The organism is Prevotella sp. khp1, assembly GCF_900102205.1.
Taxonomy (GTDB): domain Bacteria; phylum Bacteroidota; class Bacteroidia; order Bacteroidales; family Bacteroidaceae; genus Prevotella; species Prevotella ruminicola.
The window spans coordinates 288,358-401,936 of sequence record NZ_FNJZ01000003.1 but is presented as its reverse complement, the minus strand read 5'-3'; the positions used below and the strand labels follow the sequence as shown (position 1 = coordinate 401,936).

Sequence of the window (113,579 nt, the reverse complement as noted above, 5' to 3'; positions counted from 1 at the left end):
ACGATGTGATTATGCCCCACCCACCTGTAAACAAACGTACTGAGGCCGCTATCACCCTGCAGCGCCTGATTCAGAAATTTCAGATAGAAGCCATCTCTATTGGTAATGGTACCGCCAGTCGCGAAACAGATAGTTTTGTAAAAGATGTACTCGCTGGTAAATACAATGTTGCAGCAGATTCAAAATCTTCCAAAGCGAAAGCTGATGACAAAAATGCTCCCACCCCACAGGTCTTTGTTGTTTCCGAAGCTGGTGCCTCAGTTTATTCTGCCTCGAAAGTGGCTCGCGATGAATTCCCCAATGAGGATGTAACCGTTCGTGGTGCCGTTTCTATTGGTCGACGACTGATGGATCCACTGGCCGAACTGGTAAAAATCGATCCTAAGAGCATCGGTGTAGGCCAATATCAGCACGATGTAGATCAGACTAAGCTGAAGCATTCTCTCGACCAAACCGTAGAGAGTTGCGTAAACCTGGTAGGCGTAGATTTAAACACAGCCTCGCAGCACCTGTTGATGTACGTGAGTGGACTGGGTGCCACACTGGCCAAAAACATTATTGACTATCGCCGCGAACATGGTGCTTTTACCTCGCGTGCCCAGCTTCTTAAAGTTCCCCGATTGGGTCCCTCTGCTTATCAGCAGTGTGCTGGATTCCTGCGTATCCACAACGCCAAGAACCCGCTTGACGGCACCGCTGTACACCCTGAGAGTTATCCTATTGTGCAGCAAATGGCCAAAGATCAGGGCTGCACCGTAGCCGACCTTATTCATAACAAGGAAAAGCGCGAAGCTCTGGAGTTGCCCCGCTACGTAACAGCCGATGTGGGTATGCCTACACTTACCGATATTATAGCCGAACTAGAAAAGCCTGGGCGCGACCCACGCCAGCAGCTTGAGGCTTTCGAATTTGACAAGAACGTTAATACCATCGACGATTTGGTTGAGGGCATGGTGCTACCCGGTATTGTTACCAACATCACCAACTTTGGAGCCTTTGTAGATATTGGTGTGCATCACGACGGTTTGGTACACATCTCGCAAATGGCCAACCGCCGTATTGCTCACCCACTCGACGTGGTTAAGCTTCACCAGCACGTACAAGTACGCGTAACCGAGGTTGATCACCGTCGTCAGCGCATCTCTCTGTCCATGAAAGGCCTATAGCCCATGGCACCAGTATTGAGGCAATGATAGCTACTTACTGGTACGATTGATATAATCCAAGATGATGTCAACGGCATCATCTTCGGTCAGACCGTCCATCGAAATAACGAGCTGATAGTTACGGGTATCATAGCGCGACGTATCCTCGAACTTCTTGATGTAAGTTTCACGACTGGCATCAAGCTGGGCTATAATGTTGCGTGCCTCCTGCTCGTTGACATTCTGGCGACGCATAATGCGCTGGATACGATGGGCGGTCGAGGCTTGAATGAAAACGTTGATACGGTTAGGATGGTCACGGAAGACCATAAAGCCCGTACGACCTGCCACCACGCACGATGTCTGCTCGGCTAACTCAAGCAGAATACGTTTCTCGGTTTCGAAAAGACTGGCATTATCAAGCTTCACCTCAGCTTCCATAGGCAAAGAGGCACTATTTACCAATGTATTATAATAGGTGGTAATCTCATTCCACCATGTCTTCTTCTGTGCCTTAATCTCCTCAATCTTTTCAACAGAGAGACCAAAACGCTGAGTCAGTCCGTTGATAACAGACTTATCACAATATTTCACACCGAGCTTTTCAGCCAGTTTACGGCCTACGGTACGTCCACCACTTCCTACTTCTCGATTAATAGTAATTACAAATTTCTCGTTCTTATTCATATTGGTAATTTTTAATAACTGCGACAAAATTACATGTTTTTGGTGATATAAACAAGAAATAATTGTATTTTTTATTATTTCTGCTCTCAGAATCCGACTATTTTTTTGTAAAAAAAACAATAAAAATTTGGCTATTTTCCTAAAAAAACGTACCTTTGTTGCCAACATCGCTCCTAAAACAAAATTGGAATGAATAAAAAGTAAAAGGAAGAATAATGAAGAAAGCATCTGCATACAAACTAAGCTTAATCATCATGGTGGTACTGTTAGTCATGTGGGCCACCATTATGAGCTTTGTATTTGTCATTACACGTAACTCTACCGCACGCGAGGTTGAATCGCGTTACGAGGGTATTATGCTGCACGCCAACGAGAAAATACGTGGTGTGCTGTCCGACGTGTATGTGGCAGCCATCAATAGCACTAGTGTGATTGAGAACGATCTCAACAATCCCGACAAGTTGCAGGCACATTTGGAGCAAATGGTAAAGCTTAACAAATACATGTCGAGCTGTCGCCTGATATTTGAACCCGACTTCTACCCACAGCGTGGACACTACTTCGAGATATATGCCTGGCGCGATTCGGACGGCGTTATCAAGGGTAAGCAGATGAACGAGGATCATCCCGATTTCCTGACACACCCCTGGTACCAAACAGCTTATGAACGCGATGAAGGCGATTGGACACCGCCTTACTTCGATCAGGCTGCATCGCAACAGCTTACCACCACTTATATGACACACATTCACGATAAGAATGGTAATAAGGTGGCCATGCTGGGTGCCGATGTGTCGCTGGAGTGGCTCCGATTGCGCCACAAGCGTATTGACGCCCAAAACCATGAGCGTTTTGAAAAGGAATTTAAGGAAAAATCGTACAGCTTTGTACTCGATAACGATGGTACCTATCTCATTCATCCCAACGAGAATCTTATTCTGAAAACCACTTTCCAGGAGGTTGCATCCCAAACAGCCGACACTGCAGATGACGAAGTGGCCAACCACATGAGAAACCATGAGAGCGGTAGCTGTAAGATTACCAAAGACGGTGTGAGCTCAGTATTGTTCTACTCGTTTGTGAAATATGCCGAGTGGACAGTAGTGATTGTTGTACCCGAGGCCATAATTAACCATCAGGGCAACGTGCTTGGCGCCATCATTCTGGCTGTTATGCTCTTTGGTCTGATAGTTATCTTCTTCCTGAGTCGCGCCCTGATACGCAACATCGACCAGTTGAGAAAAACCACAGCCCAGAAGGCAGGTATCGAGCAGGAGTTGAAGATTGCCAGTCACATACAGCAGTCGATGCTTCCCAAGAAATATCCTCCCTACCCCGAGCGCCCAGATGTTGACATCTACGGTGAGATAGTAACGGCCAAGGAGGTAGGCGGCGACCTATACGACTACCTGATGCACGACAACAAGCTGTTCTTCTGCATTGGCGACGTGAGCGGCAAGGGCGTACCTGCAGCATTGATGATGGCCGAAACCATATCACTGTTCCGTTGCGAGGCGATGCTGGATACTGATCCCAGTAACATTATCAGTCGCATGAACAAGACTTTATGCGACACCAACGACTCGTACATGTTCGTTACTCTCTTCTTAGGCGTACTCGACCTGAAGACAGGCCAACTGAACTACAGCAATGCCGGTCACGAGCCCCCCATGCTGGTAGGCACACTGGCACGCTTTATTTATGTAGATAATAACATACCATTGGGTTTGCGCCCAGAGTGGGAGTACACCAATCAGACCATACTCATGGATCGCAACGAGATACTGTTTATGTATACCGACGGTTATACCGAGGCCGAGACGGCCAACCACGAACAGTTTGGTCGCGATCGCATCAGTAACAGAGCCAACCGACTGGCCGATTTGCATTTGGATGCGCGTCAATATGCACATCAGCATTTTGAAACAGCACAGAGCTTTGTGGGCGACACGCCACAAAACGACGACATTTCGCTGATGGCTATCAGATACCTCCCCCAACCTGCCTACGGCAGTCTCTATCACCGCTGCCTCACATTAGGCAACGATGTAGAAGAGGTAGTTGAGCTGACAGCATTCGTGAACAGCATCTGCCAAGACCTCGAGATGAACGAGACGGCAACAACCTATACCACCCTGGCTGTTGAAGAGGCTGTGGTGAACGTCATGAAATACGCTTACCCCGACCGCGAACCAAGTCATATTATACTGGAGGCCGAGGCTAACGACTTGATGCTGACATTTATACTCCACGACAAAGGTATGCCCTTTGATGCCACCAAGGCTGCCGAAGTAGATGTTGAGCAGCAAGCCGAGCAGCGCGTTGAGGGCGGATTGGGTATCCATCTGATGCGTCACTATATGGACCATATCAGCTACGAGCGCAAGAATGATGAGAACATACTCACCATGCAGAAAATAATTGAGAAATAAAAATAAAGAGAAGAGATAGAGATGGAAATTAAAATCGAGAAAACAGGCGAGCGCCAGGTAACACTGATACTGATAGGGCGCTTGGACACATCGGTATCAACAGCCGCCGAAAGAGAAGTTAGGCCGCTGTACGACTACTTTGAGCAAGAAATAGTAATTGACTGCACCCAGCTCGAATACATATCGTCGAGCGGTCTGCGAATACTGATGCACATCGCCCAGCAGGGCTGGATCAACCACTGCGAAATATTCATCCATGGCCTGCAGCCTAATGTGTACGACGTGTTCAAAACCACAGGCTTTGTACATCTGTTTAAGTTTAAGGATTAACAAAAGTAAAACCCCCGCCAATTGGCAGGGGTTTTATTTTAAGACTTGGTAAGTCGTTTAATTTACTTTACCTTCTCTACGATGGCCTTGAAAGCCTCGGGATTGTTCATAGCGAGGTCAGCGAGAACCTTACGGTTAATCTCGATACCTGCCTTAGCGAGGTTACCCATCAGAACTGAGTAGCTCATACCCTCCTGGCGAGCGGCAGCGTTGATACGCTGGATCCACAGGCTGCGGAAGTTGCGCTTCTTGTTGCGACGATCACGATAGGCGTAGGTCAAACCCTTCTCCCATGTGTTCTTTGCTACTGTCCAAACATTCTTGCGGGCACCGAAGTAACCGCGGGTAAGCTTCAAAATTCTCTTACGCTTTGCTCTTGATGCAACGTGATTTACTGATCTTGGCATAATTCTTACTTCTTTTAAATGTTAGACAATAGGTTTAACGGAGACACAACAGATCACGAACCTGCTTCATGTTGCTAGGATCAACGATAGTTGTACCTACCAAGTTGCGCTTCTGCTTCTTGGTCTTCTTTGTCAGAATGTGACTGTGGAAGGCATGACGTCTCTTTACCTTACCTGTTCCAGTGAAAGAGAATCTCTTCTTTGCACCAGAGTTTGTCTTTACTTTTGGCATTGTTTTAAAAATTTAAATTGTTATTAATATCCAGCGGCCACGCATATACCGGGCGCGCCACCTTCTTTTTTCTTCTCTAATTAATCCTCGCTCTCAGTCAGCTTCTTCAGTGCATCGGCACTAATCTTGGCATTACCCAAAAGACCACCGTTTGCTGGAATCTCAGCTGTCTCTTCAGTCTGAGCCTCTTTCTGCTGCTTTGCTGCCTCCTTAGCTTCGAGCTGAGCGGCCTCACGGTCGCGAGCCTGCTGGCTCTTCTTGGCCGAACCAGCCTTCTTAGGAGCCAAGTAGAGGAACATCTTCTTGCCTTCGAGTGATGGCATGCCCTCAACCTTTCCAACCTCTTCAAGGTCGTTAGCAAAACGGAGCAGCAACACCTCGCCCTGCTCTTTGAACAGGATAGAGCGGCCACGGAAGAATACGTATGCACGTACCTTGTTGCCCTCTTCGAGGAACTCACGAGCATGCTTCAGCTTGAACTGATAGTCGTGCTCATCAGTCTGAGGTCCGAATCGAATTTCCTTTACCTCAACCTTTACCTGCTTGGCCTTCATTTCCTTCTGGCGCTTCTTCTGCTGGTAGAGGAACTTGGAGTAGTCGATGAGACGACACACTGGCGGGTTGGCATTAGGAGAAATCTCCACGAGGTCTACTCCCATGTCACGGGCCTGGTTGAGTGCATCACGCGTAGACATAACCGACGATCCCTCGTCGCCTACGATGCGGACTTCACGTACTCGAATCTGTTCATTGATACGGTACTGATTCTTCAATTTGTCATTCTTCATTAACTACTTTTTAAGAAATCGGCTGCAAAATTACTAATTTTCTTTGAACTTTGAGCTCTGGACTATTAATTATCTGAATAATTTTATAAATATTTAACTTTAGAAGTCTTTGGTCATCTCAGCTACACGAGCATTTACCTCGTCGATGAACTCCTGAATGGTCTTAACACTCTGCTCGCCACCACCCTGTGGGCGTACAGCTACAGTACCCTCGGCAGCCTCTTTCTCACCTACGATAACCATGTAAGGAATACGCTTCAACTCGTTGTCGCGAATCTTACGACCCAGTTTCTCGTTACGCATGTCAACGGTAGCACGAACACCACCCATATCAAATTTCTTGGCAACTTCCTGAGCATAATCATTGTACTTCTCCGACAGAGGCAGGATGGCCACCTGGTCAGGTGTCAGCCACAAGGGGAAGTGACCGCTGGTGTGCTCAATCAGCACAGCGCAGAAGCGCTCCATCGATCCGAATGGTGCACGGTGAATCATTACAGGTGTCTTCTTCTGGTTATCCTCATCGGTATATTCGAGGTTGAAACGCTTAGGCAGGTTATAGTCAACCTGAATAGTACCCAGCTGCCAACGACGACCGATAGCATCCTTAATCATGAAGTCGAGCTTAGGACCATAGAAAGCAGCCTCGCCATATTCAACCTTTGCAGGCAGGCCCTTCTCCTGACAAGCCTCAACAATAGCCTTCTCAGCCAGAGCCCAGTCCTCATCAGTACCTACATACTTATCGTGGTCGTTAGGATCGCGCAGAGAAATCTGAGCCTCGAAGTTGAATCCGAAAGCTGTAAGCACGATACCGATAATATCCATCACGTTCAGGAACTCCTGCTTAACCTGGTCGGGACGACAGAACAGGTGCGCATCATCCTGTGTGAACGAACGTACACGAGTCAGTCCGTGCAGCTCACCACTCTGCTCATAGCGGTATACAGTACCGAACTCAGCGATACGCAGAGGCAGATCGCGGTATGAACGGGGCTTCCATGCGAAGATCTCGCAGTGGTGAGGACAGTTCATTGGCTTCAGCATGTACTCCTCATCCTCCTCAGGGGTATGGATAGGCTGGAACGAATCCTTGCCATAGTGTGCATAGTGACCAGAGGTAACGTAAAGGTTCTTAGAACCAATATGTGGAGTGATAACCTCCTGATAGCCGAAACGCTTCTGCACCTTACGCAGGTGATCCTGCAGACGCAGACGGAGCTCAGTACCCTTTGGCAACCAGATAGGCAGACCCTTACCTACCTTCTCTGAGAACATAAAGAGTTCCATCTCCTTACCAATCTTACGGTGGTCGCGCTTCTTAGCCTCCTCCAGCATCTCAAGATACTCGTCGAGCATCTTCTTCTTTGGGAATGAGATACCGTACAAGCGCTGCATCTGCTCGCGGTTAGCATCGCCACGCCAAAAAGCACCTGCTACTGAGGTGAGCTTAACGGCCTTGATCTCGCCTGTATCCACGAGGTGTGGACCACGGCACAGATCGGTGAAATTACCCTGGGTATAGGTAGTGATTGAACCGTCTTCAAGATCCTGCTCGATGTGCTCGCACTTATAGGTCTGTCCCCACTCAGCAAACTGCTTCAGGGCTTCGGCCTTAGGTACCTCACGACGAACAACAGGCTCTTTCTTACCAGCCAGTTCCTTCATCTTAGCCTCAATCTTTGGAAAATCGCTCTCCTTGATGCTCTCGCCGTCCTTCAGCAGTACATCATAGAAGAAACCATTCTCGACAGCAGGTCCGAAACCGAACTGTATGCCAGGATACAACTCCTGCAGTGCCTCGGCCAGCAAGTGAGCCGATGTGTGCCAGAAGGTATGCTTACCCTGCTCATCGTCGAACTTGTAGAGCTCGATGGTAGCGTCCTCATTGATAGGACGGTTCAGCTCTACTGTCTCACCGTTTACTCCACAGCTTACAACGCTGCGTGCGAGAGCCGGAGAGATGCTCTCTGCAATCTGGAAACCAGTTACGCCCTGCTCATACGAGCGAACAGATCCGTCTGGGAATGTAATGTTAATCATCATATCTACAATATATGTTTGAATTTTGAAATTGCGTGCAAAGATAGTGCTTTTATTCCAAATTAATGCATATTAATCGAAAAATTTACTTTTCGCGATACTTTTTGATGACACTATATGCCTGATAGAGTCCTAATTCGCCAGCTTTCGAAAGATCCTCGATACCTTCATCCACGTGTTTGGCGTAGATTTTTGCCAGTCCGCGATTGAACCAAGCCTCGGCCAGATCCTGATTTAGTTTGAGTGCCTGCGAGTAATCGGCGATGGCACGCTGATAGTCGCGACGCATAGCGTAAAGGTTACCTCTATTATAATATAGGTACGCGTTATGTGGTGCCAACATGATGGCATCCGACAAATCGCCAAGCACATTAGCCGACTTAAGATCTACATTGGTACCCTCAGAGGCATTAAACTCATTAATCTTAGCCTGACAAACGGCTCGCTGCCAATAGGCCAACGACGAGGTTGAGTCGATCTGCAAGCAGATACTCAGGTCGTCGATTGCATTATCAAAGTTCTGGATAGTGGCGTAAGCAATGGCACGCAGCAACAGCAACGGTGCCACTTTCGACGTTACCTTCGTCTGATCGATGACATTACTCAACGAGTCGATATACGCAAAGGTACGCTTCATGTGAACCTCGCTCAGGTTACGCTGCTCGCACGAAAGATAAACAGTATGCGAACCCGACGTCTGATTAAAGGCATCCACACTGTTTTCGTATGGATTCTCAACCTTCACGTCGTTCTGTGGCTGCACAAAAGTAAGTCCGTACATGGGCTGCAAACTTACCGCAGTCTTACGGTTCTGCACTCGTCCACGATAGTCGCTCTTGTACTCATGCTCCACTTCCTGCTCGTCGGCCACAACCAGCTGGTTATACTTATCAGGATCGATATCGCTGCGCTTACGCATCTGCTTTTTCGAGAGTCGTGGCTGCTTACCATATCGTTTATCCAATTGAGCTTTCAGGATACGGAACTCGTCAAGTTCGGCCTGTTTGGTATTACCCAATCGGCGATAACACGAGGCACGATGCTGCAATCCGAACCAGAAGTTAGGATACTCCTCGATTACCTTCGAATAGTCGCGGATGGCCGCACGCAGGTTTCCCGTCTGCTCCAACAACAGGGCACGGTTAAATAGCGCCATCAGGTTGTCGGGCTCCAACTTCAGCACAAAGTCAAAGTCCTCAATACCACGGTTATCGTCACCCACCTGGGCACGCAACAGTCCGCGGTTATAGTGACCTAAGAAGTTGTTTGGATCTAAATCGAGCGCTGTATCATAATCGGCCATTGCACCACGCAGGTTATTCTGATTAAATCGGGCCAATGCACGGTTAATATAGTTACCCGAGTGTTTGGGCAACAAGTGGATACTCTTAGTCAGGAACTCCTCGCCCTCCTTCCACTTCTGGCGAGCCAGACTAATCACGGCTCTCTCGGCCCAGATGCCACCATCGTAAGGATCGAGTTCCAAACTCTTATCAAGCGATTTCACAGCTTTGGCAGTATCCTGCTGCAGCAGATAAATCTCGGCCTGCATCGAGTAAGCACGCGCATATTTCGACCAGCGGGCCGAAATCGTATCAATCTGCGCCAAAGCTAAATCGTATTTCTTATCCTGAATCAAACAGAGCACACGATTATGCCAAAGTCCCTGATTGTCAGGATCGTAACGCAGGGCACGATCGTAATCGCTCACCGCTGCGCTATATTTCTTCTGGTTAATGCGACACAAACCGCGCAATTCGTAAGCGCTCACCACATAAGGGTTGCGCTCGATTGCTTCGGTACAGTCGCTCTCGGCTCCACGGTAGTCGTCCAAATAAAATTTGGCCACCCCACGAAAAAACCAAGGCTCATAGAGCCAAGGTTTCATGCTGATGGCCTGATTAAAATACTGGATCGACAGCACATAATCTTCGTAATAGAGTGCCGAGCGCCCTATCATCACCAAGCGATCGGTATTAAACTGCGCTTGGACCAATAACGGCAGGAATGCCAGAAACAGGAAAATGCGACGCATTTTTATTTTCTGGCCACTTTGGTCTTGTAACCACAACGGAAACGACCCTGTGTCAAAGCACGCAACTTGCTTTTAATGAGCTGCTTGCGGAGTGGCGAGATACGGTCGACAAACATCTTACCGTCGAGGTGGTCGAACTCATGCTGCATAACACGAGCCAGATACCCCTCAACCCACTCGTCGTGGTGCTCAAAGTTCTCGTCATCCCACTCTACGTGGATACGGGTAGGACGTGTAACCTTCTCGTGGATAGCAGGGATTGACAGACAACCCTCTTCCGACACATCGGTATTACTCTCATCGTACTCTACGATATGAGCATTGATAAACACCTGCTTAAAGCCTTTGTACTCAGGCAGATCATCCGAAAGCACATCCAGGTCGATCACAACCAAGCGGATGGGCTTACCAATCTGAGGAGCAGCCAGGCCGATACCTTCCGACTCAGCGAGTGTCTCCCACATATCACCAATCAAATCCTTCAACTGAGGATAATCGGGTGTAATATCTTCGGCCACCTTACGAAGCACAGGCTGACCAAATATATAAATAGGTAATATCATTCTAATTGAAAATCAATAATTTATAATTATTTTTTTGAACGCATAAAATCTTCGAGAATGATGGTAGCCGAGATTTCATCTACCAATCCCTTGTTCTGTCGAGCCTTTTTCTTCAATCCACCATCCAGCATGGCCTGATGGGCCAGCACCGAGGTAAAACGCTCGTCGTAATACTGGATAGGAACTTCGGGCACAGCCTTGCGCCAACGGTTCACAAACTGCTGCACACGTGCCAGGTTCTCACTAGGTTCGCCATTAGGCTGACGTGGTTCGCCAATCACTATCATCTCTACCTGCTCGCGGGCAATATAAGCCTTCAGGTAGTCGAAGAGTTCTGACGTAGCAACAGTCGCCAATCCTCCAGCTATAATCTGTAGAGGATCGGTGACTGCCAGTCCGGTACGTTTCTTACCGTAATCTATAGATAATATTCGAGCCAATGTTGCTAATTAACGAGCGTTATACAGCAACCAAGCATCGGGATATGACGCACGAATCTGATCGCGGCTAGCAGCTGCTGCAGCCTTATCAGAGAAGGTAGAGGCGATTACGCGATACATATTCTTATCATCGTTCTTAACCACCTGGGCATCGTAACCAGCATTCTTCAGGCGCTGCATCAAGCCCTCGGCATTGGCGCGAACACCAAACGAGCCAACAACTACGCTGAATGCTTTCAAACCACTACCACTAATCAGCGATACACTCTCCTGGCGTACTGATACGTTGTCGAGATTGTCTACTACCTGAGTCTCAGTAGCTGGCTTAGCCTCTACAGGAGCTACAACGGGGGCTGTTTCAACAACAGGAGCAGCCTGCTGCTGAGCTGTATCGTACTGCTTAGCCTTCTCGTAAGCCTTCTTATAGGCACTCTCGTTAGTCTTACAACTTGTCATTGCCAATGCCATGCACAAACCTGCGCATAATACAGTGTACTTCTTCATTTTTCCTAATTTTTATTTTTTAATTACTTATTTGATTCTATTTTTGTGTGCGAAATTACTAATTATTGCGCAAAAGCGAGCCAAAACACCACATAAAGTTTGTTAAATCGGGCAAAACACAACTTTTTTATTAAAAAATTGGCTGATTTTTGCATAACAACCGAAAACTTTCGTATATTTGCAGACAAATAGTCTAAGTATTAAGTATTAATTTTAAAAGCAGTAAGATTATGAAAAGTTTAGGTTACATTAGCGCATTTCTTGGCGGTGCCATTGCTGGCGCAGCTCTTGGTATTCTGGTAGCCCCCGAAAAGGGACAGGACACTCGCGTTCGTATCACTGATGCTGTAGAGGACTTCCTGAAGAAGCACAACATCAAACTGAGCCGTAAAGAGGTAGTTGATCTCGTTGACGACATTCAGGACGCAGCAACCGAGGAGGAGTAACCCATGCTGTCAAGCGATAAGAACGTTGAGAATATAGCACAGCTGATAGAGGTGCTGAAACACTATCTCGGGCTACAAACGGAATACGTTAAGCTCGATATGATAGACAAGGTGGTACGTCTGGTTACGGCTGCCGCCTTGGCTATCGTGTTTATACTGGTGATAGCGGCTTGCCTTACCTACCTGTCGTTTGCCCTCGCCTTCTGGTTGGCAACATATACTGGTACAACTCTGGCTTTCCTCATCATATCGCTACTCTATCTGCTGCTATTCATTCTATTTATCATCTTCCGCAAACCTTGGATCGAGAAACCTCTGGTTAGGTTCTTGGCAGGTTTGCTACTCAGTAAATAAGCACTATGCCGTACAACAAGAAAACAACCACCGATTTTTGCACGCTCGAAGAGATTCGCGAGCGCAAGGATGCTTTGCTTGACGAAATCCAGAAAGATAAGGACAAGGTTTCGTCGCTTTGGAACCAGACATTCCTGAAGCGCGACGAGGTGTCGAAGGGCGACTATATTGCCAGCTTGGTAAGCAATGGTTTTATGGCTGTAGATGCTATTCTGCTGGTACGCAAACTCATGAAAGGCTACAGCTCGCTGTTTGGCAAAGATAAGGGCAAACGCAGAAGATGGATATAAAAAAAGGGTCACCGCTGTGACCCTAACCTTTGTTAACCTTAAATCTAATACTATGAAAAACACACGGTGCAAAGATACGACTATTTTCGACACCTGCAAAAAATTCCCCTAAAATATGATTATTAATTAACTTATTTTAAAGAAACCAACAGCATATTTTACATAATTACAGATATATTTCTTGTCCATCGTAAGCCAGATCAATACCCTCTGGCAGCAGTTTATTTACCTCTTCGTGCAAACCCACATCGTGGCATACGTGGATGATTAGCGTTTGCTTGGCTCCCACCTTACGGGCAAAAGCAATGGCATCGTCCATCAGCTGGTGCGAGTGGTGCGGCTTATCGAAACGCAGGGCATTAACCACCAGCAACTCAGTACCTTCCAGATATGTCAGCTCGCCATCATCAATGGTCTTCATATCCGTGATATACGTCAGCTTACCAATCTTATATCCAAGGATAGGCAACTTACCATGCATCACCTGGATAGGCAGCACTTCCAGATCGCCAATCTGCAAAGGCACATGAGGTTCGATTTCATGAAGTCCGATGGCGGGCACACCCGGATAGCGGTTCTCTGCAAAGCAATAAGGCAGCATCTCCAGCATCGACTGCTTGGCCAGCTTATCGGCATACACATTGATAGCGCCAAACTGACAATACGGACGGATATCATCCATACCTCCCATATGGTCGTAATGCGAGTGGGTAATCAGTATACCATCAATCTTGCGGAATGGCTGTGGCAATATCTGCGCACGAAAATCAGGTCCGCAATCTATCAATATACGCGTATTATCTGTTTCAACCAATGCCGAACAACGTGTACGCTTATCCTTAGGATCGGTACTTTTACACACCTTACACTGGCACCCGATAACGGGTACACCACACGAGGTTCCTGTGCCTAAAAACGTTAGTTTCATATCACGTTCACCTCCGGATAGATATCGATACCAAATTTCTGCTTCACGTCGGCCTGAATCTGCTGGCAAAGTGCCACCACTTCCTGACCTGTTGCGCCACCACGATTTACCAGCACCAAAGCCTGCTTGTCGTGTACACCTGCCCTACCCATCGATTTACCTTTCCATCCACACTGGTCGATCATCCAACCTGCGGGTATCTTAACATTTTCGGCATCGATATCGTAATGCGGCATACCTTCGTACTGGGCAGCTAACGCCTCGTATCTCTGGCGATCCACAATGGGGTTCATAAAAAAGCTGCCTGCATTGCCCAACACCTTGGGATCGGGCAACTTGGCCTCACGTATGCGGATAATCGTATTGCGTAACTGCTGGGCAGTAGGCAGGCTGATGCCCTCCTTCTCCAGCTCGGCACGTATATTACCATAGTCCAATCGGGGCTCGAACGTAGCTGCAAATTCGTACTCTACGCTCAGTATCAGGTATTGATTTTTCCAATCGTGCTTAAACTTGCTCTGACGATAACCATATTCGCACTCTGCATTCTCAATCACGCACACATTTCCTGTGGCAATCTCAACAGCACGAATGCTACGAATCAAGTCCTTAGCCTCAGCACCATAAGCACCGATATTCTGAACGGCACTCGCACCCACATCGCCAGGAATCAGCGACAGGTTCTCGGCGCCATAAAGTCCCCTCTCAATACTCTGGGCCACTACATCGTCGAACACCTCACCGCTACCACACACCAAGCGGTTGCCATGGCGCTCAATACCCTTGCAGGCAGAGTGAACCACGACACCCTCGTAATCGCGAGTTAACAGCAGATTACTGCCACCACCTATTATAATATAAGGTACGCGCGTGGTGCGAAGCAACTCGGCCACCTCCTTGGCTTCGGCCTCAGTGCTGTACTCCACAAACTGTGCACACTTAGCCTCAATACCAAATGTGTTATGTTGCTTCAGACTATAATCCTTCTCTATTCTCACTTTCAACTATCAACTTTCAACTCTCAACTAAACTTACGTCATCAACTTCTTCAGCAGCCATTTGCCACCTTCTTTTCTAAAGCGCAACTCCATTTCGAGTCCGTTAGCTACCCCCCGCAGCAGATAAATCTTCTGTTTACCCTCTGGCTGTGGCTTACCATAAATAATGTTGTACAGGGTCTTATGAGGCAGAGTTGGTGCAAAAGCCTCCCATGTATCAGGTGTAATCACACCTTCCATCATGTTAAAGTCGTCGTCGGGATCTGGACCAACAAAATCCACCGTCTCGCTCAGGCTCTTTACCTGGAAAGCACTATCCGTTACAAATCGGCGATAAAAACTCAGGAACGATGAGTTAGCATCAGCCTGCAGTGGTGTAACTCTGATTTCGAGCAGCAACCATGCACCTTTGATGCGCTGGAACACGTAGTTCTTTACCTGATTCTTCGAAAGCAGAATTTTTTCTACTACAGCCTCGCTCACGGCCGTATCCTTCATCAGCTGCATCTGCTTGTCGTCGTTAAATAATAAGGTATAGTACCCCTGACGCATAAACAGGTGTTCCATCTTCCATTTGTCCTTTTCAACTGTGGTCGTCTTGCCGTTTTCGGTCACTCTGAGTGGGAAAACAATGCGTTCCTTCTGCAGCTTCTTGTTAGCCAGGAAGTTAAACAAGAAATCGTCGAACATGGCATCAGCAGCTCTTGGCATTGGAGTTTCTGTAATCAGCATCTCCATCGAGTCAACATCCGTGGTGTCAATAGAGTCAGCCACACTATCGGCTGGCACTTCTTCTGTCTGATTGGCTTTGTTCCCTGTGCATGAGAACATCATCAGTACCGTTGCGAAAATCGCGATAAAAAACCTTTTCATCTACTTAATGTAGTACCCTAATCTTTCTATTTCTCTCAAAATTTCGGCAAAGATACACATTTTTTTAGATATAAGTACACAAGAACAAACTTTTTTCTGTTCTTTTGTTCTTTTTATCCCAAAAAATAAGTACCTTTGCACGCAAAATTGCAATTTTTATAGTTTATGATACTTGATAAGATAGACGAACTTCTGAAAGAAGTACAGAATTTGAGCGCCAAAAACGCAGAGGAAGTTGAGCAGCTCCGACTGAAATATCTGAGCAAGAAGGGTGAGATTACAGCCCTGATGAACGATTTCCGCGAGGTTGCTGCCGATCAGAAAAAAACTGTCGGCATGAAGATTAACGAACTGAAGACACTGGCCACCGAGCGCATCAATCAGCTGCGCGAGGAGTGCGAGACCCAGGAGGGAGGCGAAGAAGCTCTCGACCTTACCCGCACACCCTACCCCATTGAGCTGGGTACACGCCACCCGCTTACAATCGTAACCAACGAGATTATCGATATTTTCTCGCGTATGGGCTTTGTGCTCGCCGATGGTCCTGAGGTTGAGGATGATAACCACATCTTTACCAAGATGAACTTTGCTGCCGATCACCCCGCACGCGATATGCAGGATACCTTCTTTGTATCGCAGCATCCCAACGATGTTACCAAGAATATCCTGTTGCGTTCGCACACATCAAGTGTTCAGGCTCGCGTGATGGAGCACATGCACGACGAGAACGGCAAGCTTACTGCTCCTATCCGCGTTATCTGTCCAGGTCGTGTATATCGTAACGAGGCCATCACCGCCCGTGCACACTGCTTCTTCCATCAGGTAGAAGGTTTGTATATCGATAAGAACGTATCGTTTACCGACCTGAAGCAGGTACTGCTTTCGTTCGCTAAGGAGATGTTCGGTGCCGACACCAAGATTCGTCTGCGCCCATCATACTTCCCATTCACAGAGCCCAGTGCCGAGATGGATATCTCTTGCTTCATCTGTGGCGGTGAGGGCTGCGGCTTCTGTAAGCACACCGGTTGGGTAGAGATTCTGGGTTGCGGTATGGTTGATCCTAACGTGCTCGAGCTCTGCGGCATCGACTCAAAGGAGTACACCGGTTACGCCTTCGGTATGGGTGTTGAGCGTATCACCAACCTCAAATACCGTGTTAGCGACCTCCGCATGTTCTCTGAGAACGACACCCGCTTCCTCGAAGAATTCGAATCAGCAAACTAAAATAATAATTTAAGCCTCACCGCTAAGGTGGGGCTTTTTGTGTTTTTATGAACTATCTAGAACAGAAAATCCTTCAAGAGTGTGAGGTCAGACCTGGTAATATTCTGAAGATTGACAGTTTTCTCAATCATCAGATTCAGATGGACGTGATGCGTTTTATTACCCTGGAGTTCAAGAGAAGGTTTGCAGACACCAAGATTACCAAGATTCTCACCATCGAAGCCAGCGGCATAGCCATTGCCACTATGCTTGGCAACAGTCTTGATGTGCCCGTAGTGTTTGCTAAGAAGAGCCAGACACTCAATAGCAGCGACGACAAATACATGTCGCACGCCTATTCTTTTACCCATAAGATGCAGAACATGGTGTTCGTTTCAGCCCCCTATCTCTCTGCTTCCGACCATCTGCTGATAGTAGATGATTTCCTTGCCGAAGGCGAAGCCATGCATGCTCTTATCGACATCGCCCGCCAGGCAGGTGCCACAATAACAGGCATTGGTATCGCCGTAGAAAAGGGCAACCAAAATGGCGGTCGCATACTTCGTGAAGAAGGCTACCACTTAGAATCCCTCGCCATCATCGAAGAGATGAACTACGAAACCCAAACCATCAAATTCCGCGAATAGACGATATAGTAAGTAGCATGAGTTGATTCACGTATTTTTCCACAACTTGTGGAAAAATCTTAATGTATCTACCAGCCAACCATTTGGCTTCATGCAATTCTTTGTTTACAGCACTCCCATATACGCCGTTTTAAATCTTCTGGCGGTTATATTCCTCTACCTGACGTTTGATTTCCGTTTTGATGGTTTCCCAATCTACCTTTTGGAACATATATGGCATAGGCTGAGGATCGGCATCAGCAAAATATGTCATACTTAACAACGCTCTGTATTCAGAGCCATCAGTATATTTTTGCAAATAGAGTTTGATGAGCTCTTCGAAAGAATAATGCTGAAGCAAGAAATACACATCAACAAAGTCTTTCTTGGTTCCTCTGCCCATTACAGCATTCACCTTCATGGCAGCAATATCCTTTGAAGAAGCTAACCTAATGCCATCTTCGATTACAGGATCATCTATCCAATCATAGCGATAGTTTACAACATCCACCTTAACACCATCAAGAAAATATGATTTAATAGCCTTTGTGCATCCACCTTTCTCTACATCCGTTGCACACTCAGTCATCATAGCGGTAAGTTCGTCAATATCTTCGGTTGTAGATCCAAAGAAGTCCAAATCAACTGAACGACGATGGCCATACTGCAAAGCTAATGATGTACCACCTACTAAACGCATATCTTTTAGTAATGGCTGTTGCATTAGTTTCTTTAAGAGTTCCAAGGTGTCTGGAAAGACTGTCTGAAATGATAACATCTGTAATCTTCTTGGTTAGTGTGCGAAATAGTGCAGATAAACGAGAGACATACAGGGTCGAGAGTACGCATCTGCTTGCACTCCTCTACTATTTTATCGAGCCCATAATAACGATTGATGAGACGCCAATCATTCATCTGCCCGTATTCCAAAACACGTTGAATGATATAACGAGCAGAAACCTCCATCGACAATTCTGATGGATCGACATCCCAAAACAGATTTTTGGAAAAACTCAACAAACAGTCTCTTTCGCTCATATTATCTATTGTTTATCGCTTGCAAAAGTAAATAAAAAAGCCGAAAGTTCCAAACTTTAGACAGAAAACTTGATTTTATGGGAAACATTACAGAAACACACACACATTTAATGGCAAGATATCAACCTCTCACTCAAATGCGGCGAAAGGGGCATAAACACTGGGATGTTGAGGCATGAGAGGTTGAGTGAACCTCTCACTCAACCTCTCACTCGATTTTAACAATTGGGTAATTTAACAAAAATTTAACACAAAAGACTTGAAACCGCTTTTTAATTTTTGTACCTTTGCACTCGCAATAGCAAAAACCGTACACAAAGACATACGTGAGTATGAAAAGTGCACATAACAAAATTATTAATTATAAACTGATAACAACTTATGAATAAAATGACAATTAACGGAGAGTCTCTAGGAGCCTCTCTGCAGAACTCGCTCGCGGTTGAGCAGTTCCTTACTGACAATTACCAGTTCCGTCGAAACATTCTCAACGGTAAGGTAGAGTATCTAACCATTAATGCAGAACAGTCTGATAGTCAGTCTGTTTGGCGAACGCTAACACCTGAAGCTCTGAACAGCATCGTTCGCAAAGCTAAGCAGGAGCAGATTACCAAAAACAGTCCTAAGACTGATATCCAAGAGGTAATCTACTCGGATGCAACGCCCGTGTACAATCCTATCAGCGAGTTTCTATCGCAACTGCCCAAATGGGACGGGCAGAATCATCTGGCCAAACTGTTCAGCCGCTTGCCTGGCATTAGCAGCGAGCAGTTGGACTTCCTGGTTATCTGGTTCCGTTCGGCTGTGGCGCATTGGTTGCAGAAGGATAAGCTGCACGCCAACGAGAGTGTGCCCACGCTGATTGGTTCGCAGGGCTGTGGCAAGTCAACTTTCATCGCTCGCTTGCTGCCTCCTGAACTACAGGAGTATTATCTCGACCATCTGAACCTATCAAACAAGTTCGATAAGGAGATGGCCTTGACTAACAACCTGTTGGTGAACCTAGACGAGTTGGATGCCATCCGCCCCAGTCAGCAGGCGGCCTTGAAGCAGACGCTCTCGAAAATCAAGGTTAACGGACGTACTATTTATGGCAGTTCGCAGCAGGATCGCCCTCGTTATGTATCGTTCGTGGCCACTACCAACAATCCCCATCCCTTGTCGGATGTAACAGGTAGTCGTCGATTCATCTGTATTGAGATTTCTGATGGGCAGTATATCGACAATGCTGGTGAGATTGATTACGATCAGCTATATGCTCAGTTGGTGTATGAGGTGAACGAGTTGAAGGCACCTTACTGGTTTACCAACGAGCAGGTGGCACATATTCAGGAGCTGAACCAGAACTATACCGACGAAAAGGACATTACAGAGATTATTGAGGCATGTTTCCGCAAACCTAACGAAGGCGAGAAGGTAAAAGCAATGAACTGCACGCAGATGCTGGAGTTGATTAGCAAGGAGTATCCTTCGCTTAAAAAGACCATTAGCACCAAGGTGCATCTGGGATTGGCAATGAAGGATCTGGGCTTTGAGCATACTGAGCGCGGACATGTAAAATACTACAATGTGGTGCCTGTTGATGCAGCATGACGATGAAAAAAGTGAGAGGTTGAGTGAGAGGTATGGTGAGAGGTTATACAAACCTCTCATAAGCCTCAACTCCTTTACAGATGCGGCTTTCAGTGTATTTGAGTGAGAGGTTAAACAAAATAACAAAACTATTTATGAGCAAGATTAATTACGATGAAGTTCCTGGCTGCTATCTGCATTGCATCAAGGCAGATTGCAAGATGGCTAACCACTGTTTGCGCCAGTTGGCTATGCAGAACTTGCCTAGCAACCTGACAGCAGTAACAATTCTGAATCCACAGCTAACCCAAACTGGCGAAGGTTGCGAATACTATCGCGATGATAAGCCTCAGGTTTATGGAAAAGGCTTTAAGAACATGCAGAAGAAGATGCTACCCGATGAGTACCAGACGTTTATGTATCGACTGCAGGGCAAGTTTGGTCGTAATCCTTACTTCGAACGTCGCAAGGGTGCCCAACTCTGTTCACCCAGCGATATCAAGCAAGTTGAAGATGCCCTTAAAGCCATCGGCCACGAAGAGCTAAAGTTTGATGCTTATGTAGAGAAACTGAACTGGAACGATTAATCCCAGTTCCAGTCCTCCTTATTAATGACTCGAGTCCTCCTTAGGAAGGACTCGAGTCATTCAGTATCAGGACTGCAGTCATCTCTTAAGAAGACTGAGACAAGTTCACCGACAAAAGAAAATAAAAAAGTAGGACGTTCCAAATTTAATAGCGAAAATATTAGGATGATATGGAGATTATTGCTATCTTTGCGACATGAAATTAGGACAAGTAAGACCAGCCACACAGGCCAACCGCTTTTACACGGGCGATGCAGAAGAGCTTGAGAATGAGGTGGATAGCCTACTAAAACAGCACAATAGTCAGGTTTACGATAATCTGGCAGCACTCATTGTACCCCATGCTGGCTACTATTTCTCTGGAAATGTGGCAGCATCGGCCTATATGACGATTGATGCCAAGAAAGAATACAAACGCATTTTCTTGTTAGGTCCCAGCCATCACGAATGGCTTAATGGTGCATCGGTAAACACCGAGGCCGACTATTACGCCACACCACTTGGCAATGTAAAAGTGGACCACGAAACAGCTATCGAACTGACTAAGGCTGATAGCATTTTCGCCTATCACCGTTCGGCTCATGCGCAAGAGCATTGTCTGGAGGTGCAACTGCCATTTCTGCAGCGCAAACTGGGCGAAGTGCCCCCAATAGTGCCTATCATCATTTCGACCAACGACTACTACAAACTTAAACGGATGGCCGATGTGCTGAAACCGTATTTTACTGACGAGAATCTGTTTGTAATCAGCAGCGATTTTTCGCATTATCCATCGTACCAAGATGCCTACGAGGTGGATGCAAGAACAGGCAAAGCCATCGAAACAGGCGATGTAGAGGAGTTTATTGCCGCCATCGAAGCCAATGCAAATAGCGGCAAACGCAATCTGGCAACGAGTGCATGCGGTGAATTTGCCATCGTTACGTTAATGCTGATGATGGATAGTAGATACGACGTTAAGCACCTGATGTATCAGAACTCTGGCGATATCGACAATCGCGATCTTAGTCGCGTGGTGGGCTATCATTCGTTCGCCATCCTGCGTAACAACACAAGTTTCGCTCTTTCTGATGACGACAAGAAAGCGCTGAAGGACATCGCTTTTCAAAGCATTAAAGATACCCTTGACGGTAAGCCTATCGCACAGCAACCAATCCGCTCATCCATTCTCAATTCGAAATGCGGAGCCTTTGTATCGCTGCACAAACATGGACGATTGCGTGGTTGTATAGGGCACTTTGGCGAGGATTTTGCTCTACATGAGATTGTGGCCAAGATGGCTCGTGCTGCAGCATTCGAAGACCCACGATTTATACCCGTTACCAGTGATGAACTTGCTGATATCGACATCGAGATTTCTGTGCTCACACCTATGCGCCGCATACAGAATATCGACGAGTTTGAATTGCATCATCATGGCATCTATATTAAGAAAGGTTATCGTAGCGGCACTTTCCTTCCACAAGTAGCCGATGAGGTGAACTGGACTAAAGAAGAATTCATAGGGCATTGCGCACAAGATAAGGCTGGCATAGGTTGGGATGGATGGCGCGATGCAGAATTGTATGTTTACGAAGCAATAGTTTTCTGATGGAGTGCAGATATTATCATCGATTGGAGGATGGACGAGTGGAATGCGAACTATGTCCGCATCACTGTAAGATAAGCGATGGCCAAACGGGTATCTGCCACAGTAGACGGAATCATGGCGGCACGCTGGTGAGCGAGGTGTATGCCAAGCCTTGTTCGCTGGCCATCGATCCGATAGAGAAGAAGCCACTTTACCATTTTCATCCAGGCACTACATGTCTCTCCATAGCTTGTACAGGATGTAACTTCCGTTGCTTAAACTGTCAGAATCACGAGATATCGCAGGTTTCACCACAAGATGTGAACTACTATGAACTTCAACCTGACGAAGTGGTTGCACTATGCCAAAAGCACCATTGTCCGGGCATAGCTTATACTTACACCGAACCACTTACCTATATAGAATATATCACTGATACAGCCCGAAAAGCCCACGAAGCCGGACTCTGGAACATATTGGTTTCAGCTGGCTATGTTTGCCAGGAACCACTGAGCCATCTGCTACCTTATCTTGATGCCGCCAACGTAGATTTAAAATCGTTTAGCGAAAGTATATACCAGCGTGTGAGTGGCGGCCATCTGCAACCTGTACTCGACACCATTCTGGCTATGCGTGATGCTGGCGTTTGGTTAGAGATAACCAACCTGGTGATTCCAGGCGTCAACGACGATATGCAGATGATTAAAGAAATGTGCAAATGGTTGAAAAAAAATGGCTTATCCGAAGCACCATTGCACTTCAGCCGATTCTTCCCTCGCTATAAGATGCAAGATACCCCACCTACCCCTCGTCAAACACTATATGCTGCCAAGCAGATAGCCGAAGAAGAGGGCATCAAGCATGTGTATTTGGGGAATATTTAGTTACAGAAAGTTAAATTCATCGTTTTTCGATAAGTTTTTATCGTTTTTATTTGGTTGGTATTGTTTTTATTTCTACTTTTGCATATCGATAAACGATAAATAAACAAATTAAAACGATAAATACGACTATGAGTACAAGTTTATTTCAGAATGCCAAAAAGAACCCAGTTAGCACAATTCTATTGTTGCTCTTCTTTGGCTATGTAGCCTATTCTATTATTGACGACATCCAGACCATGCTTCGAGCTACAACTGATTACGATTATTGTAAAGCCCTTTGCGACCTGGTTGAGTTTATTGGTAAGACTATCACCTGGTGTGTCTACTTCGTTGTGTGTTACCTTACTTATATACATAAGCAGTACAGCCGCTGGATTCTATGGCTGTATTATCTCGTAGTAGTGGTGTTCGTCATTTATTTTATTTCTGCAGGCAATACACTCGACTATGTTTTCAACCACATTGGTACAGAACATCTCGACCGTTTTCCTTCTATGGCCCGTGGTATATATGGTGCCCCACTCTATTTTCTTGGGTTTAGCTTCATCTTCATGCCTAAACTCATCAAGGACACCATCAAACTTAAGAAGGAACAAGAACTTACTGTATAATCAATAATAAACGATAAATTATATGAAAAAGAAACTGAATTGCTTCTGTATTCTGCTGCTGGTGCTGATGATTGTCAGCTTTGTAATGAGTTGCTTAGCTGGTGCCGAGGATTTCGCCAAAGGCTGGCATGAAGGCGCAAACCACCACGAACCTATGGGCGGTTATGCTGCATTGGGTTTTATTTTGTTTTTAATCGGTGTTTTGACCTGGCTTTACGCTCTTGGCTGCTTTATCCGTTTTATTCTCTGTGTGAACCATGGCGAAGTGTTTACTTGGGATAATGTTTCGTTGCTACGTATTGTTGGGTGGTGTTTCATTATTACACCAATAATAGTAATAGGTGTTTTGACGCCAGAGATTGATAGACCGTTAGAAGCTTGGAGTGATGTTCTAAGTTCGGTTTTAGACGGCGTGTTTGTTCTTATAATGGCCGAGGCTTTTGCTATCGGATTAAAGTTGAAAGAGGAACAGGATTTAACGATTTAAGCCTATGGGACAAATAGTAGTAAACTTAGACGTTGAAATGGCCAAGCGAAAAATGTCGCTCAGCGAACTGGCTGAGCGCGTAGGACTTACGCTTGCCAACCTCTCGATACTGAAAACAGGCAAGGCCAAAGCCATCCGCTTCAGCACACTCGAAGCCATCTGCCGTGAGCTGGGCTGTCAGCCAGGCGACATCCTTGAATATAGAGACGAATAATCACAATTTTAATTTAATCAGTATGCTACACCCAATTATCCTCTGGGCCATTCATTTAGCCCTCACCACAATAATCGGCATAGTAACAAGCATCATCAAATGCCTGTAAGGTAAAAAACGTAAAAACGTTTTTGCATGAACTTAGAATACAGTATGTCACCTGAGTTAATTCAAAACCCCTCGTGAATTAATTCAATACCCTTTTTGAATTAATTCAACGCACAAAAGGAGTTTATAAGCGAAGTAGGAATTGTCAACTATTTTTCTTTTCGGTAACAACGGTGACGATGTAGGCACTAATGAGCACCAAGACGCCAGCTACGGGCTTATCCCAGGTTATGACATCCTGTCCCAGAAGGATAGCCACAAACGAGGCGATAACGGGTTGCAGGTTGGTATAGATACTTACCGTTGTGGCCTGCAGAAACTTCATGGCAAAGGGAATGAGGAAGAAACCTAAGGCTGTGGCCCCAATCACAATAAAGGCCATCTCGGCTACACCATCCCATCCCCACGCTGGGGTATAGAGGGCATTAGCAGAGAGTTCTGGCCAAGCGATGGGCACGGTAACGATGGCTGAAATAAGGAACACATACTTCATCTGGGTAACGGGGGAATACTTGGAGGCCACATTGCGGGTGATAATGAGATAAATGGCCCAGGTAAGTACACTCAGAATGGCAAGTACGATACCAATAAGATCGTTCTTACCCGACCCCATCGACTGACTCATTAACACCATCAACACAGCACCTGCTATACCCAACAACACACCTATAGATTTCATAGGCGTAATCTTCTCGCCAATGGTGAGTGCCGCACAAAGCATTACCGCAACAGGGGTAAGTGTGGCTATAAGCGAGAAGTAAACCGGGCTGGTATAATCGAGCGACCAGGCTGTAAGGGTTTGTGAAACTACAAATCCAAGCAAACCTCCTAACAATATGGTTATCAAGTCCTTACGTTCAACTCTCTCCTTAGGTAAAAAAGCCGCAATCGCCCAAAACACGATACAAGCTCCCAAAGAACGAGAGGCCATATAGCCCATAGGGGTAACCCACTCATCGAGCAACAGTTTGGTTACAGGAACACCTAATCCGAAGATGGTGTTGGCTAAAAAGATAGCGCTATGCGCTTGTAACTTGGAGTTTTGAACTTTGAACATTGAACTTTATTTTTGTCGATTATATAATTCTATTCGCTCTTTGATTGACATTTTGGCGTATTGGCGCCATTCAGTGGCCTTGCCATTCGCCAGATAAGTAAGATCGTTCATGTGGCGATAGGCCTCCAGCTCGAAGGGATTCACCAGATAAGCCCCATGCTTTAGCTGTCGATTGGCAGGCAAGGCCTTGAGCCAGTACCATATATATAATAGGTAGAAGCGCCACCACGAATCGCCACACGACTGGGCTTGGCGCAGATGAATCATCTCGTGGTTCTTCATCTCTTGATGATGACCAAATAGATCGGCCTCAGCTTGCGACGGGGTAAGGATATGCCCAAAGAACGTGAGCCCCTCGAACCCCTTCCGCATCCAGAAAGAGTTTACCACAGCAGGCATATCCTGTACCTTACTGGGACGAACCGCACGCCACATGATGGGCACCACACGAAACATCATCCACATAATGGCTACAAAGGTAGCAAATTAATTGAAAATTGAAAATTGATAATTGAAAATTTTTCCGATTTCGAGTTTTTTTGTATTTTTGCAAACAAAAATAGATGAATAATGGACGAAATTAAGCGTATTGAACAGCTCCGCAAAGAGCTGCACGAGCATAATTACAAATACTACGTGCTGAACCAACCTACTATAGGCGACCAGGAGTTCGACTTTATGATGCACGAGCTACAGGATCTGGAGGCTAAGCACCCTGAGATGGCGGACCCAAATTCGCCCACACAGCGTGTGGGTAGCGACCTGAACGAGGAGTTCCGACAGGTAGAGCATAAATACCCCATGCTATCGCTGGCCAACACCTACAACGAGCAGGATGTGGCCGACTGGTACGAGAGCGTGAAGAAAGGCCTGGCGGGCGAGGATTTTGAGGTGTGCTGCGAAATGAAATACGACGGACTGTCGATTTCACTTACCTACGTGGATGGCAAGCTGACACAGGCTGTGACACGTGGCGATGGTGTGCATGGCGACGATGTGACAGCGAATGTAAAAACCATACGAAGCATACCTTTGGTACTTACACCACCTGCTGCCGGCGACTTGTTTGCTGCCCCAGCCTACCCTCGCGAATTTGAGATTCGTGGCGAGATATTGATGCCTTGGAATGTGTTTGAACGCCTTAACAAGGAGCGCGAAGAGGCCGAAGAGCCCCTGTTTGCCAATCCACGAAACGCTGCCAGCGGTACACTGAAAAGTCAGAAGTCGAGCTTGGTGGCCAGTCGTCAGTTGGACGCCTACCTCTATTACCTGTTGGGCGAAGAGCTGCCTGCCGAGGGTCACTATGAGAATCTGGAAGTGGCTCGACAGTGGGGCTTTAAGATCTCGGAGGGTATGAAGAAGGTAAAAACGCTGCAGCAGATTTACGACTTCATCAACTACTGGGACACCGAGCGCAAAAAACTGCCTGTGGCTACGGATGGCATCGTACTGAAAGTAAACTCTATCCGTCAGCAACGTGCCTTAGGCTTTACAGCCAAGAGTCCACGTTGGGCCATCGCTTATAAGTTCAAGGCCGAGCGTGTTTGCACCCGCCTGAACGAGGTTACCTATCAAGTGGGCCGTACTGGTGCTATCACCCCTGTGGCCAACATGGATCCTGTACAATTGGCAGGCACAACAGTTAAGCGCGCCACCCTTAACAACGAGGATTTTATCAAGAGTTTCGACCTGCATATTGGCGACTACGTATATGTAGAGAAAGGTGGCGAGATTATCCCCAAAATTGTTGGTGTAGATATCGATCAGCGCCCCATCATAGCCCAGCCCGTTGAGTTTATTAAGCGTTGTCCTGAATGCGGCACCCCATTGGTCCGCTACGAGGGCGAGGCTGCGTGGTATTGTCCAAATGATAGCGGTTGTCCGCCACAAATCAAGGGTCGTATCGAGCACTTTATTGCCCGCAAGGCCATGAATATCGATTCATTGGGTCCCGAGACGGTGGATGATTACTACCGCCACGGCCTGATACATAACATTGCCGACCTATACGATATTGATGTACAGCAGATTAATGGCGACGGTAGCAGAACCAAGTCGGCCCAGCGCATTGTAAACGGCATTGCCGCCTCGAAAGAAGTACCTTTCGAGCGCGTGGTATTCGCTCTTGGTATCCGTTTTGTGGGTGAAACATCAGCCAAGTTGTTGGCACGCCACTTTAAGAATATCGATGCGCTGATGAATGCCGGCATCGAGGAGTTGCAAGAGATTGAAGGTATCGGCGAGGTGATGGCCAAGAGCATCATCACCTACTTCCATACCGAGGAAAACCTGAAGATTATCGAACGCCTCAGAAATTACGGTTTGCAGATGGAACTGGCAACGCAGAACTCTCAACTATCCACTAAGCTTGAGGGGCAAAGCATCGTGATCAGTGGTGTGTTCGCGCAGCACAGTCGCGACGAATATAAGGCCATTATCGAGCAGAATGGTGGAAAGAATGTGGGCAGCATCAGCAGCAAGACATCGTTTATCCTGGCCGGCGAGAACATGGGCCCATCAAAACTGCAGAAAGCAGAAAAACTTGGAATAAAGATTGTAAGCGAAGAGGAATTCCTGGAGATGATAGGTTAATCTTCATCCCAATAAGAGATGGTGCGTGTCTGGACGACTTCCATCGTCTGGGCACGCTGTCCTTTTAGCCAGTTGGTGATGTGGAGATTCGTTTTAGTCCAGTTGTCGTTATCGTCGCGTTCCTGTATATCGTATTTCATTGTAACACTCATGATGCACTCGTTGGACTTATCAAAGGCTTTCTGACTCTGTTGCACCATCTCGCCATCATCGTTCCACTTATATTCGGTAACCAATTTCAGCCCCGAGACGGTATTGGTCTGGATGGTACGCTTCAGATTGCCTTCATCATTATATTCGTAGGCAATCAACTTTTTCTCGCCCCCCTCGGTGGTGGTAGCCGAAATCAGATAGCCCACCTGATTATACTTACGTTCTGTGAGTTCGGCTGATTCGATTTTACCCATCTCGTCGAAATGCTCAATGGGGTTCTCCGCCACAGGATTCTCAGTAATTACCTCCTGCACAAAGCCCTTCAATCCCATGTTCAACACATCTTTATAATAAGGTGCCATATTCAGATAATAGTAGCTGATGGAGTGCGCCCCATTCTCGTGGAGCGTCACACTCTGACGGATATAGCCGTATTCAGTCAGGATATAGAGCGAACCATCACCCTTGGCCTTAAAGTTTCCCCATTCGCGCTGCAGCTTACCCAGCAAATACTTCTGATTACGCTCGTAAAGTTCGCGGGTGCGATAAGGACCACAGGTTACAGTAGCCTCACTGAGCAGTTTAGTTTTTTCGTTTACCGTTACCTCAAGGCGAGCATCCTTAATACCATAAAAGTCGCCCGTAAAATGATAGGTACCCTCCTCTGCTTCTTCGTCATCAACAGGTACAAAACCTATACTTTTAAGTGTAGGTACGAATGCCGAATCGGTACCCTCTAAAGGAGCATCCATCATGGTGATACACTTAGGATCGTAGATAGCCTGACACCAAGCCATCTGCACCACCATCAGTACGAAAACAAGCAATCCAAACTTTTTCATTACGTGTGCAAAAGTAAGTAGAAAAAGCGAAAACGCCAAATAATCAGTAAAATTTAACAAGATATCAATCTTTTTTATTACCTTTGCACCCATGAAAAAGGGACTGGTATTAGAAGGAGGCGCTATGCGCGGGCTGTTTACGGCAGGCATCATCGATGTGATGATGGAGGCACATGTTGAGCCCGACGGACTGATAGGAGTATCGGCCGGAGCCGCCTTTGGCTGCAATTACAAGAGTCGTCAGATAGGGCGCGCCATACGCTACAACAAGGCATTTGCCCACGACAGCAGATTCTGTTCGTGGCAGTCGCTGCTGAAATCGGGCAATCTCTACAATGCCGAGTTCGGCTACCATGTGATCCCTACCAAATATGACGTGTTTGACAATGCGGCCTACGATGCCAACCCCATGGAGTTCATCGCCGTTTGCACGGATGTCGAGACGGGTAAGGCGGTATATAAGAGTCTGCCGAAGGTGACACCCACCACCTACGACTGGATTCGTGCTTCGGCCTCGATGCCACTGGTATCGAAGGTGGTAGAACTGGAAGGCATGAAGGTGCTGGATGGCGGTGTGGCCGACTCGATACCACTAGAGTATTTTGAAAGCATCGGCTACGAAAAGAATCTGGTGATACTCACCCAGCCCGACGGCTACGTGAAAGAGCACAACAAGCTGATGCCACTGATGCGCATAGCCCTGAGAAAATATCCCAAGATGATAGAGGCGATGGACCAGCGACACGTGATGTACAACCAGCAGTTGGCATATGTTTATCAAGCAGAAAGTACGGGGCGTGCACTGGTGATCCGTCCCGACGAAAAACTACCCATCGGACATATATCTCACAATCCCGACGAGATGCAGCGTGTGTATGATATTGGCCGACAAACAGGTATGAAATATATAGAACGAATTAAAGCATTTTTTAGATGAGAATAGATATTATAACCGTACTGCCAGAGATGTTGGAAGGCTTTGTTCACGAGTCGATTCTGGCAAGAGCAGAAAAGAAAGGATTAGCCGAAATCCGTTTACACAACCTGAGAGACTACACTCTGGATAAATGGCGCCGCGTGGATGATTACCCATACGGCGGCAGCGCAGGCATGGTGATGCAGTGCGAGCCTATCGACCGTTGCATCACAGCCCTGAAGGCTGAACGCGATTATGATGAAGTAATTTTCACATCGCCAGATGGTGAGCGTTTCGACCAGCACATGGCCAACGAGCTATCGCTGAAAGGAAACCTGATTATCCTGGCAGGTCACTATAAAGGTATCGACCAGCGTATTCGTGAGCATCTGATTACCAAGGAGATTTCGATTGGCGACTTTGTGCTGACTGGGGGTGAGCTGGTGGCAGCCATGATTGCTGATGCCATCGTGAGAGTGGTGCCTGGCGTGATTGGCGACGAGCAGAGTGCACTGAGCGATTGCTTCCAGGATGATATTCTGGCAGCACCTATCTACACCCGCCCTGCAGACTACAAGGGTTGGAAGGTGCCCGAGATACTGCTGAGCGGCAATGAGGCCAAGATCCGCGAATGGGAATTTGAACAGGCCATGGAGCGTACACGCCGTCTCCGTCCCGACTTACTAAAAGAGAAATAAAAAAATGGTGCTCGAGTTGAGCACCATTTTTGTTTTTATTTTGCGAAACGTTCAGCTTGCTGACGGATTAGCTCTGCATCGTTGAAGTAGTCGATACGCATGGCCTTGCGAACCTCGTCCATCGTCTGGGCGCCTACCTCGCGGGCCTGCTCGGTACCCTTCTTCAGAATATTGTAAATCTCTGGGATATCCTTCTCGAACTCAGCACGACGCTGGCGCATAGGCTCCAGGAACTGGTTGAGTACCTGATTCAGAAACTTCTTGCACTTCATGTCGCCCAGACCGCCACGACGGTAGTGATCCTTCAGCTCGTCGAGATTCTGATACTCAGGCAGGAAGTTGGCAAAATCCTCATCGGTAGAGAAAGCGTCGAGATAAGTAAACACAGCGTTACCCTCTACATGACCAGGATCGTTCAGGTTTACATGCTCAGGGTCGGTGTACATAGAGCGAACCTTCTGCCAAACATCCTCAGCTGTATCAGAAAGATAGATGCAGTTGCCCAGCGACTTCGACATTTTCTCCTTACCATCAGTACCAGGCAAGCGGCGTGCAGTCAGGTTCTCAGGCAGCATGATGTTAGGCTCAACCAATACAGGTGCATAAATCTGATTGAAACGGCGAACCAACTCGCGAGTTACCTCGAGCATAGGCTCCTGGTCCTCACCAGCAGGAACGGTGGTAGCCTTGAACAGTGTGATATCGGCAGCCTGTGATACAGGGTAGCAGAAGAATCCGAGAGGAATACTCTCGCCCTCGAAACCACGCATTTTTACCTCGGTCTTAACAGTTGGGTTGCGCTGTACACGACTAACCGAAACCAGGTTCATCAGATAGGTGGTAAGCTCGGCCAGCTCAGGAATCTGACTCTGGATAAAGAGCGTACACTTCTCAGGATCGAGACCTGCAGCCAGGTAGTCGAGTGCTACCTCGATGATATTCTGACGAATTTTCTCAGGATTATCAGCATTATCAGTCAGAGCCTGCACATCGGCCATAAACACAAACATGCGATCAAAATCGCCCTGATTCTGCAATTGAACACGACGACGGAGTGAACCGACATAGTGTCCAAGGTGAAGTTTACCAGTGGGACGGTCGCCCGTCAAAATTACTTTTCCCATATGTCTTTTAGTCTTATTTTTCGATTTTTGCGTGCAAAGGTACGAAATAAATTCTACTAATCTGCATAATTATTGTAAAAAATAGGGGTAAAGGGATGGCTTTTTGATAAATAATGTGTATCTTTGCCGACAAATTGATAAAATTAAACGTATTTTCCACAAATGTTTAGCATAGATACTTATATTAAGAGACGCGAAGAACTGAAGAAACTCGTAGGCGAAGGAGTTATTATTCTGTTTGGAAACAACGATGCGCCGGTTAATTATCCGGCCAACGCTTACGCTCCTATGCGACAGGATTCTTCATTTCTTTACTACTTCGGACAGCACCGCGACGGACTGGTAGGTGTGATTGATATCGACAACAACGAAGAGATGATTTTTGGCGACGATATCGACGTAGAGGATATCGTATGGATGGGCTTTACACCATCGGTAGCCGATCTGGCTGCTGAGGTTGGCGTAAAGAAGACCGCTCCTATGAAGGAACTGGCTACATATATCCATCACCTCTCACCAAATACCAAATATCACTTCCTGCCCCCATACCGTTTCGATACCAAGATACAGATTATGGACCTGCTGGGCATTCATCCCAACCAGCAGAAGGAGCAGGCCTCGCTGCAGCTGATTAAGGCTGTAGTAAAAATGCGCGCCACCAAGGAGCCACAGGAGATTGAGGCTATTGAGCGTGCCTGCGAGGTAGGCTATATGATGCATACCACAGCCCAGAAACTGATTCGTCCAGGTGTAACCGAGCGTTATATCGGCGGACAGGTGGACGGTATCGCCCGCAGTCTGGCTCAGGGTACCAGCTTTGCAACTATCTTCAGTCAGCATGGCGAGATTATGCACGGCAACCCATCGGATGCTAAACTGGAAGCTGGCCGACTGGCTCTTTGCGATGCAGGATGCGAACTGGACGACTATTGCTCGGACCACACCCGCACCATGCCTGTTAACGGTAAGTTCAATCAGCGCCAGCTGGAAATCTACTCGATTGTTGAGGCTTGTCACGATTATGCAATCGAGGTGGCTAAACCAGGCGTAAAATATATGGATGTACACTTTGCAGTATGCCGACTGATGACTGAGCGCCTGAAGGAGCTCGGCCTGATGAAGGGTGATACCGACGAGGCCGTTCGTGCCGGTGCCCATGCCATGTTCCTACCTCACGGACTGGGACACATGATGGGTATGGATGTACACGATATGGAAGGACTGGGCCAGATTTACGTAGGCTTTGACGAAGAGACACGTCCTAACCTGGAGCAGTTTGGTACCAACTGTCTGCGTATGGGTCGCAAGCTTGAAGAGGGCTTTGTGATTACCGACGAGCCTGGCATCTACTTTATTCCACAGCTCATCGACGAGTGGAAAGCCAGCGGACACTGCAAGGAGTTCCTGAACTTCGACAAGCTCGAGACCTACAAGGACTTTGGTGGTATCCGTATCGAGGACGACATCCTGATTACCAAGGACGGTTGCCGATTCCTGGGCAAAAACAGAATTCCTTACCACCCCAAGGATGTTGAGGAGTTTATGGCAATGAATAATCAATAAATTAAAAATAAAAAACAAAATGAAGAAAATGACAACACTCGCACTCGTGGCTATCATGGCCTTGAGTGCTTCGGCAGCCAAGAAAAAGGCGCCCGCAAAGGATGCGAACAAACCCGTGTTCACAACCATCAAGGAGAACCCTATCACTAGCATTAAGGACCAGAACCGTTCGGGTACGTGCTGGGACTACTCTACCCTCTCTTTCTTTGAGGCTGAGATCCTGAAAGCTACAGGTAAGAGCTACGACCTCGACGAGTCGTTCGTAGCCAACAAGACCTACATGGATCGTGCCATTCAGGTGGTTCGTTTCCATGGCGATTGCCAGTTCTCTCAGGGTGGAAGTGCTGAGGACGTGCTCCACACACTGAAGACCCACGGTATCGTGCCACAGGGCATCATGCCTTTCCCAGGCTCACTCTATGGCGACTCACTCAACAACTTCAACGAGTTCTTTGGTCAGATGGAGCCATACGTTGCAGCTATTGCAAAGAGCAGCGCTCGCAAGATTTCTAACCAGTGGAAGGTTGGATTGCAGGGTATCCTGGATGCTTATCTGGGTAAGTGTCCTGAGAAGTTCACCTTCGAGGGTAAGGAGTACACTCCAAAGAGCTTCATGGCTTCGTTAGGTATCAACCTCGACGATTATGTTAGCATTACCAGCTATACTCACCACCCCTTCTACTCTACTTTCGCTGTAGAGGTACAGGACAACTGGCGTTTCCCACAGAGCTACAACCTGCCTATGGACGAGATGATGCGCGTGATCGACAATGCTGTTGAGAACGGTTACACCATCGCATGGGGCGGCGACGTATCAGAAGAGGGATTCACACGTAACGGTCTGGCTTATGCCGTTGACGGTAAGGCTGCTCAGAGCCTCGCTGGTAGCGATATGGCTCGCTGGCTGAACCTGGCTCAGGACAAGAAGCGTAACATCATCGACTCACTGGGTTGCAAGGTGCCTGAGGTTAAGCCTACACAGGAGATGCGCCAGGAGCGTTTCGACAACTGGGAGCTGACCGACGACCACGGTATGCTGATTTACGGTGTTGCCAAGGATCAGTATGGTAAGGAGTATTATCTGGTGAAGAACTCTTGGGGCGAGACTGGTGCCTACAAGGGAATCTGGTATATGACAAAGGATTACATCGCTCTGAACACGATGGACTTCCTGATTAATAAGAATGCTATTCCTGCCGACATACGTAAAAAGTTAGGTATCTAATGCATTTTAAGTGGAATTACCAACCACCTACATCAGAACAACAGACGGCGGCTAAGGAGCTTGGTGAGAAAATCGGCATGAGTCCGATACTCGCCAATCTCCTTATCCAGCGAGGCATCAAAACGGAGAGCGCTGCCAAGCGCTTCTTCCGTCCGATGCTCAACGAGCTGATAGATCCGTTCCTGATGAACGACATGGATGTAGCGGTAGACAGGCTCAACGATGCGATGGGGCGCAAAGAGCGTATCATGGTCTACGGCGACTACGATGTCGATGGATGTACGGCGGTAGCCTTGGTGTACAAATTCCTGCAGCAGTTCTATTCTAACATCGAATATTATATCCCCGACCGCTATGAAGAGGGATACGGTATCAGCAAGAAAGGACTACATTATGCTGCAGAAAAAGGCATCAAGCTCATTATTGTACTGGATTGCGGTATCAAGGCCATCGAAGAGATTGCCTATGCCAAGAGTCTGGGCATAGATTTCATCATTTGCGACCACCACGTGCCCGATGATGAGTTGCCCAATGCTGTCGCGATACTCAACCCCAAGCGCGAAGATTCCACCTACCCATTCAAAGACCTGTGTGGATGCGGTGTAGGTTTTAAATTTATGCAGGCATTTGCCAAGAACAATGGCATCCCATTCTCGCGACTGATACCTCTGCTCGATTTCTGTGCTGTAAGTATTGCAGCTGATATCGTGCCTATCATGGGCGAGAACCGTATTCTGGCCTACCACGGACTGAAACAGCTGAACCAGAGTCCGTCGGTGGGCTTAAAGGCTATTATTGATATCTGTGGCTTGACCGGTCGCGAAATCACCATGAGTGATATCGTATTCAAGATTGGACCACGTATCAATGCATCAGGACGTATGCAGAATGGTACCGAGGCTGTCGACCTGCTGGTTGAGAAAGACCTGAACAAGGCGCTGGCCGAGGCTAACCATATCAATGAGTACAACGAACAGCGTAAGGATGTTGACAAGCAGATGACCGAAGAGGCCAACCAGATTGTAGAAAAGCTGGAGAGTCAGAAGCACCACGCCAGTATCGTGCTTTACGACGAGAACTGGAAAAAGGGTGTTATCGGCATTGTGGCTTCGCGACTCACTGAGCTTTACTACCGCCCCACGGTAGTACTCACTAAGTTCAACGGCATTGCTACAGGTTCGGCCCGCAGTGTGGCTGGCTACGATGTGTACGATGCCATCAAGAGCTGTCGCGATTTGCTCGAGAACTTTGGCGGTCACACCTATGCTGTAGGCCTTTCGCTCAAGATCGAGAACATCCCTGAGTTCCGCAGCCGCTTCCAGAAATACGTCATGGAACACATTCAGCCAGAACAGACTGAGGCTACACTCGATATCGATGCGGTTATCGACTTTAAGGATGTTACCAAGCGTCTGCACAACGATCTGAAGAAGTTTGCACCTCACGGTCCCGATAATCCCAAACCATTGTTCTGTACACGCAATGTTTACGATTACGGCACCTCGAAGGTAGTGGGCCGCCAGCAGGAGCACATCAAACTCGAGCTGGTTGATTCAAAGTCGAGCAACGTGCTTAATGGCATTGCCTTCGGACAGAGTGCATCGGCACGCTACATTAAATCAAAGCGTTCGTTCGATATTGTCTACACGATCGAAGATAATATCTACAAGCGCACCGAAGTGCAGCTGCAGATTGAAGATATTCAGCCTTCTGAGGAATAATTAATCATTTGACAATTGACAATTGATAATTATAGGGAGATTCTCCATCGCTACTGGGGCTACGATGATTTCCGCGGTATTCAGCGCGAAATCATCGAGTCTATCGGTAGTGGCCACGATACATTAGGACTGATGCCTACAGGTGGTGGTAAATCCATTACCTTCCAGGTGCCAGCTTTGGCACACGAGGGTACTTGCATTGTGATTACCCCGCTGATAGCCCTGATGAAGGACCAAGTTGAGAATCTGCGCCGCAGAGGGATTAAAGCAGCCGCTATCTACAGCGGACTTACCCACGAAGAAATCATTGTAACACTCGAAAACGCCATCTTTGGCGCCATCAAGCTGCTCTACGTTTCACCAGAGCGACTCTCATCCGACTTATTCCAAACCAAGCTCCGCCACATGAAGGTGAGCTTTATTACGGTCGACGAAGCCCACTGTATTTCGCAATGGGGTTACGATTTCCGTCCCTCATACCTGCAGATAGCCCAGATACGCAAACTGGTGCCTGGCGTGCCCGTATTGGCTCTTACTGCCACAGCCACGCCACAAGTGGTTGACGATATCCAAGCAAAATTGACGGGTGATTTCAACGTGTTCAAGATGAGCTTTGAACGCAAGAATCTGGCTTATGTGGTAAGGCATGCTGAGGATAAGACAGAACAGCTGATACACATTCTGAAACACGTGAAGGGCTCGGCTATTGTGTATGCCCGCAGTCGCCAGCGCACTAAGGAGTTTTCGCAGATTATCAGCGAGGCCGGCATCACATCCACATTCTATCATGCAGGCCTTGATGCCAACACGAAAGATGAGCGACAGCGCGAGTGGCAGGAAAACAAGTATCGTGTAATGGTGGCCACCAACGCCTTTGGCATGGGTATCGACAAGCCCGATGTACGCGTGGTGATACATATGGATTGTCCGGATAGTATCGAGGCCTATTTCCAAGAGGCAGGGCGTGCTGGTCGCGATGGTTTCAAGGCGTATGCTGTGCTGCTGTATAACCGTCACGACGAAACCAAACTGAAAAAACGCATTACCGACACCTTCCCTGATAAGGATTACATCCGCCAGGTTTATGAGCATCTGGCCTATTATTATCAGATAGGTGTGGGCTCGGGTTATAACCATACGTTCGAGTTTAATATCGATAAGTTCTGCCACAACTTCAACCACTTCCCTATCCGAGTTGATTCGGCCCTTAAGATTCTGCAGCGCGCAGGCTATCTGGAATATACCGAAGAGCAGGACAACAAGGCACGCGTTATGTTTACCGTGAGCCGTAACGACCTGTATCGATTGGAAAACAACAGTCCGAACGAAGAGGCTATCATCACGGCCCTGCTGCGCAACTACGGCGGCCTGTTTACCGATTACAATTTTATCGACGAGGCTTTCCTGGCGCAGGCCACCAACTTAAAGCCACAGCAGGTTTACCTGATACTCAAGAGTTTGTCGCAGCGCCATATCCTGCACTTTATACCACAGAAGAAGACACCTTACATACGCTACACCCAGCGACGCGAGGATAAGGAGTTTATACAGCTGATGCCTGAGGTGTACGAAGAGCGCAAAGTACAGTTCGAAGCACATATTCAGGCTATGATTCGCTACGCTACCAACGATAAGGTGTGCCGTAGCCGACAACTGTTACGCTATTTTGGCGAGGAGAACAATCATAATTGCGAGCAGTGCGATGTATGTCTGGCTCATCGCGCTGAGGGCATGGTGGTTGAAGCCCGCCTAAATGCGGCTGCCCAGAAAATCCTGCAGTTGCTGGATGATGGCAAACCCCACTTTATTACCGAATTAAAAAGCATCGAGCTGCCCGTAAGCGAACTCGATGCTGCAATTGAATATCTCACAGACGAAGAATATATCATCCGACTGGAGGATGGTTGTATCGCAAAGTCTTAAATCAGAAATCCAACTTAAGCTGACGATCGTCTTCCTTATCATGCTCGTGACAGTAGCTACTGCCATCAAAGCAGTGTGTGCACACGCGGCACTTGTCCATACCAATGCTCTTAACCAGATCCTCGAGCTTAGCAAACTTCAGCGAGGTAAGGCCCAGACGCTTGGCAATCTCATCTACCATACGCTTGTACTCAGGCGAGTCGGTGGTAGCATACTTCTCCAGGTTCTTCTTATCGTCGCCCTCAAAGTCCTTGATGATACGGCGTGTAATCAACTCCATATCGCTCTTTGACGAGGTAAAGCCGATGAATGGACAACCATAAACCAATGGAGGACAAGAGATACGGCAGTGCACCTCTTTAGCGCCATACTCAAAGAAAGTCTTTACGTTATCCTTGAGCTGTGTACCACGTACGATAGAGTCGTCGCAGAATACCACGCGCTGATCCTTCAGCAAAGCTGGGTTAGGTATCAGTTTCATCTTAGCCACCAGCGAACGGCGCTCCTGGTTGCCAGGAGTAAACGAACGGGGCCAGGTTGGTGTGTACTTCAGCACGGCACGCTTGTAAGGTACACCCTTACCCTCTGCATAACCGAGCGCCATACCGACACCCGAATCGGGCACACCGCAAACGCAGTCAACCTCAGTCTCATCCTTCTCACCCATCATCTTACCATTGGTCTCACGTACGTTTTCTACGTTGATACCATTATAATCTGATGCGGGGAAACCATAGTAAACCCAAAGGAACGAGCAGATCTGCTCACGTTTCCAAGGCTCCTGCAGTACCTCCAGCTTATCGGCAGTAAGGAATACTATCTCGCCAGGACCAAGGTCACGAACACGCTTATAGTCGAGATTGGGGAAACTGGTAGTCTCGCTACTTACGGCATAGGCGCCATCCTTCTGTCCGATAACGATAGGTGTGCGGCCCAGGAAGTCGCGGGCAGCAATAATACCCTTCTCGGTCAGAATCAGCATCGAGCACGATCCCTCAATCTTTTTGTACACCAGGTTGATACCTTCAACAAATGTGCGCCCCATATTGATAAGCAGGGCCACCAGTTCTGTCTGGTTGATGGTATTGGCCGAGTACTCGCTAAAGTGCATGCGGCGATCCAGTAGTTCTTGTGCTATCTCTTCCAGGTTGTTAATCTTCGCTACGGTAACTACGGCATAGCGGCCTAAGTGTGAGTTAACGAGTATGGGTTGTGGGTCGGTATCGCTAATTACGCCAATACCCTGTTTTCCTGAAAACGAGTCGAGTTCATCCTCAAACTTAGAACGGAAGTAATCACGCTCCAGGTTATGGATTTTACGACTAAAACCTTTCTCCTCATCGAATGTTACCAGTCCTGCACGCTTGGTACCCAGGTGCGAATTATAATCGGTGCCGTAGAACAAATCGTTTACACAGCACTTTGTGGAAATGGTTCCAAAAAATCCACCCATACCTATTAATTAAAATAATACAGGAACGAAGCGATACCCTCGAGTGCGGGTTTGCGCTGCCCCTCGATTTCAATTCTGAACTCAATCTCTGCCTTACAGATACCACGCAGGTTCTGAATGTTGTGCAACTTGGTGACCAAACGTACCTTTGAGCCTGTGATAACTGGCTGTCCGAATCGCATCTTGTCCATTCCGTAGTTAACCAGCATCTTGATGTTGTTCACCTCGATAATCTGGTCCCACATATAGGGCAACAGCGACAGGGTCAGATAGCCATGAGCGATAGTGCTCTGATACTGACTCTCCTTCTTGGCGCGCTCCACGTCAACGTGAATCCACTGATGGTCCAGTGTAGCGTCGGCAAAAAGATTAATACGGTCTTGGTCTACTTGCAGCCAGTCAGAAGCGCCGAGCTCCTCACCCAAGTGGGCTGCGAATTCATCGTACGAATTAATTACTAATTTTCCCATATCATATTTAAAAATGAATCACGGGGATGCGTGTGCACCCCCGTGATTGTAGTGTTATACGTCTTGGTTCTCAGGACGCAGCTTACGTACGGTCTCGCCAGCACGCCACATTTCCTGATTACGCATAGCCTCCAACTCTTTCTCCAGTCCAGCGCGGTAGTCGGGCTTCGAGTTAGCGTCGATGGTAATCTGTGCCTCGTTACCCGTCTGTACCGAGTAGTACAACCACTCCATAACGGGCTTGATAGCATCGTGGAATCGTGGAGCCCAGTCGAGCGCACCGCGCTGTGCGGTGGTCGAGCAGTTAGCATACATCCAGTCCATACCCTTAGCACCGAAGAGAGGGCCAAGGCTCTGGGTCAATTCCTCTACAGTCTCATTGAAAGCCTCTGAGGGAGAGTGTCCGTGCTCACGCAGTACCTCGTACTGAGCCAGCAGCAGTCCCTGAATGGCACCCATCAACGAACCACGCTCACCAGTCAAGTCTGATGTAGCCTCGCGCTCGAAGGTGGTCTCAAACATATATCCGGCACCGATACCGATACCAAAGGCCAGAGTCTTCTCCTTAGCCTTACCAGTAGCATCCTGATAAACAGCATACGAGCAGTTCAAACCACGACCCTCGCAGAACATAGTGCGCAGGCTGGTACCACTACCCTTAGGTGCAACCATAATTACGTCAACATCCTTTGGAGGAACTACACCTGTACGATCGCTCCAGTTGATGGCGAAACCGTGGCTGTAATAAAGAGTCTTGCCAGGCTTCAGATACTGTTTGATGGTGGGCCACTGCTGAATCTGACCAGCATCAGAGAGCAGCATGCAAAGGATAGTACCCTTCTCAGCGGCTTCCTCGATTGAGAACAGAGTCTCGCCAGGAACCCAACCGTCGGCCACAGCCTTGTCGTAGGTCTTGCCAGGGCGCTGACCCACAATCACATTAAATCCGTTATCACGCAGGTTGCAGGCCTGACCTGGTCCCTGAACGCCATAACCGATTACAGCGATGGTCTCATTTTTCAATACTTCACGTGCTTTCTCAAGTGAGAACTCTTTGCTGGTGACAACAGTTTCTGTTACGCCACCGAAATTCATTTGTGCCATATAGCTTTAAATTTTTACTCGGCTCGCCAATAAGCTTGCCAAGGAGTTGTACTTAATCCCTGCGTTCCGTGCCAGCCCTACCCGAGAGCCGTCGTCTTGTCAGTTCGCTCACACCCTACACGAGGATGCGACTTGGGCGTTAACTATTTAAATCGGGTGCAAATTTAAGCATTTCTGCCCACACTGCCAAAAATTTCTCTGCGTTTTTTTATTTTTTATTCGAACACCTTGACAATCTCTTCCAGCCACTGCTTGTCAACCTCATCGAATGTTGCCAAATCCTTGCTGTCGATGTCGAGTACAGCTATTATTTCGCCTTCGGCCGATCTTACAGGCACAACGATTTCCGAACGCGACTCGCTGCTGCAAGCGATATGACCGGGGAACTGTTCTACATCGGGCACCACAATGGTCTCGCCCTGTTTCCACGAGGTTCCGCATACGCCCTTGCCATAGCCGATATGCATGCAGGCCACAGGTCCCTGGAATGGCCCCAGTACCAACTCGCCGTTCTGTACACGATAGAATCCTGTCCACCAGAATCCCATCTCCAAATGTATAGCAGCTGCCACATTAGCCATCACAGCCACCTGATCGGTCTCACCAGCGCTCAGCGCCTTAATCTGCTGATGCAGCAACTGATATTTCTCTACCTTATTCATTATAATATAGTTTAGTTATAATCGATTTTACAATTTGATTCTACGCCAGATGCATCTGGGTATTCTGCGCCAAACGGCAGTCAGGATGCGATATTTCCAGTCGATCACACGGATGTGCTTATGATGTTCGATAGCACTCACAATCTCGCGTGCCACAGCCTGTGGCTTCAGCATCATGGGATAGTGGAACGTACCACTCAACAGGGCGGTATCCACAAAACCAGGACGGATATCAGTAAACCTGATATCGAGCTTTCGGGCGTTGGCCTGCTGCTCTAAGGCCTGCAGATACACGTTCTGCATGGCTTTGGTAGCCGAATAGGCTGGTGCGGGACCAAGCCCCTTGGTACCAGCGATAGAGGTGATGGCTGCAATATGCCCCCTGCCCTGCTGGGCAAAATAGCGATAGGCACAGCCAATCATACGGGTAAAGCCCAAGCCGTTGGTTTCAACTGTAGCCAACTCGATATCGGGCGTTAGTTCACGATTCTGCTTTCCGATACCCGAGGCATAGAAAAACAAATCCATACCACCCAGGCGATCAACCAACTGCATCAGCTTTTCGGGTGCATCAGCACTGGTCACATCAATCTGCTCCACATCGGCGGCGCCAATGGTTTGCAACAGGCCTAAACGACGAGCGGCCACGCCTACCGTCCAGCCGCGCTGGATGAATAGACGGGCCACTTCGAGTCCGATACCTGATGAGGCGCCTACAATAATAGCTTTACTCATCGGGCAAGAACAATGGGTCCTCGGGCATTACCATAACCGGTTTGGTATTGTATGCCTTCAGCAACTTCTCCGACACATACTTTTTATTTACAACCAAGCGGAACATATACTCACGGAACCAGTCGGCAGTCATAATCAGGCAGCCCTGCTGGCCGCTGGTAGCACCCCACGAGTTCTCAACCTTCCACTTAATGGGCTTACCCTGGTTATCCAGGTCGACAGCAGTCAATGTCATAGCGTGGGTAGAACCACTGTCAAAAGTAGAAATACGCTGAGCCTTGTCCATCTTAAAGGTAGTTCCGAATACCGATCCGTAGTCGAAATTATCTAACGAAGCATAGCCGCGCTTACGATCAAGCAACTTGCCTACATCGTACGAGCTATACATCTTACGGCCATCCTTCAGCGAGGCAATAGCCAACTGTTCAATCTCCTCCATAGGCAGGTTCAGATAGCGCCAGTTGCTTCCATCATAGGTGTGGCGATCATACTCTACCTCGTAAGTCTTGTAGTACTCGCGACGTGGGTCGTTCATCACCATAATGAAGGTGCCATTCAGATCGCCACCAACAACCTCCTGATAGAAACTCAGTGGAGTGTACTCCTTGGCCTCGCCCAGCTGGCGACCGTTCTTATCGTGGAAAGCGTAGGTGAACTTCTCAACGGGAACACCCAGTGTCAGCTTCAGCATGCGATAAATCTGACCCAGCATCTCAGTCTTAGCCTTCTGGATATCGGCAGCACTCTTTTTCTTAGCTACCATATCACGCAGCTGGAGTCCGAACTCACGCAGCTTCGACGAAATCAGGCTGCGAGCCTTCGAGGTGTTCTCGCTGGTAAAACTCTCAGGCATAATCTCCGAGGGAACCAGTCCGTATTTGGGTGCCAAGTCGGCCACACCGCAGAAAGTACCACCATCACCAATAGGCGAATGGAAGAAGAACTGCACACGCTGATCGTCCATAGGCTTCTTGGCGGTATCAATCACGCCCTGAAGCATCAGGTTCGACTTCTCCAACTGATCCCAGAAGAAGAGATAAGCCTGCGAGAACTCGATGCTTACTGAATCGGCCTGAGCCATATAGTTTGAACGCAGCACGTTCAGTCCGCTGAACATCCAGCAACGTCCAGATGATTTCTGGTCGGTAATCGACTGCTTACGGGTTTCAACCGAGAAATGAGTGTCGATAGGCAGGGCGGCCACCTTGTAGTTCTTGGCCAGCGCATCAATGCTCATACCATAGATGGCATTAGCGATAACACGCTCCTTGCCACACTGTTTCTGCTCCTTCTGGATTTCCTGTAACATCTGGGCAGAAATGCCTCCACCCTGTGTCTGCGCCTGTGCCATCATTGCGCAGGCAGCAAACGCGATAGTAATTGTACTTCTTTTCATTTATTTACTTCTTTTTTGTAGTTTTTTTAGTTGTAGTCTTTTTTGTGGTGGTTGTCTTCTTAGCCGTAGTGGTGGTCTTTGGCTTGTAGTACTTCTTAGCCTCGGGCAACCATCCCTGAATGTTCTTGATACGTGTAGCATCTGATGGGTGATCGCTCAGGAACTCAGATGTGTTGCTGGTGCTGGCCGATGCCATACGCTGCCAGAAAGTAACAGCAGCTTCAGGATTATAACCTGCCATCGCAGCAAAAATCAAACCCATGTAATCAGCCTCGCTCTCATGGCTACGCGAGTATTTAAGATTAAACAAGTTGATACCAGAGCTAACCACAGCCTGACCGACGGCAACAGTATTGCTGCCTACACCCAGAATGCTGGCCAGAGCACCTGCTCCCTGCACACCATACTGCTGCTTGATCTGGGTGCTCATCTGCTCGGCAGAGTGACGTGCTACAGCGTGGGCAATCTCATGTCCAAGCACGATAGCCAACGAAGCCTCATCCTGTGTGATAGGCAGGATACCTTCGTAAACCACAATCAGTCCGCCAGGCATACACCATGCGTTGGCCTGCTTATCGGCCACCAGGTTAAACTGCCACTTGTAGTTCTGCACATCGTTCTGCATACCGTTAGCATTCAGATAGCTTACCACAGCGTTGGCCAGATTCTGTCCCACGCGCTTAACCATAGCGGTTTTGGTGGCATCGGTAGAAAGCTTGGCTGTTTTCATAAACTCCTGATACTGCTGGGTCGACAGGCTCAGCATCTCACCATCGCTAACCATCAGATTCTGCTTACGTCCTGTGATAGGCACAGTACTTGTGGTACCGCAGCTAACCAGCACAGCGGCAACCATCGACATGAGTAAAAACTTAATTTTCTTCATACCTTGTTATGATATTATTTAGTTATTATCGTTTTCAGCGTGCAAAGTAAGCAAAAAAAATCGACATTTGCAAATTTTAAGCATAAAAATAGAGACATCCCAAAGGAATGCCTCTATAAAGAATGACCAATAATAACTAAAAAACTACGAATTTACTTGTTCAAACCACGGTTGTTGATAGTGGTGTTCAGCAGCAGCAGGTATGTACGCATCTGATCCTCGCTGAGTACGTAGCGCATACGCTTAACGTCGGTATCGATAGCGTGCTTAACCATAGCCTCGCGCTCGCTGTTGCTAGCCTGAGCTGCATATGAGATCTCAGTATTGAATACATTGTGGATGTTCTCAACAGCCTCGCGCTGGTCGATAGCCAGGTTCAGAACCTTTGAGAGCTTATCCATGTTTACGTCCATCTTGTAAGCCTCTACGTTTGCTACAGCGTTAGTGTTCTCACCCTCAGCAAATGCAGTTGTCATGCTCAGCATTGCTACCAATGTCATCATCATCTTTTTCATCTTTTTACCCTTTCTTTTTTTTACTCGGTGACTTTTTACAGCCAACCTACTTTTATACTTTAATTTGTTATCCTTTTGTCTTTTTGACGATGCAAAGGTACGGCGTTTTTTTGATACTCACAAGCATTTTTGTGTAATTGTGTGCGAACACAGCTCTTTTATTGATACATATCAAAGAAAGGCAGAAATAAGTATTTTTTTACTTTTTCCAATTAAACGTTCGTGTATTTGGCAGAAAATGCGTAACTTTGCAGGCTGAAACTAAATATATATATAATAGGTATAATGGAAGAGACAAAAAACAGATTCATGTCGGTTGTATACCAGTTGTACAGCCTGAAGGATGGCAAGAGTGAGCTTGAGGAGCAGACTGGCGATGACCGTCCATTTGAGTTTATCACCGGATTCAGCGTAGCACTCGATGCTTTCGAGGAGAAGGTAAAGGGTCTTGAAAAGGGCAGCGACTTTGATTTCGAGCTGGCTCCTGCTCAGGCATTCGGCGAGTATGTAGCTGAGGGCGTTCACAAGGTTAGCCGCGAGGTATTTACCGTTAACGGTCATTTCGATCACGACAACATCTTCGAGGGCGCTGTTATCACCCTGATGGACAACGAGGACCATCAGTTCATGGCTAAGGTGGTAAAGATCGAGGAAGACGGTGTTACCGTTGATACCAACCACCCATTGGCTGGCAAAACCCTGAACTTCAAGGGTAAGGTGATTGAGAACCGCGAGGCTACCGACGAGGAGATTCAGCACCTGATTAAGCATATGACAGGTGGATGCGGCGGTTGTGGTGGCTGCGGAGGCGACCACGAGGGCTGCAATCACGAAGGCTGCGATCACGAGCATCACCACCACGACGATGGCTGTGGTTGCGGTTGCGGACACTGTCACTAATCCATAAAAAAATTCCTCCTACCCCTATGCGCAACACATTTGGACACATATTCACACTCACAACCTTCGGCGAGAGTCATGGCGAGGCCGTTGGCGGCGTGATTGATGGCATGCCAGCCGGCATCGACATCGACATGGAGTTTATTCAGAGCGAACTGAATCGCCGTCGCCCTGGTCAGAGTGCTATCACCACCTCACGACAGGAAGCCGACCGTGTAGAACTGCTGAGCGGCGTGTTTGAGGGCAAATCTACAGGCTGCCCCATCGGATTCATCGTTCGTAACACCAATCAGCACTCCAACGATTACGAGAATATGCGCAATCTTTTCCGTCCATCGCATGCCGATTACACGTATTTCGAGAAGTACGGCATCCGCGATCATCGTGGTGGCGGCCGTTCATCGGCACGTATCACCATCAGCCGTTGCGTGGGCGGCGCATTGGCCAAACTGGTATTGCGCCAGAAGGGAATCAGTATTCAGGCCTACACATCACAGGTAGGCGATATTGCACTTGATAAGGATTACAGCCGCTACGACCTTAGTCTTACCGAGACTAACGCCGTACGTTGCCCCGACCAGCAGAAAGCAGCCGAAATGGAGGCGCTGATAGCAAAGGTAAAGGCCGAGGGCGACACCATTGGCGGTATCATTACTTGTGTGATTAAGGGATGCCCCATAGGCTTAGGCGAGCCTGAGTTCGATAAGTTGCACGCCTCGTTAGGTCAGGCCATGCTCAGCATCAATGCCGTTAAGGGCTTTGAATATGGTGATGGTTTCAACAGTGCCACCATGCGCGGCAGTCAGGTGAACGACGTGTTCGTACCATCAACTGGCGATCAGCAGCCCATCACCACCACAACCAATCACAGTGGCGGCATTCAGGGCGGCATCAGCAACGGGCAGGACATTTACTTCCGTGTGGCCTTTAAACCAGTAGCCACAATTCTTACCGAACAGCAAACGGTAGATAAGGAAGGAAATGCCACCACTTTCACTGCTCACGGGCGCCACGATCCGTGCGTTTTGCCCAGAGCAGTACCAGTTGTTGAATCGATGGCTGCAATGACAATTTTAGACTATATTTTACTGCGAAATGCGGTAATTTTATAGAAAAGGACACCCCGATTGCAAAAAAATGCAAAAAAGATTTGGTAGTTTCAAAAACTATGCGTATCTTTGCACCGCAATCAGGGATTTGGGAAAACCCCGGAATTGCTTTAGTTAAGTCTAGTTTAGTTTTTGTGTTGGTTGGGGGCTGCCGATTGGTAGCCCCCAAATTTTTATCTATACGGCACAAAAAAAAGGGGTTAAATAACCCCTATGATTTCGCTAACATCCTTACAGCCGTGTGCATCAAGCCACTCGTTAATGCCGTCCCTCACCTTGATACTTACTGCCGGATCCAGGAAGTTGGCTGTACCTATCTCGATGGCCGTTGCGCCAGCCATCAGGAACTCGATGGCATCCTTGGCACTACTAATGCCTCCTAAGCCTATTACAGGTATCTTAACGGCCTTAGCCACCTGCCATACCATACGCAGCGCCACAGGCTTTACACAAGGGCCACTCAATCCGCCTGTATTAATGCTCAACAGCGTTTTGCGCTTCTCGATATCAATAGCCATACCCATCAGCGTATTAATCAGCGAAACGCTATCAGCACCCTCAGCCTCTACAGCTCGCGCAATCTCAGCTATATCAGTTACATTAGGACTCAGCTTTACTATCAGCGTTTTGTGGTAACGCTGGCGCACAGCCTTTACCACGCTGGCAGCACCAACACAGGTAACACCAAAGGCCATACCTCCATCCTTTACGTTAGGACACGAGATATTCAGCTCGATGGCAGGGATATTCTCTAATGCATCGATACGGGCAGCACACTCAGCATAATCCTCAGGACTCGATCCGCTCACGTTTACAATCATATTGGTATCTATATCCTTAATCTGCGGATAAATGTGCTCACAGAAGTAATCTACGCCTTTATTCTGCAGTCCTACGCAGTTCAGCATACCGCTGGCTGTTTCGGCCATACGTGGATAGTCGTTTCCCTCACGTGGATTCAGGGTGGTTCCCTTCACAATAATACCACCGATACCATCCAGAGGCATCAGGTCGGCAAACTCCAATCCGTAGCCAAAAGTACCCGATGCAGTCATCACAGGGTTCTTCAGCTCCAAGTCAGCAATCTTTACATTTAGTCTTGCCATAACAGTTTCTTAATATTAAACACGGGTCCATCCTTACAAACACACAAATTGCCCTCGGTAGTCTTCTCTACGCAGCACAGGCAAGCACCCAGTCCGCAAGCCATCAGGTTCTCTAACGAGGCCTCACAGTCGATGCTATTCTGACGGGCATAACGAGCCACAGCCTTCATCATCGGCGTAGGGCCACAGGTACTGATACGGTCGAAACGCTCCTCGCTCAGCAGCGAGTGATTAGTTACAAAACCCTTCTCGCCCATCGATCCGTCCTCGGTTGTTACGTACACGCGCCCGTACATATTAAATATAGGCAGCATCAGCAGGTCGTTAGCCGTACGCGCTCCTAACAGAAAGGTAGGCTCAATACCCTGGCGCTTCATCTCGGCACCCATATACAGCAGTGGGGCCACTCCTACGCCACCACCAACCAACAGCACCTTTTCCCCAGCCTTGGCAGCAGTAAAGCCGTTGCCTAATGGCAGCACACAGTTAAGCGTGTCGCCAGGTTGCAGTTTAGCTAATGTTCGGGTTCCGTCGCCAACGGTAGCTACTAACAGCCAAAGCTCGTTGGCGTTGCGATCAACAAAGTTAATGGAAATGGGGCGGCGTAAAAAGGTAGATGTTGAACCATCTACACGCACCTCGACAAACTGACCGGGCAGCATATCGGGCAGAGGTTTATCATCAGTTAGTTTTATAAGTACATAACGCTGATGAATCTGCTCTACCTGCTTCACCTTGAGGTCAAGTATATACTTCTTCATACTTCAAATTTTTAATTCGGGTACAAAGGTACTATTATTTTTTGAAACCACAAAACTTTATTTCTTCGCAGGTACAAAAGTATCCCATGTCTGATCATCGTAAAACACACGAATCTCGATAACCTTACGCTGCGGTTTGTCAACGAATTTTACCTCCTCGCGAACAATTTCTTGGTGTGTATTACGTACACTATTATAATTTTGGGGCTGCTGAGCCACATTTTGGGGGGCTTGTACAGGTGCATCATCAAAATTCAACATCAGATTTTGCTCGATAGGGTGGGTACCAGGGGTACATTCAGCCTCCGAAAACAGATCCTGATCGGGAGTGTTTTGGGGCAGATACATGTCACCCGAACCAAACATCAACCAATCGGTATTGATGTTAGGAATTTTCTTTTTGATGGCTTCAACGATGTTTAGGGTAGGACGAGTACGACCGTTGAAGATGCTACTAAGGGTAGCTGGACTCTGACCGATGTAGTCGGCGAAGAGCTGTTGAGTCATGTGCTGGCTCTCCATAATTTGCCTGATTCTATCTTTCATTGCTGTAACTAAGTGCTTAATGGGGCTATTAGGCCCTGTTTTCTTTCAGTTTACAAAGGTAAAACAAAAAATTGAAATATACAACAAATGTAGATACAATTTAAGATTTTATAATTTTAGTTTATAGTTTTATATTTGTGAACCAAAAGATGTTTAGGAATAAATCGGGGCTTTATATTTTTAAACCTAAATTTGCGATTATAAATCTGTACAAAGGCTTATTTTAATGTTTTAAGCTAACTAATTGGGTATAAATAAGGTAGTTACATAAACTTTATACTTTTAAAACCTCTTTTGCAGCTTTCGGTTTAATAAGGTGGCTATTTCTGCAAGGTATTTATAAATAAATTACATAACTAATTGATATTTAACCATTTAAATGCACAATAATTAGTATGCATAAATATCAATATACAAAACAGAATCATAATATTTAGATATTAATATCCAAATTCAAATATCTGATTTAACCTTTTAAATCCTAAAATCAACATCCATAAATTAATAAATTCCTAAACAGGTATTCGGATTTAAGAATTTAAATCAACGGAATTAAATCCTAATAAATGTGAACATCGAATTCCACAAGCTCCAAAATTCCAGATTTTGCCATTTCTCGCGTATTCTGAACCATCGGTCGAAAAATTGGAAATACGCGAGTTTTGAGAGGGTACAAAATGCCGTAACTCCCCTATTTTACAGACATTTAGGCATAAAAAAGGCGCTCATCAAAAGCGCCATTTTTATAAATTCTAGAATAACATTTTGCCCTAAATTAGTGCAAAATGTAAAAAATCAGTTCTTTCATAAGCTCTCCAGCAGGTGTATTTGGGTTATCCAGACCCTTACTTTTGGCGTCAATCTCTCGCATCTTCGAAATGATCTGCATCACCTTCATTCCAGAGTAGTTTCGCATACCCGTCATATAGTCCTTGGCTTGCCATGGATTTTTGAATTCCAGCCACTCTGCAACGCCCTCCTGGCTCTTATTATTTGGCGCGTAAAACGCAATCATTAAATTCTGGAAGTAATTAAAGAGCAAAGGGAGAAACGAGTAGATGGAACCAGCCTTTGGATTTTCGTCAAAATATTTTATTATCTGATTTGCCTTAAAAACATTTCGGTTCACAATGGCATCGCGAAGTTCAAATCCATTAAACTCTTTGCTCACACCAATCTGCTCCTCAACCACCTGTGGGGTCACTACCCTATTCTCTTCGGGCAACGAAATGATCACTTTATCCAGCTCACCTGTCAGTCTACTCAAATCGGCGCCAATATTCTCGGCTATCATCTGAACCGATTTTGCATCAATCCTGATCTGGCGTTTTTTCAGATAGTTCTCAATAAAACCTGGCAACTCTCTATCCTTGAGTTTCATACTCTCAAACAGTATGCCGTGCGATTTGATAGCCTTCACGTACCCGGATTTTCTACCGTCAACCTTGCCGTTCTTATGGCACATCACCAAAACGGTGCTGGCCATAGGCTGCGCAAAATAGCGCTCAAGAGCCTCGGTATTCTTAATATTCTGCGCCTCTTTTACTATCACCACCTGGCGCTCGGCCATCATAGGATAGCGGCGTGCCAGGTCGGCTATCTGCGACGCATTTACGTCCGATCCGAACACCACAGTCTGGTTAAAATCACGTTCCTCAGGGCGTAATGCATGGTCGGCTATATAATCGGCAATCTTGTCGATATAATACGATTCGTCGCCCATCAGATAATAGACGGGCGCAAATTTTCCAGCCTCTAAATCGCGCATTATGCTCTCAAAACTCACATTTTTTGCCTCAGCCATGTTGCTATTTCATTTATTATTTGTAATTTTGCCTGCAAATTTACAAAAATGTTTCGATTAAACCTCCCTACATACGAAATAAAAATAGCCCAGCAGGGCAATAAACAGGTAATTTTCGACTTTTTACGCCGAAAATACGTAGCGCTGACACCCGAGGAGTGGGTTCGCCAGCATTTTGTGCATTATCTGGTTGAACACAAGGGTTACCCAGCCGGACTGATGGGCAACGAGATTGAACTGAGCGTGGGCGAGAAGCGTCTGCGTTGCGATACCGTATTATATAATAAGGTGGCAGCCCCACAGATGATTATCGAGTACAAAGCCCCACAAATAAAACTTCAGCAAAAGACGTTCAACCAAATATCGGCTTACAATCTTTTGCTGAAGGTAGATTATCTGATAGTTAGCAACGGCATGCAGCACATTTGCTGTAAGATGGATTATGCCAACCAAAAATATTACTTTTTAGAGGATATCCCCGACTATCAGAATTTATAACATTTCCGATTATTCCATATCGTTGGCATCGGTCGACTTCTTCGAGATCGAAGTCTTGCGGATAGAGCGCTTTGCACGACCCTTCTTCTCCTCGGTAGCACCTGTTGCCTTGTCGATCTTAACGCCTGCCAGCTCTGGGTCGATCATGATACGTCCGCAGTACTCGCAAACAATAATCTTCTTGTGCATCTTGATATCCAACTGGCGCTGGGGTGGAATCTTGTTAAAGCAACCACCGCAGGCATCACGCTGTACATAAACGATACCCAGACCGTTGCGAGCGTTTCTACGGATGCGCTTGAACGAAGTAAGCAAACGGCCCTCGATCTTAGCCTCGAGTGTCTTAACCTGCTCCTTCAGCTTCTCCTCCTCTACGCGAGTCTCTTCCATAATCTCCTCAAGCTCGTTCTTCTTAACCTCCAGGTCGCTCTGGCGCTCTGCAATCAGGGCCTCGCTGCTTTCCTGCTCACGCTGCTTGTCGGCAATCTTGTTGTTAGCCTCGCGAATCTTCTTATTACACAGCTCAATTTCCAGTGTCTGGAACTCAATCTCCTTCGAGAGTGTGTCGTATTCACGGTTGTTCTTAACCTCATCCAGCTGAGCCTTATAGCGCTCTACGCTGGCCTCGGCATCGGCAATCTCGCCCTTCTTCTGGCTGATAGCTCTCTGGTAGTCCGCAATCTCGTTTGCAATCTTCTCAACACGAGTGGTCAAACCCTCAATCTCGTCTTCCAGGTCTTGTACTTCCAGGGGCAGCTCACCGCGCAACATACGCTTCTCGTCAATAGCCGAGAGGGCGGTCTGCAACTGATACAGCGTCTTCAGGCGCTCTTCAACTGACAGTTCTGATGGATCTTTCTTTGCCATAATTCTACTAATTTATTTAAATATACAATATTGGATTCGTACATGTTTCGGCTATGCAGGTTTTTACGCCGGGGCACTCTTTCCGGATAATCTCCTCAAAGATTTCGGCAGTGTACTGTTCGCTCTGATAGTGACCTATCACGCAAATCTGTATCTGCTGCTCGTAGCCAAAGTACTGATGGTAGTGCATCTCGCCAGTAATAAACGCATCAGCCTGATTCTCAACGGCCTCGTCGAGCAGAAAATCGCCCGCACCACCGCAGATGGCTACGCGCTTAATGGGACGGCGCAGCAACTCGTTGCACATCGCACACTCCACACCAAAGGCTTTCTTCACACCAATAATAAAGTCGTCGGCAGCCATCGCTTCGGGCAACTCGCCCACTACCCCACTGCCAGCCTCAATGCCGTCAACCTGCTTCTGCGCGAAAAACGCCACATTCTGCAGACCCAGCTTCTGGGCTATCTTAAAGTTCACGCCGCCACGGGCATTATCCATATTGGTGTGCATCGATACCACCGCTATGCCCTGCTTAATAGCACGCATCACGGTGCGCTGAACGTCGGTCAGATCGCTGATGGTTTTCAAGCCACGAAACAACAGCGGATGGTGGCTTACAATCAGATTGCAACCCTTCGCCATAGCCTCGTCAACGATACGTTCGTTCACGTCCAGACACAATAATGCCCCTGAAACCTCCGTCTCTGTCAGTCCCAGTTGCAAGCCAGCATTATCCCAACTTTCCTGCAAGGGCAGAGGCGCGAAACGTTCAAGGGCGCTCAGCACTTCTTTTATCTTCACGGCTGCAAAATTACAAAGAATAATTGAAACGCGCGCGAGCGGCCTCTCTTTGTTATACATTTTTAACCAAAAACTAAATTTTTATAAAAAACTACATCAAATGTTTGGTAGATTAAAAAAATCTCCGTACCTTTGCACCCGCAATTCAGAAATGGTGCCCGTAGTTCAGTTGGTTAGAGCGTCAGATTGTGGTTCTGAATGTCGTGGGTTCGAGTCCCACCGGGCACCCTCATAAAACCTTGTAGGTCAACAACTTACAAGGTTTTTCTTTTTATCCTTAAATTAAGACGTTAACTTAAATTCCAACGGTTTTATGTTAAAACAGGAAATATTGGCGCAAAATTGGTAATCATATCCAAAAGTGGAACTACTAAAATAAGACTCACACATTATCAAAAAGATATATAAACTGCTGATTTTCAAGGTTTATCAATAACCAAGCATGACATTCAGACGTGTATTCTGAATGTTGCGACACTCAGACACTCCGTAAGTTTATTGATACAAATATTTCAGGCTCATACGACATTTCTTTCCAGATAGCCGATTATGAACGACTCTATCCGCTGCTGGCAGAAACGGAATTCCCAAACAAGCTGATTATGAATTGTTGGCCAGATAAGTTCTTAGCCTTGCTAAGCGACAAAGGTCAATGACTTCGATTATTTAGGCATTCAAAGATAGAATGCGAATTTCGATCCTTTTGCGCCGATGCCCTCGTAGTCGGCAGTAATTGAGAATTGGCAGCAGAGATTGCCGATAGCATCATCATCAAGGGTGACAGTCAACTCCAGTTCAATGGCCATACGTCGCTCGCTGTAGCTGAGATTCCAGATACATTCACCCAGAACGGCATTCACCACCGTTCGAATCTCATCTTGCGTGCGCCATATAGAATCGTAGTCAGTCATCTTACTATCTTTGCTTTTTGCAGGTTATCGAAGTCATCCCAGAACTCTGCCTGTTCTTCATCGCTGAAGGTGTTCGAAGCCATCTCTTTGAGGATTTCATCCAACAGTTGCATCTTCGTAACCTGCAGGTCTGGAGCCACATCAATCTGGTAAGTAAGAATATCGCCCAACGAGCCGACGTGAACGTTGGTAATAGCGACCTCACCATTTACCAACTTAACCTGAATACGTCTATTGGAACCATACTCAGGCTTCGTCTCACGTAGCTTCTGGTACAACGTTGATTCGCTGTACTGCTCAGAATCTACTGAATTTATGAGTTCACGTAGTGTCATATAGTCTTTACTACTTTGCAGGGGTTGCCTACTGCAATGGAGTTCGAAGGAATATCTTTCGTCACTACACTACCTGCACCTATGGTCACGTTGTCACCAATTGTCACACCAGGCAGGATGGTCACACTGCCACCAATCCATACATTATTGCCAATGGTGACTGGTTCTGCCCACTCTCTACGGCTGTTGCGCTCCACGGGGTCTGTACTATGGCTGGCCGTGTAGATGCTTACATTAGGGCCGATAAAACAGTCATCTCCAATGGTGACACGTGCTTCGTCGAGCACGGTGAAGTTGAAGTTGGCAAAGAACCGCTTGCCCACACTAATCTGCTTGCCATAGTCGCAATAGAAGGGCTGGTTAATCAGAATATTGTCATCAGCGATGTGTCCCAAGAGACCTTTCAGGATCTCCCTTGCCTCCTCCTTCTCCGACGGGCGCAACAGGTTATAGTCATGGATTATCTCCTTAACTTCCGTCAGTTCTTCTATCAGCTGCGGGTCAACAGCGGAATAAATTTCGCCCGCCAACATCTTCTCTTTTTCTGTCATATATTTCTTTGTCTTACCAATTCAATTGCCTCCTTGCCCGTCAAATGCTCGATGTCAAAGCGTATCATTAGCATACGGGCGAAGCCACTCTCTATTTCCTTTTGCAGGTTCTCGTCATCGTTTGGATTGTAGCGGTTGCCAAGCATTCGGGCTGTTTCCAACTTCTCCTGTTCATCCTCGATGATATGGATTCTGCCAAATGCTATCACGCTACGGAAGAAAGTGGTGTACTTCTTCGGCTGCACATCATCCTGCTCGATGACGCAGAACGAAGCATTCTCACACTTGCGGATAGCATCCACCTTATGACCAGCCAGAGCACTGTGGAAATACAGTTTTCCTTCATGATATACATAGCTGATAGGAACGGCATAGGGATAGTCATCATCACCAAGCAATGCCAGTGTTCCTGCCGTTGCTTTCTCCAATATTGCGATGCTTTCCTCTTTTGAAAGCTGTTGGCGCTTGCGCCTCATTTCACGAAACTCACTCATGCAGTTAATCCTTATTTTTATCCCATGTCCAATATTTCCTTAATTCTCCAACAATCTCCTCCCAATCCTGTAGGGTGAACGTTCCTGGCCCTATCATCATAATGGTCATTTCCAAGTCGTCCCAACAGCGATAGACACTAGTATCGCGGAACCCGTTACGGAGATAGAACTCATGGCGGCGCTGCCTTTGCTCCTTGTTGTCACACTCCTGACGAGGTGACTCCATGTCCAGGACACATGACTGTCCCTTATAACGTTCTATCAGTTGATTAAGAATCTTCTGACCAAGACCTTTCCCTCGCAGTTCTTCCTTAACGGCGAAATACCAGTACCAGTTAAACGAGGGTCTGGGATAGACAATCGTAAAGCCGATAAACTCTTCTCCCTCGTAATAGGCTGTGAAGTCAAGAAGCATCTCACCAATTAGTCGCACCAAGTCATCCCAGGGAATCTGTTCTTCCTTGGGAAATGCCGTTTCGTAGAGCTGTTTCAATTGCCCATCGTTAGCATTCTCTGTAGATATCTGTTTCTGAATCAAATCCTAATAATTCTCAATTCTTGGCACAAAGATAGCAATAATTCTTCATTTTTTCGTATCTTTACACCCAGATTTAATATGTTTTGTGAAATGACCCTAGAAGAAGCTATTGAAGCCCGTCACAGTGTAAGGGCATATAAGGAACAGCCGTTGGCAGAGAATATAGTCAAGGTGCTAGAAGAGAAAATCGCGGTACTGAACCGTGAGGGTAAGTTGCATATACAGCTTCTTCAGAACGAGCCGAAGGCATTCTTAGGAACGATGGCCAAATATGGGAAGTTCCGTAATGTAGGCAACTATATCGTCATGGCAGGACAGAAAGCTGATGACTTGGATGAGCGCGTAGGCTATTATGGCGAGCAATTGGTACTGCTGGCTCAGACTCTCGGACTGAACACCTGCTGGGTGGGTCTCTCCTACTCCAAGGTGTCAGGAACGTATGAGCTTGGCGAAGACGAGAAGATTGCTTGTTACATTGCCATCGGCTATGGTGAGACGCAAGGTGTCGGTCATAAGATCAAGACCGTCGAACAAGTGAGCAATGTGAGTGACATCACACCGTTATGGTTCAAAAAAGGTGTTAAAGCAGCCTTGCTTGCTCCAACAGCCGTAAATCAGCAGAAATTTTCATTTGAATATGTCGGTACAAGTAACAATCGCCATCAAGTTAGAGCAAAGAAAGGATTCTCCATGATTGGCTATACAAAGATGGATTTAGGCATTGCCAAATACCACTTTGAGATTGGTGCCGGAGAAGTGAATTTTGAGTGGGTATGAACATTGAGCAGGTCAGAGAGTACACGTTGTCACTCCCAAGAGTGACCGAAGACCAAGCTTTTGGTGATGATATTCTTAACTTTCGCTTGGAGGGAAAGATTTTCGTCTGCCTATGGCTAGGCGGTGGCAAGTATGGATTGATTTAGATGTGGTAAAATGGAAATAAAGAACAATGACAATACAAGAATTTCGTGATTACATAGCATCGGGCAAACCCGTCGTTGGCGGTGGTGATGTCCACATGATGTTCCATCAGCTGTCGCAGGAGGCTCTGCAGATAACGGCAGAAATTAACGGGAAGTACCATACTCCAGAGCAGTTGCACGATTTGCTGGAACAACTTTGGGGGCGTGAAGTACCCAAGACGGTAGGCATGTTTCCTCCGTTCCATACCGATTGCGGAAAGAACACCATCGTTGGTGAACGGGTCTTCATCAACATGGGTTGTAAGTTCCAAGACCAAGGTGGCATCACCATCGACGAGGGCGCACTCATCGGACACAATGTCGTGCTGGCAACCATCAATCACGACCTTGACCCGGCCAAGCGCCAGAGTATGAGCTATGCACCAATTCACATCGGCAAAAACGTATGGATTGGAGCCAATGCCACCGTTCTTGCAGGAGTAACCATCGGCGATGGAGCCGTAGTGGCTGCTGGTGCCGTGGTGACAAAGGATGTTGAACCGAATACCATTGTTGGTGGCGTTCCAGCCAAGGTGATAAAAAAGATAGAGATAAAAGACAGATAAATCGGAATTTATGAAAAAGATAACATTCAGTCGTACAGATATTAGTGAAGATGTGCTATTACAGTTAACCAAAACATCTGAGCTTATCAAGCGATTAAACAGTCTATCTTTGGTCAATCATATCCAGAAGCAAGAAATTGTCAAGGAATTGTTCGGATCTTCTGGTAGTAATCCTTTCGTTGGTGATAATTTCCATTGCGACTTTGGTAAGAATATCCATGTTGGCGACAATTTCCATGCTGATTATAATTGTACGATGCTCGACGTTGCAGAAATACACATCGGCAATAACTGTCTGATTGGGCCTGATGTGGGAATTTATACAGCTGGTCATCGTCTCCAACCCGAAGGTAGAACGCTTGATGGCTATGGAATTCCAATTACTATTGGCAATGATGTTTGGGTTGGTGGCCATTCCGTGATACTGCCTGGTGTCGTAATAGGTGATGGTGCAGTCATTGCTGCAGGTTCTGTGGTAACCAGTAATGTCGCTCCACGGACCTTAGTGGCTGGTAATCCCGCAAAATTCAAAAAAGAAATCATATAAATTCCAATTTAACGAACTGACACAAATATGGATTTCAAAAATAAAATAGTAATCGTCACAGGTGGTGCACAAGGCATCGGAAGATGTATAGCAGAAGAATTCGAGAAACTTGGAGCAACTGTTTGCGTAATCGATAAACAGCAGGGTGACCACTTTGTTGGCGACCTTGCTGACAAACAGGTGCTGGAGCAGTTTGCCAAGGATGTCATTGAGAAGCATGGGCATGTGGATTATCTCATCAACAATGCCCTGCCACTGATGAAGGGCATAAACGAGTGTAGTTATGAGGAGTTCCAGTATGCCCTGAGTGTTGGTGTTACAGCACCTTTCTATCTCGCCAAACTCTTTGCTCCACATTTCGCAAAGGGAGCGGCCGTCGTCAATATATCTTCCTCACGTGATCGTATGAGTCAGCCACAGACGGAAAGTTATACTGCAGCAAAAGGTGGCATAGCGGCTTTGACTCACGCCTTGGCAGTCAGTCTTGCTGGAAAGGTTCGTGTAAACAGCATCTCTCCAGGGTGGATTGACACGGCCTACACCGTCTATGAAGGTTCCGATGCCATTCAACAACCGGCAGGACGTGTTGGAAATCCATTGGATATAGCTAATATGGTGCTCTTTCTCTGCTCTGACAAGGCAGGATTCATCACGGGCGAGAACATATGTATCGATGGTGGCATGACCAGACAGATGATATATCATGGTGATAATGGTTGGACATTAAATTGAAATATGAAATGTAAAATGTGAGATATGAATCCTGTTGCCATCAGACTTCTCAACCAGCAGCTCATCGCTCCACAGTTCAGTACACCTACTGAGGTGGTCAGCTACATGGGTGCCATGCAGGCACAGGAGTATCGTATGATGCGCGGGGCTGTGGCAATGCGCACGCGCAAACCTTCATTCAAGGCTTTCAAGAAAGCTTTTGATGAGGGACTGATTATCCGTCTGCACCTGATGAGAGGCACTTGGCAGTTGGTATCTGCTGAAGATTACTGGTCTATGATAGACCTATTTGCTCCAAAAGCAATTGCCGTCACGAAGGGATGGATGAGCAGCAATAGAATAACCATACCCGATGAAGAACTGATGCGTGTCAGAGATATTCTCGTTCGGACAGCAGCAGGCAAAAGGAGTGTGACAAAAGATGATTTCGTTCTGGCGTTGGCAGAAAAAGGTTTGAAGATGGGCGACCATCGCCTGTCTTATCATATCCGCATGGCAGAAATGGCAGGCATCCTTTGTAGTGGAGATTTGTTACCGCTCAAAGCCACCTACGCGCTAACATCAGATAAGATAAAGTCATCCGCAAAGATGGACAGAGACGAGGCGTTGGCTTACTTTACTCATAAGTACTTTCAGAGTCGCCAACCAGCTACACTGGAGGATTTTGTATGGTGGTCAGGACTCAACATCAGCGACTGTAGAAAAGGCATTGCACTCCTTGGCAACGGCATTCACATGGAGAAGTGGAAAGGCAGGGAGTTCTATCTGACCGAAGAATGCCGCATAAGGGGATTTCGTAAAGGCAAGTTCCTCCTGATTCCTCCATACGATGAATACCTCATCAGTTATAAGAGTCGTGACATCGTGCTTCCTCCAGAACACAGGCATCGTGCCCATAACAATAGCGGCATTTTCCAGCCTATAATAGCTTATGATGGAAAGATATGCGGTAATTGGTCACCTTTTAAAGAGGACTTTCAAGCATCCTTCTTTGAAGAAAACTTTGAACCTGTAGATGTAAGTGAAGCTTGGCAATCATACAGTAGTTATCGGAATAAATAAAAAATGCAGTATGAACATAGAAGACTATCGCGAGTATTGCCTGTCATTAGGCGAAGACATTGAAGAAAAACTTCCTTTCCAGAAGTTCAAGAACGGAGAGGGGGTATTGGTGTTCTACGTGATGGGACATATGTTCTCATTCTTCGATTGCAATGACTTCTCTGTCATATCACTGAAATGCCAGCCTGAGCGCATCGAGGACCTGAAGGCACAGTATGAGTGTATTGGCAATCCGTACAACGAATCGCCCAAGCACTGGATAGGCATCAACCCAAATTCTGCGCCAGATGACTTGCTAAAGGAGCTGACACGAAACTCTTTTGAGATTGTAAAGGCCAAGTATGCGAGTAAGCGAGAGCAAGAAAGGTCTAAAGTCAAAAGTCAAAGGCTTAAAGCTTAAAACTTAAAGGTCAAAGGTGAAACTTGAAACTTTAAAAATCATGAAAGCATTATTTATCAATGGAAGTCCGCGTAAGAACGGCAATACGGCACAGCTGCTGAAGCGTGCCATGGATGGTGCCAGGGAGGCTGGTGCCGAGGTAGAACTGGTGAATCTCTACGACCGCAACCTGAACTACAAGGGCTGTATGTCGTGTTTCGCTTGTAAGGTCAAGGGCGGCAAAAAGGGTGTCTGCTCTTTCAAGGACGACCTGCAGCCCATACAGCTGGAGATGAACTACAAAGACCGCCGCATCATCCTGCCTAAGACGGAGGGTGAAGTGCTGGAGCCAATAAAGGTGCTTCGTGCCGACATCGATTACAACAAGCATCTGAATAATGCCAACTATGTCCGCATGGCGATGGAACTGTTGCCGGAGGATTTCGTGGTTCGAGGTCTTCGTGTGGAATATCGCGTAGCTGCCAAACTTGGTGATTGTCTGATTCCTACTATATACAAAATAGTTGACGGTATCATCATTTCCCTGTCTATAGGGAGTGAGGTGAGTGCCATCATTGAGTTCAATAAATGACACAGTAATTCGATTATGAAGATAATAAACATCATGCTTATGGCAGCAGTAGCAACAGCAGCTCTGACGGGTTGCGGCAGTAAAGAAAATAAGGTAGAGACAACCGAGTTTGTGGACGATGTAAAGGTGGCACTTGCCGATAGTGGGCGCATCGACCCGAGTAAACTTCAGTGGACGAGGGAGCCTAAAGCCTTTGAGGTCAAAGGCGACACCATCGCCATCACTACCGCTCCGCATACCGACCTGTGGCAGCGCACGTACTATCACTTCCAGAACGACAATGCGCCCGTGCTACAGATGAAGACAAAAGAAAAGTTCTTCAGTTTCGTGGTGAAGACCGACTTCACGCAGAGTCACCAGCGTTTCGACCAGTGCGGCATCGTGATGTATCTGGATAGCGAGAACTGGCTGAAAGGTTCTGTGGAATATGAGAATGACGAGTTCCAGCACTTAGGCAGCGTAGCCACCAACAAGGGTTACTCTGACTGGGCTACGACGGCTATCCCTGCCGATGTCAAGACAATGTGGTACCGTTTCTCGCGCCGAGAGGATGACTACTGCATCGAATGTTCTACCGATGGCGAGAATTTCAGTCAGATGCGCATCTGTCACATGTATGCTGCTGCCGACGAAATCAGTTTCGGCATATATGCCTGTTCGCCAGAGGAATCATCATTCACCGCCCTTTTTTCAGACATGAAGATTACCGAGTGTGTTTGGAAGGCTCACGACGGTCAGCAGCCGGATGAATAGAATCAAAAAACGTTTATAACCTATAATAAAGAATACAACAAATAGTTAATTTAATGAATATGACATACACCTTCGGTACGCCCGAGGGCAGCGTAGGCCCCGATGGCTATTCGCTCGACAATTGGGCGAAAAATAGTTACTCCCTTTTCGGCTGCAGGCTCTGGCGGTAGTCGCTGGGCGACTGGCCGAGGTGCTTGGAGCAGTAGCGGCTGAAATGGGAGAGCGATGAGAAATCCATCAGTTCGGCTATCTGGGTGAGCGACAGACGCTCGTCGCCCAGATAGTTTTTCAGTATGGGTACGGTGTGGCGGTGGATGTACGAGCTGACGCTGTGGCCCGTCACGCGCTTCACGGTATCGGAGAGGTACTTGGGCGAGACGTTCAGGCGCTCGGCGTAATAAGTGACCTCACGCTCCGTCCGGCTAATGCCTGTGGAGAGCAGTTGCATCAGCTGCTTCACGATATAGGCCGTGCGGTCGGTATGCGTATCGGTGGCGTTGCGCTGGGCGTGCGGCTCGAAGATGTCGTACATCATCGTCAGGCAGAGGCTCCCCATCAGTTCGCGGTAGAACAGCAGGTGGCTGTCGTCCATGCGGTCGCGCAGGCGGTGGAAGTCTGCCAGCAGGATGGCAGCCTGCTCATCCGTTAGCGAGATGACTGGATCGTGGTTCAGTGAGATACTGCCTCCGATGCTGTAGTTGTTCGACGGCAGCAGGTTCTGCAGGAACTTGTAATCAGCAGCAAACCATTCTACCTGCAAGTCTGCATGTGCCGCAAGGTTGCAGACACGATCAGGCATCGGTATCACAACCAAGTCGTTTTTGATAATGTGGTAGCAATGCTCGTTGAACACAAAACTTGCCTCACCTGCCAAGCAAAGCAGATGCATGCAGGTGTGGCTCAACTCATAGGAATTCATCCCATAGAAGTCGGTGGAATACTGAAAATCTATCTTCATATGAGGCAATGTTGCGATTAAGCAAGCGCTAAAGAGCTTGCTCATTTTGCCGAGCGTGAGCAACTTCGCGCTGTTTACAGCGCAAAATTACACATTATTTTATATATAAAAGAACGATTTGTGCAAAAAGTGAAAATTATGAAGTAATTTGTGAAACAAAAGTATCAGGAAATCGTCGTAACTTTGCACCCAAATTCAACAGTATATTTAAAATGAATATCAAAAGTATCATCACAGCTGCCATAGCATTGCTGATTTCCACAGCTTGCAGCGGTGGCGCAAAACAGGAGAAAGTTATGAACAAGGATGGTAAAAGTTTGGTAGTATTCTTCTCACATGCGGGAGACAACTACGCAGTAGGAAACATTGAGGTGGGCAACACGAAGATTGTCGCCGACTACATTACGGAACTGACTGGTGCAGAGCAGTTTGAGATTGTCACCCATAAGTATGATGGCATGGCTTATACACCACTCATCAATCTGGCGAAGGAAGAGACCAAGAACGGCGAACTGCCAGCGTACGAGGGCGACGTGGATTTGAGCGGCTACGACACTGTATTCATCGGTGGCCCTGTCTGGTGGGGAACCTATCCGCAGGTGATGTTCACCTTCTTCAAGAAGCACGCTAACGACCTGAAGGGTAAAACCGTCATTCCTTTCACCACTCACGAAGGGTCAGGTTTGGCTAATTGCGTAGAGGATGTGAAGGATGCATTCCCTGGTGCTAATGTCACAAAGGGCTTTAGCATCTATGGACACGAGGTAAGGACAGAAAAGAAAAAGGTTGAGAAGTGGCTGAATGGTTTAGGATATTAAAAATTGAAGATTATGGAGTACATTACATTATCAAACGGTGTGAAGATGCCGACATTGGGCTACGGTGTGTTTCTCGTAAGCCCTGACGAGTGCGAACGTTGTGTGAGTGATGCTTTGAGTGTGGGCTACCGCCTGATTGATACGGCACAGGCCTACCAGAACGAGGAAGGCGTTGGCAATGCCTGGCGCAAGAGTGGCATCAAACGCGAGGATCTGTTCCTTGTAACAAAGGTATGGATATCCAATGCTGGCGAGGAAAAGGCTGCCAAGAGCATCGATGAGAGTCTGCGTAAGTTGCAGACGGAGTACATTGATTTGTTACTCATCCATCAGGCCTACAGCGACGTGTTCGGCACATGGCGGGCTATGGAGAAGGCTTATCGTGCAGGCAAGGTGCGTGCCATCGGCGTGAGCAACTTTCAGGCAGGCCGTTTCTTCGACTTTGCCCACTATGTAGAGCTGAAGCCGATGGTGAACCAGTTGGAGTGCAACGCCCTCTCTCAGCAGACGGACATCGAGTCTGTTCTTGGCGAGTATAATACGAGGATGATGGCATGGTATCCACTCGGTGGACAGGGCACTGACGGCATTATAAAGAGTGAATTGCTGGCTTCTATCGGTGCCAAGTATAACAAGACAGCCGCCCAGGTCGCCCTCCGTTGGCTCACCCAGCGCGGTATCGTGGCTATTCCCAAGTCGAGCCACAAGGAGCGCATGGCGCAGAATATCGACATCTTTGACTTCTCGCTGAGTGACGATGATATGGCTCAGATTGCCAAGATGAACCAGCATGACGCTGGTACCAGAGATTTCGGCGACCCACAGTTCGTGAAATACTTAATTGAGAATTACGGATAATAAAAAAACAACTATGTTAGGAAACTTTTCTTATTACAACCCAACCAAACTGTATTTTGGTGATGAGTCTTTGAACTTCCTCAAGGACGAACTGAAGGGCTATGGCCCAGTGGTGCTGCTCAACTACGGCAGTGGCAGTGTAAAACGTAACGGCATCTACGACCAGGTGGTGGCTATCCTCAAAGAGGCAGGCAAGACCATCGTTGAGAACCCTGGCGTGATGACCAATCCCACCTTAGAGAAACTGCATGAGGGTGTCAAGATTGCCCGCGAGAACGAGGTGGACTTGATCCTTGCCCTTGGCGGCGGCAGCGTTTGCGACTACTCGAAGGCCGTGGCTGCATCTGTCTATTATGAAGGCGACTACTGGGACAAGTTCTGGCTGAAGCAGGAAAATCCCGCTAAGGACCAGAGACTGCTGCCTGTGGGCTGTATCCTGACGATGGCTGGCACAGGCTCTGAGATGAACGCCGGCACTGTGATTACAGATGCAGAGCATACTTTCAAGGTGGGGCATGTGTTCGACAGTCGTCTGATGCCTAAGTTCTCTATCCTCAATCCGAAGTTCACGATGACCGTACCCGAGAACCAGATGAAGGCGGGTATCTACGACATCATGAACCACATCATGGAGCAGTACTTCTCGGACTTCGATGACAACACCAGCGACTACCTCTCTGAAGGACTGATGCGTTCTGTCATCCACAGCAGCCGCATCGCTGTAAAAAATCCTCAGGACTACGAGGCACGCTCGAACATCATGTGGACAGCCACATGGGCACTGAACACCCTTATCGGGCTGGGCAAGCAGCAGGACTGGATGGTTCACATGATTGGTCACAGCGTGGGTGCTTGGACACATGCCCCACACGGCTATGCGCTGGCATCTGTCTCAATGGCCTACTATCGCCGCGCCATGCAGAACGGTCTGTCTAAGTTTGTGCGCTTCGCCAAGAACGTGTGGAATATCCAGAGCAACGGAATGACCGACGAACAGATAGCCGAAGCTGGTCTGCAGGCCCTGAAAGCCTGGATGCAAGAGATAGGTCTGCCCTTGACCATCACTCAACTGGGTGCCACTGAAGATATGATTCCCGGCATCACCGAGGGCACCATCTGCTATCCCGCCGGTTATCTGAATCTGACGAAGTCAGACGTGACAGAGATTCTTAAGGAGAGCATGTAATATGAAACGAATCGTCTATTTATTTGTAGCATTATTGATGATGGCAACAGCAGATGCACAGACGTTGACAGAGCGTCAAAAGGGATTGGCAGCATGTGCCTGCCTCATGGCACAGGGTGATATGAATCGTTTGGAGCCTACCGTGCGTATGGCTCTCAACAAGGGCGTAACCATCAACGAACTGAAGGAGGCCTTCTCGCAACTCTATGCCTATACCGGCTTTCCACGTTCGCTGAATGCACTTGGCGTGCTGAGCAAGGTTTTGGAAAACAGACAAGCGAACTGGCAGGAAGGCAAGCCTTGGAAACGTCCTGCAGAATGGGATGATGCTAAGAAGGCTTACGAACTGGGCGTGAAGAACCAGACACAACTCTCATGAAAGCCCTTTAACTATGAGTTCTGTCCGCAGGACGACTACTATTTGAAGTCACACCTCTTTGGTGACATCTTCGCTGGCGACCAGCTCTCTGCTGCAGATCGCGAGATAGTAACCGTAGCAGCCCTGAGCGGTCTCGATGGTGTTGCTCCACAACTGGCTGCCCACAAGCAGGGCGCCGTGAATATGGGCAACTCAAAGCAACAGGTCGATGAGCTCTGCACTTGGCTCTGCAACGAAGGTTACACCCTGAACACCAAGTGGCCCAAGGGCGAGCCTAATCCTTACGGGAAGTATTTCATTGGTCAGAGCTATTTGGCAGATGTCGGTGGTGGTGTGATGCGCTCGGCGCAAAGCGACGCTTCTTCGAGTGTAACGAGTCTGAAGAACGTCACCTTCGAGCCTCGCTGCCGCAATAATTGGCATATCCATCACAAACAGGTGCAGGTATTGATCTGCGTCGCCGGTCGCGGCTGGTATCAGGAATGGGGCAAGGAGCCTGTAGAAATGACTCCCGGCACCGTCATCGCCATCCCTGCCGAAGTGAAGCACTGGCACGGTGCCGCCAAGGACTCATGGTTCCAGCATCTGACGTATCATAAGGATGTGCAGGATGGAGCATCGAACGAGTGGTTAGAGCCAGTAATAGACGAAATTTACAGTAAACTGCAATAAGCCATGATAAAAGGCAGCAAAAAGATGCTAACGATTATATTGTTTGTAATCTTTCTACTGGCACTGACAACGTGTGTCGTTATCAACCTGCCTCAATTCGGTAAACTGCCAAGTGGGGCAAGACTGGAACCAGATACATACCATGCCCGAAGAGATGGTCAAAGAAGCCACAGAACTTCATGCCTCTCTAATTTTCTCTGTCCATTATGGCAAATTCGCATTGGCACGTCATTCATGGGACGAACCATATCGTAATATAGAAAAAATACGTCAAGCAGGCTTTACGGTAGTAAAAGGAACTATTGGCGAAGTGGTAAAATATTAATGTTAATCATATGAAGAAGATAGTAATGATGTTGGCAGCACTCTTGACGATGAGCCTGAGTGCTTGCTCACAAGGAAACAAAAAGGAGAGTAAGGAAATGAAAAAAGTATTAGTAGCCTATTTTTCGGCATCTGGCGTGACGAAGAGTGTTGCCCAGCAGTTGGCAGAAGTGACAGGTGGAACGTTGCACGAAATCAAGCCCGCACAGCCCTACACGGATGCTGACCTCGACTGGCGCAACAAGCAGAGTCGCAGCAGCGTGGAGATGCAGGACAAATCATCACGTCCTGCCATAACGGATAAACTCGCGAACATGCAGGACTATGACGTCATCTACGTCGGTTTCCCCATCTGGTGGTACACCTGCCCGACAATCATCAACACCTTCATGGAGACATACGACTTCAAGGGAAAGACCATGATTCCCTTCGCCACCTCTGGCGGCAGTAGCATCAAGAAAGCTTGTGAAGACCTGAAAGCCGCTTATCCTGATGTAAAGTGGAAGGAAGGAAAGTTGCTGAACCGTGCATCAAAGAAAAATTTGGAGGATTGGGTGAAGTAAATACCTATTTCTGATTAACCTGCTTATGCAGGACTTTGCTAGTGCGCAATACTTAAAACACCGCGTTTTAGGTATTGCGTACCTTATTTATTTGCCGTACCTTTGCAGCCGAAATCGGCAACGAAATCACAGGTATAAAATTCATAAAGTATTTGTTTAGTTTAGTAAGGTGGTTACATCACATTCGAGGCCATGGGAGCCATTCTTCATCGAAACAAGACCCTTGCTTCTGGTGATGACTGTTGTCTTTACTACATGACAAAGCCTGGTTCTGAGGCGGAACACCGATGGCAGGATGAGCATCCAGACGGGACATTCATATGCAAGTAGGTGAAATCAACCTGTGGTCGAGCGATTCCCTTTAAATATTTGCGTATTTTATAGCCCGTCGTAGTCGATGATGGCCTTGCGCCATTCGTCGGGAAACGGTATGGACAGCTTCTGCTCCAGGTCGTACAGCACCAATATCGACAGGCAGCGGCTCTTCACCTCCTGCGTATCGGTGTCAAAAATTTCCTGTTCCAGATGGAAACTCTTGTTGCCGAGTTTGGCAGTACGGGTGCGGACGGCAATACGGTCAGGGCCTTTTATCTGGGCAAAGAACTCCACTTCTATCTTCACCACGAAGATAGCATAGCGATCCCAGTCAAAACCTTTGCATACGGTGGAGACATAGTCAGTCTTACCAGAGTCGTAGAACTGAAAATATATGGTATTGTTCACGTGCCCGAACTTGTCAACGTCGTTGAAACGTATCTGCAGCGGCACTACATTGTGAAACTCGTTATTACTTTCTTCTGCCATCTTATTAGGCTTAATCTCTGTATAAATCGGCTGCAAAGATACAAAAAGTTTTTGAAGATATTTCCTTCCCAAGCAACTTTTTCTGAATTTCACTTGCATTTTTACGCTATAATTCATTACCTTTGCATCCTCAAAGAATTAATGACACAATAATAATGAAGGAATCAAGATTTTACCTCTTAGGCATTTTCGCCACAGCGTCTATCAGCGTTTGCGCTCAGACCACCAAGCGCGTGTTTGTCTATAGCCCAGGTGAGCACGCCGGCTTGCATGTAGCACAATTCACCCCCAACGGTTGGCAGGAGATGGGTCAGCTGTGCTCGTCCGACTATGGCACATGGGGAGCCGAGAAGCGCATGTACCACCCCTCAGTGGCCCGCGCTGCCGATGGCACCTGGCGCCTGGTGTTTCAGGTCAACGACAGTTCACCACTCTTTGCCGCAGCCTATAGCCGCAACTTGGTAACCTGGCGCCCACAAGACTATCCTGTGATGTCAACGCCACAGTGCCTCAAGCCGGTAGTCTTTGCCAATGACAATGGCACCTTCGACATCTATTATCAGACGAAGACCGGCGACAAGCGCTGGGTATCTGCATCGGGCAACTTCCGTCAATTCAGCAAAGACCAGAAGAGCCTGATCGATCAGGCTGCCTGGACGCGCGACACCGCCACCATAGCAGGCAAGTTGCACGAGGGCAACACCTTCGACATCACAGCGCAGGAACTCAGCACCATCACTAGTCACTTCCAACAGTTGCAGGCCGATGCACGTCTCAGCAGTGAGCGCATGCACGACGATGCCAAGAATTCCCTGCTGCCCCATCAGCCTGTGACAGCCACACTTCACGTGAGCAACAGCGAGAAGACCATCAGCGACAAACTGATAGGTATCTTCTTCGAAGACATCAGCTATGCTGCCGATGGCGGTCTGTATGCCGAACTGATTCAGAACCGCGACTTCGAATACAACGCAAAAGATCGTCGCGAGTGGAACGCCACCACCGCCTGGCACTCAGCCAGTCCTATCGATATTTCCACCCAGCACCCACTCAGCAGCAACAATCCCCACTATGCTGTGATTGCTGCCGACACACTGTGGAACGAGGGTTGGGATGGCATCGCCGTAGAGGCCGGCCATAAGTACAACCTCTCGATGTATGTTCTGGCCGACGGTCAGAAGCAGAACTTCACGATTCAGCTAATAGGCACCGATGGCACCATACTTGCCAGCAGCAAACTCAAAACCCAGGGCACCGATTGGCAACAGTACACCTGCGTGCTCAGCACCAAGAAGAGCTGCACCAAGGCCCGTCTGGCCATCATTCCGCAGAAGTCCGTCCGTGTGGGACTCGATATGATTTCGCTCTTTCCACAAGAAACATTTATGAACCGTCCTAACGGTCTGCGTCGCGACTTAGCTCAGGTCATCGCCGACCTGAAGCCCAAGTTCGTCCGTTTCCCAGGCGGTTGCATGAGCCATGGTCAGGGCCTCGACAATATCTACCATTGGAACCACACCGTAGGTCCACTTCAGGACCGCAAACCCGACTTCAATATCTGGGGCTATCATCAGACACGCGGACTGGGATTCTTCGAGTATTTCCAGTTCTGCGAAGACATCGGTGCCGAGCCACTCCCAGTGCTTGCAGCAGGCGTTCCATGCCAGAACTCAGCCGCCAACGCCCAGGGTATAGGCGGTCAGCAGTGCGGCATCCCTATGGATCAGATGCCAGCTTACATCCAGGAGCTGCTCGACCTGATTGAGTGGGCCAATGGCGATCCCGCCACCTCCAAGTGGGCCAAGCTTCGCGCTGATGCCGGTCACCCCGCCCCATTCAACCTTAAATATATAGGTATAGGCAACGAGGACATCATCGGCACCGTGTTCGAAGAGCGCTACGAGATGATCTGCAAGGCCATCCGTCAGAAATATCCCGAGATTAAGATTTGTGGCACCGTAGGACCTTTCCACGCCCCAAGTGCCGATTACGTCGAAGGATGGGACTTCACCAAGCGCCATCCCGAGCTGCAGTATATGGTTGATGAGCACTACTACGAGTCAACCGGTTGGTTCATGCACCATCGCAACTATTACGACGGTTACGATCGCACCATGCCTAAGGTTTATCTTGGCGAATATGCAGCCTCAACCAATGTCAAGCGTCCCAATATCGAGACCGCACTGGCCGAAGCCCTCTATCTCACCGATGTTGAGCGCAATGGCGACGTGGTAGAGATGACCAGCTACGCCCCGATGCTGGCCAAGGATAAGCACCACAACTGGGATCCCGACATGATCTACTTCTCTAACACCGAAGTCCGCCCCACCCCTGCCTACCATGTTCAGCGCATGTTCTCGGTATATGGTGGCGACAAGTACGTGAGCACCGACATCCAGATTGCCCCCGAACTTAAACATCGCGTAGGCGTCAGTCTGGTTCGCCACAGTGCCACCGGCCGTCGCTATCTCAAGTTGGTAAACGCCCTGCCCGTAGAGCTCACCATCAAAGCCAACGGCCTCACTATCCCAGCCGACAGCAAGACCGAGGAGTTCAGCGGTCAGCCCACCGACCAGACGCTTGAGATGAAGCAAGGAGTAGCAGGCCCCAACGCCCTCACGCTACCCCCTTACACTTTCCGTGTGATAGAGTTATAAAAACAAGTTTATATAAAAGTTAGGCAATAATATAGCAGTTGGCACAGATGATTTAAGCACTATGCACCGTATAATCCTTGCCCGACTTAACCTCTATCGGATGAGCACTCATCGTCTGGTAGTTGAGTTCTTTGAGGACCCCCTTAAGCTCAATAGTATCAGTCCTGCGATGAAATACTCCAAGGCTATGTGCAGGCCCCTGAATACGATCCAGATGATGTTTCCTAACGTCTTCATTGATCTGATTTAGATGACCACGGCCGTTCCGCTGGGTTCTTGGACGAGCCAAGCGTCTCCTTCGTCGCCGAGCGGTACTCAGATTTCAATAGTTTCTCCTTCCCTGTTGATTTCCCAGAAAGTGATGTCCTTTTCGTCAGTAAATTCCTTCATGCGCCATGAAGATTCGAAGCCTGTAGTGAAGTGCATAGGAACGAACAGTCCGACCTTGAACCGCTCGATGAATTGCCGGCCACCAAGGGTATAGCCGTTGCCGACACGTCCATCTATGGGAAACATCACCACATCGAAACTGTCGGCAACCTTGCGGATGTCCTTCAGCTCGCCAAGGAATTGCTTCTCGTGAGCTATCGGGTTAAACACCTCCTCCATCTCAAAGCTGTATCGCTGCTGATCAGGATTGTCGTCTGACAGGAACTTGGCATACCAGTTGTTCAGGTCACCCGCATGAAAGATACGTTTGACCTTTGGTCGAGCCTGCTTACGCTCGGCAGACTCCAAGCAAGCTTGGCTCTGCTCTCGCTTATTCGCAGCCTTGTCCTCAGTTTCAACAATCCACGATACGCCGCTGTCTGTGCTGCCTAACGCCCATACGGATATGGTATCGTCAGACCATATACCACCTTTTGCCAACCATACGTCAGCATCCTCCTTGCTGGCTCTCCGATGTTTGTAGATGTCCTTGGAGAGAATGTAGGTGATACCTTCACGCAGCTTCTTCCACTCAAAGATATCCTTCGTAAAGTGGTCTTCGTGGAAGTGGCTGGAGAAGACATACATGGGCTTCTCGCTCCTTAGCACACCATCCATCACACCACTGGGATCCATCCAGTAGTCGAATACTAGGATGGACTGCTCCGTTTCAAGCACAAAGCCGCTATGGAAGATGTAGGTCAGCGTCATGGAATCTCTATTTCTCGCTTATCATATACATGAGTGCAATCTGAGCCAACAGAATCAGAGGTAGGCCATACTTGAACTTTAAATGCATCGTCTTGTGGCGCCATACTTGCATGCCAAGCAAAGCTCCGATAGTGCCTCCGATGACTGCAAGCATCAGCAACGTTGCTTCCGAAATGCGCCAGCTACCTTGCTTGGCCTTCCACTTGTCAATGCCATAGACCAGGAAGGTCACGACATTGATGACTATCAGATAATATAACAGAGCATTTGCCATCACTTTTTTTCTTTTGTAAATGCGTAAACTGCAAGTGTTGGAAGAAGAACCAATAGCAGCAACACAACCTCTAACAATGCGTACGACCCGAAATAGTCAACTAATGTCTGGAATTTCAGGACTCCATCCACAAGAAAGACCAGAAAGGCAAACCAGCAGAGAAGGAATATTGCTGAATACTTGATTTTTCGTTTCTTCAGTTTCATTATTCGATAGTTTAATACCACTTATATCCGTGTTCCTTACAATAATTCGAAAGCCATCTCCAGATTGACCTTTACGCCTGTGCCACGCTCATAGCAGACCCCAAGGTTGTTCATTGCCTTGGTGTCACCCTCGTAAGCCTTCTCACGATACGAGTCTGCCTTGTTTCGTTCTTTTGGCATGGCTATTCTCCTAAATAATGTTGCAAAATTAGTCAATTCTGATAAATTCTGAGGTTTTATGAGTAATTTTGTGGCTGTTTTTGAGAATAATTAAGGTATGTCGGAGCAGCAGCGGACATATATTGCCATCGATCTGAAGTCGTTTTACGCTTCAGTGGAGTGTGTGGACAGAGGGTTTGACCCGCTGACCACCAATCTCGTGGTAGCAGATGTAAGCCGGACGGAGAAAACCATCTGCCTGGCTGTTTCTCCTTCGCTCAAAGCTTATGGTATCGGAGGACGTGCGCGACTGTTCGAGGTGGTTCAGAGAGTGCGCGAGGTGAACAACGAGCGCAAGAGATCTGCCGGGTGGAGGATGACAGGCAAATCCTACAATGCCCTGGAACTGAAAGCCAATCCAAGTCTCGAACTCGACTATATCGCTGCACCGCCACGTATGGCTCACTACATGGAGGTGAGCACCAAGGTCTATGAGACCTACTTGAAATACATTGCTCCAGAGGATATTCATGTCTATAGCATCGACGAGGTGTTTATGGATGTGACAGCCTATCTGAGAACCTATAAGTTGTCGGCGCATGAACTAGCCATGAAGATGATCCGCGACGTGCTGGCCACTACGGGCATCACAGCTACGGCTGGCATCGGCACAAACATGTATCTGGCAAAGGTGGCAATGGACATTGTAGCCAAGAAAGCACCTGCCGACAAAGACGGAGTGCGTATCGCAGAACTAGATGAAATGTCGTATCGACGTGAGTTGTGGGACTACCAGCCTATCACGAAGTTCTGGCGTGTAGGCAGAGGCATAGCAGAGAAACTGGCTGTCTATGGTATTGACACGATGGGTAAGTTGGCCAGGATGTCTGTACAGAACGAAGGATTGCTTTACCGGCTCTTTGGCGTGAATGCCGAACTGCTGATAGATCATGCTTGGGGATGGGAGCCGTGTACGATGGAGTCTGTAAAGGCATATCGTCCTGAGACCAACTCCTTCAGCAGCGGACAGGTGCTGCAGGAGCCTTACACATTCAAGAAAGCCCGTGTGGTGATACAGGAAATGGCAGAAGGAATGGCACTCGATCTCGTATCGAAGCGCCTGATGACTGACCAGCTGGTGCTGACCGTAGGTTATGATGCAGAATGTCTGACACGACCAGAAATTCGTGAGAAATATCACGGTGAGATTACTGCTAATTATTACGGGAAGAATGTGCCAAAACATGCTCACGGCACGTTCAATTTCGAGAAACCCACATCATCCTCGCGCCTTATCATGGAAGGTGCTTCAGAGTTGTTTGACAGCCATGTGAATCCAGATTTACTGATTCGCAGGCTAAACCTGACAACGAACCATGTGGTATCGGAGGCATCGGTATTTGCACAGGCCAATGCTCCCCAGCAGCTTGATCTCTTCACTGATTACGAAGCATTAGAGAAACAGCGTCAGGAGGAGCAAGCAAAGCTGGACAAAGAACGCCGAATGCAGGAAGCACAGTTGAAAATCAAACAGCGTTTCGGCAAGAATGCCATCCTTAGAGGTCTGAACTTTGAGGAAGGCGCCACGGCCAAGGAACGTAACGAACAAATAGGAGGACACAAGGCATGACCCACGACTACGACGATATCATCAATCTGCCTCACTATGAGCCCAAGCATCATCCAAGGATGTCGATGTGGAACCGTGCAGCCCAGTTTGCACCCTTCGCCGCATTGACTGGCTACGACGCAGCCATTCAGGAGTCAGGCCGTTTGACGGACGACTGGTTAGGTTTGAGTGAATCAGGCAATGAGGAAATGAATCGAAAAATGGAATTGATTGTTTCCATATTGCCAGAGCATCCTTCTGTGACCATCGAGTATTTCGTGCCAGACGAGCATAAGGCAGGAGGTTCCTATCAGTCTTATACCGGTAATGTGAAACGCATCGATGAATACGAAAAGTGCATCGAGTTTACAGACGGGAAGAAAGTCCCACTTGATGTCATAAGAGATATAAAGATTGAGTGATCGACAGTCTGACGTATGGCTGTGATTCGTACTTTGTTCATTCCATTCGTCCCCATTTCATTTCTTCCCCCTGCTTGTCATACTGTTTACGCTTACCAGTAGGAGGTGCTGTAAGAGTTATCTTAACTACTGCCGTTCTTTCTAAACTACGCTGGATTGCATCATCAAAGGCATCCATATGTTTGGGGAGAAAACGCAGACATATTGCCCTCAGAGCCTCTATCTTCTCTTCTCTATCTGATACGATTTCTGCTTTTCCAACTGCCATCGCTGATTTATATTGGAGTGAAAAACTTCCGTCCTTTGGGCCAACGGTAGGAGTGCATCTGGTGACTGCCGACAATGCAACAATCGGGTTAGCTGTTATACAGTCCAGTTTTTCTCCTTCCATAGCACAATGGAAGTAGAAAGTCTTATCGTCTGTACGTACCAATGACAAGGGTACACCATAAGGGCTACCATCTGGTCGTGTAAAACTGACGGTGACATACGGAGCCTTATCCAGCACCTCAAAAGCGAAGGTGGCATCCATTTCTCTGCTTGATTTCCTCATATTCGTTTATTTTATCGGGTCTGAACAATAATCTCTACGGCCACAGTCCTTGCAGCATTTATTGCATTGGGCTTACCGTTCTTATCATAAGTGCCGATAATCAGCACTGGTTGTGGCAGTAGCCACGCTGTTGACTTAAAACTCTTCATATTATTTGTTTTATAATACTCTTTTGCCCTAAATTCATTTAAATATGGTGGCAAAGATGGTGCAAATCGAATGCAGAAAGCTTGCTTTTTGCTGAGATGCAGCCCATTTTCGCCGCTCGAACTTGTTCGCTTTTCATAAAAAAAGAACTTTTGTTGCAAAATTACCAATAATCAGCGTAAAATCGCTATCTTTGCCATCAGTTTTAACAAAAGTTGAATCTCGGCACATGGCAGGGTATCTACTTCTGCGAGCATCGCAATTTCTTGAATCTTTCGCCTACGAAACCTTGTCCAACCTCGCCTGCAATGAGGTCGAAATGTTGAAATACCGGCGGTGTTGGAGACAGGTCGTAATAGTCCATCTCTGCTATTGGCAGACAGAAATATTCCATCTGGTCATAGCTCGTATAAAGACGGGGCAGTACGGGATTGTTCTCGTATATCCATCGCTTCACATCGTCTTCCACGTTGAAGTTCACCATACCAGAACATCTAACGGAAATATTATCTGCGTAGGCTAGTATCTCTACATTGGGATTCTGACGCAACTCCCGATAGACTGCTTTCTTTGAAGAGGTGGCAAAGTAGAGGACATGCCCTTCCTGCTTCATAATCTGGAAAATGCGCAACTTAGGAAGATTGCCCTCGCTGGTGGCAAGGGCAATCTCTTTGTGGTCTTTCAGAAACTGAATTGCTTTGTCGAACATCTCGCTTACCATTTCAGTTCTTCCTGCAGGATGACACCATCAGTCATGGGACTGTCAGCCTCAGTGAAGGCATTGGCCTTGTACTGGATGCAGAGCATAGTCAGGTTCTCGCTGCCAGTATTCTTCAGCGCACGCTTGCCATCGGGAGCGACGCGGATAATGGTGCCCTCGCTGACAGGGAAGATCTCACCATCCACCTGATACTGGCCTTCACCCTTCAGGATAATGTAAAGTTCCTCGTGAGTCTTGTGGGTGTGCAGGAAACCGCTGTCCTGACCAGGAACGAGCGTCTGGAAACTCAGTTCGCTGCCAGTTGCACCTACGGCCTGACCTGCGAATACCTTACCTTGAATGGTTACGTTGGGGCCCATCGGAAGCACGTGCTCGATAATCTCACTCATCTTACCTACGCTTACTGCGCTGTAATTCTTACCACTCTTAATTGTCTCAATCTGTTTCATAATTCTTATTCGTTTAAAATGTTATTTGTTCGTTTTGACGCTGCAAAGGTACGGCAAGTTTTTCATTCCCACAAGAAGGCACTTTTAGGTGACATAGTTACCAAAAAGTAGGAATTGTGATGTTATCGGACTTCTGCGAAAGTGACGTTAACTTAGATTAACTAAGTATAATGATGTTACTTGGTAACTTTTTGCTATCTTTGCTGAGTAAACTCAGCGAGAACAGGCTGCACCTCAGCAATTCGAGCGAGCTCGATTGCATTCGGTTTCTTGCGTCCCGATGGTAGCAAGCGACCAAGGTCGAGCGGCACTGTCCTTGCGGCAAAATCAATAGTTATGGCAGATATTAAAGCAGAGTATTTAGCCTGTCCTATCAGGCAAGTAGTGAGTCGTTTTGGCGACAAGTGGTCTATGCTGGTGCTCTATATGCTTCACACCAGCGAAAGGCAACGGGTAGGCGACCAAGGGTCGGGAATGACGGGTATATTGCGCTTTAATGAGATCCGTCGCCTGATGACGGACTGTTCCCAGAAGATGCTCTCGCAGACGCTGAAGAATCTGGAGCAGAGCCATCTGGTACACCGCGAGGTCTATCCGGAGGTCCCTCCCCGAGTGGAATATTCCCTGACAGAGACAGGCAAATCGCTGATGCCAGCACTTACGGCTCTGATAGCTTGGGGCAAGGAACATTTCAATGAAGTGGTAACCGATTGAAGGTATGGCACTCCATTAAACTCAGTTAAGCATTCTTATGTTTCCTCGCCAGATATTCTATTGCCAATACAGGCCATAGAGGCACTTTGCGTATGTTTGTTCTGACAGCGGGAATATCACACAACAGGAAGACAGACGCCAGGAGCAGGGCAAACCAGATGACGTAACCATACACCTGTTTAATAGCTACGAGCATCATAGAATGCAAATAACTATTGCCCATGAACGCCCCGAAATCAAATTGTGAGAGGTCGAGGTTTGTGAGTGTCAGCTGACGACCATAGTTCATCATGTCCTCATTCAGGAAATGCGAGAAAATGGTGGTATAGAAACCATAGCCCATAGCACCCCCAAGATACATGTGCGGGATGTTGAACACGAACAGTCCCATAAAGAATATCTCAAGACTGGGTACCGACTCGTCCAAAGCCCACATCAGGGTTGGTGCAAGAACACCATAACCAAAGCCGCGGAGCATGATTGACAGTTGGTATTGCTCGATGTTCACCGCCATACCCAACGTGGTATACATCAGCAAGGCGTAAGCGCTGATGGAGAGGAAGGCTATACCTATCAGTTTCCATACCTTCCACTTCTGAACCTTTAGCCAGTAGAGATCGAGCGCTATACCCAGGAACATGCCTGGCAATGCCCACATGTACTGACTCTCCTTGGTGAGTTCTTCCAATCCGACGACCTCTGTGTAGAGTATCTCCTCAAGTGTATGCTCGGCACCGAAAGCCAGTTCTGCCAATATGGTGACGATGAGTATGGGTACCACATTGCGGCATTTCAGCAGGCGAAGCTCTACGTATGGATAGCGGTTGTGAATCAGCCGGTAAAGGGTGAGTCCTGCAAAGATGAGTGCAAAAGCTCCCACCATTCTGATATGCCGGTTTGCGAACCACCTGTAGTGATCGCCATAGACAAAGATGTACGAGAACAGAAGCATTGTGACGCAGATGAGTAAAGCGCCCTGCCAGTCGGTCCCCTTCAGCGAGAACCTGTTGGGCATAGGACAGAACGGACGACACAGCACTATCTGTGACAGCAGCACGAACGACATGGTGCCTACGGTAAAGGTGTGCATCATCTGCCATGTAAAATGATGCCCCATCCAGGCAGCAAGCCATCCCCCACCCTCGATGGCGGTGAGAAGTATGATGTGGAGCACAGGGAAGAAGACGGCGAAGTCGCGCTTTGGCGTAATCCACAACTGGATGTTGCTCATACACTCGAATGTTCCTTGAATCTTGGCAATTCCTGCAATGAAGCATGTCACAACGAGTACAGGCATCGACTGGCTATGCATGGTGATAACGTTGCAGATGCCCATCACGATGGCCGAGGTGCACAGCAGCTGCTGATTGGTGAAGCGGAACTTCATCCTGAACAGCATCGGGAACCACACGGCCATGCCTGCCAGCGTGGCATAGAGCAGGAACATCACATCCTCTATCATGAAGTTGGTGGTGCCACGAATCTCGTCGAGCGCACCCAGATATATACCTCCCGAGAATTGGAAGCACAGAGCCGTAAGGACGTAAATCCAAGGCTGCAACTTGCGAGGCACCCACCCTTTCATCATCGGCATAGCGAAACCCATGCCGACTGGTGGCGGTGGCGCCTTCATCAAAAACTCAGTCAGCTTTCCCATTACTCCTCGACCTTACAAACCACGTTATAGCCGCCATGCAGCTTGTTCACCTCATCGCAGGCATCAATACGTACACGCACCGTAACACGCTGCTCCACCTTGACGAAATTGCCGGTGGCATTGTCGATAGGCACCAGCGAGAACGCACTGCCTGTGGCATCGCTGATACGCTCTACCACACCTGTATATTCAACATTGGGAACAGCATCGGCAGTAAAACGCACTTTATCGCCCACCTTGATATTTGGCATCTGCGACTCCTGATAGTTGGCCTCCACCCATTTCTCATGTTTGTCAACGATGCTCACCATTGTCTGACCGGGGTTAACCAGCTGTCCCACATGGATATCCTTGCTACCCACCACACCATCGCAAGTGGCAATGATGTAACAATACGAGAGGTTCAGGCGGGCAATCTCCACCTGGGCACGTGCCAGCTCGATGGCTGCCTCGGAGGCCGAGAGATGATGTCCTTGCTCTGCCACAACGGCCGTCTGTGTGTTGCGCGAACGAAGTGCCTGCTCATATCCGGCCTTGGCACTCAGATAACCCGTGTGGACATTGTCATACTGCTGCTGTGTTACTGCATCCTGTTCCAGCAGTTTCTGAAAACGCGCATCCTCTCTCTTTGCATTCTCCATCTGCACACGAGCAGCTTCAATGCCGGCTTCGGTCACGCCGATACTGGTCTTAGTGGTATGGATACTGCTTGCTGTACCCTGCGAACCGCGCTCAGCACGGGTCAAATCGGCTTCTGCCTGAGCCAGACGAAGTCGGAACTCGGCATCCTCAATGACAACAAGCGTATCGCCCTTCTTCACCTCCTGAAACTCGTTGAAGCGCACCTCGCGGATAAAACCCTGCACGCGGCAGTTCTGTGGCACGATATTCTGGCACACACGGGCATTATCCGTCACCTCGCCACCACCGAAATAAATAAACTGACTGGCAGCATAAACAGCGCCGCCTACGATACAAAGTATCACAATCGCATTATAAATATAGGTCGTAATCTTATTCTTTTCCATTTTTATAGTGTATTTGTTATATATTTAAGTTTAAAATAATTGTAAAGCATGTTGATGCGCGCATTCACCAGCGCCATATCGGCAGAGAGCTTCATGTTTGAGGCATCAAGCATGTCGGTGAGCAAGGCCAGGTCGTTGTCGTAGCGGTTCTTCACCACCGCATAGTTCTGGTCGGCCAGCTCCACCTGTTTCTCCTGAGTGCTCACCTCTACCGAGCTGGTCAGCAGATTGGTATAGCAGGCCTGTACACCATTCTCTACGCCTTCACGAGCCAACTGCACTCGTTCATCTGCTTGAATGTTTTCATGCTTCGCCTTACGGATAGCATGCTTGTTCTTCCAGAGACTTGACAGATTATATTTCACACCAATGCCAACAAACCACACGTTGACATTGGCATTCTTTGGAATCAGGTCGGAGGTGTATGGACCTGCCAGGTTGTTCTCGGCAACCACAGCCACCGATGGCAGTGAAGCCGCACGCGTGTTTCTGATTTTCTGTTCCGACATCTCTGTGGCCAGCGAAGCCTGACGAATGCCAATGTTGTTTTCAGCTGCAGTCTGTTGCCACACGTCTTCAGAGGTGAGTGTTTTGAGTGCCCTACTCTCCTGCTCTAACGACTGCGTATCCACATCGAAATCCTCACCCTCAGGCAGATGGATGGCTGTGCTTATCTGATGACGGATAATCTTCTGGGCATCAACCACCTGCGTCTGCGCCAGTTTGAGACTCTGGAGCTGCAGGTCGTATCGCGTCAGGTCGTTCTTCAGCACCGTTCCCTGTTCGCGGCGCGCCTTCATCTGTTCGATGACCTTCTCTGTCAGTTCTATGTTTTTCGCTATCACCTGCAGTTGGTTCTGCAGTTTGTAGAGGTCAAGATAATAACCGGTAAGCAAGAAGCGCACCTCCTGGCGATTCTTCTCCACATCAAGCTCTGCCAACTGGCGTCCCAGCTTTGCCATTTCAATGCCTGAGCTGATGGCCCCACCAGCATAGATGACCTGGCTGGCCTGGGCGGTAAAGCTGTTGCCCCAATGTGGTGTGGGCTGTTTGCCATTCTGCACCTGCTGAGGCCCCAATCCCGGAACAATATACTCCGTGGTGCCACTGGTAGAGAAACCTCTTGACATCAGGAATGCATTGCCCGTATAAGAGCCTTGCAAGCTAAATTCAACACTTGGCAGCATGGCAGATTTAGCCGATGCCACCCCTTCTTCTGCTGCCTTCAATGCCGCCTCGCTCACCTTGATGCGCTGACTCTGCTGGTCAGCCAGGTCGAAAAGTGACTGAAGACTCATCTTGTGCTGTGCATACGTAGGGACACAGCTACCTGCTCCAACTATCGTCGAGACAGCCAGAGCACAAAAATACTTGTGACTACTCATTACAAAGAAATTTTTTCTCTTATAATTCATTACTCGTACTAAAAATATTCCTTCCCTCGGAAATACGAATAATGAACCTTCATGGTTCGGACAAACCTCCCGTTTGCCACAATGCGCTACAAACCTCTCGGATTAGGGAACAAATCCAGAGAAGAATTTCGAGCACTATTAATTACGAAATCCTAAAAGCGGCTGCAAAGGTACAAAAAAAACGTTAAACACAATACACTTTTCATCTTAAAAAATCGAAAAAGTGATGCTCTGTAGCGTTCGCGAAATCAACTTTTTTATTCATCGGGCCAGGGGGCGAAAGGTAGTTCTAGCTCTATCCATTGGGGACCTTTTTGTGGCGATGAGGTGGCCTGATTGGATACACCCAAGCCTAATAAACGGATGGGATGCGAGTGAAACTCTACTCCTTGCATCAGTTGTTTGGCCAATGGCAGAATATCATCTTTTGTGCAAAGAACATGATCCACAGTCATGCTGCGGGTGATTTGTTTAAAATCCAGGAATTTAACCTTAAGCGTCAACGTACGCCCCTCAAAATCGTTCTTTTCGATACGGCGCACCAGCTCCATTACCGTTTGATATAGGTGGATGGTAACAGCAGCATTCTCGCTGATGTCCGTCTCAAAAGTCTGTTCGCAGCTCACACTTTTCCGCTCCCACTCACTGATTACAGGACGGGTATCAATACCTCGCGCAAAGTCGTAAAACACCTGCCCCATCTTACCAAAGTCCTGAGTCAATCGTGCCAGCGACGTGTTCCTCAGATCCATACCCGTAAAAATGCCCATACGGTGCATCTTCTCAGCCGTTTTCTGACCTACACCCCAAATCTTCTCCACCTTCAGCTGGGCAATAAAGTCGAGCGCCCTGTCGGGGTGAATCACCGTCAGTCCATCAGGTTTGCGCCAGTCAGAGGCAATCTTAGCCAGAAACTTACAGTAGCTTACACCTGCCGACGCCGTCAGTCCGGTAGTCTCACGTATGCGCTGCTTTATTTCGCGTGCGATATCCACACCCAGTTCTATCCCCCGCTTATTCTCCGTTACATCCAGAAAAGCCTCGTCCAGCGATATCGGCTCAATCAGGTCGGTATAATCGTGAAATATCTCGTGTAGCTGCATCGACACCTCTTTATAACGCTGATAATGCGGCGCAACGATGATTAGCTGCGGACACAGACGCTTAGCCAACTGTATAGATTGCGCCGAATGCACCCCGAACCGTCGGGCCTCATAGCTTGCAGTCGACACCACGCCACGTTCGGCATCGTGCCCCACCGCTATCGGCTTGCCCTTCAGTTCCGGATTATCGCGCTGCTCTACAGCCGCGAAAAACTGGTCCATATCCACATGAATAATCTTCATTCCTACTCAGTTACCGTTGAATCTGTATCAACATTCTTAATCAGCTCGCTCACCATGCTACCTACGGCAAACACGATTACAAACATAATAAATGCACCTTCCATAACAATAATCATTTTTTAGTTCGACAATCAAGTTATCGGGTGCAAAATAAACCGGAGGGTGTCCCAAAAGTTGGGACACCTCTCTGAATTTTAATATCTTTTAAGCGTTTCCTCTATCATTTTACGTATTTTCACACGAATTTCCTGTGGTTCCAGCACTTCTATGCCGTCGCTGTGACGCAACAGCTCACCCAAAAAGTCGGATGTTGGTCGGATATCGAACGCAAAATCCGTATAATCGGGTGTCGATTCCAACTCTCGCTGCGAGTGGTGCAAAGGCAACGTGCGCAGATAGTTCGGCATCCACTTATGGGCTCGCACCACCACGTGTGCCATTGGCGTATTATCCGTCAGCACACCATAATATTCAGCAAAATACTCCTGCGGCGAGAAATTGGCGGGCATCTCAAAAGTCTCGTCGGTTATTTCCATCATCGTCATGCGATCCAGGGCGTATATACGCATCTGCTCCTCATCGTTAAGTGCCAACAAGTACCAGCGCTGGTGAAACAACTTCAAGGCATAGGGACAAACCAGCTTCTCGTACCCCTCAGCCTCAAACTTCTTATAGCCCATACGCAGGCGACGATTCGTGTGGATGGCTCGGATAATCACGTCGAGATATTCCTCGCCAGCAGGTGCATTTTCAAGCACCAATCTATCCTTCACAGCAGCACTATCAGCCAGCACGCCATGCACAGTAAGCGTGGAGAACAGCCAACTTTCTACAGCACCATCGCTCAGAGCCTCCATGTTACTGATGTAGTACTTATACGTTTTCGGCTCGCAATCGATAATGATGCCAAACATAGCCAGGATGGAGTCGCGATGGCGGTTAAACGTCGAACGCTGCAACGGGTTGCCGTCGATTACGCCATCATCCATCCACTTCTGGTTCAGTTCGCCCAGGGTCAACTTATGATAGGCCCTAAGCGTATTAATAATCCAGATGTACTGGTAAAATATCTGAGCTGGTTTCATGCCTGCAAAGATACGAATAAGCGAGCACAATACAAAATAAATGGGCATAAAACTCCTAAAGTATCGTAAATGTGAAGTCTAAGTTTCTTTATTTACGGCAATTTTAACTAACTTTGCATTCTCTTATAAACTTAAAAAAACGAATTAACAATGGAAAAAGAAAAGAATTACGAATTTTTGAATCGGCCTGACGAAATAGCAGTAGTAATCACTACCGCTATCATTGATTACTGCGTGAAGTCTAATTCGATTGACGAAAACATAAATCCTAGTTGAAGATGAAAAATGAGAAAACTATTTTGCTCACGTACTATATAAAGAACACGCACGAGCAGACAAAGAATATATTAAGTACTATCCCCTACAAGTCGACAGAACTTACGATAAGCGATGACAGATTGGTGCGGCTCATAGAGGCAGACATGAAGAAATGCCCTTTTATCTGCAGTTGTACTGTGATGGAAAAGGACTGGCGCAGTGTACCTGAGTATCATCTGAAATATACCATTGTCAATCCTTTCTACAGCGAGGTTCCCATCCCAGATGAACATAAACCTATTAAAGCAGAAAACTGGAAGATCGACGATTTCGCCAATAAGGCTCACATGACCACGTATGAGCCTTCTCATCAAGGCTTCGAGATAAAACTGGAGAGTGAGCAAAAAGTAATCAGATTGGGCTCCTATTTCTACGACCTTAAAGGTGTGCTGATTTGTGAGGCCACCGACGAGGATCGCAAGAAATACTATTGCGATAAGTATGTCACATTCCCAATCGTTGATGAAGATTGGCGTGTGTACGATGGTGATGACATAACTGATGGCATCGCGCATTTAATAGTCGGCAAGAAAGGCGACACAATCCCATTGATAGCTCTTAAAGAGGCAGCAGATTACAATGCCCGGGAGCACGATTGCAGATACGAGGATCAGCTCTTGGATTTAGAACGTCACGGAATCACCGTTTCCAACCGTAAATTCAGAGATTCCGCCGAAGAGTTCCCTGATAATATCGTTATCGGTATTGATAAACTTGGCGAGAAAAGTTTCAGAATGGATTCTGACTGGGGCAGCTACTATATCCCACGTCGTTTCTTCTATGTAGGCGATGATGACGAATTGTATGAATCCGATGGCGACGATAACAAACCAAGTATATATCAGCAAAAGCTCATTACCCGTATCGTCGATGATATATGGAGTCTTTCCTGGTTCTTCAATAAGCCGAAACTAAGAGTGCTCATCACAGCCATCACCGAAAATGGCTATGGATTCCAACGAAACGAACTTGGTCCTATTCCCAAGGACTGGTTTTATACCGTTCAGACCCTTGAAAGTGAAATCAACCGCGAGTTGGACGAAATGCACAAGAAATATCCGGATGACTACTACAGAGGAAAGAGGCCAGATACCTTTAACACCTAACATTAACTAATAAATAAAGTCCTGCAATCCGTAAGATTACTGGACTTATATTTTACCAGGACCGAAGAATCCCTCAGCTTCTCTCAAAACTGAGGGATTTTATTGTATATAAAACTTTTCACGTGCCCAGTTCAAAACCACCCTTTCTCATTCAAAAAGAATAGCTTTCTACACATATTCTTCCAGAAATCAGCTTCAGGCTGATTATTCTTTCTGTAAACGGCAATGCCTTCGCTAAGCTCTTCACGAACCACACTATCGCTAAATTGTTTATGTAAAATAAAGCTTGTTATAGCCATTGCAGCAACAAAAGCAGAGGTGTCTAAACTTTGCATAAACAGCTGAGAAATATGATCATCATTTAGTATACTCTCTTTAGTAATTCCAACGCGACCTAAATGTTCTGTCACTAAAACATGTTGGCCTAATGCCTGGTTTATCTCCTCATCATAGTATTTACATTTATCGGAGTGCTTAAAGTATTCTGCGATTTCAGAATCAAAGATCACAAAACTATCGTCTCCATAATAATCTGCATGCTTTTTTACAGTATCCATAAGATTCGTTATCGTGGCATCCTCTGCTTGGAAAGGATTTCCTAATAACTGTTCTTCGATCTGTATAGAACCATTGTTTTTCAACAATTCTTCCAAACCTAGTAAGAATTCTTTTTTAAAGTTAGCCCAGAAATCTTTTTTATTGTAGCCGTTCCTAATGTATAATATCATTGCTATGGCTGCATATATACTTGGATCATTGAAGTCGCCTTTGCCATGATAACAGATTTTGGCAACCTTTCTTGCTGCCGTACGTGTAAGAGTATCCTTATCTGCTAGTCTCATATCGGCAATCTCTTTGTCACCAACATATTCAGAAAGATAGTCACAATTGACAGGTCCGAAGCGTGAAGAGATAGAACGATATTTATCAATCTTATAAAGAAAAAGCTTCTCACCAATTTTCTTTTCCCACTTTGCTATATAATTATCAGGGGCGGTCTCTTGCTGAATTTTCGATATTAAATCCAACATATTCTGATCAATCTGTACAAAAAACTCATCGTCGAGTTTTATTCCATTTGCCTCTACAGGCTCAAAAAAGCCAGTAGTCAAGGTTTTTCTGTCGTAAGAATAGTTCATAATAACGTTTTTTAAATATTTTGTTGCTAAATAATCCATTTGCCCTCCCAAAAAGAGCAAAATCAGCTGCGAAGTTACTAAAAAACTAAAAGAATACGACCATCCGAGTATATACTTAACAATTCTTTAACAGTCTTGCACTGTGTATTGTTTCTCTGCGCTACCCTGTCACGCTGTCTATCAGATAAACTATGGCGCAGCAGATGGCGGCTACGGGGAAGAGGCCTAGGCGGCGCCAGGCTGCAATAGCCGAGATAAGGATATTGAGCACGATGGTGCGGGTGCCACTTCTCCAACCAATTACCTATTTGATAAAGTTACTTATTCAGATGGAAATGTCATCTTAACCGCCTTTTCTCCTTTTCTTTTTCAATTTTGCCCTCAATTATTTGCTGATTTAATAAATTCTTATTATTTTTGCAGGCAAGTACTGGCTAATCGTCGTAACACGGCGCTGCCACGGCAGAACAGAGGTTTTCGCAACCTCCTGATACAGAGCCTCAGCGGAGGCGCCGGTATGATTTTTGAGGGTATATAATATAACAGCATTAGCAGTTATTCGGTGTGTCTTAAATGTTCCAAGCTTATTAAGATAGTTCTACTGAAGAATGACAAGTTGATGTCTGCGTTTTATGGCGTGGACTCAACTCATTTGGTAGAACGGGTCCTGGAACAACCTAAGACACAGATGAGCGTTCACGCTTTTTCTGTGTCTTGTTGTTAGGACTCGTTTTTATGCACCAGTAATTGTGGTGCATAAAAACATATCATATGAGTAGCTTTACAAACACGCTGATAGACAACAGCGATGAACTACATCTTGTGACCTATTTAAAGGGTATGATTAGCTCTGGTGAGTTTAATCATATCCGAATAGCTACGGGGTATTGGGATCTTCCTGGAATGCATTTAGTGTATGATGAACTAAAGGCATTTTTGGATGAAGGTGGCAAACTTGATATCATGATTGGAGAGGAACCACAAATTCGTTCTTATCAACTGCGTGATGAATATAAAGGTCAACGCTTCCCAGACTTCAATATTAAGCAGGATGTAGATAAGTTGTCTGATGATTATATTCGTGTTGCCAAACTCCTGCTTGATTATTGTAAGATTGGCGAGCAGGAACCTGATTCTCAAATACAGATAAGAATCTATGGTCAGGATAAGGATGAAAAGCAATTCCTACATGCTAAATGCTATATATTCTTAAGAGCTCAGGACGGAACAAGGAAAGGAGATACTAATGCAATATTAGGAAGTAGCAACTTCACAAAAATGGGATTGGAGGGTAATGCTGAATTAAATTACTTAGAAACAACTTCTTCAATCGTAACAGCAATCCCTAACGAAAACAGTAGCACTAAAGGACATAAAATTTGGTTCCAAGAGAAGTGGGACGAGTCTGTAGCATGGAATGGCCGCTTTATTCAAGAAATATTATTAAAATCACCTATAGGAAAGAAAGCTGCAGAAATAGGAAATCCGGAAGATAACGACAAAATAGAGCTCCTTACTCCATACGAATTATATATTAAACTACTGCAGACAAAGTTTGGCGACCTTGTAGATAAGAATCTTGATGAGGTCATCGAAAGCTATTTACCAGATGGTTTCGATAAATACAACTACCAGATAGATGCCGTTAAGCAATGCTTCTCAACAATGAAGGAGCATGGCGGCTTTCTTCTTGCCGACGTTGTGGGACTTGGCAAGACTATTGTCGGTTCACTTGTTATCAAGCATTTTCTTCAGTTCCCTGATGATGACGGACGCGAGCGCAAGGTTCTTATCATCACTCCACCAGCCATCAAGTCAGCATGGGTTGAAACTATCAAGATGTTCGACAAGGATGCAACAGATAAGATGGAGGATTACATCGACTACATAACAACAGGTAGTATTGGTAAACTGGTTGATGATGTAGAGGGTAATAGTGACATAGATGACGATAATTGTGATTCTGGCGATTTTGATGGTGAGCTCCTACACGAGAACTACGGTCTTATTATTATTGATGAGAGCCATAAGTTCCGCAATAGTGGTACAAACATGTACGAGGCTCTTGATAATCTCATCAGTCAGATTGGTGCCGACACAGGTGCTTACCCTTACATAGGTCTGCTTAGCGCAACTCCTCAGAATAATCGTCCTGATGACTTGAAGAATCAGATTTACCTCTTCGAGCGCAATCATGCCGACACCACGCTGACCAAGGCGAACAGTGGTAATCTGGAAAATTTCTTCTCAGAAATCAATAAGGAATATTCAAGTATCATCCATCCAGATGATGACGATCCCTCAACTCCAGAAGAACGCAGAGAGCATTTAAAGCACCTCTCTAGTCGTATCCGAGATTGTGTGCTGACAGATATTATGGTTCGTCGCACCCGCACTGACGTTCAAATGTATTATGCCGATGACATGGAGCGTCAGCATCTTAAGTTCCCAAAGATTGAAGGACCTAATGAATTGGAGTATCAGATGGACTTTCAGCTTTCGCACCTCTTTGCCGAAACGATGGATATTATTGCACCTACAGAGGTATATAAACTACAGAGCAACCGTTATCTCAGTTACTATCGCTATCGTGCCATCCAGTTCCTTGCAGACGAAGCGAATAAAAGAAAATATGATGCACGTGGTTCGCGCGATGCAGACAGACTTGCTGACCAGCTGGCCAACATCATGCAGATAAACCTTGTCAAGCGACTTGAAAGTTCGTTCTCTGCATTTTATCAGTCACTCCTCAACCTACGTCAATATACTCGCAACATGATCGACATGTGGGAGTCGAACAATATCTTCATCTGTCCGCAGATAGATGTCAACAAAGAACTAGACCGTAAGACGAAGGAGCAAAAACGCAAGCGTCCTGTTGGCTATAAAGAGTGCCTTGATGACATTCGCACCAAGATCACCAAACTCAATGAGGATGGTCGCAATGACAATGAGCGCAATATGGAGTACCACACGAGCGACATGAAGCCGGAATACATCGACCTGCTTCGAGCCGACTACGACCTTATCTCCGAACTTTGCGACCGATGGGCAAAGAATACAGAGGATCCTAAGCTCGATGTCTTCAAGGATAATCTGAAGCATGTACTTTTCGATGCCGAGAAGAACGTACCACAGAAGCTGGTCGTATTCTCTGAGGCCATTGACACCGTTGATACCATAAAGCGTGTGGCAGAAGCCAAGGGCTATCGTGTGCTGAAGATTACGGCTGACAATCGTGACGAGATGGAACTAACCATCCGTGAGAACTTTGATGCCAACTATGGTAAGAAGCCTGGTGAAGTACAAAAGAATGATTATGATATCATCGTCACTACCGAGGTGCTTGCCGAGGGTATCAACCTGCATCGTGCGAATGTTATCCTCAACTACGATACGCCTTGGAATTCAACCCGTCTGATGCAACGTATTGGTCGTGTCAACCGTATCGGTTCTACTCAGGATAAGGTCTATGTCTATAACTTTAAGCCAAGTGCCGAGGGCGATGCTGAAATTAAATTGGTAGAGAATGCATACACTAAGCTCCAGTCATTCCACACTCTCTTTGGTGAGGACAGTAAGGTCTATACCATTGACGAAGAGGTAAGCCATTACGACCTCAATACTGTTGTCAATGGCGAGGAGTCTCCGCTTGAGAAATACATCTATGAGCTAAAGCAATACAAGGAGGCGCATCCTGAGCGCTATGATTATATTCTTAATCGTAATGAAAACCTGGAATGCGCAACTCGAACTGTTGACGGCAACTGCTACTTCCTTGTTCGTACACCTCGCATGTCTGGCCTCTTTGTTAAAGTGAATCCTGTAGATTCCAAGGGACGAATCATCTCTGCCAGCGAGATGTACGAATGTTTCTCAGTACCTCAGGAAGCTCCTCTTGTCGAACTTCCGGAACATTGGGAAGATGACAAGAAGAAGGCGGAGAAAGCTGTCAACCAACATCTGCATAAGATGAATGTACGCATGGGTAGTAGCACCAAGGCTACCAAAGCGAAGGAAATATTACGTCGTATGCAGCAGGACATCACCATGTCGAATGAATCAAAAGCTCTCTTGGCTGATGCTTTTACGCTGGTGAACAAGGGGAATTCTGACATCATTAAAAAGGTGCTTGCCTTCGAGGAACAACTTAAGAACTCACAGGACGACCTATTTGGAGGTCTTACTCAACAGGATTTCGACAGCATGATTGAGCGTGAGATTCGCAATATAGTTGCCAACCTTCAGCAGCGTTATGGCAAAGCAGAAGTATTCATTGGACTTTCTAAATAATCAGTCAGTTTTATGATAGATCTTAAATCATATTTCCACAATAAATATCAGGGAGGCGAGAGCTTCATCGAAAATGTCATTATTCCCATCTTTGGCGAAAAAAAGTTTGAAGATGCCTACGAAGAGGATGTGCTGGAGAATAATCCAGAGTTGATGAGCATGGCACAAAATACAGGTGTAGCCCAAATTCTACGCTTAGGTACAATTAACATACCGATGAATCCAACTGACGTATTTGATATTACCGTCAATGACCACGTACAGATGAAGCGAAATCGAGTTGCCGTTCAGCAGCTTATTCGACGTATTATGTCCACCTATAGTAGTGCATTCATGGTTTTTCACTACAACGATGACGATAAGTGGGATTGGCGTTTTACATTCTGTAGCAAGCAGGGAAATAATCGCGAAGCCACAGATTCCAAACGATACACATTCCTTCTTGGCCCTAACCAGTCTTGCCGAACAGCTGCAGATAACTTTAAGAAATTAGCATCAAAGGGTGGTAATATTGAGTTGAATGATATTATCAAAGCCTTTGATGTAGAAGCACTCTCTGATGAGTTCTTTGACAAGTACAAGGAGCAATACGAGAAGTTTGTGATGTTCATCACGGGTAAGAAGTTTGTCAAGAAGGATGGTGGCTGGAAAGAAAAGGTTTTCCATGATCCACATCCACAGATATATAAAGATTTTGGTTGTGATGACAAGCGTGTTCGTGATTATGTCAAGAAGATGCTTGGTCGAATTGTGTTCTTGCACTATCTCCAGAAAAAAGGCTGGCTTGGTGTAGAACCTGGTAATGAATGGAATAGCGGTAATAAAGACTTTATGTATGATCTGTTCACTAAGTCTTCAGAAGCACAACAGGCAAATTTCCTTGATGAAGTTCTCGAACCTCTCTTCAATGATGCTTTCGACAAAGATAGAAGTGCCAATGGTGATTTATATGACACAAAAGTCATTGGCTTACCAAACAATGGCGTGCTCCGCTTCCCTTATCTCAATGGTGGTCTTTTCGACAGAGACGAGGATGACGAGATTACTACAATATTTCCTGCGGAATATTTCAGTTCGCTCTTTACGATGTTCCATCAATACAACTTCACAATAGATGAGAATGACCCAAGTGATGCAGAGGTCGGTATCGATCCGGAAATGCTCGGACAGATATTCGAGAATTTGCTAGAGGACAACAAAGACAAGGGCGCATACTATACTCCAAAGGAGATTGTACGTTATATGTGTAAAGAATCTTTAATTTCATATTTGCAAAACGACTTTCCACGTCAATATCGTGAAGCAATAAGACAATTTGTTGCGACATACGATTTGTCCGCTCTTCCTAATGAAATTGTAGAAGAGGTTGATCGCCGTCTGATTAATATCAAGATTTGCGACCCAGCCATCGGTTCAGGTGCCTTCCCAATGGGCTTGCTCAAAGAATTGTTCTTCTGCCGTGGCGCCATAGAAAACTTTGACAATTCTGTTGAAATCAAGCGCCATATCATTCAGGAAAATATCTATGGTGTTGACTTAGAAAAAGGTGCTGTTGATATTGCCAGACTTCGGTTTTGGCTAACCTTGGTTGTCGATGAAGCCACACCTGAGGTGTTACCCAATCTTGACTATAAAATTATGCAAGGTAACTCACTATTTACGACATTCAACGGTAAGTATCTCAATATCAGCGATAGTCAACAACATAAGTACATTAATAAGATTCGCCAGAAGAAAGCAGAATTAAGCAAACTTCAGAAGGCATTCTTTGAGCAAGTAGGTGAGAAAAAACTCAGTACAGGGATTACTATTAAAAAAAATATCCTTGACATTATTTCTCTTCAATTGGGCCATGAACTAGAAGCATGGGCTCAAACGTCAGCTATCCAAGGAGCAATCTTCACAGAAATGCAGGATGAAGTTATTTCTATGCAGCAAATCAAGAGTGCTGTTACAGGTGAGAAAAAAGCCATCATCCAATTAGGAGAAGATTTACGTAGAATACTTACCGATGAATCCCTTCCTTTAGAGGAACGCGCAAAAACAGATTTGCACTTCTTTGATTGGAAAGTTATGTATTCTGATGTCTTTGAACAGGGTGGTTTTGATATTGTCATTGGTAACCCTCCTTATGGTGCCAAATTAAGCGATGACGATAAGAAAATAATAAAGAAGTTCTATAAGACTACTGAATCGAGACAGATGAACAGAGAAAGAGATGCTATCTATCTACGTTTCTTGGGAAGAGAGGAGGAAGTTCCTTGCCCAAAGATAAAGGGCTCAACAGACACATACACTCTTTTCATAGAACTTGCTTATTGGCTTCTTCGCAGGGATGCCTTCATGGCTTATATTGTCCCAATATCATTGACATCAAGTGACTCACTCTCCGGTGTTCATAAACTGTTGTTGGAAAAATGTCGAGGCATTAAGATTTCATCTTATTCTGTTCGCCCTCAACCAGTATTTAAAAATGCAGTCGTCAATACTTCAATCCTAATGTTCCAAAAGACATTGACTCCTTGCCAGCAGTTACTGGCAACAAAGATGCATCGTAAAGGAAGAAATTTTGATTTACAACAACTGATAGATCGTTTACAGTTTACAGATGTCCTGAAACATTTGAAGATGATTGGTAGAATACCAAAGATTGGGTTAGATACAGAAAAGGTTATACTTGATAAGATATGGGCATTAAGCCCATTGTCTTCAAAAGTTCGCGAAAATGGGAATCCAATTTATTATCGCACAACAGGTGGCAGATATTTTAAAATAGTGACAAATTATAGTACTGGTTCAACTAAAGAGAAAGCCATCTTGTTCGAAAAGGAACTCTCTGATGCAATAGGATGTATACTTAGTAGTAACCTGTCATTTTGGTATTATCAAATAATCTCGAACAATTTAGATTGGAAGAGTGAAGAATTACTTTCGTTTACAATACCAGAATTGACAGACGAAAATATAAATGATCTCTCATCTCTTTATCAGGAATATCAGACTGACATTGAAGCTAAGGCTAATGTTCGTCAGTCAAGTGGAGAGTCACGCTATAATGTTACCCAATTTAAAGAATATAAAATAGTAAAGTCAAAGTCTATTATTGACAGAATTGACGATTATATTTGTCCCCTTTATGGTTTGACTAACGAGGAACGTGACTTTGTTAAGAACTATGAACTTGAGTTTAGAATGGCAGGAGACGATTAAGATTTATTATTATGACAAAACTTGAAACCCTATATGCAAGTATCAAAGGTCTTCAAGACCTTGGCTTGCCATTGAACGAAGAGACATTGAAAGCTGCTGATGAACTCGAAGAACAGCTCATCAAGACAGAGATTTTGCCAGCAATGTCCAAGGACATAGAACCTATGCTCTCGCAGATACAGCGAGAATTGGTTCTTGTTGTTGAGTACAAACCTGGTATGCCTATTAGTGTTGCTCTTTCTCGTAAGACAAATATTACAGAACTCCTCGATGCCAAGATCCTGGAGCTTGATCCAAAGGTTTCCCATAAGGAAATCGGTCCTCGTCGAAAGAAGGTGGAGAAGATTGCACCTGCAACTGGACTCTGCATTCACTTAAAGAACGGGGAAATCATTCAAGAGAAGGATGCTGCCACAACATTTACAACTGCCATCATCCGTGCAGGGCTTATTCCTGTTCGTAATCTTGGCTTGAAGTTCTGTGGTATCAACATTGTCAGCACCACAATCGATAGTAAGTACGGTCGTGCTCAACGAGAAGCTGCCCCAGGACTATATGTCCTTACTCATAGTAGTACTAAGGATAAGGTGAAACTGCTTGATAAGATTAACAAGGCTCTTAATTTAGGCTGGAAGATTAAAATAGTAAGTTAACAATTATACAAACATAACTAAAAATGAAAGAGAAACTATACGACGTAGCATTAGCTGTTAAAGATGCTCATCCCAAGTATCAAAAGGAGCATATTCCTGTGGTTGCACGTGTTCATGGTGAATTTGATGGCGCAGAAAAGAATTTCTGGTTCTGTATGGGTGAGAGAAATTACAGTATGTATTCGTTACCACACCTTAAGCAGTTTGGTCAATTGGTACCAAGAAACTCTTTTATAGCAACTCAGATACTTAATCGTAAATTGGGAGAGTATATTAATTATTCGCAGAAGAATAACATCAAACGAATAGTTAATCATCATATAGTAGCTACCTCGAAAGCTGACCTGTCAAACCGTGTGATTTCGATATTCGGTGACAAGCAGAAGTACTCGTATATTGATATCAATTCATTTCTAACTGCATTACAGAATAATCAAACTAAGATTGAGCAGAAAGAGAAACAAATAGCAGAGCAGAAACGTCAGATAGAAGAACTGCAGAAACAGGAGAATACTGCTCACGAACGAAGTATTCTGACCAAGGGCCTCAACAAAATGGAAGAGGAACGTAGGATCTTGACTCTGCAGCAAGAGGAAATGAGCAAGCTTACCAAGTATATACGCGAACAAGGTAAACTGCGATTTAATCCAATTCTTGATCCTGTTCAGAATAGGATAAAAACCCAGAATTTGTATAATGGCGTGACTGTGATTATAGATGGTGGTCCTGGTACTGGAAAAACTACCACCATGATTCAGCGTTTAAAGTATCTTACTGACTGGAATGCTATAGAAGAGGATTTCATGACAGACCTGAATCGCTATCAACTTACTGCTGCTCAACGTGACCATTTAAATGCAGCTATCAAAGAGCAAAGAGACTGGGTATTTTTCTCACCTTCAGAGCTTTTGAAAGAATATCTTGCAGATGCGATGAATCGAGAAGGATTAACCAATACGAATGCCAAAGTGTGGAACTGGCATGAATATCGGAACAAAGTGATACGCGAGAACTATATGCTAATAGATCCTTCGGATGATAAAGCTCCTTTCAAAGCAAGCAGAAGTAAAGAGGTGCTTTTTAAAGACTGTGCCAATGTGATAGAATCCTTCACAGCATATTTCCTTGACACTTTTAAGCAGATTAAAAATAAGTTCCCCAAGATAGAGGATAGTGAAAAGAATTATCTGTGGATGAACATTGCCACAAATATTCAGAAACGGTTTGAAGAATGTGAAGAGTTCACTTTGCTGCAGTTTGTACAACTATTTGTTGCATTGGAACAACTCTATAATCAGGATTGCAAGGAGCTCCTTTCGGAGAATCGGGAAAATGTGAAACGCCTGTCGGACGAAATCTATCTGATGAGTAAAGAGAATACTGACATTTATAACGAATTGGTGGCCATGTCTGATGTTCCGGTAGCTGAATCGAACGATGATACTGATGACGATATTGACATCTCGGATGATTTAGAAATAATTGAAGAGGAGTTTGATAGTAAGATAATCCAGATGATAAGAACTTGGCTCAAACGCTTCTGCTACAAGACTAAGAATCCAGATGTGAAACTGACTCCCAAGCAAGTGCATCTTAGCAACCTCCTATCTCCGCTGCTGACCGAAGAATATCAAAACCGTTTGAATAGGATTGGTGAATTGGCATTGTTTGAACAATATGCCAAATATACAACTGGAATACAAAGCCATCTTTTTGGTGGTTTTGCCATGAAATACAAACGTTTTCGCCGCCAAGCGTTAGCTAATAAAGATAAGGTTTGGAATCTGAAGGAACTGGAGGAACTTCTTAACCGACGAGACGGAAAGGAACTTCACCCACAAGAACAGGCTCTATTGATTGGTTTTATCAATAATCTGGTAAAGATGGTTCTTCGTGTGACCAAAGACAAAGTTAATCATCCGTTTGTAAGTGCATACAACGATATAGCGCGGCCGATTGTTGGTATTGATGAAGCAACTGACTTCAGTGAATGCGATATCTACGCTATGCAGTCGCTTTTGTATAATGACTATAGCTCTTTAACTTTGTGTGGAGACTTGATGCAGCGATTGACTCCTCAGGGTATTAAAGATTGGAGGAGGATTGAACCTTATCTTGGCGAATCGAAAACATTGGAGATGACAACTTCATATCGTCAAAGTGTAAGTTTGTTGAAGGTTGCCCAATCTTTGTATGAAGATACTATAGGGCAGTCTCCAAACTATAAGGCTTACATGAAATCAACAAAGGTGCCAGAGCCTTTGGCTTATGTTTCTGACGATGAGTCTGCTAAGATTAGCTGGATAGAAAAGAGAATCAATGAAGTATATGTGGCTTATGGTAAGAAACTTCCTTCAATTGCCATCTTCTTGAATAACAAAAGCGACATACGCGAATTTGTAGATAGATTGAGGGATACCGACTTTATCTATGATGCAGGTATAGATGTAGTAGATGGTAGTGAAGGTAATGTGCTTGCAAGCAGCAATCAAATAAGAGTATATCCTATTGATGTGGTAAAGGGAATGGAATTTGACGTGGTGTTCTTTCACAATATCGATAATTCGATTGCTGACGACGACCTAATCAAACGATACATCTATGTAGGTGTGTCGCGTGCTGCATTCTTCTTAGGTATAACCCTCAATGCGAATAATGAAAGTATAACAAAGTACTTCAAACAGAGTGGCGATTGGGGAAAGGTAAGGTGACTATGATGCTGAAGATGATCATGATTCGTATTATGATACTGATGGATATGAATAATTATTCTTGCAACTTGGTGCAGAAGCATTACGTCAAGTAGCCATGCTCAAGGCGGCGAAGGAGGCCCAGCAAACTGGCAAATAGACGAGTGTCAGGAAAAGATGATTGAACAATAGGCCAGTTGTGAGCTGTGAGCGATTGACAACTAAAAACGAAATTGACGAAATGGTAATGACCAAGGGATTTCGTGATAATTGGAATGGTCAAGGTGTGAATTATAATTCCGACCGTCTGGCGTTAGAAGATATGCATCCTGCAAATGTATTTATTGATGAAATATCAAATAAACCTATCTGTATCGACTGTATCGTAAAATTGTCATGAAATAAAAAAGGCTCACCCTGAGCGCGCTGTTCTATGGGAAGCGGGGGGAGCTTGTTGAATTGATGATTACCGAAAGAGAGTGGCGCCGGCACCCTGTTTGACCATTGTGGGAACTTGACTGGCGGGCACTGCCGAATACTGATAAGGCACCGAAACAGTAGCGCCAACAGAGGATGGGATGCTGGTTGCTTCGGCTATATAGTTATCAGCCGCCCAAGTTACAGCCACAGCATCGTTCTGACTGTAATATTTGGCAACGCCCTTGTCGAAATAGTTACCCTCTATCAGGAATTCTGAGTTCTTACGTGGATTGATGCCATTGTAGGCCGTGGTACTGCTAAAATAATTATTCAGCATGTGAATCTTACCAACACGGGCCATAGGCATACGTCCTTGACAACCCACACCCCACCAGTTGAAGGCGAAAGTGGTGTTCAGGAAACCTGTTGCTTCGTTGTCGTTGCTACCAATGAGATTGGAGTTCTGGTGCATATACGAACGATTGGTATAACTGAAGGTGCACCAACTAACAGTATGGAAGTCGGACGACTTCGTGATATCAAAGTTATCGTCTAATCCATCGGTAAACTCACAATGATCTACCCAACAATTCTTAGTGCCTGTGCATGAAAGAAGGTCGGTGCCACCAACATCAACAGACCCAGGGCCAACGAATTTCAGATTGCGGATAATGATGTTCTGGCAGTTATTAAGGGTGAAAATACCAGCCTGACGATAGTTCTCGCTTTTATCGTCTGTCATCTCAATCAGTATCTTACGTGTGTTGTATTCAGCCTGCTCTTTTACCTCAGTGCCGTTTACTAACACTCCTCCCCCATCGCTGGTACTCATGCTGGGCACACCAGCATCGTTCAGGGCTTTTTTCATTTCATCGGTCAAATCCCACTGGGTGCAGAGACGGGCATTGTTGATGCCAAGCAGCGTCTTGCCCGAAACGGTTACTTTGATAGTAGATGACACGATAAAGTCGCCATTCGAGCCATCGAAGATAATCACTTTGTTCTTACTGTTCTTAATGGCACTTTCGATAGCAGCTTTCATGTCCCGACCATCAGATGTCAATACTACCACACCTGTAGCACTTTCTGGTACAGGGTAGGAATAATAGCCGCCGCCCGTGATATGATAGGTTTGGGTAGCGTCGGTACGTGAAGACAGGGCGCAAAAGCCAAAGGGCAGATCCTGTTGGTTCTGTTCTTCATTCTCAGTAGGTTCGTCGATGGTGCTGTCGGAAACGTTACCAGAAGCCGACGAACAGGCAATCAATACATTTGCTGCCATGCAGCAGATTAGCATCATTAATAGTTTATTTCTCATTGTTTTAATATTATTACATCACGCTATCCATCAGGTAAACGATGGCACAACAAATGGCAGCCACGGGAAAGAGTCCCAAACGGCGCCATGCTGCGATAATGCCTACAAGGAGGGCCACAATACCTGAGAGAGGCGAGATGGTGGTTTGTATCATACTGGGGAAGGTCATGACGGCCAGCGTGACATAAGGTACATAATACAGGAAACTGCGCACAAAGCGGTTGTTTATTTCGCCTTTGATGAGCAACATGGGCACCACACGGATCAGGTTGGTGGTGATGATGGCCAGCAGGATGCAGATGATGATACTACGATTATCCATAAGCCTCCTCCTTGACATCAACAGGTTTCAACCAGGCTGCAACAGCCGAGATAAGGATGGTGAGCACGATGGTGCGGGTGCCGCTAGTCCAGCCACTCACTACAGGAGCTACAGCGCAGAGACCACTGAGCACAAAACTGGCCACCACTGCATACAGCACATTACGATCGGAGCGCGCAGGGGGCATGATAATGGCCAGGAACATGCCGTAAAGGGCCACACTCAAGGCGGCTACGATGTTAGCAGGCAGCATGCCGCCAGCCACAATGCCAGCCGCACAGCCCGACGCCCAGAACAGCGTAGAGATAAGGGCTGCGGAATAGGTGTAAGCGGGCGGGCAGTAAGGTTGACGGGCGATGGAGATGCCGAAAATCTCGTCGGTTACGCAGCTGGCCATCAGCACACGATGCAGCCACGAGGTGCCAGGGGCGATTTTCTGTGAGAGTGCGGCACTCATCAACATATATCGCAGATTAACCACCAAACACATGGCTACAATCTCAGCATAGGCGGCCTGGGCAGCCACCAACGTATAAACACCATACTCGCCAGCAGAGGCACGGGTAAAGAAACTACTAACAAAGCCGATAACAGCCGACAAGCCTGCCTGCTTGGCAATGATGCCCAGCGAGAAAGCAACGGCAAAATAGCCTAAGGCTATGGGGATGCCGTCGCGAAAGCCTTGCATGATTTCTTTACGACGCATAACAGTTTCGGGGTGCAAAAATACGCTTTTAGATTTAAACCACCAAACAAAATGATGATAATAGTGCGCCAAAAGCCAAATTTTTAGTAACTTTGCACCCAAAATTTGAGCATATGAAAGTTAAGATTGAAACTACATTGGGCGACATCATCGTTCGCCTGTACGACGAGACTCCTATCCACCGCGACAACTTTGTAAAGCTGGTAAAGGAGGGGTATTATGATGGCACCTTGTTCCATCGTGTGATTAAGGACTTTATGATTCAGGGTGGCGATCCCGACTCGAAGGGAGCGCCTGCCGGCAAGATGCTGGGCGTGGGCGGTCCTGACTACACACTGGAGGCAGAGATTAAGGACAACCTGTACCACAAGCGTGGCGCGCTGGCCGCAGCACGTCAGGGCGACGAGGTTAACCCCGAGCGCCGTAGCAGCGGCTCGCAGTTCTACATTGTATGGGGACAGGTGTATAAGGAGAATCAGCTGAACCAGCTGGGCAAGCAGATACGTATGCAGAAGGTGCAGGATGCGTTTAACGACCTGGCCAAAGCCCGTCGCGAAGAAATTATGCAGATGCGCCGCGAGCGCAACCGTGCAGGATTACAGGAGCTGCAGGACCAGCTGATAGCCGAAGCTGAGAACAAGGTTGGCAAGCAGGGACTGAACGACGAGCAGATGCAGCTGTACTCTACCGTAGGCGGCACACCCCATCTTGACGGACAGTACACCGTGTTTGGCGAGGTTGAGGAAGGATTAAACGTGGTAGAGCAGATTCAGAACACAGCTACAGGCCGTGCCGATCGCCCTACCAACGATATTGATATGCGTATGACCATCATCGATTGATGATGGCCGTACGCCTTAAAAAACTAATCTTTCAGTGAATAAGTAATCGTGGTTACCACGCGCAGTTTCTTGATGTAAGGCGTGTTCTGGTCGCGATCCTCGATCTCGAACTGTCCCTGACCGGCTGTTTGTATCTGGCCCAGCTCACTATTGCTGGCCTCGGCAAACTGCACAGCGGTTTTCTGCGCATTCTTAATGGCTTCGGCCATCATTTCAGGCTTCATCTGCTGGAACGAGGCATACTCGTACTGCGGATTGCTGTTCTCGATTGCCACACCCTGCTTCAGTAGTTCGGCCTGCTTAAAGATGGCCTTATTAACCTCGGTTACCTTGTTGGTGGCCACAGTAATAGTGGTGTTAACAATGTAGCGGAAGTTCTTCTGGTTGTCGCCCCACTCGCGTGCCTCCAGGTCGCTGATGGTAGGCGGATTAACCGTTATCTCCTTCTCCTCGAGTCCGTTCTGGGTCAGGAACTTCTTAATCTTGTTGGTTTGCAGGTTAATGTTCTCGTACAGCAGAGGCAGGTCGTTACCAGTAACCTTGGTGCCAATGCTCCATGTAACCTTATCGGCAGGCACCTCGCGCTCGGCCAGGCCCTTAACCGTTACCTTACGATCCTTGTTGGCAAAGTTATCAATACCAGCCTTGATAAACACGCCCAAAAGCACGATACCTATAGCTATCAGTGCCGATGCAATCAGTCGATTCTCTTTCATACGCTTTCATGTTTTGATTGATTCAACGGTGCAAAGATGCGAAATTTTTCGATACGACGGATAGGAAAATCCCTATTTCTTTGAGGGAATTGCGATTTTTTGCTTACCTTTGCAGGCGATAATAGCTTAAACTTTAACGCAGGATGAAAAATCTGTTGACACGAAAATACCCCTTTGGGCAAAGCAAACACTGGTTGAGAGACAGTGTGATATATGGTGTGATTATCTGGGCCATACTCTACTTACTGCAGCCGTTCGGATTCAGTCAGTATCAGGGCAACAAATGCCTGGTGGCAGCCGCTTTCGGCTTGGTAACGATGGTGTGCTACATAGTGTATGGCTACACGGTGATGCAAAACTTACCCAAACTGGTAAAAACCCTGCGCGTATGGCACGATGCTGCAGCGGTGTTAGGACTGATTCTGTTTATTGCTATCGGCAATTTTATGCTGTTGGTATTGTTGTTCAGCGTGCCCTTCAGTGCGGGTGTGTTCCTGCAGTTTCTGTGGTGGACGCTGATTATAGGTGCCGCCATCACAGCCATATCAGTAGGCATAGAGTACAACCGTTATCTGAAGCACCAGATGGAGGCGCTGCTGAACAACACCACCGAGGAACAGCGCGACATTACCATCACGATACACGATCAGAACGTGCGTGGCAACGATCTGGAGCTGCCCATTAATAACCTATTATATATTGAGGCGCAGAAAAACAATATTTCGGTTTGTTACCTGCGCGACGACAAGCCCACCACCGTTGAGCTGCACACCACCCTATCGGCAGCCATCGACGAGTTGCGACAGTACGAGAATATCTTTCAGTGCCACCGATCGTTTGTGGTAAACGTGAATAATATTACCCAGGCCAAGGGCAACAGCAATGGTTACCAGCTGCGCCTTACAAACAGCTATACCACCATACCTGTATCGCGCCAATACGTACCCCGGCTGAAGGATTTTATTGCTTAGTCATTCGTCCTCGAAACGCGTCATTCGTCAGCGCAGCTAGCTTTCCGTCAGTAGTTTTAGCTGATGGTCAGCAAAATTTGGAACTATGAAAAACGTGCCGTACATTTGCGGCATGAAACAGAAGTTTGCACATATCATCATCGGTTTGCTCTGGGCCTGCAACCTGGCCGCACAAACCACCGTAACGGGAACAGTAACCGACGGCCGCACACCCCTGCCCGCCGCCAATGTATTTATTGTAGGTACGATAGACGGATGCCTGACCGATACCTTAGGTAGATTCAGTTTTAAGACCACCCAGACGGGTGAGGTGACGCTGAAGGTGACCTATATGGGTTACGACGACTACACCCGCACCGCCCCTGTAAGCACGCTGAAGGATATAGATGTACGCCTGCAGGAACGTGCCACAGCCATCAGCGAGGTGGTGGTAACTGCCAGCACCTACAGCTTTGGCAAGAGCGACGGTTTTAAAACGATGGACGCGCTGGATGTAGTGATGAGCGGCAACTCGTGTGGCGACGTGGTAGCTGCCCTGCAGTCGCTGCCCGGCACCCAGAAGGTGGGCGAAGACGGTAAACTGTACGTACGTGGCGGAGAGAGCGACGAGTGCCAGACGTTTGTGAACGGCATGCACGTGCTGGTGCCCTACAGTACCAATACCGAGAATACTGCCGTGCGTGGCCGCTTTTCGCCATTCCTGTTTAAGGGTATCAATTTTACCTTAGGTGGCTACAACGGCGAGTACGGACAAGCGCTGAGTGCCGTGCTGCCGATGGAGACTACCGATATGGCTACCAGCGATAAGTTGGGCGTAAGTGCCTCGCTGGTGGATTGGAACATAGGCGGTACCAAAGCCTTTACCAACAGCGCCTTGTCGTTTAACGCCACCTATACCAGCATGGGCTTATACGACCGATTGTTTACCCAGCGCCAGGACTTTACACGCCCCTATCGCAAGCTATCGGGCGAGGCGCAATATAAAAAAGAATATACCCGTGGCGGCGTGCTGAAATCGTATGTGGGTTACGACCTGACTTCGGTAGGCCTGCACGAGGACGATCGCCATCTGAGTCTGAAAGAGCACAACATCTATGCCAACCTGACTTACAAGGCGCCTATCGCCCGCGGCACCACGCTGTTTGTAGGCGTAGCCAACTCGAGTGTTTGGAATCATATCGATGATGCCGTAAGCGCTGGCGACCACTACCGCAACCATCGCAACGAGATACACCTGAAGACCGAACTGCGCAAGGTGGTGAACGACCGCTTGAAGCTGTCGACAGGTATTGAAGACTACCTGCGCCACAGCACGCTGGACTTCATGCCTTATCAGTACACACTTGATTACAACATATTTGGCGCCCATGCCGATGCCCAGTTGCGCGTAATGCCTAAGGTATTTGTGAACCTATCCGCCCGTGCCGAACTGATGCGCACCCGCTGGCAGCTGATGCCACGCGCCACCCTGAGCTATATACCCAACAAGCAGTGGCAGGTATCGCTGGTGGCAGGCCGGTACAGTCAGACACCTAACGACGACCAGCTGGCCCAGAGCAACAACACGTTACCCCAGAGCACAGCTAATCACGTGATACTGAGCATGCAGTACAAGGGTGCATCGAGTCTGCTGCGTATCGAGCCTTATCTAAAGCGCTATCGTCATCTGCCCCGAATACCGCAGGGCAAGTGGCTGGCTGATGGCTATGGCACCAGCAGGGGTGTGGATGTGTTCGTTGAGGACCATTCTATCAGTCCACGCCTCGTTACCACCCTCGCCTACTCGCTGAACGATTCAGAGCGCCTGTATCAGGATTATACCGAGCTAAGCACACCCAGCTTTGCCTCGCGCCACAACCTGCGCCTGTCAGCCAAATACAGCATTGGCAAATGTATCTTAGGTGTGAGCGAGAGCTATGCCACAGGGCGACACTTTGCCCAGGGCACCACCCCGCATTACAACAGCGTAGATGTAAACCTGACGTATCTGCTCAGTCCAAAGGTGATTATCTACACTTCGCTCAACAACGTGTTGGGCCGCACCAACATCCATCGTTACGATGCCAACGGAAAGGGCATCATATCCAATCGCGACAGATTTTTCTATGTAACCATTTTAGTTTCACTTAAAAATAATAAAGCTTATGACATCAGTAATTTTTAAGCACGTAGTTGCTACAGTAGTGTTAGTTTTTGCAAGTGTGATTAACCTGTATGCCCAGCAGGCACAGCAGCCATCGGCCGATGAGATGCTGAACCAGATTGGCATGCTGAAGCGCCTGGAGGCTATGCAGCCCGACAGCGTGGCACCTAAGTACAAATTGGCGCTGGCCAGTTTGAATTTCGCCATCACCAACCCGCATGCCGCCCAGGCTGAACCGATGCTGGCACAGGCCGAACAGACCATCAATCAGATGGCACAGATGAAGGGAGCCGACCAGTCGGATCTGTGCACCCTGCGTGGTTTCCTGTACATGACGCGTATTGTGCAGAACCCAGCGCAGAACGGACAGAAGTACTATCTGGATGTGCTGCAGAACTTCGAGAAAGCACTCAAATTAAATCCCCACAACCTACTGGCCGCACAGTTACAAGCCAAGTTTGTTGAGGGGATGAAACAAGCCACCGCGCAATAAACAGCGCAGCCGCATAGATTTTATTTGCGAACAATCACGCTTCCGCTTGCCTGATGGGTAGCCAGAATCAGCACTTCGGCTATCTGCACGTGAGCGGGAGCGTTTGCAGCGTAAACAGCTACATCGGCAATATCGTCACCGGTAAGAGGTTTGATACCTTTATATACATTGGCAGCGCGCTCCTCGTCGCCGTGGAAACGGATGTTGCTGAAGTTGGTCTCTACCAGTCCGGGCTTCAGGTTGGTTACACGTACGGCGGTGTTAGCCACATCGATACGCAGTCCATCGCTCAGCGCCTTAACGGCAGCCTTGGTAGCACAGTACACGTTACCGCCAGCGTAGGCAGCATCACCAGCTACCGAACCCATATTAATCACATGTCCGCGATCACGTGCCACCATACCAGGCACAATCAGGCGGGTCATAGTCAGAAGTCCCTTTACGTTGGTATCAATCATACCGTCCCAATCATCGCTGTTACCCTCGAATTCGGGCTCCAGACCTAAGGCCAGTCCAGCGTTGTTCACCAGCACGTCGATCTCCTGCCACTCAGCAGGCAAGCTCTCGATAGCCTGACGGGCAGCCTCACGGTCGCGCACGTCAAACATCAAGGAAAGCACCTCGGCACCCTGGGCCTTCAGCTCGTCGGCAATCGCTGTCATACGGACCTGGTTACGTCCAGTCAAAATCACCTTGTCGCCATTCTGGGCAAACTTGCGGGCACAAGCCTCGCCAATGCCACTTGTGGCACCTGTAATCAATACAATCTTTTTCATAATTTTTGTGTCATTTATTCCATTGTGATATTTTCAATCTTAAGCTTCACCATACCAGCGGGCACACGCACCTCTACCACATCGCCAACCTTCTTATTCAGCAGAGCCTGAGCGATAGGCGACTTGATACTGATTTTACCCTCGCGAAGGTTTGCCTCGTGGGGACTTGCGATGGTGTAAGTCATCTTAGCATTGTTATTTAAATTGGTCATCTCAACCTTACTCAGAAGTCCCACGCAATCCTTACCCAACAACGAGGTATCAATCACGCGTGCATTCTCGAGCACCTTCTGCAGAAAGCTGATACGACCCAACAGGCGGCCCTGCTCGCGCTTGGCTGCATGATACTCAAAGTTCTCGCTCAGGTCGCCCTTATCACGCGCCTCGCTGATGGCATCCTTACAAGCAGGTAAATCTACCGTCTCCAGTTGTTTCAATTCGGCTACGAGCTTGTCCCAGCCTTCTTGCGACATATATTCCATAATGATACAATTTCGTGTTATTTACTATCAATTCGGCTGCAAAATTAGCAAAAAAAACGCATATTTTACGATTTAGAGCACTATTTTTGGCAAAGTTTAGATATTTATTCAAATTTCGGCAGTTTTTACAATCTTTTTATTTATCTTTGCACCTTGAATTTTATAGGTAAAAAAATAAAGATGTAGAGATGGAAACAACAGCAATTCTGCTACTCCACTGCCCCGATCAGCAGGGCATTATTTCGGAAGTAACTAAGTTTATCACCGATAATAAGGGAAATATCGTTTACCTGGATCAGTATGTTGATAAGGTGGACGGCATGTTTTTTATGCGTATAGAGTGGGAACTGGAAGGATTTATGATTCCTCGCGACAAGATTTACGAGTACATCACCACCCTTTATGCGCAGCGTTACCAAATGAAATTCAGCTTGTACTTCAGCGATAAGCGTCCACGTATGGCTATCTTCGTTAGTAAGATGAGTCACTGCCTGTACGACTTGCTGGCACGATGGAAGGCTGGCGAGTTTAACTGCGACATTCCTTGTATCGTATCCAACCACGAGGATCTGCGCTACGTGGCCGACCAGTTCGGCATTCCCTACTACGTGTGGAGCATTAAAAAGGACCACAGCAACAAGGAGGAGGTGGAAAAGGCCGAGATGGAGCTGCTGAAGAAAGAGGATATCTCGTTTATCGTGCTGGCCCGCTACATGCAGATTATCAGCGACGAGATGATAGCCGAGTATCCGCATCATATCATTAACATCCACCACTCGTTCCTGCCAGCCTTTATCGGTGCCAAGCCCTATCATCAGGCTTACGAGCGCGGTGTGAAGATTATCGGTGCCACCAGCCACTATGTTACAGCCGAGCTGGATGCCGGTCCAATCATCGAGCAGGATGTTACCCGCATTACCCACAAGGACACCCCCGAGAGCTTAGTGCTGAAGGGTAAGGACTTGGAGAAAATCGTGCTCTCACACGCTGTGAGCAAGCACATCCAGCGCAAAATCCTCACATACAAGAACAAGACGATTATATTTAGCTAATATTTAGCAAAAAAGAGAAAAGAATGCAAGTTGCAATAGTAAAATATAACGCAGGAAATATCTATTCGGTGGTGAACGCACTGAAGCGCCTGGGTATAGAGCCCACGCTGACCGACGATGCCGAACTGCTGATGAAGGCCGATAAGGTACTGTTTCCTGGACAAGGTCATGCTGGCGAAGCGATGGACTATCTGCGTGCCCGCAAGCTCGACCTGCTGATACGCGACCTGAAGCAGCCCGTTTTCGGCATCTGCGTAGGTCAGCAACTATTATGTCGCCACTCTGAGGAGGGCGATACTGAGTGTATAGGCATTTTTGATGCCGAAGTAAAACGCTTCCAGCCCCAACGCCATGAGGACAAGGTGCCGTGTATGGGATGGCAGGAGTTGCGGGTGAGCGATAACCCGATTCTAAAAAATTTAGGCCAGCACCCTTACGTTTACTTTGTACACTCCTACTATGTGCCTGTGTGTAACGAGACCATCGCTACGGCAGACTACATTCTGCCCTACTCGGCCTCAATGCACAAGGATAATTTCTATACCTGCCAGTTCCACCCCGAAAAGAGTGGTAAGGTGGGCGAACAGATTATTAAAAACTTTATAGACTTATGATTGAACTGATTCCCGCTATCGACATTATTGCTGGTAAGTGTGTACGACTGACCAAGGGCGACTACGACCAGAAAACCGAGTACGGCGAGCCTTTAGAGATGGCCCGCGAGTTTGAACGCATCGGCTTTAAGCGTCTGCACATGGTAGATCTTGATGGCGCCAAATCAAAACATATTGTTAACAGCAAGGTGCTCACTCAGGTCACATCTGAAACATCACTCGAAGTAGATTTCGGTGGTGGAATTAAGACCCATACCGATATCGAGGCTGCCTTTGATGCTGGCGCACAGATGGTAACCGTTGGTTCTATTGCTGTTACCCAGCCCAACCTGTTTACCTGGTGGCTGCAGAAATATGGTCCCGACCGCATGATTCTGGGTGCCGATGTGCGCAATGGCAAAATCAGCATCAACGGCTGGAAGGAGGATTCGGAAGAAGACCTGCTGCCTTTCCTCAAGAAATACGTGGATGCTGGTGTGAAGAACGTGTTGTGCACAGAGATTTCGAAAGACGGCACCCTCGGCGGTCCAGCCTTTGAGCTCTATGCTGACGTGATGAAGAAATATCCCGATTTGCACCTGATAGCCAGTGGCGGTGTATCGTGTATCGAAGATATCAAGGCCCTCGAAGCAATCGGCGTACCTGCCGTTGTGTTCGGCAAGGCCATTTACGAAGGTAAGATCGACCTTCGCGAACTGATTAAACTTAATAGATAAAGATGGGATTAGCAAAACGAATCATACCCTGTTTGGACGTGAAGGATGGCGAGACCGTTAAAGGCACCAACTTTGTAAACCTGCGCTCGGCTGGCGACCCGGTTGAACTGGGTAAGGCCTACAGCGAGCAAGGTGCCGACGAGCTCTGCTTCCTGGATATCACAGCCAGTTTCGAGGGTCGCAAGACGTTTACCGATATGGTAACACGTGTGGCCAAAGAGATAAATATCCCCTTTACCGTGGGTGGTGGCATCAACGAGTTGGCCGATGTAGAGCGCCTGCTGTATGCCGGAGCTGATAAGGTGAGCGTGAACAGCGCTGCCATCCGCCGCCCCGAATTGATTAACGAGATTACCAGTCGCTTTGGTTCGCAGGTATGCGTAGTGGCCATCGATGCGAGATTCGATCCTGATGGATGGCATTGCTACCTGAAAGGCGGGCGCGAGCGTACTGAGCGCGGTCTGTTTGAATGGGCACACGAGGCCCAGGAGCGTGGTGCAGGCGAGATACTGTTTACCAGTATGGATCACGATGGTGTGAAAGAAGGCTATGCCAACGAGGCTCTGCGCGAGTTGGCCGACAACCTCTCTATACCCATCATCGCCAGCGGTGGTGCCGGTAAGCGCGAGCATTTCCGCGACACCTTTATCGATGGTCATGCCGATGCCGCCCTCGCCGCCAGTGTGTTCCACTTCGGCGAAATCCCCATCCCCGAGCTGAAACAGTACCTCAAATCCGAGGGAATCAACGTTAGGATTTAGTAAAAAAATAAAAAGGAATGAAGATAGATTTTGAAAAGAGCGGAGGCCTGGTGCCCGCTATTATCCAGGATGCCCAAACTAAGAACGTACTGATGCTGGGCTATATGAACGAGGAAGCCTACCAGAAAACCATCGATACCAAGAAGGTTACATTCTGGAGTCGCAGTCGTAACTGCCTTTGGACCAAAGGCGAGACCAGCGGCAACTTCCTGCATCTGGTAGATATCAAAGTGGACTGCGATAACGATACCCTGCTGGTAAAGGCAACACCCGACGGACCAACCTGTCACACAGGTACCGACACCTGTTGGGGCGAGACCAACGACAGCGGCGTAACATTCCTGACCGAGCTTCAGGACTTTATCGACAAGCGCCACCAGGAGATGCCCGAGGGCAGCTATACCACCAAACTGTTTAAGGATGGTATCAACAAGATTGCCCAGAAGGTGGGCGAAGAGGCTTTGGAGACAGTGATCGAGGCTACCAACGGTACCGACGAGCACCTGGTTTACGAGGCCAGCGACCTGCTGTATCACCTCACCGTACTGCTCACCAGCAAGGGTTTGCGTATTGAGCAGGTGGCCGACGAGCTGCACAAGCGCCACGATCCCAACTGGGACAAGCAGCGCCGCGAAGCCAAAGCCGCAGGAAAAATGAAATAGTAAATTTTGGCAAAAAAAAATAATAGAATGCTGATTAATTATAAGAATGTAAACGTTTACCAGGATTCGGGCATTAAGGTGCTCGAGGGGGTGAACCTTGAGGTTAACGAGGGCGAGATGGTTTACGTGATTGGTCGCGTAGGCTCGGGTAAAAGTTCGCTCCTGAAGACACTCTACGGCGAACTGGATGTTGACGAGGCCGACGAGGCTATCGTGCTGGATCGCGACCTGAAGACCATCCGCCGCAAAGATATTCCTGGCTTGCGCCGCGACCTGGGTGTGGTGTTCCAGAACTTCCAGCTGCTCAGCGACCGCACCGTATATAAAAACCTGCGCTTTGTGCTCAAGGCCACAGGTTGGAAAGATAACGATGCCATCAACAACCGCATCAGCGAAGTGATGGAGCAGATAGGACTGGACGAGAAGCTGTTTAAGATGCCCAACGAACTGTCGGGTGGCGAGCAGCAGCGTGTGGCCATCGCCCGCGCCATCCTGAATCATCCTAAGCTCATCATCGCCGACGAGCCTACAGGCAATCTGGATAAGGACACAGCCGACAGCATTATGCAGCTGCTGAAGAGCATCGCCGAAACAGGTACTGCTGTGATTATGTCGACCCACAACATCGGCTTGGTAAACAAGTACCCAGGCAAAGCCTTCCAGTGCCTGGATGGCAAGATGGAACAAGTGGTGATCAAGCCAAAGGCTTGAGACATTAAACATTAAACATTAAAGATTAAACATTAAGAGTGAGAATTTAAAGATTAAAATAAGGCTTATGAAAGTAATGAAATTCGGCGGAACATCCGTCGGCTCACCAGAGAGAATGAAGGAGGTAACAGCACTTGTTACCAAGTTTAACGAACCAGTTTTCGTAGTGCTCTCAGCTATGTCGGGCACCACCAACAGTCTTGTGGAGATTTCAGACTATCTCTACAAGAAGAACCCCGATGGTGCTAACGAGGTGATTAACCGCTTGGAGCAGAAGTACGACAAGCATGTTGACGAGCTTTACAGCAAGGACGAGACCAAGGCCGCAACCCGCGAGTTCCTGAAGAGCGAGTTCGACTACCTGCGCTCGTTCACCAAGGAGCTCTTTACTTCTTTCGAGGAGAAGAGCATCGTGGCTCAGGGCGAGATGATGTCGACCAACATGGTGGTTAACTACATGAACGAGATTGGTATCAAGGCCGTACTGCTGAACGCACTCGACTTTATGCGTACCGATAAGAATGCCGAGCCCGATCCTGTATATATCAAGGAGAAGCTGGCTGCGCTGATGCAGGAGCACGAGGGTGTTCAGGTATTCCTTACTCAGGGCTTTATCTGCCGCAACGCTTATGGCGAGATCGACAACCTGCAGCGTGGTGGTAGCGACTACACAGCCTCGCTGATTGGTGCTGCTATCGGTGCTGATGAGATTCAGATATGGACCGATATCGACGGTATGCACAACAACGACCCACGTGTGGTTGACGGCACAGAGCCTGTTCACCAGCTGCACTTTGAGGAGGCAGCCGAGCTGGCTTACTTTGGTGCTAAGATTCTGCACCCAACCTGCGTGCAGCCTGCCAAGTATGCTGGTATCCCCGTTCGCCTGCTCAACACCATGGATCCTGAGGCCGAGGGTACTACCATCAGCAACAAGACCGAGTATGGCAAGATCAAGGCCATCGCTGCTAAGGACAATATCACCGCTATCAAGATCAAGTCATCACGCATGCTGCTGGCTACCGGTTTCCTGCGTAAGGTATTCGAGATCTTCGAGAGCTACCAGACTCCTATCGATATGGTTTGTACCTCAGAGGTTGGTGTATCGATGAGTATCGACAACAGCGCTCACCTGGGCGAGATTGTGGACGAGCTGAAGAAGTACGGCACCGTTACCGTTGATACCAACATGTGTATTATCTGTGTGGTTGGCGACCTGGATTGGAGCAATGTAGGCTTCGAGACTATCGCCCTCGACGCGCTGAAGGATATCCCCGTTCGCATGGTAAGCTACGGTGGTTCTAACTACAACATCTCGTTCCTGATTCGCGAAGAGGACAAGAAGCGTGCCCTGCAGAAATTGAGCGACACCATCTTTAAAAAATAAAGATGTAAGAATTTAAAAATGTAAAAATTAGAAAGAGACAAACAAGACAATGGCTAAAGGAATATTCCCAGTAGAGAGGTTCAACGAGATTGAAACACCTTTCTACTACTACGACACAGCTCTGCTGCGCCAGACATTACAAACGATTAACAGCGAAGCCAGCAAGCACGAAGGCTTTGTAGTGCACTATGCCGTGAAGGCAAATGCCAACCCACGCATTCTGCGCATCATACGCGAAGCCGGACTGGGTGCCGATTGCGTAAGCGGCGGCGAGGTTGAAGCATCAATCAAGGCAGGCTTCCCCAAGGAGAAAATCGTTTATGCTGGTGTAGGTAAGAGCGATTGGGAAATCAAACTTGGACTGGACAACGACATCTTCTGTTTTAACGTAGAGAGCATCCCCGAGCTCGAGGTTATCAACGAGCTGGCAGCCCAGAAGGGCAAGGTGGCTCGCGTGGCTTTCCGTTTGAATCCCAATGTGGGTGCCCACACCCACGCTAACATCACCACCGGACTGGCCGAGAACAAGTTCGGCATCGCTATGGGCGATATGGTAAAGGTGATTCGCGAGGCCGAGAAGATGGAGAACGTAAAATTTGTAGGCTTGCACTTCCATATTGGTTCGCAGATATTGGATATGGGCGATTTCGAGGCACTCTGCAATCGCGTAAACGAGCTGCAGCAGGAGC

Annotated in this window: 119 protein-coding genes, 1 tRNA gene and 2 pseudogenes (2 of these 122 only partly in view); 62 read left to right on the top strand and 60 right to left on the bottom strand. The window is 47.2% G+C overall.

What is annotated here, in order from left to right:
• On the top strand, positions 1–1,166 hold the 3' portion of the coding sequence (locus BLR73_RS10845; RefSeq protein ID WP_091861926.1) for a Tex family protein. Its footprint begins 1,030 nt before the window's first position; 1,166 of the gene's 2,196 nt are visible here — the last part of the coding sequence; its start codon lies off the left edge, out of view; it ends in the stop codon at positions 1,164–1,166.
• A 30-nt stretch (positions 1,167–1,196) separates the two neighbouring features.
• Here the strand turns inward: BLR73_RS10845 and BLR73_RS10840 are convergent, their stop codons facing one another.
• Positions 1,197–1,832 (bottom strand): cytidylate kinase-like family protein, encoded by a 636-nt coding sequence (locus tag BLR73_RS10840; RefSeq protein ID WP_013063974.1) that lies wholly within the window; start codon positions 1,830–1,832, stop codon positions 1,197–1,199.
• 215 nt (positions 1,833–2,047) lie between these two features.
• Here BLR73_RS10840 and BLR73_RS10835 point away from each other — a divergent pair, with 215 nt between their 5' ends.
• Positions 2,048–4,264 carry a SpoIIE family protein phosphatase gene (locus BLR73_RS10835; protein ID WP_091861920.1) on the top strand — a complete coding sequence of 739 codons (2,217 nt, stop codon included), beginning with the start codon at positions 2,048–2,050 and terminating at the stop codon, positions 4,262–4,264.
• 21 nt (positions 4,265–4,285) lie between these two features.
• The gene (locus BLR73_RS10830) at positions 4,286–4,594 is read left to right on the top strand and encodes an STAS domain-containing protein (protein WP_013065147.1); all 309 of its coding nucleotides are present in this window, start codon (positions 4,286–4,288) and stop codon (positions 4,592–4,594) included.
• Between the two features lie 62 nt (positions 4,595–4,656).
• Here BLR73_RS10830 and rplT read toward each other — a convergent pair whose 3' ends face one another.
• The 8 genes from rplT to BLR73_RS10790 all read right to left on the bottom strand — a co-directional run bounded on the left by rplT (position 4,657) and on the right by BLR73_RS10790 (position 11,606).
• Positions 4,657–5,001, bottom strand: a complete 345-nt coding sequence (gene rplT / locus BLR73_RS10825; protein ID WP_013064385.1) for a 50S ribosomal protein L20 — start codon at positions 4,999–5,001, stop codon at positions 4,657–4,659.
• 34 nt (positions 5,002–5,035) lie between these two features.
• Complete coding sequence (rpmI, locus tag BLR73_RS10820) at positions 5,036–5,233, bottom strand: 50S ribosomal protein L35 (RefSeq protein ID WP_013064185.1); 198 nt, start codon at positions 5,231–5,233, stop codon at positions 5,036–5,038.
• Between the two features lie 80 nt (positions 5,234–5,313).
• Positions 5,314–6,021, bottom strand: coding sequence for a translation initiation factor IF-3 (gene infC, locus BLR73_RS10815; protein WP_013063391.1), 708 nt, complete (start codon positions 6,019–6,021; stop codon positions 5,314–5,316).
• Between the two features lie 99 nt (positions 6,022–6,120).
• The gene (gene thrS, locus BLR73_RS10810) at positions 6,121–8,064 is read right to left on the bottom strand and encodes a threonine--tRNA ligase (protein WP_041386570.1); all 1,944 of its coding nucleotides are present in this window, start codon (positions 8,062–8,064) and stop codon (positions 6,121–6,123) included.
• 85 nt (positions 8,065–8,149) lie between these two features.
• On the bottom strand, positions 8,150–10,099 hold the full coding sequence (locus tag BLR73_RS10805) for a tetratricopeptide repeat protein (RefSeq protein WP_013064898.1): 1,950 nt from the start codon (positions 10,097–10,099) through the stop codon (positions 8,150–8,152).
• Positions 10,100–10,101: 2 nt separating this feature from the next.
• Positions 10,102–10,662 (bottom strand): peptide deformylase, encoded by a 561-nt coding sequence (gene def, locus BLR73_RS10800; RefSeq protein WP_013064617.1) that lies wholly within the window; start codon positions 10,660–10,662, stop codon positions 10,102–10,104.
• 26 nt (positions 10,663–10,688) lie between these two features.
• Positions 10,689–11,102: a Holliday junction resolvase RuvX gene (ruvX, locus tag BLR73_RS10795; protein WP_028907570.1), complete on the bottom strand. Its 414-nt coding sequence runs from the start codon at positions 11,100–11,102 to the stop codon at positions 10,689–10,691.
• A gap of 9 nt (positions 11,103–11,111) precedes the next feature.
• Positions 11,112–11,606 (bottom strand): SPOR domain-containing protein, encoded by a 495-nt coding sequence (locus tag BLR73_RS10790; protein WP_033151250.1) that lies wholly within the window; start codon positions 11,604–11,606, stop codon positions 11,112–11,114.
• 230 nt (positions 11,607–11,836) lie between these two features.
• Between BLR73_RS10790 and BLR73_RS10785 the strand changes: the two genes are divergently transcribed.
• From BLR73_RS10785 to BLR73_RS10775, 3 genes are read left to right on the top strand one after another with little or no spacing between them, the layout of a single operon-like run.
• On the top strand, positions 11,837–12,052 hold the full coding sequence (locus tag BLR73_RS10785; RefSeq protein ID WP_028907568.1) for a YtxH domain-containing protein: 216 nt from the start codon (positions 11,837–11,839) through the stop codon (positions 12,050–12,052).
• 3 nt (positions 12,053–12,055) lie between these two features.
• A complete protein-coding gene (locus tag BLR73_RS10780) occupies positions 12,056–12,406 on the top strand; it encodes a phage holin family protein (RefSeq protein ID WP_091861918.1) in 351 nt (116 codons plus the stop codon).
• Between the two features lie 5 nt (positions 12,407–12,411).
• Positions 12,412–12,696 (top strand): hypothetical protein, encoded by a 285-nt coding sequence (locus BLR73_RS10775; RefSeq protein ID WP_013063440.1) that lies wholly within the window; start codon positions 12,412–12,414, stop codon positions 12,694–12,696.
• 166 nt (positions 12,697–12,862) lie between these two features.
• Here the strand turns inward: BLR73_RS10775 and BLR73_RS10770 are convergent, their stop codons facing one another.
• The 3 genes from BLR73_RS10770 to BLR73_RS10760 are packed head-to-tail and all read right to left on the bottom strand — an operon-like array spanning position 12,863 to position 15,495.
• The gene (locus BLR73_RS10770; protein WP_033151249.1) at positions 12,863–13,624 is read right to left on the bottom strand and encodes an MBL fold metallo-hydrolase; all 762 of its coding nucleotides are present in this window, start codon (positions 13,622–13,624) and stop codon (positions 12,863–12,865) included.
• Entirely contained in the window at positions 13,621–14,622 is a 1,002-nt protein-coding gene (murB, locus tag BLR73_RS10765; RefSeq protein ID WP_091862033.1) for a UDP-N-acetylmuramate dehydrogenase, read from the bottom strand. The genes BLR73_RS10770 and murB overlap by 4 nt, the downstream gene beginning before the upstream one ends.
• A gap of 33 nt (positions 14,623–14,655) precedes the next feature.
• Entirely contained in the window at positions 14,656–15,495 is an 840-nt protein-coding gene (locus tag BLR73_RS10760; protein ID WP_091861915.1) for a DUF4348 domain-containing protein, read from the bottom strand.
• A gap of 165 nt (positions 15,496–15,660) precedes the next feature.
• On the opposite strand from BLR73_RS10760, the gene pheS reads away from it, so the two are divergent.
• Positions 15,661–16,719, top strand: coding sequence for a phenylalanine--tRNA ligase subunit alpha (pheS, locus tag BLR73_RS10755; protein WP_013064371.1), 1,059 nt, complete (start codon positions 15,661–15,663; stop codon positions 16,717–16,719).
• Between the two features lie 47 nt (positions 16,720–16,766).
• Positions 16,767–17,345, top strand: coding sequence for a xanthine phosphoribosyltransferase (locus BLR73_RS10750; RefSeq protein WP_091861913.1), 579 nt, complete (start codon positions 16,767–16,769; stop codon positions 17,343–17,345).
• 130 nt (positions 17,346–17,475) lie between these two features.
• Here the strand turns inward: BLR73_RS10750 and BLR73_RS10745 are convergent, their stop codons facing one another.
• Together BLR73_RS10745 and BLR73_RS14780 are read right to left on the bottom strand one after the other, a co-directional pair.
• Positions 17,476–18,048: a nucleotidyl transferase AbiEii/AbiGii toxin family protein gene (locus BLR73_RS10745; protein WP_369821148.1), complete on the bottom strand. Its 573-nt coding sequence runs from the start codon at positions 18,046–18,048 to the stop codon at positions 17,476–17,478.
• Between the two features lie 8 nt (positions 18,049–18,056).
• Positions 18,057–18,239, bottom strand: a complete 183-nt coding sequence (locus BLR73_RS14780; RefSeq protein WP_338063376.1) for a hypothetical protein — start codon at positions 18,237–18,239, stop codon at positions 18,057–18,059.
• 504 nt (positions 18,240–18,743) lie between these two features.
• On the opposite strand from BLR73_RS14780, the gene BLR73_RS10735 reads away from it, so the two are divergent.
• The 7 genes from BLR73_RS10735 (at position 18,744) to BLR73_RS10705 (ending at position 24,287) form a co-directional block, all read left to right on the top strand.
• Positions 18,744–19,955 (top strand): VapE domain-containing protein, encoded by a 1,212-nt coding sequence (locus BLR73_RS10735; RefSeq protein WP_091861907.1) that lies wholly within the window; start codon positions 18,744–18,746, stop codon positions 19,953–19,955.
• A 134-nt stretch (positions 19,956–20,089) separates the two neighbouring features.
• Positions 20,090–20,521, top strand: a complete 432-nt coding sequence (locus tag BLR73_RS10730; RefSeq protein ID WP_091861904.1) for a DUF6078 family protein — start codon at positions 20,090–20,092, stop codon at positions 20,519–20,521.
• 196 nt (positions 20,522–20,717) lie between these two features.
• Positions 20,718–22,112, top strand: coding sequence for an AmmeMemoRadiSam system protein B (amrB, locus tag BLR73_RS10725; RefSeq protein WP_091861901.1), 1,395 nt, complete (start codon positions 20,718–20,720; stop codon positions 22,110–22,112).
• Positions 22,112–22,975 (top strand): AmmeMemoRadiSam system radical SAM enzyme, encoded by an 864-nt coding sequence (gene amrS / locus BLR73_RS10720; protein ID WP_091861898.1) that lies wholly within the window; start codon positions 22,112–22,114, stop codon positions 22,973–22,975. Before amrB ends, amrS begins: the two co-directional genes overlap by 1 nt.
• A 128-nt stretch (positions 22,976–23,103) precedes the next feature.
• Positions 23,104–23,586, top strand: coding sequence for a hypothetical protein (locus tag BLR73_RS10715; RefSeq protein WP_091861896.1), 483 nt, complete (start codon positions 23,104–23,106; stop codon positions 23,584–23,586).
• Positions 23,587–23,608: 22 nt separating this feature from the next.
• Positions 23,609–24,073: a DUF2975 domain-containing protein gene (locus BLR73_RS10710; RefSeq protein ID WP_091861893.1), complete on the top strand. Its 465-nt coding sequence runs from the start codon at positions 23,609–23,611 to the stop codon at positions 24,071–24,073.
• A 4-nt stretch (positions 24,074–24,077) separates the two neighbouring features.
• Positions 24,078–24,287 (top strand): helix-turn-helix domain-containing protein, encoded by a 210-nt coding sequence (locus BLR73_RS10705; RefSeq protein ID WP_013065331.1) that lies wholly within the window; start codon positions 24,078–24,080, stop codon positions 24,285–24,287.
• 253 nt (positions 24,288–24,540) lie between these two features.
• Here BLR73_RS10705 and BLR73_RS10700 read toward each other — a convergent pair whose 3' ends face one another.
• Complete coding sequence (locus tag BLR73_RS10700; protein ID WP_091861890.1) at positions 24,541–25,452, bottom strand: DMT family transporter; 912 nt, start codon at positions 25,450–25,452, stop codon at positions 24,541–24,543.
• A gap of 6 nt (positions 25,453–25,458) precedes the next feature.
• Entirely contained in the window at positions 25,459–25,917 is a 459-nt protein-coding gene (locus BLR73_RS10695; protein ID WP_091861887.1) for a hypothetical protein, read from the bottom strand.
• Between the two features lie 105 nt (positions 25,918–26,022).
• Here BLR73_RS10695 and ligA point away from each other — a divergent pair, with 105 nt between their 5' ends.
• Positions 26,023–28,044, top strand: coding sequence for an NAD-dependent DNA ligase LigA (gene ligA / locus BLR73_RS10690; RefSeq protein WP_091861884.1), 2,022 nt, complete (start codon positions 26,023–26,025; stop codon positions 28,042–28,044).
• Here ligA and BLR73_RS10685 read toward each other — a convergent pair.
• The gene (locus tag BLR73_RS10685) at positions 28,041–29,039 is read right to left on the bottom strand and encodes a hypothetical protein (RefSeq protein WP_091861881.1); all 999 of its coding nucleotides are present in this window, start codon (positions 29,037–29,039) and stop codon (positions 28,041–28,043) included. The two genes, ligA and BLR73_RS10685, sit on opposite strands and share 4 nt — an antisense overlap.
• A gap of 91 nt (positions 29,040–29,130) precedes the next feature.
• On the opposite strand from BLR73_RS10685, the gene BLR73_RS10680 reads away from it, so the two are divergent.
• Both BLR73_RS10680 and trmD read left to right on the top strand, forming a co-directional pair.
• Positions 29,131–29,976 carry a patatin-like phospholipase family protein gene (locus tag BLR73_RS10680; protein ID WP_091861878.1) on the top strand — a complete coding sequence of 282 codons (846 nt, stop codon included), beginning with the start codon at positions 29,131–29,133 and terminating at the stop codon, positions 29,974–29,976.
• Positions 29,973–30,653 (top strand): tRNA (guanosine(37)-N1)-methyltransferase TrmD, encoded by a 681-nt coding sequence (gene trmD / locus BLR73_RS10675; protein ID WP_028903976.1) that lies wholly within the window; start codon positions 29,973–29,975, stop codon positions 30,651–30,653. Before BLR73_RS10680 ends, trmD begins: the two co-directional genes overlap by 4 nt.
• 35 nt (positions 30,654–30,688) lie before the next feature.
• On the opposite strand, the gene trpS is transcribed toward trmD, so the two are convergent.
• Entirely contained in the window at positions 30,689–31,777 is a 1,089-nt protein-coding gene (gene trpS / locus BLR73_RS10670; protein ID WP_028907548.1) for a tryptophan--tRNA ligase, read from the bottom strand.
• Positions 31,778–31,939: 162 nt separating this feature from the next.
• Between trpS and BLR73_RS10665 the strand changes: the two genes are divergently transcribed.
• From BLR73_RS10665 to BLR73_RS10650, 4 genes are read left to right on the top strand one after another with little or no spacing between them, the layout of a single operon-like run.
• The gene (locus BLR73_RS10665) at positions 31,940–33,340 is read left to right on the top strand and encodes an aminopeptidase P family protein (RefSeq protein ID WP_091861875.1); all 1,401 of its coding nucleotides are present in this window, start codon (positions 31,940–31,942) and stop codon (positions 33,338–33,340) included.
• A 19-nt stretch (positions 33,341–33,359) separates the two neighbouring features.
• The gene (locus BLR73_RS10660) at positions 33,360–34,565 is read left to right on the top strand and encodes a C1 family peptidase (RefSeq protein WP_013063989.1); all 1,206 of its coding nucleotides are present in this window, start codon (positions 33,360–33,362) and stop codon (positions 34,563–34,565) included.
• On the top strand, positions 34,565–36,286 hold the full coding sequence (gene recJ / locus BLR73_RS10655) for a single-stranded-DNA-specific exonuclease RecJ (RefSeq protein WP_013063106.1): 1,722 nt from the start codon (positions 34,565–34,567) through the stop codon (positions 36,284–36,286). The genes BLR73_RS10660 and recJ overlap by 1 nt, the downstream gene beginning before the upstream one ends.
• A 15-nt stretch (positions 36,287–36,301) precedes the next feature.
• Positions 36,302–38,209: a RecQ family ATP-dependent DNA helicase gene (locus BLR73_RS10650; RefSeq protein WP_091861873.1), complete on the top strand. Its 1,908-nt coding sequence runs from the start codon at positions 36,302–36,304 to the stop codon at positions 38,207–38,209.
• Position 38,210: 1 nt separating this feature from the next.
• On the opposite strand, the gene BLR73_RS10645 is transcribed toward BLR73_RS10650, so the two are convergent.
• The 8 genes from BLR73_RS10645 to BLR73_RS10610 form a co-directional block, all read right to left on the bottom strand.
• Positions 38,211–39,662 (bottom strand): amidophosphoribosyltransferase, encoded by a 1,452-nt coding sequence (locus BLR73_RS10645; protein WP_033151234.1) that lies wholly within the window; start codon positions 39,660–39,662, stop codon positions 38,211–38,213.
• Between the two features lie 5 nt (positions 39,663–39,667).
• Entirely contained in the window at positions 39,668–40,132 is a 465-nt protein-coding gene (locus BLR73_RS10640) for a MaoC family dehydratase (protein WP_013065248.1), read from the bottom strand.
• Positions 40,133–40,186: 54 nt separating this feature from the next.
• Entirely contained in the window at positions 40,187–41,236 is a 1,050-nt protein-coding gene (ilvC, locus tag BLR73_RS10635; protein WP_033151233.1) for a ketol-acid reductoisomerase, read from the bottom strand.
• A gap of 215 nt (positions 41,237–41,451) precedes the next feature.
• On the bottom strand, positions 41,452–41,898 hold the full coding sequence (locus BLR73_RS10630) for a GAF domain-containing protein (protein ID WP_091861870.1): 447 nt from the start codon (positions 41,896–41,898) through the stop codon (positions 41,452–41,454).
• A 27-nt stretch (positions 41,899–41,925) separates the two neighbouring features.
• A complete protein-coding gene (locus BLR73_RS10625) occupies positions 41,926–42,633 on the bottom strand; it encodes an SDR family NAD(P)-dependent oxidoreductase (RefSeq protein ID WP_091861868.1) in 708 nt (235 codons plus the stop codon).
• Positions 42,626–44,029, bottom strand: coding sequence for a C1 family peptidase (locus BLR73_RS10620; protein WP_041385587.1), 1,404 nt, complete (start codon positions 44,027–44,029; stop codon positions 42,626–42,628). Before BLR73_RS10620 ends, BLR73_RS10625 begins: the two co-directional genes overlap by 8 nt.
• Positions 44,030–44,033: 4 nt before the next feature.
• Positions 44,034–44,915, bottom strand: coding sequence for a M48 family metallopeptidase (locus BLR73_RS10615; protein ID WP_091861865.1), 882 nt, complete (start codon positions 44,913–44,915; stop codon positions 44,034–44,036).
• Between the two features lie 152 nt (positions 44,916–45,067).
• Positions 45,068–45,430 carry a hypothetical protein gene (locus BLR73_RS10610; protein WP_013065240.1) on the bottom strand — a complete coding sequence of 121 codons (363 nt, stop codon included), beginning with the start codon at positions 45,428–45,430 and terminating at the stop codon, positions 45,068–45,070.
• A gap of 285 nt (positions 45,431–45,715) precedes the next feature.
• Between BLR73_RS10610 and BLR73_RS10605 the strand changes: the two genes are divergently transcribed.
• A complete protein-coding gene (locus BLR73_RS10605) occupies positions 45,716–46,330 on the top strand; it encodes an FKBP-type peptidyl-prolyl cis-trans isomerase (RefSeq protein WP_074761562.1) in 615 nt (204 codons plus the stop codon).
• 26 nt (positions 46,331–46,356) lie between these two features.
• Positions 46,357–47,442: a chorismate synthase gene (gene aroC / locus BLR73_RS10600; RefSeq protein WP_091861862.1), complete on the top strand. Its 1,086-nt coding sequence runs from the start codon at positions 46,357–46,359 to the stop codon at positions 47,440–47,442.
• A 197-nt stretch (positions 47,443–47,639) separates the two neighbouring features.
• Here aroC and BLR73_RS10595 read toward each other — a convergent pair whose 3' ends face one another.
• The 4 genes from BLR73_RS10595 to holA all read right to left on the bottom strand — a co-directional run bounded on the left by BLR73_RS10595 (position 47,640) and on the right by holA (position 51,656).
• Entirely contained in the window at positions 47,640–48,545 is a 906-nt protein-coding gene (locus BLR73_RS10595) for a dihydroorotate dehydrogenase (protein ID WP_091861859.1), read from the bottom strand.
• A complete protein-coding gene (locus BLR73_RS10590; protein ID WP_091861856.1) occupies positions 48,533–49,306 on the bottom strand; it encodes a dihydroorotate dehydrogenase electron transfer subunit in 774 nt (257 codons plus the stop codon). Before BLR73_RS10590 ends, BLR73_RS10595 begins: the two co-directional genes overlap by 13 nt.
• A 57-nt stretch (positions 49,307–49,363) precedes the next feature.
• Positions 49,364–49,852, bottom strand: coding sequence for a helix-turn-helix domain-containing protein (locus BLR73_RS10585; RefSeq protein ID WP_091861853.1), 489 nt, complete (start codon positions 49,850–49,852; stop codon positions 49,364–49,366).
• Between the two features lie 775 nt (positions 49,853–50,627).
• Positions 50,628–51,656 carry a DNA polymerase III subunit delta gene (gene holA, locus BLR73_RS10580; RefSeq protein WP_041385583.1) on the bottom strand — a complete coding sequence of 343 codons (1,029 nt, stop codon included), beginning with the start codon at positions 51,654–51,656 and terminating at the stop codon, positions 50,628–50,630.
• A 48-nt stretch (positions 51,657–51,704) separates the two neighbouring features.
• Between holA and BLR73_RS10575 the strand changes: the two genes are divergently transcribed.
• Entirely contained in the window at positions 51,705–52,154 is a 450-nt protein-coding gene (locus tag BLR73_RS10575) for a type I restriction enzyme HsdR N-terminal domain-containing protein (RefSeq protein ID WP_013065492.1), read from the top strand.
• A 9-nt stretch (positions 52,155–52,163) separates the two neighbouring features.
• Here BLR73_RS10575 and BLR73_RS10570 read toward each other — a convergent pair whose 3' ends face one another.
• Both BLR73_RS10570 and BLR73_RS10565 read right to left on the bottom strand, forming a co-directional pair.
• Positions 52,164–53,021 carry a zinc ribbon domain-containing protein gene (locus BLR73_RS10570; RefSeq protein WP_091861851.1) on the bottom strand — a complete coding sequence of 286 codons (858 nt, stop codon included), beginning with the start codon at positions 53,019–53,021 and terminating at the stop codon, positions 52,164–52,166.
• A gap of 16 nt (positions 53,022–53,037) precedes the next feature.
• Positions 53,038–53,823 carry a Nif3-like dinuclear metal center hexameric protein gene (locus BLR73_RS10565; protein ID WP_091861848.1) on the bottom strand — a complete coding sequence of 262 codons (786 nt, stop codon included), beginning with the start codon at positions 53,821–53,823 and terminating at the stop codon, positions 53,038–53,040.
• A 154-nt stretch (positions 53,824–53,977) separates the two neighbouring features.
• Here BLR73_RS10565 and BLR73_RS10560 point away from each other — a divergent pair.
• Positions 53,978–54,051, top strand: a tRNA-His gene (locus tag BLR73_RS10560).
• A gap of 446 nt (positions 54,052–54,497) precedes the next feature.
• Here BLR73_RS10560 and BLR73_RS10555 read toward each other — a convergent pair.
• From BLR73_RS10555 to BLR73_RS10535, 5 genes are read right to left on the bottom strand one after another with little or no spacing between them, the layout of a single operon-like run.
• Positions 54,498–54,734 (bottom strand): hypothetical protein, encoded by a 237-nt coding sequence (locus BLR73_RS10555; protein ID WP_091861846.1) that lies wholly within the window; start codon positions 54,732–54,734, stop codon positions 54,498–54,500.
• Entirely contained in the window at positions 54,731–55,069 is a 339-nt protein-coding gene (locus BLR73_RS10550; RefSeq protein WP_028903513.1) for a hypothetical protein, read from the bottom strand. The genes BLR73_RS10555 and BLR73_RS10550 overlap by 4 nt, the downstream gene beginning before the upstream one ends.
• Positions 55,066–55,620: a sugar O-acetyltransferase gene (locus BLR73_RS10545; RefSeq protein WP_028903514.1), complete on the bottom strand. Its 555-nt coding sequence runs from the start codon at positions 55,618–55,620 to the stop codon at positions 55,066–55,068. The genes BLR73_RS10550 and BLR73_RS10545 overlap by 4 nt, the downstream gene beginning before the upstream one ends.
• Positions 55,617–56,114 carry a NimIJ family nitroimidazole resistance protein gene (locus BLR73_RS10540; protein WP_091861843.1) on the bottom strand — a complete coding sequence of 166 codons (498 nt, stop codon included), beginning with the start codon at positions 56,112–56,114 and terminating at the stop codon, positions 55,617–55,619. Before BLR73_RS10540 ends, BLR73_RS10545 begins: the two co-directional genes overlap by 4 nt.
• 4 nt (positions 56,115–56,118) lie before the next feature.
• Positions 56,119–56,652 carry a GNAT family N-acetyltransferase gene (locus tag BLR73_RS10535; RefSeq protein WP_091861840.1) on the bottom strand — a complete coding sequence of 178 codons (534 nt, stop codon included), beginning with the start codon at positions 56,650–56,652 and terminating at the stop codon, positions 56,119–56,121.
• A 90-nt stretch (positions 56,653–56,742) separates the two neighbouring features.
• Between BLR73_RS10535 and BLR73_RS10530 the strand changes: the two genes are divergently transcribed.
• From BLR73_RS10530 to BLR73_RS10495, 8 genes and pseudogenes are all read left to right on the top strand, one after another.
• Positions 56,743–57,429, top strand: coding sequence for a nitroreductase family protein (locus BLR73_RS10530; RefSeq protein ID WP_091861837.1), 687 nt, complete (start codon positions 56,743–56,745; stop codon positions 57,427–57,429).
• A gap of 172 nt (positions 57,430–57,601) precedes the next feature.
• Positions 57,602–58,180: a DapH/DapD/GlmU-related protein gene (locus BLR73_RS10525; RefSeq protein WP_091861833.1), complete on the top strand. Its 579-nt coding sequence runs from the start codon at positions 57,602–57,604 to the stop codon at positions 58,178–58,180.
• A gap of 379 nt (positions 58,181–58,559) precedes the next feature.
• Positions 58,560–58,709: pseudogene (locus BLR73_RS14775) on the top strand (DapH/DapD/GlmU-related protein); the annotation flags it as partial.
• A gap of 45 nt (positions 58,710–58,754) precedes the next feature.
• Entirely contained in the window at positions 58,755–59,459 is a 705-nt protein-coding gene (locus tag BLR73_RS10515) for an SDR family oxidoreductase (protein ID WP_091861827.1), read from the top strand.
• Between the two features lie 24 nt (positions 59,460–59,483).
• Positions 59,484–60,521: a winged helix DNA-binding domain-containing protein gene (locus tag BLR73_RS10510; protein ID WP_091861826.1), complete on the top strand. Its 1,038-nt coding sequence runs from the start codon at positions 59,484–59,486 to the stop codon at positions 60,519–60,521.
• 10 nt (positions 60,522–60,531) lie between these two features.
• Positions 60,532–60,921, top strand: a complete 390-nt coding sequence (locus BLR73_RS10505; protein ID WP_084163155.1) for an MmcQ/YjbR family DNA-binding protein — start codon at positions 60,532–60,534, stop codon at positions 60,919–60,921.
• Positions 60,922–60,961: 40 nt separating this feature from the next.
• Complete coding sequence (locus BLR73_RS10500; protein ID WP_091861823.1) at positions 60,962–61,492, top strand: NAD(P)H-dependent oxidoreductase; 531 nt, start codon at positions 60,962–60,964, stop codon at positions 61,490–61,492.
• Between the two features lie 15 nt (positions 61,493–61,507).
• Positions 61,508–62,245, top strand: a complete 738-nt coding sequence (locus BLR73_RS10495) for a DUF1349 domain-containing protein (protein ID WP_233456446.1) — start codon at positions 61,508–61,510, stop codon at positions 62,243–62,245.
• A 136-nt stretch (positions 62,246–62,381) separates the two neighbouring features.
• Here BLR73_RS10495 and BLR73_RS10490 read toward each other — a convergent pair whose 3' ends face one another.
• Positions 62,382–63,203: an AraC family transcriptional regulator gene (locus tag BLR73_RS10490; protein ID WP_233456447.1), complete on the bottom strand. Its 822-nt coding sequence runs from the start codon at positions 63,201–63,203 to the stop codon at positions 62,382–62,384.
• Positions 63,204–63,415: 212 nt separating this feature from the next.
• Here BLR73_RS10490 and BLR73_RS10485 point away from each other — a divergent pair, with 212 nt between their 5' ends.
• From BLR73_RS10485 to BLR73_RS10460, 7 genes are all read left to right on the top strand, one after another.
• Positions 63,416–64,021, top strand: coding sequence for a flavodoxin (locus BLR73_RS10485; protein WP_091861820.1), 606 nt, complete (start codon positions 63,416–63,418; stop codon positions 64,019–64,021).
• Between the two features lie 12 nt (positions 64,022–64,033).
• Positions 64,034–64,879: an aldo/keto reductase gene (locus BLR73_RS10480; protein WP_091861817.1), complete on the top strand. Its 846-nt coding sequence runs from the start codon at positions 64,034–64,036 to the stop codon at positions 64,877–64,879.
• 13 nt (positions 64,880–64,892) lie between these two features.
• On the top strand, positions 64,893–66,065 hold the full coding sequence (locus tag BLR73_RS10475) for an iron-containing alcohol dehydrogenase (RefSeq protein ID WP_091861814.1): 1,173 nt from the start codon (positions 64,893–64,895) through the stop codon (positions 66,063–66,065).
• A gap of 1 nt (position 66,066) precedes the next feature.
• A complete protein-coding gene (locus BLR73_RS10470; protein ID WP_091861810.1) occupies positions 66,067–66,444 on the top strand; it encodes a carboxymuconolactone decarboxylase family protein in 378 nt (125 codons plus the stop codon).
• Between the two features lie 42 nt (positions 66,445–66,486).
• Positions 66,487–67,116 (top strand): cupin domain-containing protein, encoded by a 630-nt coding sequence (locus BLR73_RS10465; protein ID WP_233456448.1) that lies wholly within the window; start codon positions 66,487–66,489, stop codon positions 67,114–67,116.
• A 154-nt stretch (positions 67,117–67,270) separates the two neighbouring features.
• A complete protein-coding gene (locus tag BLR73_RS14380) occupies positions 67,271–67,441 on the top strand; it encodes a hypothetical protein (RefSeq protein ID WP_176763674.1) in 171 nt (56 codons plus the stop codon).
• A gap of 10 nt (positions 67,442–67,451) precedes the next feature.
• A complete protein-coding gene (locus BLR73_RS10460) occupies positions 67,452–68,003 on the top strand; it encodes a flavodoxin (RefSeq protein WP_091861807.1) in 552 nt (183 codons plus the stop codon).
• Positions 68,004–68,381: 378 nt separating this feature from the next.
• Here the strand turns inward: BLR73_RS10460 and BLR73_RS10455 are convergent, their stop codons facing one another.
• Positions 68,382–68,807, bottom strand: coding sequence for a thioesterase family protein (locus BLR73_RS10455; RefSeq protein ID WP_091861804.1), 426 nt, complete (start codon positions 68,805–68,807; stop codon positions 68,382–68,384).
• A gap of 155 nt (positions 68,808–68,962) precedes the next feature.
• Between BLR73_RS10455 and BLR73_RS10450 the strand changes: the two genes are divergently transcribed.
• Entirely contained in the window at positions 68,963–71,464 is a 2,502-nt protein-coding gene (locus tag BLR73_RS10450) for an alpha-L-arabinofuranosidase C-terminal domain-containing protein (protein ID WP_233456449.1), read from the top strand.
• Positions 71,465–71,572: 108 nt separating this feature from the next.
• Here the strand turns inward: BLR73_RS10450 and BLR73_RS10445 are convergent, their stop codons facing one another.
• From BLR73_RS10445 to BLR73_RS14190, 5 genes are all read right to left on the bottom strand, one after another.
• On the bottom strand, positions 71,573–71,701 hold the full coding sequence (locus BLR73_RS10445) for a YccF domain-containing protein (protein WP_091861798.1): 129 nt from the start codon (positions 71,699–71,701) through the stop codon (positions 71,573–71,575).
• Positions 71,702–71,779: 78 nt separating this feature from the next.
• Positions 71,780–72,604, bottom strand: a complete 825-nt coding sequence (locus BLR73_RS10440) for an MBL fold metallo-hydrolase (protein WP_091861795.1) — start codon at positions 72,602–72,604, stop codon at positions 71,780–71,782.
• 7 nt (positions 72,605–72,611) lie between these two features.
• Positions 72,612–72,878, bottom strand: coding sequence for a DUF1294 domain-containing protein (locus BLR73_RS10435; RefSeq protein ID WP_033151207.1), 267 nt, complete (start codon positions 72,876–72,878; stop codon positions 72,612–72,614).
• Positions 72,878–73,084, bottom strand: coding sequence for a hypothetical protein (locus BLR73_RS10430; RefSeq protein WP_091861792.1), 207 nt, complete (start codon positions 73,082–73,084; stop codon positions 72,878–72,880). The genes BLR73_RS10435 and BLR73_RS10430 overlap by 1 nt, the downstream gene beginning before the upstream one ends.
• A 36-nt stretch (positions 73,085–73,120) precedes the next feature.
• Positions 73,121–73,264 carry a sel1 repeat family protein gene (locus BLR73_RS14190; protein ID WP_143010939.1) on the bottom strand — a complete coding sequence of 48 codons (144 nt, stop codon included), beginning with the start codon at positions 73,262–73,264 and terminating at the stop codon, positions 73,121–73,123.
• A 97-nt stretch (positions 73,265–73,361) separates the two neighbouring features.
• Here BLR73_RS14190 and BLR73_RS10425 point away from each other — a divergent pair, with 97 nt between their 5' ends.
• Positions 73,362–74,873, top strand: a complete 1,512-nt coding sequence (locus BLR73_RS10425; RefSeq protein ID WP_091861789.1) for a Y-family DNA polymerase — start codon at positions 73,362–73,364, stop codon at positions 74,871–74,873.
• Positions 74,870–75,274, top strand: a complete 405-nt coding sequence (locus BLR73_RS10420) for a YolD-like family protein (protein ID WP_091861787.1) — start codon at positions 74,870–74,872, stop codon at positions 75,272–75,274. Before BLR73_RS10425 ends, BLR73_RS10420 begins: the two co-directional genes overlap by 4 nt.
• A 37-nt stretch (positions 75,275–75,311) precedes the next feature.
• Here BLR73_RS10420 and BLR73_RS10415 read toward each other — a convergent pair whose 3' ends face one another.
• From BLR73_RS10415 to BLR73_RS10400, 4 genes and pseudogenes are all read right to left on the bottom strand, one after another.
• The gene (locus BLR73_RS10415; protein WP_091861784.1) at positions 75,312–75,827 is read right to left on the bottom strand and encodes a pyridoxamine 5'-phosphate oxidase family protein; all 516 of its coding nucleotides are present in this window, start codon (positions 75,825–75,827) and stop codon (positions 75,312–75,314) included.
• Between the two features lie 50 nt (positions 75,828–75,877).
• Positions 75,878–75,976 (bottom strand): annotated as a pseudogene (locus tag BLR73_RS10410) (flavin oxidoreductase); the annotation flags it as partial.
• Between the two features lie 239 nt (positions 75,977–76,215).
• Positions 76,216–76,683: a pyridoxamine 5'-phosphate oxidase family protein gene (locus tag BLR73_RS10405; protein WP_233456450.1), complete on the bottom strand. Its 468-nt coding sequence runs from the start codon at positions 76,681–76,683 to the stop codon at positions 76,216–76,218.
• Between the two features lie 5 nt (positions 76,684–76,688).
• Positions 76,689–77,144: a cupin domain-containing protein gene (locus BLR73_RS10400; RefSeq protein ID WP_028912316.1), complete on the bottom strand. Its 456-nt coding sequence runs from the start codon at positions 77,142–77,144 to the stop codon at positions 76,689–76,691.
• Between the two features lie 336 nt (positions 77,145–77,480).
• Between BLR73_RS10400 and BLR73_RS10395 the strand changes: the two genes are divergently transcribed.
• Complete coding sequence (locus BLR73_RS10395) at positions 77,481–77,858, top strand: winged helix-turn-helix transcriptional regulator (RefSeq protein ID WP_033151200.1); 378 nt, start codon at positions 77,481–77,483, stop codon at positions 77,856–77,858.
• A gap of 25 nt (positions 77,859–77,883) precedes the next feature.
• On the opposite strand, the gene BLR73_RS10390 is transcribed toward BLR73_RS10395, so the two are convergent.
• From BLR73_RS10390 to BLR73_RS10370, 5 genes are all read right to left on the bottom strand, one after another.
• Positions 77,884–79,515, bottom strand: coding sequence for a hypothetical protein (locus BLR73_RS10390; RefSeq protein WP_091861780.1), 1,632 nt, complete (start codon positions 79,513–79,515; stop codon positions 77,884–77,886).
• On the bottom strand, positions 79,515–80,543 hold the full coding sequence (locus BLR73_RS10385) for an HlyD family secretion protein (protein WP_091861777.1): 1,029 nt from the start codon (positions 80,541–80,543) through the stop codon (positions 79,515–79,517). Before BLR73_RS10385 ends, BLR73_RS10390 begins: the two co-directional genes overlap by 1 nt.
• Positions 80,544–80,545: 2 nt before the next feature.
• Positions 80,546–81,928 carry a TolC family protein gene (locus BLR73_RS10380; protein WP_091861774.1) on the bottom strand — a complete coding sequence of 461 codons (1,383 nt, stop codon included), beginning with the start codon at positions 81,926–81,928 and terminating at the stop codon, positions 80,546–80,548.
• A gap of 287 nt (positions 81,929–82,215) precedes the next feature.
• Positions 82,216–83,304, bottom strand: a complete 1,089-nt coding sequence (dinB, locus tag BLR73_RS10375) for a DNA polymerase IV (protein WP_091861771.1) — start codon at positions 83,302–83,304, stop codon at positions 82,216–82,218.
• A 194-nt stretch (positions 83,305–83,498) separates the two neighbouring features.
• Positions 83,499–84,389 carry a helix-turn-helix transcriptional regulator gene (locus BLR73_RS10370; RefSeq protein ID WP_091862021.1) on the bottom strand — a complete coding sequence of 297 codons (891 nt, stop codon included), beginning with the start codon at positions 84,387–84,389 and terminating at the stop codon, positions 83,499–83,501.
• Positions 84,390–84,667: 278 nt separating this feature from the next.
• Between BLR73_RS10370 and BLR73_RS10365 the strand changes: the two genes are divergently transcribed.
• The gene (locus tag BLR73_RS10365) at positions 84,668–85,813 is read left to right on the top strand and encodes a hypothetical protein (RefSeq protein WP_091861768.1); all 1,146 of its coding nucleotides are present in this window, start codon (positions 84,668–84,670) and stop codon (positions 85,811–85,813) included.
• A gap of 131 nt (positions 85,814–85,944) precedes the next feature.
• On the opposite strand, the gene BLR73_RS10360 is transcribed toward BLR73_RS10365, so the two are convergent.
• Positions 85,945–86,991: a hypothetical protein gene (locus BLR73_RS10360; protein ID WP_091861765.1), complete on the bottom strand. Its 1,047-nt coding sequence runs from the start codon at positions 86,989–86,991 to the stop codon at positions 85,945–85,947.
• A 732-nt stretch (positions 86,992–87,723) separates the two neighbouring features.
• Here BLR73_RS10360 and BLR73_RS10350 point away from each other — a divergent pair.
• The 4 genes from BLR73_RS10350 (at position 87,724) to BLR73_RS10335 (ending at position 97,819) form a co-directional block, all read left to right on the top strand.
• Entirely contained in the window at positions 87,724–91,245 is a 3,522-nt protein-coding gene (locus BLR73_RS10350; protein ID WP_091861762.1) for a helicase-related protein, read from the top strand.
• A 12-nt stretch (positions 91,246–91,257) separates the two neighbouring features.
• Entirely contained in the window at positions 91,258–94,455 is a 3,198-nt protein-coding gene (locus BLR73_RS14630; protein WP_091861759.1) for an Eco57I restriction-modification methylase domain-containing protein, read from the top strand.
• A gap of 71 nt (positions 94,456–94,526) precedes the next feature.
• The gene (locus BLR73_RS10340; protein WP_255397370.1) at positions 94,527–95,108 is read left to right on the top strand and encodes a hypothetical protein; all 582 of its coding nucleotides are present in this window, start codon (positions 94,527–94,529) and stop codon (positions 95,106–95,108) included.
• Positions 95,109–95,131: 23 nt separating this feature from the next.
• Positions 95,132–97,819 (top strand): UvrD-helicase domain-containing protein, encoded by a 2,688-nt coding sequence (locus BLR73_RS10335; protein ID WP_091861756.1) that lies wholly within the window; start codon positions 95,132–95,134, stop codon positions 97,817–97,819.
• Positions 97,820–98,264: 445 nt separating this feature from the next.
• Here BLR73_RS10335 and BLR73_RS10330 read toward each other — a convergent pair whose 3' ends face one another.
• Genes BLR73_RS10330 through BLR73_RS10320 form a run of 3 tightly spaced genes read right to left on the bottom strand, consistent with a single transcriptional unit; the run spans position 98,265 to position 100,564 of the window.
• Positions 98,265–99,536: a pectate lyase family protein gene (locus tag BLR73_RS10330; protein ID WP_091861753.1), complete on the bottom strand. Its 1,272-nt coding sequence runs from the start codon at positions 99,534–99,536 to the stop codon at positions 98,265–98,267.
• A gap of 13 nt (positions 99,537–99,549) precedes the next feature.
• Complete coding sequence (locus BLR73_RS10325) at positions 99,550–99,858, bottom strand: AzlD domain-containing protein (protein ID WP_013064808.1); 309 nt, start codon at positions 99,856–99,858, stop codon at positions 99,550–99,552.
• Entirely contained in the window at positions 99,851–100,564 is a 714-nt protein-coding gene (locus BLR73_RS10320; RefSeq protein WP_176763673.1) for an AzlC family ABC transporter permease, read from the bottom strand. The genes BLR73_RS10325 and BLR73_RS10320 overlap by 8 nt, the downstream gene beginning before the upstream one ends.
• A 113-nt stretch (positions 100,565–100,677) precedes the next feature.
• Between BLR73_RS10320 and BLR73_RS10315 the strand changes: the two genes are divergently transcribed.
• Positions 100,678–101,406, top strand: a complete 729-nt coding sequence (locus BLR73_RS10315; protein ID WP_091861749.1) for a peptidylprolyl isomerase — start codon at positions 100,678–100,680, stop codon at positions 101,404–101,406.
• Between the two features lie 23 nt (positions 101,407–101,429).
• Here BLR73_RS10315 and BLR73_RS10310 read toward each other — a convergent pair whose 3' ends face one another.
• The gene (locus BLR73_RS10310; RefSeq protein WP_013064955.1) at positions 101,430–102,122 is read right to left on the bottom strand and encodes an SIMPL domain-containing protein; all 693 of its coding nucleotides are present in this window, start codon (positions 102,120–102,122) and stop codon (positions 101,430–101,432) included.
• Positions 102,123–102,265: 143 nt separating this feature from the next.
• On the opposite strand from BLR73_RS10310, the gene BLR73_RS10305 reads away from it, so the two are divergent.
• The 3 genes from BLR73_RS10305 to BLR73_RS10295 all read left to right on the top strand — a co-directional run bounded on the left by BLR73_RS10305 (position 102,266) and on the right by BLR73_RS10295 (position 105,729).
• Positions 102,266–103,093, top strand: a complete 828-nt coding sequence (locus BLR73_RS10305; protein WP_091861746.1) for a LytTR family DNA-binding domain-containing protein — start codon at positions 102,266–102,268, stop codon at positions 103,091–103,093.
• Between the two features lie 112 nt (positions 103,094–103,205).
• Positions 103,206–105,257: a TonB-dependent receptor gene (locus BLR73_RS10300; protein WP_176763672.1), complete on the top strand. Its 2,052-nt coding sequence runs from the start codon at positions 103,206–103,208 to the stop codon at positions 105,255–105,257.
• Positions 105,238–105,729 (top strand): hypothetical protein, encoded by a 492-nt coding sequence (locus tag BLR73_RS10295; protein ID WP_013063834.1) that lies wholly within the window; start codon positions 105,238–105,240, stop codon positions 105,727–105,729. Before BLR73_RS10300 ends, BLR73_RS10295 begins: the two co-directional genes overlap by 20 nt.
• 20 nt (positions 105,730–105,749) lie before the next feature.
• Here BLR73_RS10295 and BLR73_RS10290 read toward each other — a convergent pair whose 3' ends face one another.
• Complete coding sequence (locus BLR73_RS10290; protein ID WP_176763671.1) at positions 105,750–106,505, bottom strand: SDR family oxidoreductase; 756 nt, start codon at positions 106,503–106,505, stop codon at positions 105,750–105,752.
• A 14-nt stretch (positions 106,506–106,519) separates the two neighbouring features.
• A complete protein-coding gene (gene greA, locus BLR73_RS10285) occupies positions 106,520–106,987 on the bottom strand; it encodes a transcription elongation factor GreA (protein ID WP_013063638.1) in 468 nt (155 codons plus the stop codon).
• A gap of 188 nt (positions 106,988–107,175) precedes the next feature.
• Here greA and purU point away from each other — a divergent pair, with 188 nt between their 5' ends.
• From purU to lysA, 8 genes are all read left to right on the top strand, one after another.
• Entirely contained in the window at positions 107,176–108,039 is an 864-nt protein-coding gene (gene purU / locus BLR73_RS10280; RefSeq protein WP_013063047.1) for a formyltetrahydrofolate deformylase, read from the top strand.
• A gap of 23 nt (positions 108,040–108,062) precedes the next feature.
• The gene (hisH, locus tag BLR73_RS10275) at positions 108,063–108,653 is read left to right on the top strand and encodes an imidazole glycerol phosphate synthase subunit HisH (protein WP_033151191.1); all 591 of its coding nucleotides are present in this window, start codon (positions 108,063–108,065) and stop codon (positions 108,651–108,653) included.
• Positions 108,650–109,369 carry a 1-(5-phosphoribosyl)-5-[(5-phosphoribosylamino)methylideneamino]imidazole-4-carboxamide isomerase gene (hisA, locus tag BLR73_RS10270; RefSeq protein WP_033151190.1) on the top strand — a complete coding sequence of 240 codons (720 nt, stop codon included), beginning with the start codon at positions 108,650–108,652 and terminating at the stop codon, positions 109,367–109,369. The genes hisH and hisA overlap by 4 nt, the downstream gene beginning before the upstream one ends.
• 2 nt (positions 109,370–109,371) lie before the next feature.
• Positions 109,372–110,130 (top strand): imidazole glycerol phosphate synthase subunit HisF, encoded by a 759-nt coding sequence (gene hisF, locus BLR73_RS10265; protein ID WP_091861740.1) that lies wholly within the window; start codon positions 109,372–109,374, stop codon positions 110,128–110,130.
• A gap of 17 nt (positions 110,131–110,147) precedes the next feature.
• A complete protein-coding gene (gene hisIE, locus BLR73_RS10260; protein ID WP_013064526.1) occupies positions 110,148–110,792 on the top strand; it encodes a bifunctional phosphoribosyl-AMP cyclohydrolase/phosphoribosyl-ATP diphosphatase HisIE in 645 nt (214 codons plus the stop codon).
• Between the two features lie 27 nt (positions 110,793–110,819).
• Positions 110,820–111,503, top strand: a complete 684-nt coding sequence (locus BLR73_RS10255; RefSeq protein WP_073045043.1) for a cell division ATP-binding protein FtsE — start codon at positions 110,820–110,822, stop codon at positions 111,501–111,503.
• A gap of 67 nt (positions 111,504–111,570) precedes the next feature.
• Positions 111,571–112,890 (top strand): aspartate kinase, encoded by a 1,320-nt coding sequence (locus tag BLR73_RS10250; RefSeq protein WP_013063559.1) that lies wholly within the window; start codon positions 111,571–111,573, stop codon positions 112,888–112,890.
• Between the two features lie 49 nt (positions 112,891–112,939).
• Positions 112,940–113,579, top strand: partial view of a diaminopimelate decarboxylase gene (gene lysA, locus BLR73_RS10245; protein WP_091861738.1) — the 5' portion only. It continues 521 nt past the right edge of the window; only the first 640 of its 1,161 coding nucleotides appear in the window; the start codon lies at positions 112,940–112,942; its stop codon lies off the right edge, out of view.

What these genes read in the sequence shown, in the direction of transcription:
- BLR73_RS10485 (WP_091861820.1), top strand. Translation starts at nt 63,416, where the DNA reads ATGAATATCAAAAGTATCATCACAGCTGCCATAGCATTGCTGATTTCC.
- rplT (WP_013064385.1), bottom strand. Translation starts at nt 5,001, where the DNA reads ATGCCAAGATCAGTAAATCACGTTGCATCAAGAGCAAAGCGTAAGAGA.
- BLR73_RS10330 (WP_091861753.1), bottom strand. Translation starts at nt 99,536, where the DNA reads ATGAGAAATAAACTATTAATGATGCTAATCTGCTGCATGGCAGCAAAT.
- BLR73_RS10780 (WP_091861918.1), top strand. Translation starts at nt 12,056, where the DNA reads ATGCTGTCAAGCGATAAGAACGTTGAGAATATAGCACAGCTGATAGAG.
- amrS (WP_091861898.1), top strand. Translation starts at nt 22,112, where the DNA reads ATGGAGTGCAGATATTATCATCGATTGGAGGATGGACGAGTGGAATGC.
- BLR73_RS10700 (WP_091861890.1), bottom strand. Translation starts at nt 25,452, where the DNA reads ATGTTCAAAGTTCAAAACTCCAAGTTACAAGCGCATAGCGCTATCTTT.
- BLR73_RS10530 (WP_091861837.1), top strand. Translation starts at nt 56,743, where the DNA reads ATGACCCTAGAAGAAGCTATTGAAGCCCGTCACAGTGTAAGGGCATAT.
- BLR73_RS10515 (WP_091861827.1), top strand. Translation starts at nt 58,755, where the DNA reads ATGGATTTCAAAAATAAAATAGTAATCGTCACAGGTGGTGCACAAGGC.
- BLR73_RS10305 (WP_091861746.1), top strand. Translation starts at nt 102,266, where the DNA reads ATGAAAAATCTGTTGACACGAAAATACCCCTTTGGGCAAAGCAAACAC.
- BLR73_RS10335 (WP_091861756.1), top strand. Translation starts at nt 95,132, where the DNA reads ATGAAAGAGAAACTATACGACGTAGCATTAGCTGTTAAAGATGCTCAT.
- BLR73_RS10760 (WP_091861915.1), bottom strand. Translation starts at nt 15,495, where the DNA reads ATGAAAAGGTTTTTTATCGCGATTTTCGCAACGGTACTGATGATGTTC.
- BLR73_RS10470 (WP_091861810.1), top strand. Translation starts at nt 66,067, where the DNA reads ATGAAACGAATCGTCTATTTATTTGTAGCATTATTGATGATGGCAACA.
- BLR73_RS10480 (WP_091861817.1), top strand. Translation starts at nt 64,034, where the DNA reads ATGGAGTACATTACATTATCAAACGGTGTGAAGATGCCGACATTGGGC.
- hisF (WP_091861740.1), top strand. Translation starts at nt 109,372, where the DNA reads ATGGGATTAGCAAAACGAATCATACCCTGTTTGGACGTGAAGGATGGC.
- BLR73_RS10685 (WP_091861881.1), bottom strand. Translation starts at nt 29,039, where the DNA reads ATGAAAAAGTTTGGATTGCTTGTTTTCGTACTGATGGTGGTGCAGATG.
- infC (WP_013063391.1), bottom strand. Translation starts at nt 6,021, where the DNA reads ATGAAGAATGACAAATTGAAGAATCAGTACCGTATCAATGAACAGATT.
- BLR73_RS10835 (WP_091861920.1), top strand. Translation starts at nt 2,048, where the DNA reads ATGAAGAAAGCATCTGCATACAAACTAAGCTTAATCATCATGGTGGTA.
- pheS (WP_013064371.1), top strand. Translation starts at nt 15,661, where the DNA reads ATGATACTTGATAAGATAGACGAACTTCTGAAAGAAGTACAGAATTTG.
- BLR73_RS10805 (WP_013064898.1), bottom strand. Translation starts at nt 10,099, where the DNA reads ATGCGTCGCATTTTCCTGTTTCTGGCATTCCTGCCGTTATTGGTCCAA.
- BLR73_RS10255 (WP_073045043.1), top strand. Translation starts at nt 110,820, where the DNA reads ATGCTGATTAATTATAAGAATGTAAACGTTTACCAGGATTCGGGCATT.
- BLR73_RS10295 (WP_013063834.1), top strand. Translation starts at nt 105,238, where the DNA reads ATGACATCAGTAATTTTTAAGCACGTAGTTGCTACAGTAGTGTTAGTT.
- hisH (WP_033151191.1), top strand. Translation starts at nt 108,063, where the DNA reads ATGCAAGTTGCAATAGTAAAATATAACGCAGGAAATATCTATTCGGTG.
- BLR73_RS10830 (WP_013065147.1), top strand. Translation starts at nt 4,286, where the DNA reads ATGGAAATTAAAATCGAGAAAACAGGCGAGCGCCAGGTAACACTGATA.
- BLR73_RS10315 (WP_091861749.1), top strand. Translation starts at nt 100,678, where the DNA reads ATGAAAGTTAAGATTGAAACTACATTGGGCGACATCATCGTTCGCCTG.
- BLR73_RS10710 (WP_091861893.1), top strand. Translation starts at nt 23,609, where the DNA reads ATGAAAAAGAAACTGAATTGCTTCTGTATTCTGCTGCTGGTGCTGATG.
- BLR73_RS10455 (WP_091861804.1), bottom strand. Translation starts at nt 68,807, where the DNA reads ATGGCAGAAGAAAGTAATAACGAGTTTCACAATGTAGTGCCGCTGCAG.
- BLR73_RS10575 (WP_013065492.1), top strand. Translation starts at nt 51,705, where the DNA reads ATGTTTCGATTAAACCTCCCTACATACGAAATAAAAATAGCCCAGCAG.
- BLR73_RS14190 (WP_143010939.1), bottom strand. Translation starts at nt 73,264, where the DNA reads ATGCCAAAAGAACGAAACAAGGCAGACTCGTATCGTGAGAAGGCTTAC.
- BLR73_RS10425 (WP_091861789.1), top strand. Translation starts at nt 73,362, where the DNA reads ATGTCGGAGCAGCAGCGGACATATATTGCCATCGATCTGAAGTCGTTT.
- BLR73_RS10645 (WP_033151234.1), bottom strand. Translation starts at nt 39,662, where the DNA reads ATGGGTGGATTTTTTGGAACCATTTCCACAAAGTGCTGTGTAAACGAT.
- BLR73_RS10660 (WP_013063989.1), top strand. Translation starts at nt 33,360, where the DNA reads ATGAAGAAAATGACAACACTCGCACTCGTGGCTATCATGGCCTTGAGT.
- BLR73_RS10745 (WP_369821148.1), bottom strand. Translation starts at nt 18,048, where the DNA reads ATGCAACAGCCATTACTAAAAGATATGCGTTTAGTAGGTGGTACATCA.
- BLR73_RS10610 (WP_013065240.1), bottom strand. Translation starts at nt 45,430, where the DNA reads ATGAAAAAGATGATGATGACATTGGTAGCAATGCTGAGCATGACAACT.
- BLR73_RS10490 (WP_233456447.1), bottom strand. Translation starts at nt 63,203, where the DNA reads ATGAAGATAGATTTTCAGTATTCCACCGACTTCTATGGGATGAATTCC.
- BLR73_RS10620 (WP_041385587.1), bottom strand. Translation starts at nt 44,029, where the DNA reads ATGAAAAGAAGTACAATTACTATCGCGTTTGCTGCCTGCGCAATGATG.
- trmD (WP_028903976.1), top strand. Translation starts at nt 29,973, where the DNA reads ATGAGAATAGATATTATAACCGTACTGCCAGAGATGTTGGAAGGCTTT.
- BLR73_RS10475 (WP_091861814.1), top strand. Translation starts at nt 64,893, where the DNA reads ATGTTAGGAAACTTTTCTTATTACAACCCAACCAAACTGTATTTTGGT.
- BLR73_RS10680 (WP_091861878.1), top strand. Translation starts at nt 29,131, where the DNA reads ATGAAAAAGGGACTGGTATTAGAAGGAGGCGCTATGCGCGGGCTGTTT.
- rpmI (WP_013064185.1), bottom strand. Translation starts at nt 5,233, where the DNA reads ATGCCAAAAGTAAAGACAAACTCTGGTGCAAAGAAGAGATTCTCTTTC.
- BLR73_RS10405 (WP_233456450.1), bottom strand. Translation starts at nt 76,683, where the DNA reads ATGTTCGACAAAGCAATTCAGTTTCTGAAAGACCACAAAGAGATTGCC.
- BLR73_RS10390 (WP_091861780.1), bottom strand. Translation starts at nt 79,515, where the DNA reads ATGGGAAAGCTGACTGAGTTTTTGATGAAGGCGCCACCGCCACCAGTC.
- BLR73_RS10395 (WP_033151200.1), top strand. Translation starts at nt 77,481, where the DNA reads ATGGCAGATATTAAAGCAGAGTATTTAGCCTGTCCTATCAGGCAAGTA.
- BLR73_RS10840 (WP_013063974.1), bottom strand. Translation starts at nt 1,832, where the DNA reads ATGAATAAGAACGAGAAATTTGTAATTACTATTAATCGAGAAGTAGGA.
- hisA (WP_033151190.1), top strand. Translation starts at nt 108,650, where the DNA reads ATGATTGAACTGATTCCCGCTATCGACATTATTGCTGGTAAGTGTGTA.
- BLR73_RS10695 (WP_091861887.1), bottom strand. Translation starts at nt 25,917, where the DNA reads ATGTGGATGATGTTTCGTGTGGTGCCCATCATGTGGCGTGCGGTTCGT.
- BLR73_RS10250 (WP_013063559.1), top strand. Translation starts at nt 111,571, where the DNA reads ATGAAAGTAATGAAATTCGGCGGAACATCCGTCGGCTCACCAGAGAGA.
- BLR73_RS10320 (WP_176763673.1), bottom strand. Translation starts at nt 100,564, where the DNA reads ATGCGTCGTAAAGAAATCATGCAAGGCTTTCGCGACGGCATCCCCATA.
- BLR73_RS10435 (WP_033151207.1), bottom strand. Translation starts at nt 72,878, where the DNA reads ATGGCAAATGCTCTGTTATATTATCTGATAGTCATCAATGTCGTGACC.
- BLR73_RS10625 (WP_091861868.1), bottom strand. Translation starts at nt 42,633, where the DNA reads ATGAGTAAAGCTATTATTGTAGGCGCCTCATCAGGTATCGGACTCGAA.
- greA (WP_013063638.1), bottom strand. Translation starts at nt 106,987, where the DNA reads ATGGAATATATGTCGCAAGAAGGCTGGGACAAGCTCGTAGCCGAATTG.
- BLR73_RS10525 (WP_091861833.1), top strand. Translation starts at nt 57,602, where the DNA reads ATGACAATACAAGAATTTCGTGATTACATAGCATCGGGCAAACCCGTC.
- BLR73_RS10445 (WP_091861798.1), bottom strand. Translation starts at nt 71,701, where the DNA reads ATGAAGACGTTAGGAAACATCATCTGGATCGTATTCAGGGGCCTGCAC.
- BLR73_RS14630 (WP_091861759.1), top strand. Translation starts at nt 91,258, where the DNA reads ATGATAGATCTTAAATCATATTTCCACAATAAATATCAGGGAGGCGAG.
- BLR73_RS10605 (WP_074761562.1), top strand. Translation starts at nt 45,716, where the DNA reads ATGGAAGAGACAAAAAACAGATTCATGTCGGTTGTATACCAGTTGTAC.
- BLR73_RS10385 (WP_091861777.1), bottom strand. Translation starts at nt 80,543, where the DNA reads ATGGAAAAGAATAAGATTACGACCTATATTTATAATGCGATTGTGATA.
- BLR73_RS10420 (WP_091861787.1), top strand. Translation starts at nt 74,870, where the DNA reads ATGACCCACGACTACGACGATATCATCAATCTGCCTCACTATGAGCCC.
- thrS (WP_041386570.1), bottom strand. Translation starts at nt 8,064, where the DNA reads ATGATTAACATTACATTCCCAGACGGATCTGTTCGCTCGTATGAGCAG.
- ilvC (WP_033151233.1), bottom strand. Translation starts at nt 41,236, where the DNA reads ATGGCACAAATGAATTTCGGTGGCGTAACAGAAACTGTTGTCACCAGC.
- ligA (WP_091861884.1), top strand. Translation starts at nt 26,023, where the DNA reads ATGGACGAAATTAAGCGTATTGAACAGCTCCGCAAAGAGCTGCACGAG.
- BLR73_RS10510 (WP_091861826.1), top strand. Translation starts at nt 59,484, where the DNA reads ATGAATCCTGTTGCCATCAGACTTCTCAACCAGCAGCTCATCGCTCCA.
- recJ (WP_013063106.1), top strand. Translation starts at nt 34,565, where the DNA reads ATGCATTTTAAGTGGAATTACCAACCACCTACATCAGAACAACAGACG.
- BLR73_RS10290 (WP_176763671.1), bottom strand. Translation starts at nt 106,505, where the DNA reads ATGAAAAAGATTGTATTGATTACAGGTGCCACAAGTGGCATTGGCGAG.
- BLR73_RS10770 (WP_033151249.1), bottom strand. Translation starts at nt 13,624, where the DNA reads ATGAAACTAACGTTTTTAGGCACAGGAACCTCGTGTGGTGTACCCGTT.
- BLR73_RS10365 (WP_091861768.1), top strand. Translation starts at nt 84,668, where the DNA reads ATGAAAAATGAGAAAACTATTTTGCTCACGTACTATATAAAGAACACG.
- BLR73_RS10500 (WP_091861823.1), top strand. Translation starts at nt 60,962, where the DNA reads ATGAAAGCATTATTTATCAATGGAAGTCCGCGTAAGAACGGCAATACG.
- BLR73_RS10545 (WP_028903514.1), bottom strand. Translation starts at nt 55,620, where the DNA reads ATGACAGAAAAAGAGAAGATGTTGGCGGGCGAAATTTATTCCGCTGTT.
- BLR73_RS10300 (WP_176763672.1), top strand. Translation starts at nt 103,206, where the DNA reads ATGAAACAGAAGTTTGCACATATCATCATCGGTTTGCTCTGGGCCTGC.
- BLR73_RS10450 (WP_233456449.1), top strand. Translation starts at nt 68,963, where the DNA reads ATGAAGGAATCAAGATTTTACCTCTTAGGCATTTTCGCCACAGCGTCT.
- BLR73_RS10615 (WP_091861865.1), bottom strand. Translation starts at nt 44,915, where the DNA reads ATGAAGAAAATTAAGTTTTTACTCATGTCGATGGTTGCCGCTGTGCTG.
- BLR73_RS10555 (WP_091861846.1), bottom strand. Translation starts at nt 54,734, where the DNA reads ATGACTGACTACGATTCTATATGGCGCACGCAAGATGAGATTCGAACG.
- BLR73_RS10730 (WP_091861904.1), top strand. Translation starts at nt 20,090, where the DNA reads ATGAGCAAGATTAATTACGATGAAGTTCCTGGCTGCTATCTGCATTGC.
- BLR73_RS10790 (WP_033151250.1), bottom strand. Translation starts at nt 11,606, where the DNA reads ATGAAGAAGTACACTGTATTATGCGCAGGTTTGTGCATGGCATTGGCA.
- BLR73_RS10750 (WP_091861913.1), top strand. Translation starts at nt 16,767, where the DNA reads ATGAACTATCTAGAACAGAAAATCCTTCAAGAGTGTGAGGTCAGACCT.
- BLR73_RS10540 (WP_091861843.1), bottom strand. Translation starts at nt 56,114, where the DNA reads ATGAGTGAGTTTCGTGAAATGAGGCGCAAGCGCCAACAGCTTTCAAAA.
- BLR73_RS10325 (WP_013064808.1), bottom strand. Translation starts at nt 99,858, where the DNA reads ATGGATAATCGTAGTATCATCATCTGCATCCTGCTGGCCATCATCACC.
- BLR73_RS10570 (WP_091861851.1), bottom strand. Translation starts at nt 53,021, where the DNA reads ATGGCAAAGAAAGATCCATCAGAACTGTCAGTTGAAGAGCGCCTGAAG.
- BLR73_RS10310 (WP_013064955.1), bottom strand. Translation starts at nt 102,122, where the DNA reads ATGAAAGAGAATCGACTGATTGCATCGGCACTGATAGCTATAGGTATC.
- dinB (WP_091861771.1), bottom strand. Translation starts at nt 83,304, where the DNA reads ATGAAGATTATTCATGTGGATATGGACCAGTTTTTCGCGGCTGTAGAG.
- BLR73_RS10360 (WP_091861765.1), bottom strand. Translation starts at nt 86,991, where the DNA reads ATGGATTATTTAGCAACAAAATATTTAAAAAACGTTATTATGAACTAT.
- BLR73_RS10735 (WP_091861907.1), top strand. Translation starts at nt 18,744, where the DNA reads ATGAATAAAATGACAATTAACGGAGAGTCTCTAGGAGCCTCTCTGCAG.
- BLR73_RS10440 (WP_091861795.1), bottom strand. Translation starts at nt 72,604, where the DNA reads ATGACGCTGACCTACATCTTCCATAGCGGCTTTGTGCTTGAAACGGAG.
- BLR73_RS10590 (WP_091861856.1), bottom strand. Translation starts at nt 49,306, where the DNA reads ATGAAGAAGTATATACTTGACCTCAAGGTGAAGCAGGTAGAGCAGATT.
- BLR73_RS10715 (WP_091861896.1), top strand. Translation starts at nt 23,104, where the DNA reads ATGAGTACAAGTTTATTTCAGAATGCCAAAAAGAACCCAGTTAGCACA.
- BLR73_RS10400 (WP_028912316.1), bottom strand. Translation starts at nt 77,144, where the DNA reads ATGAAACAGATTGAGACAATTAAGAGTGGTAAGAATTACAGCGCAGTA.
- BLR73_RS10595 (WP_091861859.1), bottom strand. Translation starts at nt 48,545, where the DNA reads ATGGCAAGACTAAATGTAAAGATTGCTGACTTGGAGCTGAAGAACCCT.
- BLR73_RS10350 (WP_091861762.1), top strand. Translation starts at nt 87,724, where the DNA reads ATGAGTAGCTTTACAAACACGCTGATAGACAACAGCGATGAACTACAT.
- BLR73_RS14380 (WP_176763674.1), top strand. Translation starts at nt 67,271, where the DNA reads ATGGTCAAAGAAGCCACAGAACTTCATGCCTCTCTAATTTTCTCTGTC.
- amrB (WP_091861901.1), top strand. Translation starts at nt 20,718, where the DNA reads ATGAAATTAGGACAAGTAAGACCAGCCACACAGGCCAACCGCTTTTAC.
- BLR73_RS10630 (WP_091861870.1), bottom strand. Translation starts at nt 41,898, where the DNA reads ATGAATAAGGTAGAGAAATATCAGTTGCTGCATCAGCAGATTAAGGCG.
- BLR73_RS10495 (WP_233456446.1), top strand. Translation starts at nt 61,508, where the DNA reads ATGAAGATAATAAACATCATGCTTATGGCAGCAGTAGCAACAGCAGCT.
- BLR73_RS10430 (WP_091861792.1), bottom strand. Translation starts at nt 73,084, where the DNA reads ATGAAACTGAAGAAACGAAAAATCAAGTATTCAGCAATATTCCTTCTC.
- hisIE (WP_013064526.1), top strand. Translation starts at nt 110,148, where the DNA reads ATGAAGATAGATTTTGAAAAGAGCGGAGGCCTGGTGCCCGCTATTATC.
- BLR73_RS10550 (WP_028903513.1), bottom strand. Translation starts at nt 55,069, where the DNA reads ATGACACTACGTGAACTCATAAATTCAGTAGATTCTGAGCAGTACAGC.
- trpS (WP_028907548.1), bottom strand. Translation starts at nt 31,777, where the DNA reads ATGGGAAAAGTAATTTTGACGGGCGACCGTCCCACTGGTAAACTTCAC.
- BLR73_RS10585 (WP_091861853.1), bottom strand. Translation starts at nt 49,852, where the DNA reads ATGAAAGATAGAATCAGGCAAATTATGGAGAGCCAGCACATGACTCAA.
- BLR73_RS10415 (WP_091861784.1), bottom strand. Translation starts at nt 75,827, where the DNA reads ATGAGGAAATCAAGCAGAGAAATGGATGCCACCTTCGCTTTTGAGGTG.
- def (WP_013064617.1), bottom strand. Translation starts at nt 10,662, where the DNA reads ATGATATTACCTATTTATATATTTGGTCAGCCTGTGCTTCGTAAGGTG.
- BLR73_RS10460 (WP_091861807.1), top strand. Translation starts at nt 67,452, where the DNA reads ATGAAGAAGATAGTAATGATGTTGGCAGCACTCTTGACGATGAGCCTG.
- BLR73_RS10665 (WP_091861875.1), top strand. Translation starts at nt 31,940, where the DNA reads ATGTTTAGCATAGATACTTATATTAAGAGACGCGAAGAACTGAAGAAA.
- purU (WP_013063047.1), top strand. Translation starts at nt 107,176, where the DNA reads ATGGAAACAACAGCAATTCTGCTACTCCACTGCCCCGATCAGCAGGGC.
- holA (WP_041385583.1), bottom strand. Translation starts at nt 51,656, where the DNA reads ATGGCTGAGGCAAAAAATGTGAGTTTTGAGAGCATAATGCGCGATTTA.
- BLR73_RS10775 (WP_013063440.1), top strand. Translation starts at nt 12,412, where the DNA reads ATGCCGTACAACAAGAAAACAACCACCGATTTTTGCACGCTCGAAGAG.
- BLR73_RS10505 (WP_084163155.1), top strand. Translation starts at nt 60,532, where the DNA reads ATGAACATAGAAGACTATCGCGAGTATTGCCTGTCATTAGGCGAAGAC.
- BLR73_RS10640 (WP_013065248.1), bottom strand. Translation starts at nt 40,132, where the DNA reads ATGGGAAAATTAGTAATTAATTCGTACGATGAATTCGCAGCCCACTTG.
- aroC (WP_091861862.1), top strand. Translation starts at nt 46,357, where the DNA reads ATGCGCAACACATTTGGACACATATTCACACTCACAACCTTCGGCGAG.
- BLR73_RS10380 (WP_091861774.1), bottom strand. Translation starts at nt 81,928, where the DNA reads ATGAGTAGTCACAAGTATTTTTGTGCTCTGGCTGTCTCGACGATAGTT.
- BLR73_RS10370 (WP_091862021.1), bottom strand. Translation starts at nt 84,389, where the DNA reads ATGAAACCAGCTCAGATATTTTACCAGTACATCTGGATTATTAATACG.
- BLR73_RS10705 (WP_013065331.1), top strand. Translation starts at nt 24,078, where the DNA reads ATGGGACAAATAGTAGTAAACTTAGACGTTGAAATGGCCAAGCGAAAA.
- BLR73_RS14780 (WP_338063376.1), bottom strand. Translation starts at nt 18,239, where the DNA reads ATGAATGATTGGCGTCTCATCAATCGTTATTATGGGCTCGATAAAATA.
- BLR73_RS10785 (WP_028907568.1), top strand. Translation starts at nt 11,837, where the DNA reads ATGAAAAGTTTAGGTTACATTAGCGCATTTCTTGGCGGTGCCATTGCT.